The organism is Microcoleus sp. A006_D1, from assembly GCF_036702805.1.
Lineage (GTDB): Bacteria > Cyanobacteriota > Cyanobacteriia > Cyanobacteriales > Microcoleaceae > Microcoleus.
This window is the reverse complement of record NZ_JAUBVZ010000002.1, coordinates 269,788-363,920: the sequence shown is the minus strand read 5'-3', so window position 1 is coordinate 363,920 and position 94,133 is coordinate 269,788. Positions and strand designations below refer to the sequence as shown.

79 protein-coding genes and 2 pseudogenes are annotated in these 94,133 nt (G+C 46.0%); 40 read left to right on the top strand and 41 right to left on the bottom strand.

Annotated elements, in window-relative coordinates; all coding sequences use genetic code 11:
* Positions 1-158: 158 nt before the first annotated feature.
* Positions 159-860: an alpha/beta hydrolase gene (locus QUB68_RS04495; RefSeq protein WP_332989769.1), complete on the bottom strand. Its 702-nt coding sequence runs from the start codon at positions 858-860 to the stop codon at positions 159-161.
* A 255-nt stretch (positions 861-1,115) separates the two neighbouring features.
* Here QUB68_RS04495 and hpsL point away from each other — a divergent pair, with 255 nt between their 5' ends.
* Entirely contained in the window at positions 1,116-2,780 is a 1,665-nt protein-coding gene (gene hpsL / locus QUB68_RS04490) for a hormogonium polysaccharide biosynthesis protein HpsL (protein WP_332989768.1), read from the top strand.
* Positions 2,781-3,005: 225 nt separating this feature from the next.
* On the opposite strand, the gene QUB68_RS04485 is transcribed toward hpsL, so the two are convergent.
* The 4 genes from QUB68_RS04485 to QUB68_RS04470 all read right to left on the bottom strand — a co-directional run bounded on the left by QUB68_RS04485 (position 3,006) and on the right by QUB68_RS04470 (position 6,291).
* A complete protein-coding gene (locus QUB68_RS04485) occupies positions 3,006-4,388 on the bottom strand; it encodes a DPP IV N-terminal domain-containing protein (protein ID WP_332989766.1) in 1,383 nt (460 codons plus the stop codon).
* Positions 4,389-4,456: 68 nt separating this feature from the next.
* A complete protein-coding gene (locus QUB68_RS04480; protein WP_332989765.1) occupies positions 4,457-4,903 on the bottom strand; it encodes a hypothetical protein in 447 nt (148 codons plus the stop codon).
* Positions 4,900-5,772 carry a ParA family protein gene (locus QUB68_RS04475; RefSeq protein ID WP_332989763.1) on the bottom strand — a complete coding sequence of 291 codons (873 nt, stop codon included), beginning with the start codon at positions 5,770-5,772 and terminating at the stop codon, positions 4,900-4,902. Before QUB68_RS04475 ends, QUB68_RS04480 begins: the two co-directional genes overlap by 4 nt.
* A 312-nt stretch (positions 5,773-6,084) precedes the next feature.
* Positions 6,085-6,291: a hypothetical protein gene (locus QUB68_RS04470; protein ID WP_332989762.1), complete on the bottom strand. Its 207-nt coding sequence runs from the start codon at positions 6,289-6,291 to the stop codon at positions 6,085-6,087.
* A 172-nt stretch (positions 6,292-6,463) separates the two neighbouring features.
* Between QUB68_RS04470 and QUB68_RS04465 the strand changes: the two genes are divergently transcribed.
* The 3 genes from QUB68_RS04465 (at position 6,464) to QUB68_RS04455 (ending at position 11,488) form a co-directional block, all read left to right on the top strand.
* Positions 6,464-10,789, top strand: a complete 4,326-nt coding sequence (locus QUB68_RS04465; RefSeq protein WP_332989761.1) for a HEAT repeat domain-containing protein — start codon at positions 6,464-6,466, stop codon at positions 10,787-10,789.
* A 226-nt stretch (positions 10,790-11,015) separates the two neighbouring features.
* Positions 11,016-11,225 carry a hypothetical protein gene (locus QUB68_RS04460; RefSeq protein ID WP_332978812.1) on the top strand — a complete coding sequence of 70 codons (210 nt, stop codon included), beginning with the start codon at positions 11,016-11,018 and terminating at the stop codon, positions 11,223-11,225.
* Positions 11,222-11,488, top strand: coding sequence for a type II toxin-antitoxin system RelE family toxin (locus QUB68_RS04455; RefSeq protein ID WP_332989758.1), 267 nt, complete (start codon positions 11,222-11,224; stop codon positions 11,486-11,488). Before QUB68_RS04460 ends, QUB68_RS04455 begins: the two co-directional genes overlap by 4 nt.
* A 4-nt stretch (positions 11,489-11,492) precedes the next feature.
* On the opposite strand, the gene QUB68_RS04450 is transcribed toward QUB68_RS04455, so the two are convergent.
* The 3 genes from QUB68_RS04450 to typA form a co-directional block, all read right to left on the bottom strand.
* Positions 11,493-12,038: a hypothetical protein gene (locus QUB68_RS04450; protein WP_332989756.1), complete on the bottom strand. Its 546-nt coding sequence runs from the start codon at positions 12,036-12,038 to the stop codon at positions 11,493-11,495.
* A complete protein-coding gene (locus tag QUB68_RS04445) occupies positions 12,035-12,259 on the bottom strand; it encodes a hypothetical protein (RefSeq protein WP_293131904.1) in 225 nt (74 codons plus the stop codon). The genes QUB68_RS04450 and QUB68_RS04445 overlap by 4 nt, the downstream gene beginning before the upstream one ends.
* 111 nt (positions 12,260-12,370) lie before the next feature.
* Entirely contained in the window at positions 12,371-14,161 is a 1,791-nt protein-coding gene (gene typA / locus QUB68_RS04440; RefSeq protein WP_332989753.1) for a translational GTPase TypA, read from the bottom strand.
* Between the two features lie 269 nt (positions 14,162-14,430).
* Here typA and QUB68_RS04435 point away from each other — a divergent pair, with 269 nt between their 5' ends.
* The 6 genes and pseudogenes from QUB68_RS04435 (at position 14,431) to QUB68_RS04410 (ending at position 20,417) form a co-directional block, all read left to right on the top strand.
* Entirely contained in the window at positions 14,431-16,506 is a 2,076-nt protein-coding gene (locus QUB68_RS04435) for a tetratricopeptide repeat protein (RefSeq protein ID WP_332989751.1), read from the top strand.
* 83 nt (positions 16,507-16,589) lie between these two features.
* Positions 16,590-16,727: pseudogene (locus tag QUB68_RS04430) on the top strand (helix-turn-helix domain-containing protein); the annotation flags it as partial.
* Between the two features lie 212 nt (positions 16,728-16,939).
* On the top strand, positions 16,940-17,764 hold the full coding sequence (locus QUB68_RS04425; protein WP_332989749.1) for a M15 family metallopeptidase: 825 nt from the start codon (positions 16,940-16,942) through the stop codon (positions 17,762-17,764).
* A gap of 179 nt (positions 17,765-17,943) precedes the next feature.
* Positions 17,944-18,522, top strand: coding sequence for a pantetheine-phosphate adenylyltransferase (coaD, locus tag QUB68_RS04420; RefSeq protein WP_332989748.1), 579 nt, complete (start codon positions 17,944-17,946; stop codon positions 18,520-18,522).
* Positions 18,405-19,091 (top strand): DivIVA domain-containing protein, encoded by a 687-nt coding sequence (locus tag QUB68_RS04415; RefSeq protein WP_332989746.1) that lies wholly within the window; start codon positions 18,405-18,407, stop codon positions 19,089-19,091. Before coaD ends, QUB68_RS04415 begins: the two co-directional genes overlap by 118 nt.
* A 273-nt stretch (positions 19,092-19,364) precedes the next feature.
* Positions 19,365-20,417 carry an acyltransferase gene (locus QUB68_RS04410; protein WP_332989744.1) on the top strand — a complete coding sequence of 351 codons (1,053 nt, stop codon included), beginning with the start codon at positions 19,365-19,367 and terminating at the stop codon, positions 20,415-20,417.
* Between the two features lie 14 nt (positions 20,418-20,431).
* On the opposite strand, the gene QUB68_RS04405 is transcribed toward QUB68_RS04410, so the two are convergent.
* Positions 20,432-21,163, bottom strand: a complete 732-nt coding sequence (locus QUB68_RS04405) for a TIGR04283 family arsenosugar biosynthesis glycosyltransferase (protein WP_332989742.1) — start codon at positions 21,161-21,163, stop codon at positions 20,432-20,434.
* A gap of 93 nt (positions 21,164-21,256) precedes the next feature.
* On the opposite strand from QUB68_RS04405, the gene ubiG reads away from it, so the two are divergent.
* Complete coding sequence (gene ubiG / locus QUB68_RS04400) at positions 21,257-22,102, top strand: bifunctional 2-polyprenyl-6-hydroxyphenol methylase/3-demethylubiquinol 3-O-methyltransferase UbiG (RefSeq protein WP_332989740.1); 846 nt, start codon at positions 21,257-21,259, stop codon at positions 22,100-22,102.
* A 274-nt stretch (positions 22,103-22,376) separates the two neighbouring features.
* On the opposite strand, the gene QUB68_RS04395 is transcribed toward ubiG, so the two are convergent.
* Positions 22,377-22,508 (bottom strand): hypothetical protein, encoded by a 132-nt coding sequence (locus tag QUB68_RS04395; RefSeq protein ID WP_332989738.1) that lies wholly within the window; start codon positions 22,506-22,508, stop codon positions 22,377-22,379.
* Between the two features lie 118 nt (positions 22,509-22,626).
* On the opposite strand from QUB68_RS04395, the gene QUB68_RS04390 reads away from it, so the two are divergent.
* From QUB68_RS04390 to QUB68_RS04375, 4 genes are all read left to right on the top strand, one after another.
* A complete protein-coding gene (locus tag QUB68_RS04390) occupies positions 22,627-22,953 on the top strand; it encodes a cupin domain-containing protein (protein WP_332989736.1) in 327 nt (108 codons plus the stop codon).
* 162 nt (positions 22,954-23,115) lie between these two features.
* Entirely contained in the window at positions 23,116-23,628 is a 513-nt protein-coding gene (gene fldA / locus QUB68_RS04385) for a flavodoxin FldA (RefSeq protein WP_332989734.1), read from the top strand.
* 97 nt (positions 23,629-23,725) lie between these two features.
* The gene (locus QUB68_RS04380) at positions 23,726-24,463 is read left to right on the top strand and encodes an alpha/beta fold hydrolase (protein ID WP_332989732.1); all 738 of its coding nucleotides are present in this window, start codon (positions 23,726-23,728) and stop codon (positions 24,461-24,463) included.
* 70 nt (positions 24,464-24,533) lie between these two features.
* Positions 24,534-26,528, top strand: coding sequence for an ATP-binding protein (locus tag QUB68_RS04375; RefSeq protein ID WP_332989730.1), 1,995 nt, complete (start codon positions 24,534-24,536; stop codon positions 26,526-26,528).
* A gap of 153 nt (positions 26,529-26,681) precedes the next feature.
* Here the strand turns inward: QUB68_RS04375 and QUB68_RS04370 are convergent, their stop codons facing one another.
* The 4 genes from QUB68_RS04370 to QUB68_RS04355 all read right to left on the bottom strand — a co-directional run bounded on the left by QUB68_RS04370 (position 26,682) and on the right by QUB68_RS04355 (position 30,210).
* Entirely contained in the window at positions 26,682-26,948 is a 267-nt protein-coding gene (locus QUB68_RS04370; RefSeq protein WP_332989728.1) for a FeoC-like transcriptional regulator, read from the bottom strand.
* A 167-nt stretch (positions 26,949-27,115) separates the two neighbouring features.
* A complete protein-coding gene (gene feoB, locus QUB68_RS04365) occupies positions 27,116-29,455 on the bottom strand; it encodes a Fe(2+) transporter permease subunit FeoB (RefSeq protein ID WP_332989726.1) in 2,340 nt (779 codons plus the stop codon).
* Positions 29,455-29,697 carry a FeoA family protein gene (locus tag QUB68_RS04360; protein ID WP_332989724.1) on the bottom strand — a complete coding sequence of 81 codons (243 nt, stop codon included), beginning with the start codon at positions 29,695-29,697 and terminating at the stop codon, positions 29,455-29,457. The genes feoB and QUB68_RS04360 overlap by 1 nt, the downstream gene beginning before the upstream one ends.
* Positions 29,698-29,853: 156 nt before the next feature.
* A complete protein-coding gene (locus tag QUB68_RS04355; RefSeq protein WP_332989722.1) occupies positions 29,854-30,210 on the bottom strand; it encodes a FeoA family protein in 357 nt (118 codons plus the stop codon).
* A gap of 476 nt (positions 30,211-30,686) precedes the next feature.
* Here QUB68_RS04355 and QUB68_RS04350 point away from each other — a divergent pair, with 476 nt between their 5' ends.
* Entirely contained in the window at positions 30,687-31,586 is a 900-nt protein-coding gene (locus QUB68_RS04350) for an alpha/beta fold hydrolase (RefSeq protein ID WP_332989720.1), read from the top strand.
* Between the two features lie 58 nt (positions 31,587-31,644).
* Here the strand turns inward: QUB68_RS04350 and QUB68_RS04345 are convergent, their stop codons facing one another.
* From QUB68_RS04345 to QUB68_RS04320, 6 genes are all read right to left on the bottom strand, one after another.
* On the bottom strand, positions 31,645-32,088 hold the full coding sequence (locus QUB68_RS04345) for a DUF4079 domain-containing protein (RefSeq protein ID WP_332989718.1): 444 nt from the start codon (positions 32,086-32,088) through the stop codon (positions 31,645-31,647).
* A gap of 334 nt (positions 32,089-32,422) precedes the next feature.
* Positions 32,423-33,181 carry a WecB/TagA/CpsF family glycosyltransferase gene (locus tag QUB68_RS04340; protein WP_332989716.1) on the bottom strand — a complete coding sequence of 253 codons (759 nt, stop codon included), beginning with the start codon at positions 33,179-33,181 and terminating at the stop codon, positions 32,423-32,425.
* 440 nt (positions 33,182-33,621) lie between these two features.
* The gene (locus QUB68_RS04335; RefSeq protein ID WP_332989714.1) at positions 33,622-34,989 is read right to left on the bottom strand and encodes an O-antigen ligase domain-containing protein; all 1,368 of its coding nucleotides are present in this window, start codon (positions 34,987-34,989) and stop codon (positions 33,622-33,624) included.
* Positions 34,990-35,095: 106 nt separating this feature from the next.
* Positions 35,096-36,220 carry a glycosyltransferase family 4 protein gene (locus QUB68_RS04330; RefSeq protein WP_332989712.1) on the bottom strand — a complete coding sequence of 375 codons (1,125 nt, stop codon included), beginning with the start codon at positions 36,218-36,220 and terminating at the stop codon, positions 35,096-35,098.
* Positions 36,217-36,498 (bottom strand): hypothetical protein, encoded by a 282-nt coding sequence (locus QUB68_RS04325; RefSeq protein WP_332989710.1) that lies wholly within the window; start codon positions 36,496-36,498, stop codon positions 36,217-36,219. The genes QUB68_RS04330 and QUB68_RS04325 overlap by 4 nt, the downstream gene beginning before the upstream one ends.
* A gap of 165 nt (positions 36,499-36,663) precedes the next feature.
* Complete coding sequence (locus tag QUB68_RS04320; protein ID WP_332989708.1) at positions 36,664-37,857, bottom strand: glycosyltransferase family 4 protein; 1,194 nt, start codon at positions 37,855-37,857, stop codon at positions 36,664-36,666.
* A 1,154-nt stretch (positions 37,858-39,011) separates the two neighbouring features.
* Between QUB68_RS04320 and QUB68_RS04315 the strand changes: the two genes are divergently transcribed.
* Both QUB68_RS04315 and QUB68_RS04310 read left to right on the top strand, forming a co-directional pair.
* Positions 39,012-39,680, top strand: a complete 669-nt coding sequence (locus QUB68_RS04315) for a hypothetical protein (protein ID WP_332989706.1) — start codon at positions 39,012-39,014, stop codon at positions 39,678-39,680.
* Positions 39,681-39,707: 27 nt separating this feature from the next.
* Complete coding sequence (locus QUB68_RS04310; RefSeq protein WP_332989704.1) at positions 39,708-39,923, top strand: ATP-binding protein; 216 nt, start codon at positions 39,708-39,710, stop codon at positions 39,921-39,923.
* On the opposite strand, the gene QUB68_RS04305 is transcribed toward QUB68_RS04310, so the two are convergent.
* Entirely contained in the window at positions 39,916-40,605 is a 690-nt protein-coding gene (locus tag QUB68_RS04305; protein ID WP_332989702.1) for a CPBP family intramembrane glutamic endopeptidase, read from the bottom strand. The two genes, QUB68_RS04310 and QUB68_RS04305, sit on opposite strands and share 8 nt — an antisense overlap.
* Positions 40,606-40,871: 266 nt before the next feature.
* On the opposite strand from QUB68_RS04305, the gene QUB68_RS04300 reads away from it, so the two are divergent.
* Entirely contained in the window at positions 40,872-42,461 is a 1,590-nt protein-coding gene (locus tag QUB68_RS04300; RefSeq protein ID WP_332989701.1) for an Hsp70 family protein, read from the top strand.
* A 179-nt stretch (positions 42,462-42,640) separates the two neighbouring features.
* On the opposite strand, the gene QUB68_RS04295 is transcribed toward QUB68_RS04300, so the two are convergent.
* Both QUB68_RS04295 and QUB68_RS04290 read right to left on the bottom strand, forming a co-directional pair.
* The gene (locus QUB68_RS04295; protein ID WP_332989699.1) at positions 42,641-43,162 is read right to left on the bottom strand and encodes a L,D-transpeptidase; all 522 of its coding nucleotides are present in this window, start codon (positions 43,160-43,162) and stop codon (positions 42,641-42,643) included.
* A gap of 59 nt (positions 43,163-43,221) precedes the next feature.
* The gene (locus QUB68_RS04290; protein ID WP_332989698.1) at positions 43,222-43,860 is read right to left on the bottom strand and encodes a bifunctional 4-hydroxy-2-oxoglutarate aldolase/2-dehydro-3-deoxy-phosphogluconate aldolase; all 639 of its coding nucleotides are present in this window, start codon (positions 43,858-43,860) and stop codon (positions 43,222-43,224) included.
* A 184-nt stretch (positions 43,861-44,044) separates the two neighbouring features.
* Between QUB68_RS04290 and QUB68_RS04285 the strand changes: the two genes are divergently transcribed.
* Together QUB68_RS04285 and QUB68_RS04280 are read left to right on the top strand one after the other, a co-directional pair.
* A complete protein-coding gene (locus QUB68_RS04285; protein ID WP_332989696.1) occupies positions 44,045-44,362 on the top strand; it encodes a hypothetical protein in 318 nt (105 codons plus the stop codon).
* Positions 44,355-44,618 (top strand): type II toxin-antitoxin system RelE family toxin, encoded by a 264-nt coding sequence (locus QUB68_RS04280; protein WP_332989694.1) that lies wholly within the window; start codon positions 44,355-44,357, stop codon positions 44,616-44,618. The genes QUB68_RS04285 and QUB68_RS04280 overlap by 8 nt, the downstream gene beginning before the upstream one ends.
* A gap of 289 nt (positions 44,619-44,907) precedes the next feature.
* Here the strand turns inward: QUB68_RS04280 and ftsH3 are convergent, their stop codons facing one another.
* Positions 44,908-46,746 carry an ATP-dependent zinc metalloprotease FtsH3 gene (gene ftsH3, locus QUB68_RS04275; RefSeq protein WP_332989692.1) on the bottom strand — a complete coding sequence of 613 codons (1,839 nt, stop codon included), beginning with the start codon at positions 46,744-46,746 and terminating at the stop codon, positions 44,908-44,910.
* Positions 46,747-47,207: 461 nt separating this feature from the next.
* Between ftsH3 and QUB68_RS04270 the strand changes: the two genes are divergently transcribed.
* Complete coding sequence (locus QUB68_RS04270) at positions 47,208-54,176, top strand: FkbM family methyltransferase (RefSeq protein ID WP_332989690.1); 6,969 nt, start codon at positions 47,208-47,210, stop codon at positions 54,174-54,176.
* Positions 54,177-54,351: 175 nt separating this feature from the next.
* Here QUB68_RS04270 and QUB68_RS04265 read toward each other — a convergent pair whose 3' ends face one another.
* Positions 54,352-54,846 carry a hypothetical protein gene (locus QUB68_RS04265; RefSeq protein WP_332989688.1) on the bottom strand — a complete coding sequence of 165 codons (495 nt, stop codon included), beginning with the start codon at positions 54,844-54,846 and terminating at the stop codon, positions 54,352-54,354.
* Between the two features lie 154 nt (positions 54,847-55,000).
* Positions 55,001-55,198 (bottom strand): hypothetical protein, encoded by a 198-nt coding sequence (locus tag QUB68_RS04260; protein WP_332989687.1) that lies wholly within the window; start codon positions 55,196-55,198, stop codon positions 55,001-55,003.
* An 86-nt stretch (positions 55,199-55,284) separates the two neighbouring features.
* On the opposite strand from QUB68_RS04260, the pseudogene QUB68_RS29930 reads away from it, so the two are divergent.
* Positions 55,285-55,455 (top strand): annotated as a pseudogene (locus QUB68_RS29930) (Rieske 2Fe-2S domain-containing protein); the annotation flags it as partial.
* Positions 55,456-55,469: 14 nt separating this feature from the next.
* On the opposite strand, the gene QUB68_RS04255 reads toward QUB68_RS29930, so the two are convergent.
* Both QUB68_RS04255 and QUB68_RS04250 read right to left on the bottom strand, forming a co-directional pair.
* Positions 55,470-56,363, bottom strand: coding sequence for a CNNM domain-containing protein (locus tag QUB68_RS04255; protein WP_332989685.1), 894 nt, complete (start codon positions 56,361-56,363; stop codon positions 55,470-55,472).
* 286 nt (positions 56,364-56,649) lie between these two features.
* A complete protein-coding gene (locus QUB68_RS04250) occupies positions 56,650-57,738 on the bottom strand; it encodes a hypothetical protein (RefSeq protein ID WP_332989684.1) in 1,089 nt (362 codons plus the stop codon).
* A gap of 114 nt (positions 57,739-57,852) precedes the next feature.
* On the opposite strand from QUB68_RS04250, the gene QUB68_RS04245 reads away from it, so the two are divergent.
* From QUB68_RS04245 to QUB68_RS04230, 4 genes are all read left to right on the top strand, one after another.
* Entirely contained in the window at positions 57,853-58,770 is a 918-nt protein-coding gene (locus tag QUB68_RS04245; RefSeq protein ID WP_332989682.1) for a YihY/virulence factor BrkB family protein, read from the top strand.
* Positions 58,771-58,780: 10 nt separating this feature from the next.
* The gene (locus QUB68_RS04240) at positions 58,781-59,062 is read left to right on the top strand and encodes a hypothetical protein (RefSeq protein ID WP_332989680.1); all 282 of its coding nucleotides are present in this window, start codon (positions 58,781-58,783) and stop codon (positions 59,060-59,062) included.
* A gap of 305 nt (positions 59,063-59,367) precedes the next feature.
* Positions 59,368-60,633 (top strand): glycosyltransferase family 4 protein, encoded by a 1,266-nt coding sequence (locus tag QUB68_RS04235; RefSeq protein WP_332989678.1) that lies wholly within the window; start codon positions 59,368-59,370, stop codon positions 60,631-60,633.
* Positions 60,634-60,735: 102 nt separating this feature from the next.
* Positions 60,736-61,713, top strand: coding sequence for a glycoside hydrolase family 104 protein (locus tag QUB68_RS04230; protein ID WP_332989676.1), 978 nt, complete (start codon positions 60,736-60,738; stop codon positions 61,711-61,713).
* A gap of 217 nt (positions 61,714-61,930) precedes the next feature.
* Here QUB68_RS04230 and QUB68_RS04225 read toward each other — a convergent pair whose 3' ends face one another.
* From QUB68_RS04225 to hpsU, 3 genes are all read right to left on the bottom strand, one after another.
* Positions 61,931-63,067: a flagellar assembly protein H gene (locus tag QUB68_RS04225; RefSeq protein ID WP_332989675.1), complete on the bottom strand. Its 1,137-nt coding sequence runs from the start codon at positions 63,065-63,067 to the stop codon at positions 61,931-61,933.
* Positions 63,068-63,077: 10 nt separating this feature from the next.
* Positions 63,078-64,559 carry a mechanosensitive ion channel domain-containing protein gene (locus tag QUB68_RS04220; protein WP_332989673.1) on the bottom strand — a complete coding sequence of 494 codons (1,482 nt, stop codon included), beginning with the start codon at positions 64,557-64,559 and terminating at the stop codon, positions 63,078-63,080.
* 81 nt (positions 64,560-64,640) lie between these two features.
* Complete coding sequence (hpsU, locus tag QUB68_RS04215) at positions 64,641-65,321, bottom strand: hormogonium polysaccharide biosynthesis acetyltransferase HpsU (RefSeq protein WP_442923039.1); 681 nt, start codon at positions 65,319-65,321, stop codon at positions 64,641-64,643.
* Positions 65,322-65,459: 138 nt separating this feature from the next.
* Here hpsU and QUB68_RS04210 point away from each other — a divergent pair, with 138 nt between their 5' ends.
* The 4 genes from QUB68_RS04210 to QUB68_RS04195 all read left to right on the top strand — a co-directional run bounded on the left by QUB68_RS04210 (position 65,460) and on the right by QUB68_RS04195 (position 68,633).
* A complete protein-coding gene (locus QUB68_RS04210) occupies positions 65,460-66,272 on the top strand; it encodes a cation diffusion facilitator family transporter (protein WP_332989671.1) in 813 nt (270 codons plus the stop codon).
* Positions 66,273-66,395: 123 nt separating this feature from the next.
* Entirely contained in the window at positions 66,396-66,893 is a 498-nt protein-coding gene (locus tag QUB68_RS04205) for a TIGR00725 family protein (protein ID WP_332989669.1), read from the top strand.
* 8 nt (positions 66,894-66,901) lie between these two features.
* Positions 66,902-67,432 carry a hypothetical protein gene (locus QUB68_RS04200; RefSeq protein ID WP_332989667.1) on the top strand — a complete coding sequence of 177 codons (531 nt, stop codon included), beginning with the start codon at positions 66,902-66,904 and terminating at the stop codon, positions 67,430-67,432.
* A gap of 283 nt (positions 67,433-67,715) precedes the next feature.
* Positions 67,716-68,633, top strand: coding sequence for a TPM domain-containing protein (locus QUB68_RS04195; RefSeq protein WP_332989665.1), 918 nt, complete (start codon positions 67,716-67,718; stop codon positions 68,631-68,633).
* Between the two features lie 157 nt (positions 68,634-68,790).
* Here QUB68_RS04195 and wecB read toward each other — a convergent pair whose 3' ends face one another.
* Positions 68,791-69,906 carry a non-hydrolyzing UDP-N-acetylglucosamine 2-epimerase gene (gene wecB / locus QUB68_RS04190; RefSeq protein ID WP_332989663.1) on the bottom strand — a complete coding sequence of 372 codons (1,116 nt, stop codon included), beginning with the start codon at positions 69,904-69,906 and terminating at the stop codon, positions 68,791-68,793.
* A 215-nt stretch (positions 69,907-70,121) separates the two neighbouring features.
* On the opposite strand from wecB, the gene QUB68_RS04185 reads away from it, so the two are divergent.
* Positions 70,122-70,706 (top strand): pseudouridine synthase, encoded by a 585-nt coding sequence (locus tag QUB68_RS04185; RefSeq protein WP_332989661.1) that lies wholly within the window; start codon positions 70,122-70,124, stop codon positions 70,704-70,706.
* Between the two features lie 158 nt (positions 70,707-70,864).
* Here QUB68_RS04185 and QUB68_RS04180 read toward each other — a convergent pair whose 3' ends face one another.
* The gene (locus tag QUB68_RS04180) at positions 70,865-71,680 is read right to left on the bottom strand and encodes a hypothetical protein (RefSeq protein WP_332989660.1); all 816 of its coding nucleotides are present in this window, start codon (positions 71,678-71,680) and stop codon (positions 70,865-70,867) included.
* 196 nt (positions 71,681-71,876) lie between these two features.
* Here QUB68_RS04180 and ctpB point away from each other — a divergent pair, with 196 nt between their 5' ends.
* A complete protein-coding gene (gene ctpB, locus QUB68_RS04175; RefSeq protein ID WP_332989658.1) occupies positions 71,877-73,196 on the top strand; it encodes a carboxyl-terminal processing protease CtpB in 1,320 nt (439 codons plus the stop codon).
* 334 nt (positions 73,197-73,530) lie between these two features.
* On the opposite strand, the gene QUB68_RS04170 is transcribed toward ctpB, so the two are convergent.
* A complete protein-coding gene (locus tag QUB68_RS04170) occupies positions 73,531-73,983 on the bottom strand; it encodes a VOC family protein (protein ID WP_332990155.1) in 453 nt (150 codons plus the stop codon).
* 202 nt (positions 73,984-74,185) lie between these two features.
* Positions 74,186-74,695 carry a TIGR02652 family protein gene (locus tag QUB68_RS04165; RefSeq protein WP_332989656.1) on the bottom strand — a complete coding sequence of 170 codons (510 nt, stop codon included), beginning with the start codon at positions 74,693-74,695 and terminating at the stop codon, positions 74,186-74,188.
* 105 nt (positions 74,696-74,800) lie between these two features.
* On the opposite strand from QUB68_RS04165, the gene QUB68_RS04160 reads away from it, so the two are divergent.
* From QUB68_RS04160 to QUB68_RS04130, 7 genes are all read left to right on the top strand, one after another.
* The gene (locus QUB68_RS04160; RefSeq protein ID WP_332989654.1) at positions 74,801-75,346 is read left to right on the top strand and encodes a gamma carbonic anhydrase family protein; all 546 of its coding nucleotides are present in this window, start codon (positions 74,801-74,803) and stop codon (positions 75,344-75,346) included.
* Positions 75,347-75,387: 41 nt separating this feature from the next.
* The gene (locus QUB68_RS04155; protein WP_332989652.1) at positions 75,388-75,570 is read left to right on the top strand and encodes a hypothetical protein; all 183 of its coding nucleotides are present in this window, start codon (positions 75,388-75,390) and stop codon (positions 75,568-75,570) included.
* Between the two features lie 41 nt (positions 75,571-75,611).
* The gene (locus QUB68_RS04150; RefSeq protein ID WP_332989651.1) at positions 75,612-78,089 is read left to right on the top strand and encodes a GH116 family glycosyl hydrolase; all 2,478 of its coding nucleotides are present in this window, start codon (positions 75,612-75,614) and stop codon (positions 78,087-78,089) included.
* Between the two features lie 154 nt (positions 78,090-78,243).
* A complete protein-coding gene (locus QUB68_RS04145; protein WP_332989650.1) occupies positions 78,244-78,624 on the top strand; it encodes a hypothetical protein in 381 nt (126 codons plus the stop codon).
* Positions 78,621-79,004, top strand: a complete 384-nt coding sequence (locus QUB68_RS04140) for a hypothetical protein (protein ID WP_332989648.1) — start codon at positions 78,621-78,623, stop codon at positions 79,002-79,004. Before QUB68_RS04145 ends, QUB68_RS04140 begins: the two co-directional genes overlap by 4 nt.
* Positions 79,005-79,083: 79 nt before the next feature.
* Complete coding sequence (locus tag QUB68_RS04135) at positions 79,084-79,284, top strand: XisI protein (protein WP_332989646.1); 201 nt, start codon at positions 79,084-79,086, stop codon at positions 79,282-79,284.
* 12 nt (positions 79,285-79,296) lie between these two features.
* Positions 79,297-79,671 carry a hypothetical protein gene (locus tag QUB68_RS04130; protein ID WP_332989644.1) on the top strand — a complete coding sequence of 125 codons (375 nt, stop codon included), beginning with the start codon at positions 79,297-79,299 and terminating at the stop codon, positions 79,669-79,671.
* 100 nt (positions 79,672-79,771) lie between these two features.
* Here QUB68_RS04130 and QUB68_RS04125 read toward each other — a convergent pair whose 3' ends face one another.
* The 6 genes from QUB68_RS04125 to QUB68_RS04100 form a co-directional block, all read right to left on the bottom strand.
* The gene (locus QUB68_RS04125) at positions 79,772-81,322 is read right to left on the bottom strand and encodes an ATP-binding protein (protein ID WP_332989643.1); all 1,551 of its coding nucleotides are present in this window, start codon (positions 81,320-81,322) and stop codon (positions 79,772-79,774) included.
* Positions 81,323-81,442: 120 nt separating this feature from the next.
* Positions 81,443-85,654 (bottom strand): choice-of-anchor Y domain-containing protein, encoded by a 4,212-nt coding sequence (locus QUB68_RS04120; RefSeq protein ID WP_332989641.1) that lies wholly within the window; start codon positions 85,652-85,654, stop codon positions 81,443-81,445.
* A gap of 468 nt (positions 85,655-86,122) precedes the next feature.
* Positions 86,123-87,757 carry a calcium-binding protein gene (locus QUB68_RS04115; RefSeq protein ID WP_332989639.1) on the bottom strand — a complete coding sequence of 545 codons (1,635 nt, stop codon included), beginning with the start codon at positions 87,755-87,757 and terminating at the stop codon, positions 86,123-86,125.
* Positions 87,758-87,872: 115 nt separating this feature from the next.
* Entirely contained in the window at positions 87,873-89,540 is a 1,668-nt protein-coding gene (locus tag QUB68_RS04110) for a calcium-binding protein (RefSeq protein WP_332989637.1), read from the bottom strand.
* Positions 89,541-89,671: 131 nt separating this feature from the next.
* On the bottom strand, positions 89,672-91,333 hold the full coding sequence (locus QUB68_RS04105) for a S8 family serine peptidase (protein WP_332989635.1): 1,662 nt from the start codon (positions 91,331-91,333) through the stop codon (positions 89,672-89,674).
* 303 nt (positions 91,334-91,636) lie between these two features.
* On the bottom strand, positions 91,637-94,133 hold a 2,497-nt coding region (locus tag QUB68_RS04100), incomplete at its 5' end, for an Ig-like domain-containing protein (RefSeq protein ID WP_332989633.1).

Below are 94,133 nucleotides of genomic sequence, written 5' to 3'. Positions count from 1 at the left end.
TCAAAATTGTCTGCGGGATGCCACAACTGCTGGCTAAACCCGCCCCTACGACACATTGATGATTTTCTTACCAGAGGGGGCGGGTTTGGTCTCAAAATTGTCTGCGGGATGCCACAACTGCTGGCTAAACCCGCCCCTACGACACATTGATGATTTTCTTACCAGAGGCCTCTGACGGGCCTCACAGGCTGCGGTGCTGGTGCTGGTAAGGGTGGGCTGGGGCGACGCGCTGGAGGGGGAGTTGTTGGCTGCACGTTGCGGCGAGGTGCGATCGGACTTTCGGTGCTAGTTGTTTCAGTTGTCCTCGTTGTCTCGCGCATCGAATCTTGAAGCAGGCTGCTGAGATTTCCGGCCAAACCCTGAATTTTCCCAACAGTCGCAGCAATGCTGGCAACATCTACGTAAACCTCCGGCAGAGGATACTTTTTCAGGATTTCCAGCAGCGATACCTTACCGTCGTCGCCGGATGCCAGCATCACCGCCGCCCGCAGAGCTTTGCCGCTTTCGGTGCGGCGCTGAGTCCGAATTGCTTGACCGATTTCGTCACTGATTTTTTCTCCCGGGGTGCTGTAAATTACCCGGGCCAGATTAGCTGGCTTTAAACCGATTTCTAAACCGATCAACCCTCGCAGTATTTGTGGGTCCATTTTGGAGAACCCGATAATTTGTTGGAGGGTTGCCGTCGTCGTGCCGTCTTTGGCAAAGTCTTCTAAGTCGCTGATATTGATGGTTTGACGGATCGGGCCAAATGTGAGGACAACTTTTTCGGCCGCCAATGCTCTACTGCTGCTCGATAATATGCTCGCGCTTGCTCCTAAAAAGATGGCAATGCCGATCGATACAAATTTTGTTAACTTCATATTCAGTTTCAGCGATCGATTAAAATTATTTTTTCGAGATTTGTACATTATAGATGCAGCGGTTATATTCTACAAGGTCGCAAGTGTAAGTAGCGCCCGCATCACACCCACAATCTCGATCGACATTGGCGATCGCTCTCGACTTTCAAAATAATTAACCGCATCTTCCCAAATATTTTTTATTTTATTGATTCTGCCTGCTACCTTCTAGATCATATCGCCTTCAGCCTTCTACATAAGTCCCTTCTAGAAGTTATGTTGAAAACCAAGCGCAAATCCCAAAAATCCAAACACAAGCACAGCGACAAAACCACAGCGCTCAGCAAAAAAGAAGTCGCTGCTCAAAAACGCAAAACTTCACAAAAGCGCAATGAATTAGTGCAGGCGATCGTCATTTGCTGCTTGGTCAGCATTGCTGTCAGCATCCTCCTGTTGTTCGTTGCCCGCCCTAAGATTGCTATGGCAGGAGGCGCAGCCGTAGCCATCTTGCTGCTTTCCTACAAATACCCCCGTCAAGCTTTGTGGGCTTTTCTAATTTACCTGCCTTTCAGCGGTACAATTACTTACGCAATTGGCGGCGGGAATGCTGCATTTCAAGTAGCCAAAGATGCTTTCTACATACCAGCTCTCATCGCCCTAATTCAAGGCTGCAAAAAGAAACAGTTGCCTGTGTTCATTCCCAAACAAATGCTTTCTACCTTCAGCATCCTGTTGATGATGGCAATGCTGACTTTAATTTTTGTCAACGGGGAGATGCAGCTCAACCCTATGAAAGGCGACAAACCTATTCTGCAAGGAATTCTCGGCTTAAAAGTATTGATAGGCTACATACCGCTGATTGCTTGTACCTATTATCTGCTCCGCACTAAGAAGGATTTGGTGTTTTTTGGTAGAATGCACGTAGTTTTGGCGATCGTTTGCTGCGTTCTCGGTTTGATTCAGTACCTGTTGCTGCAAAGCGGAAGGTGCGCTGGCACCCGAGGAATGACCGGAGAAGAATTATATAAAGCAACGCTGCAAGCTAGATGTTTTGTCGGCGGTTCTCTGGTATTCAGTCCCGAAGTCAAATTCATCCGTTTGCCGGGAACTTTTGTCGCGCCTTGGCAGTGGGCGTGGTTTTTAATCTCTAATGCTTTTTTAACCTTTGCCTGTGCCTTTTGCGACCCTTCATTCTGGTGGCGAGTTATCGGTTTACTTGGCATGGCATTAGTATTTGCCAATGCAGTTATTTCCGGTCAAAGAGCTGCTTTAGTGATGGTTCCAGTTGCTACGGCAATCCTGCTAATTCTCACCGGTCAATTAGTCAATTTCAAACGATTTATTCCCATCGGTGCAGGACTGGCGATACTGCTGTTTGTCGGTGCGGCAATTAACCCGGGAATTGTCGAGCAGCGGTGGGATAGTTTTGTTAACCGCTGGAATGCTGCACCGCCCCAGCAGTTTTTGTTAAATCAGTTGGAGCAGAGCAACAATTTTATCATTGGCAAACCTCTCGGGAGAGGTGTGGGACGAGCGACTAATTCAACGCGGATATTTGGTGCTACGCAGCTAATTGAAACTTTTCATCCTAAGTTGATCTACGAACTCGGTTATCCGGGAATGATGGCTTTTCAAATCATGCTTTTACACTTAGCTTTTCTAACTTTTCGAGCGTACCGTTCTGTGAAGGACAAAAGTTTGCGGAGTTACGGAGCTAGTTTTTGGGTGTTTGTGGGATTTATTACGATCAATCCTCAATACTATCCGCTGGATGTAGATCCAGTATCTGTTTATTACTGGGTTTTGGCTGGAGCGATTTTAAAGTTGCCCAAAATTGACAAACAGGTGCAGGATGAAAAACATCAGGAACTTCAAGGACATGAATTGGAAGTTCACCAGCAATTTAAGGAGAAAAAAATTATTGCATCTGCTCCAATTTGAGAAAAATTCTGTAGGGGCAGGTTTAGCGAATAGACTTTGCCAATAATCGATAAAATTTGTACAAAACCTGCCCGTACCTATTAATACGCAGAGATAGTTTTGCGCGGAGATTATACTTTACTGCGGTTGCCAAACCGGGTAGGGTCGGCAGTGCACACCTTGCCGACATAAGCAGCACGTCAAACCACTTGCGTCCAGGACTGTATGATTAATTAACCCGTAAATTTACTGTGGCTGCCAAACCGGAAGACCAGCATTTAAATCCTTGTCGTTGGTCAATTTAGTCAATCCTGAACCGTCGCGATTAATTACATACAAATTGCTTTTGTCTTCTTTGATTTCATTAAATGTAAAAGCAATTTGTTGGCTGTCAGAAGACCAAGCTAATTCATTGATTGCCGACGGTTCTAGCCGAAGAGCTAGTTGATTTAGGTTGTCACCGTCAGCATTTATTGTGTATAATTTTTGCTGGTTGAAGTCTCCGGCGGCGAAGGCGATAAGTTTGCCGTCGGGCGACCAAGAAAGTGCATCATAATTTTGGGGTTTTTGGGTGAGGTTCTGGGCTGTTGGGCCGTTAATGTCGATCGCATAAATATCTTGCATTTCCCCGCTCAAATCGCCCGGTTTGCCCTGATAGTAAGCAATGCGGCTGCTGTCTGGCGACCAAAATAGCTTGACGCTGTAAACCTGATTTTGCGGGTTGTTCGTCAATTTTTTGAGGTTTGTGCCGTCGGCATTAATGGTGTAAACTTGCTGTTGGGGATAGGTACCGGAGAAAAAAGCGATTTTTGTGCGATCGGGCGACCAGACAAGTTCGCTACCACCGGATATATATTTGCCCGGACTTTGAGTTAATTTAGTCATTTCCGAACCGTCAGCATTCATTTTGTAGATATTTTTATCCTTGACAAATGCTACCTGCTGGCCGTCAGGAGAAAGATAGAAGGCTGATGAAATTTCTGTTTTAGGCGGCTCTCCCCCCGCTTCCAAATTCCGAATTAATTTAGTTCCTTTAATGCCAGAAGTGTCACTTGTATAAAGTGATTGACTGCCTGGAGAATCAGAGGTTGAACCGTCGCAGGAACGAGCAAAAACAAGTTTCTGGCTGTTGGAAAACCAAGATATTTTAAAATTAGCTGCTTTGCAAAACTCCCCAGCAAACTGTTTAGTTAGCCCGGAACCGTCAGCATTGACTGTATAAATGTCAGTGTCTCCGCTAACGAAAGCCAGTCGATCGCCCTTGGGCGACCAAGCTAGGGTATAACTAACATCTATGTTGGGTGCAAGTTCGCGGCGAGCAGAATTGGTAGCGTTGACCGCAAATAAACTGTTCCTCACCTCGCTGCCGTGCCTTTGGAGAGCTGTAAATGCCAGTATCCTCGGTTTTTGGGCTGCGGGTGTTCCGGGGCTGTGAAGGCTCAAAAATATGGTGATTGCGAGTGTTAGGGTGATTAGGGCGATCGACCAAAACCGCCATAATTTATGGAAGCTTAACAGTTGCAAAATTTGCAACCAGCTTTTTAGGGGCGGGCAAGATGCCCACCCCACAGTCAACTTAAACTTTTGTGGAACTGGCTTTTGTAGAAAACTCTTTTGTGGAACTGGCATCTTGCCTGTTCCAGATCCCAGTAGCCAATGCAAGTTAAAACCCATTTTATCGATTCATCTGCTAATTTTTAAAGTGTTTGGCGATCGATATGCCGCGACAGCATCAAACTCTGCTTAATTCTACCAATAATTAGTTCAAACATTTTTTTGCGGGACGGATTCTTGCTGCTGGGCGGCATCCCTAACTCGCAACACATCAAATTCAAATCAGTTGCACTCATAGCAGACAATTTTTGCCTCACCTCTAGTTCATCACCATTCTTAGCTTGTAAACGCAATTCTTCATAAACTTCGAGAACATTTCCCGCCGATGAATTAGCAGGTTTAGCAACATCAGCAACAGTAGCTAATTCCGATTTTTTAGACCTAGCGGAAAGCACTCCCCGCTTGACTTGAGTCTCAATCCTAGTTAATTTTTTGGAAACCTCCCGCAAGATTTCCTTAAGTTCGCCAATTTCATCAACTAACCCGCCACTTTCTTCCTCAGCAGCAGCCAAAATGTCTTTTTTAATCATTTCAGATACTCCTCACACTCGCGCCAAAGTTGCTCAAATTCTTTCACCAATTCTCGCGGCAGTTCTCCTTCATTAATCGCCCGTTTTAGCCCGACACTTTCCCGAATCGTCGATTCTAAAAATCTCACTTCTATGTTATTGTCTTTTGATATCTCAGCGCAAAGTCTCTTGACTTCTCTCATGTAAAACTGAACTTCATTTGTCAGCAATCCTCCATAGGTTTTAGCTTTATTCATAAACACTGCAATCTTAGGAAACGGGTAAGGCTCAATCCGTTTCTGGAGCGAGTTTAAAACTAAACTCAATCCCCGAGAACCAAAATAATCTGGGTTGACGGGAATTAATACTAAGTCGCAACAAGAGAGTACGCTGTAGGTGAGGAGACTGAAGGAAGGTGAACAGTCAAACAGCATCAAATCGTATTTGGGGAGATTGGGAGAGTTGGCGATTTTGCCGCTAAACTGGCGGATGAAGTCTTTAACACTTTTCCCCTCAAATCCATCCAAATCTAACCAATACAATTCTTCAACTGAAGGGACAAAATGCAACTGTTCGTCAACCTGATAAATGGTGTCGAAACCAACGGGAAATTTAAAGTTCTGTCCGGCTTTTTTAAAGACTTCGAGGGCATCGTAAATTGTCAGTCTGTGTTTGAGAGATTTTTCGTACCACTTACCAAATTTGTCATCTAAATGACCCGTATTTTCGTTAAGCCCGATCGCCTCTGTGAGCGACATCTGCGGGTCTAAGTCTAACATTAGAACTTCTAAGTCTGTGCTTTGGGATATGATATTTCCCAGACTCCAAGTGACGGTAGTCTTTCCGACACCGCCTTTGAAGTTGATTACGGCTATGGATTTTGGACTCATGGCTGGGTTTGTTTAGGTTTTGCTCAAATATAAATTAAAACATATTGTGTGACTTAGTTCAGCGTGCGATCGCAGTCCGATGTGTCAATTGACATGAAAAAGAAAGTGCGATCGAGAAGCTAATAATAAAATAAACATGAGATTATGTCAAATAACGGGGAAGTAAATCTTTACGGAGATAGATGCACAAATAGATCGGAATGCGTAAGCTGAAATTTCAGAATCAGGAGGCAGGCTATGACGCGAGAAGTTATCGAAGGGGCGATTGAACTTTTCGCTATCGAACAACTGTTTTTGAGTTCAAGATTACTTTTACCCGCGCGATCGCATCCAAAAACAATACAATAGAACCAACGCCAACCATCCCGACACATAGCACAACCCAGGAAGCGCAACATCAATATTGGGTAAAGACTGCGCGTTAACTTCAATCAATTGATTAATATATGGCTCAACAAAATTACCATGAGCATCTTCCAATGCTTCGCGTTGTTTGATTCTGTCTTCTTGGGTAGCCATAATTCACCTCGTTTTGTGCTTATGAGGTAAATTATTTTTTTGGGCTTTTGCCCAATCAAGCAAAAACCAAAAATTATGAAAGCCTTGTATAATCAGGGTTAAGCGCTTGGGCAAACCAACTGGTTTGGGCAAACTTGCCCAAGCGACGATAAATTTTATTCAAAAGGTAGCGATGGCACGAAAATACGGGAAAAACGCCACCACAAAAAACAACGTCTTCAAACTGGTTGAAGCGTTACTCGCCCTCGCGGATGGGGAAATTGACGTGCCGGGGGATAAGCTGAAAGCTACCTTCAACGTGGAATGGGTAAAGGAAGATGAGTTGCTGGTATCGGGTAAATTTCAGCAAAAACGCAACAAACAAACCAAAATCGTTGAAGGGATAACTAAAGAAGATTTATGGGCATTGGTGGAATGTTTCGGAAAGGCGTTAGAACTATCTCAACCCAAGGATGAAAAGAATGTCGATAACGCCCAGAGAAGAGGAGAGGCAATCCAAGATGTTCTCGACTGTCTGAAAGACTTAGGTATACTTGACCTTAAACCTAGTGCAAGAAATCAAGGATTTTGGAAATTTTCCCTCAAACTGAATCATCAAACTGCCGAGAAAAAAGACAATTTAGAAGTAATTGAGGAAAAGTGGAAGGTTAAAATTGGGTCAGTCACAGTCGAGATATCCCATGAAACTCCTAAACCTAAAGAAGAACCCATAAACTGGCAAGAAATCTGCCGCCACAACCTCGCGCAACAAAAGCAACTCACCACCAATCTCTTCACCAACGCCAACGGGATGACTCCGCAACTGGATGGCGTTTATGTTCCCTTAGCCATTGTCGAACGTCAAAAACCAAAACCTCAGCCTGGGACTCAGCCGGAAGAAAAGGAAAAAGAAACAGAAAAACTGATTCCCATTGCTGAAGAACGCTTTTTTGAGGATGTGTTGCGACAAGGCAAAAGCGACATTAGTCAAGGGCGAAAAATTGCGATTATTGGCGAACCGGGTGCGGGGAAAACCACGCGGTTGCAGAAGATTGCTGATTGGATTTTAGAGCAAGATTTGGGGTTGCCGATTTGGATAGATTTAGCTGAATTAGGGGAGCAAGATATCTGTGAGTATTTGGAAAAAGTGTGGTTGCGTCGGTGTCAAGGAGAAGTCACGCGCCGGGATTTAGAAGCGCAAATGAGTCGGGTTTGGTTGTTGCTGGATGGTGTGGATGAAATGACTCACACTCAAGGAATGCAGCAGTTAGCGAAAGATTTATTAAGGTCGTGGGTACAGCCGGCGCGGGTGGTGGTGACTTGTCGGGTGAATGTTTGGGAGGCGGATAAAAATGCTTTTTCGGGGTTTGATGTGTTTCGCAATTTGGAGTTTAACCGGGAACAGGTGACGGAGTATATTCGCCGTTGGTTTGCGGGGATGGGGGATGGTGCGGCGGGGGAGAGTTTGGAGGCGGAGTTAGTAAAGTCGGAAAATTCCCGTCTCAAGGAGTTAATTCAAAATCCGTTGCGGTTGTGGATGTTGTGTCAAATTTGGAGTTCGAGAAAGGGAACTTTACCGGATACTCAGGCAAAATTATATGCAAGTTTTATTAAGTATATCTATCGCTGGAAAGAGCAATTTATCAAAACCTACGCAAAGCTATGTGGAAAAACTCAGAGTCAGTGTCAGGAACTTTTACATCAAGGGTTAGGAGAATTAGCAAAAGCTGCAATTGATGGCAAGTCTAGTCGTTTTCGCTTGTCCTATCAGCTAGTTAGTGAGTATTTAGGAGAACGCAGCGATGAAACCTCTTTATTATCATTAGCGTTATCTCTAGGATGGTTAAATCGGGTAGGCATCGATTTTGATGAACCGGAAGAATCTGTCTATGGGTTTTATCATGCGACGTTTCAGGAGTATTTTGCGGCGTTGACGGTGGATGATTGGGATTATTTTTTACCTCGGAATCATGTTAATTTTCCGGTGGTGGGGAAGGAATATCGGATTTTTGCAGCGCAGTGGAAGCAGGTGATTTTGCTGTGGTTGGGGATCGAGGGTCTGAATCGGAAGCAGAAGGATGAGTTTATTGAGGCGTTGGGTGGGTTTAAAGATGGGTGCAGTGATTTTTATGAATATCGAGTCGGTTTTCTAGCTGCTGCGGGAATAGGAGAGTTTAAAGATTGTTCGCGGGCTGATGAAATAGTAGCAACAATCATTAAGTGGGGCTGTGGTTATTTGAATATTGAAAAACAAAAATGGCAGACATTTCTCGATCCAATTGCAGAGGGAGCAAGAGCAGCACTGTTACAGACAAATTATAGTATAGCTGTCAACCAACTCATTGATTTACTGAAAACTACTGACGATGAGAAAGTTCGTCTAAATATCGCTGAATATTTGGGTAAAATTGACCGAGGCAACCCAGAGGCGATCGCAACTTTAGTCAGAATCATTGAAACTACTGAGAATAAATTAACCTGTCAGATAGCTGCCTATAGTTTAGAGGAAATAGAACAAGGAAATCCCCAAGCAATCGCTGCTTTAGTCAGAGTTCTCGAAACCACTGAGGATGAATCAACCCGTTGGCAAGTTGCCCATACTTTAGGGCAAATAGAACAGGGTAATTCCCAAGCAATCGCTGCTTTAGTCAGAGTTCTCGAAACCACTGAGGATGAATCAACCCGTTGGCATGTCGCCTATACTTTAGGGCAAATAGAACAGGGCAATTCCCAAGCAATCGCTGCTTTAATCAAAGTTCTCGAAACCACTGAGGATGAATCAACCTGTATCAAAGCTGCTAAGAGTTTAGTGGAAATTGACCCCGAAAATCCTCATACTATTGATGCTTTGGTCAGAATTCTCGCAACCACTAAAGATGAAAATATCTGTCAGCAGTCTGCCTCTAATTTAGAGAAAATTGGGCAGGGTAATTCCCAAATCATTGATTATTTAGTCAGAATTATTGAAACCACTGAGAGGAAATTTATCCGTAAAAAAGTTGCCAAGAGTTTAGGAAAGATAGGACAGGGAAATTCCCAAGCTGTGGCTGCTTTAGTCAAAATTATCGAAACTTCTGATGATTTTGAAATCTTTTGGGCTGCTGCCATTAGTTTAGAGGAAATAGGGCAGGGTAATCCTCATGCCATTGCTGCTTTAGTCAGAATTATTGAAACCACTGAGGATACATATACCTGTATGCTCGCTGCCTCTAGTTTGGGGAAAATAGGACAGAGCAATCTTGATGCTATTGCTGATTTAATTAGAATTATCAAAACCACTGAGGATGAATATACCCGCTGTTATGCTGTCGAGAGTTTAGGAAAAATAGGGCTGGACAATCCCCAAGCTATTACTGCTTTGGTTACAGTTCTAGAAACCACTGATCGTGAATATATTCGTATGCTTGCTGCTAAAAGTTTAAGTGAAATTCAGTTGGGCAATCCCGATGCTATTGCTGCTTTAGTCCGACTTCTTGAAACTAATGAAAATGAATCTGACCGTCAAGAAATTGCTGAAAGTTTAGGGAAAACCAACCCAGGCAATCCCGATGCTATTGCTGCTTTAATCAGAATTATCAAAACTACTGAGCATGAATCTGTTCGTCAGAAAGCCGCTTCTAGTTTATGGGAAATAGACCTGGGCAATCCTAAAGCCATTGCTGCTTGGGTCAGACTTCTTGAAACCACTAAGGATAAATTGATCCGTATACAGGCTGCCAATAGTTTAGAGAAAATCAGACAGAGCAATCTCAACACTATTGCTGCTTGGATCAGACTCCTCGAAACCGGTCAGGACGGATATGGCTGTGGGTGGGCTGCCAGGAATTTAGGACAAATTATTACCACTAACGCACAAAGGAGAAACGTGATTTCTGCCCTCAAGCCTCATCTCATCAATAAAACCTACGAAAACAACTTTAACCTCTTTGAAAAATGCTATCAAGTCCTCTGGAACATTGCCCAAGAACTCCCGTACCCCGACTTCTATCAAGCATGGCACCATCAACTCACCACACCCCATCCAGAAGTCCCAGAAACAACAGGAGTCGGTTCTACCCCCTTCACGCAAAGCCTCAATTTAGCAGATTTACCCAAAATCCTTGAAGCCAGACTTGTAGAAACACAATTAATCGATTCAGTACAGCTAATTTGCATCGACACCAGCAAATTCATCGACCCCAATAACCCCGCCCCCGACATCTACGAACAATTCCTCGACCAAAACTGTCCCGAAAGATCCAACGGCGAACCCGAAACCCTCTCCCAACTCAAATCCTACTGGAATCGACTCCGCCGCCACAGCGACAAACACCCCATCCTCATCTTCTACGAAGACCCCACATCCCCCGCCGCCCAAGGTTTTAGCCCTACTTTCCTCGAAGCCCTCACCCGCTTCGACGGTACAATCTGCCTCATCGCCGACACACCTCATCCACCCCTGCAAACCTTCTCCCCCCATGAGCCCGATTTACTTCAGGCTGTCGTAAACTGGGTCAAAAGAGTTCATTTTGAGTCTTAAAGAAACCGGGTTTTTGGCTACTGCTACGAGGCGCAGCGAATAATTCAAGGGAAAAACCCGGTTTCTGGCGAGAAGCAAAGAAACCGGGTTTTTCGCAGTTTCTGGGGGGTTTGACGAGTATTCTCGAAAAAACCCCGTTTCTGGCCACCCGTGAACTGAATTTGGCTAAATTTTCCCTGTTTTGTGATATAATTAAAACCTTAAAAAAATAGCACAGAAAAAAGCTATGTCTGAAATTACTCTAGACGAAACCAAGCTTAAAGAATTACTCAAAGCAGCTATTTTTGAGTTATTAAAAGAACAAAAAGAAGTATTTTCGGAAATTTTAACAGAAGCCCTAGAAGATATAGGAATGGAAAATGCTATCAAAGAAGGCGAAAATACTGAAACAGTCAGTCGCGAGCAAATCTTCAAAATCTTGAAGGCAAAACCATGAATGTTGAGTTTAGAAAAAGCTTTGAAAAGGATTTGCTCAAAATTCTTGATGCCGACTTGTTTCAAAGAATTCAGGAAGCGATCGAAGATGTTGAGAATGCAGAAAAATTAAATGAAGTCAGCAATCTTAAAAAACTAAAGGGCGATGGAGATTACTATCGCATTAGGCTGGGAGATTACCGCATCGGTATTAAAGTTAATGAGGGCGTAGTTTGTTTCGTTAGGATACTGCATAGGAAAGAGATTTATAGATACTTTCCTTAATCATTTAACGTTCGTGAATTGATTTACATTCCCAAAAAAATCTAGGCCCAACCGTCAAAACTTGTTCTGTTGGCATGAACAATTCCCAATAGGGAAGTCCAGAATCATCTTGGAAATCTGGCTGTAAAATTAGTTGGTAATCACCCTCAAAAACTAGAGTGAGACTAATATTATGAGCATCAATCACAAAATCAATCAATTCTTTATTTTCCAATTGCTGCAAAACTTTTTTGACAGCATCTATTTCTACCTCGTCTATTTCTGCATCTATATCTACCGGCAAGGAAGAAGTTAAGATTCGATCGCCTTGCTTGAAAACCCAAGGTGTTGCCCTTGCGCCAAATTGCCAACTACCTTTGCATAGATGTGCTAGTTTTGGGTGAGTATAGGCAGACATCTCACCGAAATCTAGCCGTAATTCATCCCCATAACTAAATATAACCTGATGACAAATTTCTCCGATAATTGGTTTAGTAATGACTGAAATAATTTGCTCGATATTTGGCTTCTGATTAGCAGCAGAAGATTCAAAAATAATTCTTCTGCTCATTGCAAATCCTGTAGATCGACTTCAACTAAATTTTGTCTGTCTTTAACATTTTCAATAGCTTTCAACAGTTTGTTTTTATTGACTTCCGATTTCAATAGATATTCGGTTTCATCGCATTCTGAGACAATTATTTCAATCTCTTTATCTCCAAAAATCGCTTTGATTTGTTCTAAAAAGTTACGATCTAGTTCGCTGGCTTTTAAACGATAAACTGTTGACATCGTTTTTACCTATTTTTGATTGAGTTAAAATGATTAATATTGCCTTTAAATACAGTAGTTTGAAGTAGACACTCAGGGCTGGCAAAATTAATTGCCAGCCCTAGACTGATTCTATCGTTTCACCAACTTCTTAGAAACCTTCCGCAAGCGAATTGATTTCGGTGTTACTTCCACCAATTCATCCTGGCCGATGTATTCCAAAGCGCGTTCCAAACTCATATCGACTGGTGCTTGCAATTGCGCCAATTCTTCACCGCCAGAGGCGCGGTGGTTTGTCAACTGCTTCGACTTGCAAATATTCAGCTCCATGTCTTCATCTCGGTTGTTTTCTCCGATAATCATCCCTCTGTAAACCTTGGTTCCGGGGGTAATGAAAAATACGCCGCGGTCTTCAGCATTTTTCAGTGAATAAGTAGTTGCAGTTCCTTCTTCAAAGGAAATTAATACTCCGTTGCGACGGGCGATAATTTCTCCACCGAGGGGGCGATAGTCGAGGAAGCTGTGGTTCATAATTCCAGCGCCGCGAGTTAAGCGCATAAACTCGCCTCGGAATCCAATCAAACCACGGGCGGGGACTGAAAATTCGATTTGGGTGCGGCCGGTGCTGCTGACGTGCATATCTTGCATTTCTGCTTTCCGCTGACCGAGGCGTTCGATGCAGCCGCCGACTGCTTCTTCGGGTACGTCTAACACCAAACATTCAAAGGGTTCGCAGGGACGACCACCGACTTCGCGGAAGATTACTTGCGGTTGAGATACTTGGAATTCGTATCCTTCGCGGCGCATATTTTCGATCAGGATTCCGAGGTGGAGTTCGCCACGGCCGGATACGAGGAATTTGTCGGGAGATTCGGTTTCTTCGACGCGCAAGGCGACGTTGGTTTGGAGTTCTCGCATTAGTCGATCGCGAATTTGACGCGATGTTACCAAACTACCTTCTTGACCGCAGAACGGCGAATCGTTCACAGAGAAAGTCATCTGCAAAGTTGGTTCGTCTACTTTGATTAAAGGTAGCGCTTGCGGGTCGTTGGGACAGGTAATTGTCTCGCCAATATACGCATCAGCAAAACCGGCAACGGCGACAAGATTACCAGCAGAAGATTCTGGGATATCAATCCGCTTCAGGCCTTCAAAGCCCATCAATTTGGTAATTTTTGATTTGACAATGGCGCCGCTTTCGGTGATTAAGACTGCTTGTTGACCGATTCTAATCGTGCCGTTGTGGATGCGGCCGATGACGATGCGGCCGACGTATTCTGAGTAATCTAAGGTGGTTACTTGCAGTTGCAGCGGCTTGTTGGGGTCGCCTACGGGGGGTGGTACGTGGTCGAGGATTTCTTCAAAGAGGGGCTTCATATCTACCCCTTCGTCTTCGAGGTGTTTTTTGGCGTAACCGCTTAAGCCGGAACCGAAGAGGTAGGGAAATTCGCACTGATCGTCGTCAGCACCTAGTTCGAGGAACAGATCCAAAACTTTATCGACTGCTTTGTGGGGGTCGGCTCGCTCGCGATCGATCTTGTTGACAAAGACGATCGGGCGCAGTCCTTTTTCCAGGGCTTTTTTGAGCACGAAGCGGGTTTGCGGCATCGGGCCTTCGTTGGCGTCTACGATTAGCAAGCAACCGTCTACCATGCCGAGAACTCGTTCGACTTCGCCACCGAAGTCGGCGTGTCCGGGGGTATCGACGATGTTGATTAGGGTTTCTTTGTATCGGACAGCGGTATTTTTGGAAAGGATGGTGATGCCACGCTCGCGCTCGATGTCATTGGAGTCCATGACGCAATCTGGGACTTCTTCCCCTTCGCGGAAGACCCCGGACTGTCTGAGGAGAGCATCCACAAGGGTGGTTTTGCCGTGATCGACGTGAGCAATAATGGCGACGTTGCGAATGGGAAGACTCATAATGCGTCCGAGACGTTAAACGGATTTAACTAAAGATTTCTTAATAATTGTAGCGCATGAAGTCAAGGGGCGATCGATCTGGCAATCTACGGCATTGACATCTTGCCTGACCTACCGACGATCATTTTTTACTAATTTTAGATATAATAAGCACCAGTGTCCGCAAATCGCCTCGCGATCGCCTGCACCGTCATAGAGCTTGCACGCATACAAATAAACCGGTTTAGTGGATATAAGCAGGGCAGTCCTATATTCAGGGAGTCAAAAAAGTGGTAACAATTATTACCAGAGCTGATGAGTCGCGGTTTCAACAAGGGCAAATCACCTATGAAGGCAAATATTTAGATGAAATAGTAGGGTTGTTCCCTAATTTCCCAGATCTAACTCTTGAATCTATCGAAGATGTAATAGGTATTTATTCCAAAAAAGAGGACAATATTCGGAAAGCTAAAAAACTCAGAGTGAGTTCGTTTAATAAAACAGCGACGCAAGTAATCATTCGGTTTTCTGTTGTAGCCGAGCTAAATATTTCATCTGAGGATTTTAACAAACGTGTCCGGGGACAAATGATTCGAGCGGGAGCGATCGCACAAAATGCTTTTTTACCTTTCTGCTGTCTGCTGGATTGCGAACAGATGGAAGCTGTAATGAAACTACCTAATCCAGGGGAGTCAACTATGAAAGATGAAATTAACGCCTTCAAAAATCGCAATGATTGGGAAGGTGTACATAACAAATTTTCCCCCATAGAGAATCTCAGTCAGCACCCAATATGGACAGATGCCACAATTCTGAGCGAAATCGGATTTGCCTGCGGGAAGTTGGCCCAGGTTTCGGTAGAGGACATCCCTAGAAAAGAGCCAGAAAAAACAGCATTTTTAAACAGCAAGAATAAGTTTCGCCGTGAATCTGAAATGCTGCGCCAGCGATGTGTCGAATTAATGCCGAACAATCCTACTTATTTGGCAAATTTAGCATACTTGCATTATCAGAATGCTATGGAACTAAAAACACCTAGAAATAGGCGTGATGGAAACCTTCGGAAAGAGGCAGAATCAGCGATCACATACTATGACATGGCCATATCTATAGCTCCAAATCGGATCAAAGACCATTATCGAAAGGGATACTTACTTGCAGAAGTCCTACCTAATACCTATTGGAAAGATCGGAATTTAGAAGTTGCAAAACAAAAACGTCTAGAAGGAATTGAATCTTTCAAAAAAGCTCTCCAATTTTGGGAATCACTTGACCCTACCAGTCCAGAGCAAAACCGAGAGCGCAGTCGGTGTCGTAACGAATATATAAAATCGCTGTACAGCATCGGCTCTGCATACTATGAAATGATTGTCAACAAGTGGGATACAGCAGTTTTTGCATTGAAATTGAGTCACAATGTTTGTCGGGAAGACGATGTTACTTACTTCCCAAAAGATTTAGAAAATGCCAACTATGCGTGGCACTACTTTTATAAATGTTGGGAATTAGACAGGCCGGAAGGTGAATCTGCCACAACAGCAATAAACGGTGTTTGTGAGGGTGTTGATAAGTTATATTCTCTCGGAAAAACGGCATTTGTTCAATATTGGATTTTGAGCGGTTACGGTCAGCTAGACAAACCAGAAGCTATTCGTTATCGCGAGCTAGCAGAACAGTATTTAGTTGAGTCGCTCACTTTTCCTCGTTCTCCCAAAAAGCAAAGACAAAAAAAAGATTATATCGCTGAACGGCTGGCTAGACTTTATATCAGCAAAGCAGAGTATACAAAGGCTATTGAAGTCATTGAAAAGTATCGCGCCCGCAGATTAGACTCATATCTAATTCATACTTTATCTCTGGCACTAATCCTGTTAAAGAGAGTGGATGAGGCGCAAATCCAACTACAGGAAGCAGTAAACGACAGAGGAAATGTAGATATAAAAACATCTATTCTTTTGATTGGTTGCTGTTTTTTAGTGGCGGGTAATTTTGAGCAGGCTTATCAAGTATTTCAGAAACAAAGGCAGGAAACAGAAAAAGATATATTTCTGATTGGAGAAGGATTTGCTGCGGCGAAGTTAAACAGAACCGAAGATGCGATAGAGTATCTGAGGCAAGCTAATGCAAAAAATCCTTGGCGTATCTCTGTAGGTAAAAGTGTAGAGCAATTGTCAAACGGCAAAGTTCGCGCAGTGCAACCCTCTCGATCGCCAAAAGCATCAGACTTGGAAAGCTTTAGGGATGTGTACGATCGCGATGGCGAGGGCTGCGAGGACTATACAGGGGTAATGTATGATGTTTTCGGCTACGACCCTGACGAAACAGACCAGACTTTTGAAGAGTATTTGGATACGCATGGATATTAGTAGATGCCATTTCCTTTGCTCCGTCTAGCCTTGTAAGCCCTAATATCTAGTAGTTCTCAAAGTTAAGTTTTAGTGTAGCCGATCGCTCTGGAGTATCCTACAATACTGTTAAAAGTTATGCCCGATCGCCCAATATGACAATGGCTGACATCGGTGTTCTGCGAAAATTGGCGCGGACGTTTGATGTGTCGATCGAAGAATTGTTAGATTTTGTGGAATAAGTAGCAAATTACACTTAAAATTAAGCAGCGCCAACCAGTTAGACTAAAACGGGCGATCGCCCGAGTCACAGATTCGAGAGTTGGCGGATGGGACGGGGCTCCGTCAGGAAGAGAGTATATATTCTCAGCGGCAATTGTAGCTGTGCGATCGCGCGCGATCGGTCTACAATTTGTAACGTTGAGCCTTATTGAAGTGCAGGAGTGGAGCTGGCTTGGATAACGCTAGTCTGTCGAGAAAAACCCCGCAAGCCTCGGAGCTTGCCGCTGACGAAATTCCAGAAGCAGTGCGAGACCGCCCATACCTAGAAGCAGGGGCGAGTCAGTCCAAGAAAAAAGGGCTGATTTGGAAACTGCTAGGGTTGGGCGCCGTCGCCTTTGGGGTCAGCATTTGGCTGCACCTCAACTTTAACTTTTTCCCAGCTACCAGTCGGGCACAGGAAACTCAACAAAACCCAGCAGCGGCGAGCTCGCCGTCTGGAGTGGCCGCGAGTCCAGCTACCAACTCAAAAGCCGCCACCCCAGACAACCTGCTGGGACATTTGCCGTACCCAGAAGCACCAGCCCAAGACTTGGTAAACGTCACCCCCGACGGTAGCGTCAAACTCCGCAAAACAGCAGCAGCAAAATATCAAGAAATGGCCAACGCCGCCGCCGCATCAGGGATCTATTTCGCTCCTATATCCGGCTTTCGTTCCGTGGACGACCAACAGCACGTATTTTTTGACGTGAAAGCCGAACGCAGGCAAAACGCCAGCAAGCGAGCCGAAGTCAGCGCTCCTCCAGGTTACAGCGAACACCATACAGGATATGCGATCGACCTCGGTGACGGCAGCTCCCCGGATACCAACCTCAGTCCCAGCTTTGAAAATACGCAAGCATTCAAGTGGCTAGAAGCCAATGCCACCGCTTTCAGCTTTGAACTGTCCTTCCCCAAAAACAATCGCCAAGGCGTCAGTTACGAGCCTTGGCACTGGCGGTTTGTGGGCGACAGGCAAAGTCTGGAAACTTTCTACAAAGCTCATTCCATGAAAAAGTAGAAGACAGTTGACAGTGGACAGTTGACAGTGGACAGTTGACAGTGGGCAGTTGACAGTGGACAGTTCACAGTCAGAAGGAAAAAGGAAAAAGAAAAAAGGAAGATTTTGCACATCTCCCTGTCTGCCCGTCTACCCCCGTCTCTCCCCGTCTCCCCATCTCCCCCTCTTTGGCCAAACAAGTGATTGCAATCTATCCAGGCAGCTTTGACCCCATTACCTTCGGTCACGCAGACATTATCGAGCGCGGCTGCAAATTGTTTGATCGCGTAATAGTTACCGTAGTCCGAAACCCCAGCAAAACCCCTCTGTTCACCGTAGAGCAACGAATCGAGCAGATCCAGCGCTGTACCCAACACTTGCCAAACGTAGAAGTAGACAGTTTTGAGGGTTTGACAGTAAACTATGCTAAGATTCGACAAGCCAAAGTGCTGCTGCGGGGACTCCGGGTATTAACGGATTTTGAAATGGAACTCCAGATGGCCCACACCAATAAAACCCTTCTGGGGGAAATTGAAACAGTCTTTTTGGCAACTTCTAACGAGTACAGCTTTTTAAGTAGTAGTGTAGTTAAAGAAATCGCCAAGTTTGGTGGCTCAGTAGATCATCTTGTTCCGAAACACGTCGCCCTAGATATTTACAAATGTTACGCCAGCAGGAACCAAATCGCATCGAACCCGATATTACCGGACGCAGCACTGAGAGCGAATCACCTCAGAACACAGCAGCATTCGGAGACGACACCAGAACCGCAGGAGTAGACATCCAGCGGGAATTGAACCGGCTTGAGGAAATTGTTCTCGACAGCCCGCGCATTCCCCTGACCAGGCGCACTCTGGTGGATGAAGAACAATTGCTCGATCAGTTAGACTTGGTGAGGCTCAATTTGCCGATCGCCTTTGGGGAATCCGAGACGATCATCCGGCACAAAGACGAACTGCTCCAAGAAGCTCAACTCTACGCTCAGGAAGTGATAGAAGCAGCAGAACAGCGAGCGGCAGAACTTTTAAACGATATGGGCCTGCTCCAGCAGGCGAAAATAGAAGCAGATCAGTTACGACAGCAAGTTTTGCTCGACTGCGAGGCAATTCAGCAGGCGACGCTGGCCGAAGTCGAACAAATTCGCTACCAGGCGCAAGAGGAATTGGAAGAGATGAGAGTCAGGGCGATGGCTGAATGCGAGGAAATTCAAAACGGCGCCGACGATTATGCTGACCAAGTGCTTGATAATATCGAACACAAGCTAAGCGATATGCTGCGCGTGATCCGCAACGGGCGCGATCGCCTCGATAGTGTTTCTGCATCCCACATCCATCACAACAACAGCTAGCTAACTGCTTGGACTCCAAGCGTGACAGGTGGGTCATTTTCTGAATTGGCGATCGAGCGATCGCACGATCGAGTAGTAGGGAAACGGCATTGCCGTGAGGAGTGCGGGGAGCTTTTAATAATTGGTATCAGATTGAGGATATGAGCCAGACTCTTTGAAATAGGTATAAGTTTTGTGAAGATAGGAGCAAATATAAAATTTTCTGCTAGGGTAAAAACTCATGAGACAGAAAATTCCTGATTTGACCCTAATTTTTGCAATCTAATTTTTACCATGCAAAAAGCTTCTAATCGGTTTGCTGAATTTGATTTGATCCGAGCTTTAGCGATCGTCAGTGTTGTGATTACTCATGCTGGGTTCTCGGCATTTCGCGAGCGGCGAATTCTGTTTGTGGCGATCGATACCTTGCAACTGTTCTGCGTACCAGCATTTTTACTGCTCAGCGGTTTTTTCCTCACCAACAAACTAGAAAATCAAAATAATCCCGGACAGGTAGTCAAAAAAAGACTGTCAAGAATTATACCACCCTATCTGTTTTGGTCAGTAGCTTTGTACGTCTTAAATAATTTGGGGTCGCTCCCAAAATTTGATTTACTTTCATTGCTCAGAGACATCCTGACAGGTTCGGTAATGCCTCCCTATTACTTCATCGTTGTGATTGTTCAATGCTACGCTTGGTGGTGGCTCCTGGTTAAATTAAGAGTTTTAGAACCCAGAAAAGTTTTAGCCTTGGGTGTAACAATTCAAACAATTTTTACCATCTTTTTTTACTTAACCGTTTTCAAACACATATCAATACCTCTACCTTTGATAGAGCGGTGGATTTTTAGTTGGATTTTGCCATTTTCAGCGGGTCTATATTTGGGCGCAGCCCGTCACAGAATTCAACCGATTATAGAACGCAGAAAACTGCCAATTTTAGCAGCAGCAATCCTGTTTTATCTAGCGAGCATTTGGGAATATTACTGGATGAGCGGAGTTAATTCAGATGGATGGTTTCTGCGATCGTTTTTCAAACTATCTTCTCAAGGATACGCAATTTTGTTCGTTTTATCGATCCTGGCATTTTCTAAGAGTATCGCATTTCCCAGTAGAGTTTCGGGGTTAATCAAAATATTGGCTGCTTATTCATTCCCCATATATCTGCTGGATTCGACAGTCGTGCAATATGTGTTGTTAGTGTATTATAAGTTTATTGACCCCGTAGATCCGCTGCTGAAGCTAGGGTTTTTAGTTGCCGGGACTTTGTTGGCTTGTTTAGCAATTATTTACCTGTTGCAGAAACTTTTGCCCAAAAAATACAGCCAGTACATTCTGGGAATTTAAGCGGATTTTCTGTTTCAGCGGATGTCTTCATAAAACTGCTTGAGATATTTCGGGTCAACGCCAAACCCCCACAAAAAACCGATCGCAAGATAGATCGCAGTTGCTTTGACTTCGCCCCAATGCGCGACTCGGCGATCGCTACTTTCCACCACCCGGTTGACTAACTTCAGTCTCCCGCGCCCCACCAACTTCAAACACAAATCCGCCTCCTCCATAATTGGGAGCGCAGCATCGAAACCGCCGCATTCCCAAAAATCTGCGCGGCGACAAAAAATAACTTGGTCGCCAAACAGCAAGCGCAATCCTTTAAAAAATAAATGAGGCCGAAATAACAGCGGCGCGTAGTAAGTTTTGAGGTAATTGTGGAGGGAAAAACCCCATCTTGTTTGCTGCGCACCAGCCATCAGAGAGATAAACCCGCCGCCGGAAATTTTGGCATCCGACAAGGTTTTCTGAATGACTGCTACCATGTCGTCGGGAACTAAGGTATCGGCGTGGAGGAAGCACAGAATTTCGCCACTGGCGGTTTCTGCACCTAGGTTCATTTGTGCGGAACGTCCTGCTATACTGCTAGAAATAACACGGGTTGTGGAAGTAAGGGCGATCGCCACTGTTTCGTCTTGACTGCCGCCATCTACCACCAAAACCTCCCAAGCGGGAGGATTGAGAATGCTGAGTTGGCGCAGGGTGCGTTCCAGACAAGTCGCTTCGTTCAGAGTTGGGATGATAATAGAAACGCGCTGCATCTGGTTGAAATTTATGCCAAAAGTATTATAATCAAAAACTGTGGCGATTGACAACTGCCGCTAGATATTCCACTAATCAGGACTCAAAAAATTGTGCAGAAAACAGAAGTAAAAAACGATTTAGAATTTTACGACGAAAATGCGGATAATTGGTGGGACGAAAATGCTAAGATTTACGCCTTATACCATCTCAACAAACCCAGATTTGAGTTCTTCGACAGACACGCGACAAATTGGCGAGGGCTGAAAACCTTAGATGTCGGGTGCGGCGGCGGCTTTTCCTGCGAATTTATGGCCGAGCGAGGGGCTGTGGTTTCGGGAATAGATCGATCGGACAAATGTATTGTAGCAGCTCGAAATCACGCAGTTACCAGCGGTTTTGAGATTGACTACAGACAAGGTTTTGCCGAAAATATGCCCTACGCGGACAATACCTTCGATGTGGTAATTTGCGTGGATGTTTTAGAACACGTTGCAGATTACAAACAAGTTGTGTCAGAAGTTCACAGAATTCTCAAGCCCGGAGGACTGTTCTTTTTCGATACCATCAACCGAACTTTTTCCTCGCAAGTGGTGATGATTGGACTCATGGAAAATATCTTGCAGGAAATTAGGCGGGGCGTTCACGATTGGGAAAAGTTTATTACCCCGGAAGAACTTTCTGTGGTAATGCAGGATACGGGTTTTGGCAAGATTGAAATTAAAGGTTTTGATATGTTTGGAGAAATGGGCGCCATTTTATCCGAGATGCACGGTTTTTGGGGAAATTTTACAAGTGGAAAGCAGCTATTTCCTTCGGGGGCAGTTTTCAAACAAGCAGCTCAACTGTTAACAGTTAATTTTGCTAACTATGTTGATTACAAAAAGTCTGGGTTGTTTAAAATCAAAATTAATGAGGATACGTCGATTATGTATGTGGGCGTAGGGGTGAAGAATTAGTCGGTTAATTGTTGATAGTTGACTGTTGTGATTAGCGCTCTTCTGTCACTCTCACTAAAGCAAAAGCTGAAAGTCTTATAGAGAGTGATTTTCAGTATTGGGGCTTAAGATATGAGTTTCTATCAGGAAAGCGATCGCTAATTGTCCATTTAGTAGCGGTTTCATCGATTGGCTGCGATTTTTATTTTCCTGGAGTGACAGAAGAGCGTTAGGGGGCGGGTTGTAGAGGGATTTGTGCGATCGACAAAATCCCTCTCTAACCCGCCCCGATTTTTTAGAGATAACTGCATATTATTTGCAAGTATTTTGGGATTTTACCGATCGCCCCTCCAGCTATATCGCCCAAAACCACCGCTCTGTCTAAATTTAAGGCTGTATTTTCCTCAACTATCTCCAATGCAGCCACCTTTTTGTTACAAATCTTAATAGTTTAATCTTGACAATTTATCTAAATTGCATGGTAGCTTATTGAATATAAATTGCAATAAGTACCAGAAGTTAATAGTACCTGGAGGTCAATCACCGTGACAGCAGCAATAGTTTCCGCGTCAGCCTCGCAAATCAGCGAGCGGCAACCTGCCGACAGCCAAAAAGTGATGAGTTTGGGTCAAAATTCAGAAATACCCGACCTGGATCACTCCACAGATGTCACCATAGCCGTCTTAGAAGGAGTGGGAACTCTCACGGTGTGCGATCGCACAGTCACTTTAACACCGGGAGTATTTGTGTTTGTACCCGCCGGCATCCCGCGGACTCTAAAAGTACAAACGACGCTGAATCTATTACTAATTGACTGCGAACCAGACCCCGATCTGAGCGAGTCAGCCTGGTTAATCAATTTTCAACTGTAAGCAGATGAAAAAACAGTGTCCTTGCTGCCTTGACTCCCTAATTTCTCAGGTTAGCCACAATCGCGTCTACTGGTTTTGTCTGAATTGCAGGCAAGAAATGCCAAGTTCTGACTCAAAAAAAATAAATCTCAAGCACTATCAAATTTCACATTCGGAGTAAAAATGTCAAAAGCAATTGGTCTTTTCTACGGAACTACAACTGGCAAAACTGAGTCAATCGCTGAAATGATTCGAGATGAATTTGGCGGCGATAGCGTAACTTTGCACGAAATCGGCAGCATTGACAATGATGATTTTGCCGAATACGAATGTCTGATTATCGCTTGTCCGACTTGGAACATCGGCGAACTGCAAAGCGACTGGGAAGGTTTTTTCCCAGAACTCGATGATATTGATTTTAGCGGCAAAAAAGTAGCTTATTTGGGAACTGGCGACCAAGAAGGCTACCCGGATAATTTTATGGATGCAATGGGGATTTTGGCTGACAAAATCTCGGAACTGGGTGGCGAAACAGTCGGTTATTGGCCGGTAGATGGCTATGATTTCAATGAATCTAAAGCCGTAGTTAATGGCAAGTTTTTGGGTCTTGCTATTGATGAAGACAACCAATCCGATCTGACGGAAGCGCGGATCAAATCTTGGGTATCTCAACTCAAAAAAGAATTTAGTTTGTAGACTGGTAGTAGTAGCGGTAAGGTGCGCGGCGGGAGCGCACCCTACATTTAAATGTTATGCTTAAGTTATAAATAACTCTATCTCCAACTTAAAATAGATGAAGTTTAGTTCAGATGACGTGCTTTGGTTAAGTGTAAGTCCTAGTTTGCAATGCTTCGATCGCTCTTTGCTTTCCTACTTAAATGATTCTGTACCTGTGCAAGTATGGGAATACCAACAAACTGAAGACGAAGGTTGCTCTTTAGATATGGCTGTTGAGCTTTTGCACGATTTTTTAACAATGCGCGATCGCCCTACTCATCTCATCGGCCACAGTACCAGCGGATTAGTTGGTTTAATGTACGCCCGCCGCTATCCAGAGAAAGTAAGTTCTTTGGGACTTTTAGGTGTGGGTGTGCCATCTGCGGTTAATTGGCAAGCACATTACTACAGCCATCTTTCAGCTTTTCCCTGGAGTGGGAAACAAGTTTTGACTCAAATGGTTGCCGATATGCTGGGATTCCAAAATCAAAGTATCAATCAAAAATTTATACCATATTTTGAGGATGACTTGGCCTGTTCTCCTTGTCCACACTCTTTATTTAGCGTGATTAATTCTAGCGATGAAGGTGTAGAAGTACCTTTGTTGATATGCGGCAGCAAAACGGATTTTGTGGTATCTCCTATTGTGATGCGTCGCTGGTCTAAATTTCTCAAAAAAGGCGATCGCCTTTGGGAATGTCCAGACGGGCGGCATTTCTTCCATCACTTCCATCCAGAAGAAGTCGGGGAAGAAATACTGAATTTTTGGCTATCTCTACACAGTCGCCAACGGGTTTTAGATTTTAAATTTTAAGTGTCGCATCCCAACGATGACAATTATCAGGGAATCTATTAAAATAAGTTAATGAGTCTTATTTGCAATAATGATGAAAAATATTGAACCGGTGGGCGGACGCAAAAACAGCCCACCGAAGCCACAGCTTTACTCCCAAGCACCGCTGAGCCTCAAAATTATTGTGCCGTTTTTAGGTGTATCGGTTAGCTTATTGCTATTCGTGATGCACACAGTAAAAATCGGATTTGGCAACAGCCTCGAAGCAGGAGTGCAGAATCAAGTTGAAAACCAAGCAGCTTTGGCCGTGCGAGACTTCAAAAGTCGATCGCACCAACTGACAATGCAAGCTAAACTGCTAGCAGAAGAACCAGAAATTATCCGCGCCATAGAAAAAAAAGACACCGACATCTTGCGCCAAGACATACTATCTCTACAAACTAACTTCAAACTAGATTTAGTCAAAGTCGTCAACGCCCGCGGCGAAATGGTCGCAGAATTGCGAGAAGAGTCGCTCACAGACAAGAATTTGCTCATTTACGAATCGGTAAAATTAGCAATTAACGGCATAGAAAAATCAAGCTTCGTCAGCGTTGACGGCAAGCCGCAAGCCCTGCTAGTTGGATTTGCACCAATTATAAATAAAAACAACAACGCTCTAATTGGTGGCGTACTTATCGGTTACTTAGTAACAGACGAACAATTACAGCAAATCAGCATTGATATTAAAAGTCAGAATTACTTTGCTATCTTCCAATCAGGAAAATTAATAGCTACTAACTTCCCAGAAATCCGCTCTAAATCCTGGCAAGTACCGCAGCAGCAAACACGACCTACTAAAATAGATTTCGAGAACCGTTCCTATATGATGAAAACGGTAGCATTGTCAGACACTGGCGACAACGTAACCGCAGCCGTGTTTAACCCAATGGCCGATGTCCAAAAAACGCAATTAACTTTATCGAGAAATCTGGATAGTTTTTTGGTTGGAGGAATCATTTTAGCCGCTGTTGTTGGTGCGGTAGTTGCCGGAAAAATAGCTAAACCAATTCTTGAGTTAACTCAAAACGTGAATTGGATGGCAAGAAATCAATACTTTTCTAGTAAATTACCCATTCCTGCCGGTTATGAAGTCGGTCAACTTGCTACAGCTTTCAACTTTATGATAGAACAAGTAGAAAAGCGCGATGGCGAACTAAACTTGCAGTTGCACCAACTACAACAAGCGCTGCACGACTTAAAAAATACTCAATCCCAACTAATTCAAGCCGAAAAAATGTCCGGTTTGGGGCTGATGATGGCCGGCATCGCTCACGAAATCAACAACCCAGTCAACTTTATTTACGGCAACCTCTGTCATGCCAATCTGTACACGAAATCTTTGCTAGAACTTGTAGGATTTTATCAAGAAGAATATCCGAATCCCAGCGTGCGGATTCAAGACTACATTGAAGAAATCGAACTCGACTTTATAACAGAAGATTTATCGAAATTGCTATCTTCAATGAAAATGGGAACCGAGAGAATTCAGCAACTTGTATTGTCAATGCGAAACTTCTCCAGGTTAGACGAAGCCGCGATGAAACCAGTTGATATCCACGAAGGAATAGACAGCACGCTGTTAATTTTAAACAGCAAAATCAAAACAAATATTACTGTGACTAAAAAATACGGAAAACTGCCTTTTGTCGAGTGCTATGCGTCGCAACTAAACCAGGTATTTATGAATGTCACAGCAAATGCTGCGGATGCGTTGTTGAGCAATACTAATCTGCGAAACAAGCAGATTGAAATTTCCACAGAAATCGTCGGAAAAGATCAAGTAGTGGTCAAGATTCGAGATAACGGTACAGGAATTGACCCCAGTGTCATAGCCAAACTATTTGATCCATTTTTTACGACGAAACCTGTAGGAAAAGGAACTGGTTTAGGGTTGTCGATTTCCTACCAAATTATTGAGAAGCATCACGGTAGAATTGAAGTGAATTCGGAAATAGGTCAGGGAGCTGAATTTGCCATTTATTTACCGATCAAACACCCATCAAACAAGGATTTGGTTGCTGCCGCATTCGAGAGAAATCAATGATTTCATAGCAATTGTATTTGAGCTATGAACAAGATTTTTTTATTAACCGCAGAGGGCGCAGAGGGCGCAGAGTTAGAGAGGAAAAGGGAGGTTTGGGATTGATGGCGATTGCTGTAGGACAATTGTTGAGTTAGCACCCTGAATTTGTCGAATTTAATGGCAATTTGCAGAAACTGGTTCCTCTACAGGTGCTGATTTATCGGCATTTACCCAGACATAAATCTCGGTGGCATCGTCAGCGCAACTGTGACATCCGCCGCACTTTTTCGCTTCTGCCATTTTACTGATGCGGCCTTTACGCATCAGGCGGTTGAGCATTCCGCGCAAAGCATCGCCATCCATGCGGAAATGGAGTTTCAAGTCGGCGATAGACGCTCTTTTATTTTCGGAAATAAACTGTTGGATGTCGCTTAAAATCATGGTTTTTTTCCTTTCTTTGTTAATAGGACTGACGCAAGCGAGGTCAGAAACCGGGTTTTTTTACGAAAATCCTTCGCTGTAGTCCACAGATTAAGTAAAAAACCCGGTTTCTTTGGTCTTGATGCTGAAGTCCTGCCGCAGATGAACGCAGATGAACGCGGACAAATTTAATTCATCACTTCGCGCCGCTTGGGCCGTATTGCACCAGCCATTTTAAATCCCGCAAGTGTGAGCGCCATAGCTATTACCAGTCTCACTACCCAAATAACTGAAGATTCTGGATGCTCTGCGTAGGTCGCCACCTGATAATAAAGCACTGAAGTCCAGTAAGCTAAACCAGTAGTCCAAGCAGCGGCGAATATTGTCCAACCTAAGTTAGTTTCGCGGTACAGCGCTGCCGTTGCGGAAACGCAAGGAAAGTACAGTAATACAAACAGTAAATAAGCAAAGGCGCCTTGACTGGAACCAAACCGTTTAGACATTTGTCCGTAGGTGCTACCAGAAATACCTTGCTCCTCTTCTGCTGCTTTTTGGTCTGTAATATTGGCGGAACTGAAGCCGAGGGGGTCAAAAAGTTGACCGGGAAGTTTTGCGATATTCTCTGGAATGCTGAGATATGCTTTGCTCATGCCGCCCCAAAAGCTGAACGGTTCCTCTGGTTTGTCGGGTTCTGCACTTGCTGCTTTTTGTTCGTCGGCTAGTTGGGTGTAGAGGGAGTCTAAGGTTCCAACCATTACTTCTTTGGCAAATACTCCTGTTAGTAAACCGACGGTGGCGGGCCAGTTTTCTTGGGTAATTCCCATCGGGGTAAATACGGGTGTGACTGTGCGGGCAACTGCACTCAGAATTGAATCTTTGCTGTTGTCTTTGCCGAAGGAACCGTCGGTGCCGACGGAGTTCATGAATCCGAGGACAATCACCATAAGTACGATCGCGATTCCGGCCTTTTTGATAAAAGCTTGCAATCTGTCCCACGTCCGCAGCAACACGCCTTTGAGTTTGGGAATGTGGTAGGGCGGGAGTTCCATTACAAACGGTGCAGCTTCTCCTTGCAGGATGGTATTTTTTAAGATTAGCCCGGTAAAAACTGCGGCGATAATTCCTAACAGATAAAGTCCTAACACCATGTTTTGACCGCCGACTTGGAAGAATGCGCCACAAAATAGGGCGTAAACTGCTAATCTGGCGCTACAAGACATGAATGGATTCATCATAATCGTCATTGTGCGATCGCGCTTATTTTCCAATGTCCGCGTCGCCATAATTCCGGGGATGTTGCACCCAAAACCAATCATCATCGGTACAAAGGACTTGCCGGGAAGTCCGACAAATCGCATTAATCTGTCCATTACGAAGGCTGCCCGCGCCATGTAGCCAGAGTCTTCGAGGACAGATAAACACAAGAACATCATCCCAATTTGGGGAATAAAAGTAGCTGTGGTTTGAATGCCACCGCCGGCACCTTTTGCCAGCAATCCAATCAACCATCCTGGGGAATTGAGACTTCCTAAAACCTCAGCGAAACCGTCTACAAAAATTGTCCCGAAGAAGTTGTCAAAGAAGTCGATAAATACTGCGCCAACGTTAATCGAAATGGTGAACATTAAGTACATCACCACCAAGAATACGGGAATGCCTAACCAGCGGTTAAGCACAATTTGGTCGATTTTGTCGGAAACGTTGGTTTTGATTTCCCTGGAAGATTCGGCTACGCCTTGGGTGAGGGTGCGGATGTAGGTGTACCGACTATCGGCGATGATAATATCCAAGTCGTCATCGAGGGTTTCGTGGACTCTGCGGCGGTGCGGAACGACTATTTGTTCTAATTCTGTATTTGCGAGTTCCGGGGCGACTTCATCCTGGTATTCGAGGAGTTTCAGGGCTGTCCAGCGGGCATCAACTGTGCGGTTTGGGCTGTGTTTTTCGATATGGGGGATTAGTTGGGCGATCGCATCTTCGATCACAGCCGGATAAGCGACATAAGCAGATGGTACGATCGGCTTTTGTAGCGCCTTATTCACAGCATCCCGCAGCAGCGGCACTCCATCATTTGAGGTAGCACTCATCGGCACTACAGTACAGCCGAGGCGTTCTGCTAGTTTGCTAACATCAATTTTGATGTCCCTGTCTTTGGCAACATCCATCATATTCAGCGCTACTATCATCGGCACGCGCATCTCTAAGACTTGGGTGCTGAGATACAAATTTCGCTCTATATTGGAAGCGTCAACAATATTAATAATCACATCAGCTTCGCCAGATAGCAAATAATCTCGCGCTACCAATTCATCGAGTCCAGTATCTCCGTCTTCAGCATCAAGAGAATAAACACCCGGCAAATCAACAATAGTAATTGGCAAACCATCGTGAGTATACTTTCCCTCTTTCCGTTCGACGGTTACACCAGGCCAGTTTCCCACTCGCTGGTTAGCACCAGTCAGAGCATTAAATAAGGTAGTTTTACCACAGTTGGGATTACCCACCAATCCAATAATTTGCTTAGCCATTATTTCACTTCCTCTACAAATAGGGTTTTTGCTTCATCTTTGCGTAAACTTAGTTTAAAACCCCGGACTAGGATTTCTACGGGATCTCCCAGAGGTGCGTGGCGAGTGACAGTAAATTCGGTTCCCGGTGTCAATCCCATTGCTAACAATTTACCTTTGTAGCCGCGGGCTGTTTTCTCATAGCCAATCACTTTCCCGGTGCTGCCAACAGCTAAATCTCCCAGTTGTTTCTTCTCGTTCATTTTTTTCTATTGGTAATTGGTAATTGATAATTGGTAATTGGTAATTGGTAATTGGTAATTGGTAATTGGTAATTGGTAATAACTTCTTTTTCACGTCCAATGCCCAATGCCCAATGCCCTGTTTGGCCAATGCCCAATGCCCAATGCCCAATGCCCCTAATTTGTACACATAATTTTCTGTGCCATACCCGCCCCCAAACCGATGCGATTGTCGCCCATTGCTACAATGACGGAACCGCCAGAATTGCTGATGATTTGAACTTCGATGCCGGAGACAAATCCCATGCCGATGAGGCGGCGCACTGTGCCATCTGAACCCTTGAGTTTAACTATCAGTAGCTTGTCGCCGATGCTTGCCATTGCTAGCGGGAATGATTTACTCTGAGCTGAGTCTGGCTGAATTTCTGTGCTGTCTTCGGTTTGAGAGACTTCTGGTGTCTCACCGTAAAAGGTAAAACTCCCGAACTGTCCGGGGTTTGACTCTTGGTTCTGTTGGCTGTATTGTTGGTTCATCTGTTTTGGAAGTCGATCGACTTTAGTAACAAATTGTTTGGCTTGCTTGTACGATCGACTTGAGATATATTCTCAATACGATCGATGTACAATCGCAGACAGGGCTAAATTCCCCGTTCTAGCGAGCTGTTTCCCCTTAAATATTTCGGAGGCCGCTATTCCCCGCGTCCAGACATTAGACGAGTTTTTGGCGGGTTCCTAGTTTTAATCTCTCTGGCGCTAGATGCTGATTTGCGCTTTAACTTGGATCAAGCAAGACTTACTGCCCTTAAGCATAGTAAACTAAAAAAGAATTATTGGCAACAATTCTCAAATACTTTAGCATCTCTTTAACAAACTCAGCCTTAGCCTGGGCAAAGCGATACTCAGCAGCGATCGACCTAAATACTTAAATAAGGGCGATCGAGGATATATACTTAAATGTTAGGGCGATCGCGGGAGCACCGCCGCTACAAATTCACAATTTATCAAGCATTATGCCAGCAAGTTTTCTCCCAAAGTCGATCGCACAACTTACAGAATCCACCTCAATTGCCTTAGCCAAAAGCATTCAAGTTGAGCCAATTACAACTCCCCTAAACCAGCAGCAAATTGCCACAACCTACGCGCGCCAAGGCAGCGGAAATACCCCGATTTTGCTACTTCACGGCTTCGACAGTTCCGTGTTTGAATTCCGCCGCCTGTTGCCGCTGCTTGCCGAAAATAATGAGACTTGGGCAGTTGATTTGTTGGGTTTTGGCTTTACAGAAAGAGCGGCGGGTTTGCCCTTCAGCGCGATGGCAATTGGCACTCACCTCTATTATTTCTGGAAAACCCTTATTTCGCAACCTGTAATCTTAGTTGGCGCGTCGATGGGAGGTGCAGCAGCAATAGATTTCACCCTCGCCCATCCCGAAGCTGTAAAAAAATTAGTGTTAATAGACAGTGCTGGTTTTGCCGTCACATCTAATAAGGGAAAATTTTTAATTCCTCCTTTAGGATATCTGGCAACTTCATTTTTGCGAAATCCCAAAATTCGCCAAAAAATTAGCGTCAATGCTTATTGCGACGAAACTTGGGCTTCTGTTGACGCACAAACCTGCGCGGCTTTGCACTTAGAAATGCCCAACTGGAATCAAGCTTTAATTGCGTTTACCAAAAGCGGCGGCTACGGCGGTTTTGGGGAAAAACTGTCGCAAATTCAGCAGCAGACATTGATTTTGTGGGGAAAACAAGATAGAATATTGGGGACGGCGGATGCGGAGAAGTTTCAAAGTGCGATCGCAAATTCCCAACTAATTTGGATACCGGATTGCGGACACGTTCCCCACTTAGAAAAGCCGCAGATTACCGCTCAGCACATCTTAGATTTCACCAGTAAAGTAGTAGGTTCGTAGTGAGGACTTCAGTCCGCATCTTCGATCGGAGGACTGAAATCCTCACTAAAAACAAACGTTAAACTTTCGGTAAATACTTTTGTACAATCGTCCATCCTGTTAACAAAACAATCACAAATCCCCCAAACAAAGCCAAATTAGCGCCGATATGGAGGGGACGCGCCCACGGATGTTTAGGGCCAATTTGCAGCCCGCTTCCCACAGAAACCAACACCAAAGCCACAACAGCTAACCCCGCCGGTAAATGAGCCGAGTGACCTAAATTGCCGTAGTATCCCAGCGTACCGACTACGCCAATTCCCAACAGCAAAATTACCAAAGTCGCCATCCCCGTACCAGTCGCCAAATGAAAGGGACGCAGCCATTTTGGGCGCGGTTGTTTCGTACTGCGGGCGGCAAACATCCACGTTCCAGTAACGGCCAGCAACACGTAAGCTAGCAGGGAAACACCCATTGACCAAGCCGCTATTTTCCACAACCACAAGAAAGAAGGCAGATTCATGATTTAAATCCCTAGTTAGGGATTTGCCAGAAAGGTTTCTTTCCGATTTTACCGGGAAATACCGGGCAAAATAAATATTTTTGGGAAAAAGTGCGATCGGGCTATCCACAGCTTGCATCCGTCTGGCGCTGAAGTCAAACACCAGAGTCTGATACTCAGCTTCATTTACGTTAAAGATTTGTCGCTGCCGTTTTTAGGAACCGCCTTCCCATTTTAGCTTCGTGGTTTTGCTAAGCTGTTCTGCACTTAAATTAGATGTTAAAAAACAATCAAACACTCTTGTGGGGTGGGCGGGAGAGCCCGCCCTCGATATACAATTTAAATGCGCGACAGCTTATCTAACAAAAGGCATTTTATAAAACCCTAATTTTTGTTCTACTATCAAGCGGAAAAACGGCAGACCTTCGATCAAATATCTTTTCCACAACCTTCTCGGTTCGCTTAACAATCGGTACGCCCATTCTATGCCGACTTCGCTCATCCATTTGGGAGATCTGGCTTTGCAACCAGCTTCAAAATCAATAGTTGCACCTATGGCCAAGAAAACCTTGACCTGTGTGAATCTGCTTCTGTATTTAACCAGCCACTTCTCTTGTTTCGGCGCTCCCACTCCTATAGCCAGAACTGTAGCTCCTGATTTATTAATCGCGTCAATTATTGTTTCGCACTCTTCCTCATTTTTTTCAAAGCCAAAAGAAGGAGAAAGTGCTTCAACCACTATTTCTCTACCAATTTTTTGGTTGATTTTTTCCTGGGCTGTTTTAGCAATACCGACCGCCGCTCCTAGCAAAAATATTTTAATGTTCTCGTTATCTTTGTGATAAAGATAAAATGCCGGAAACAAGTCTGAACCCGAAATTTTTTCTTTGATAGGAGTTCCCAAAAATTTTGAGGCATACATCAATATTTGACTGTCGCATACTCTATAATTAGATGTATTGTAAGCTTCATAGAAGTCGCGGTCATACTGCAACTTAATTAAGTGGTCTACATTGGGGGTAAATACGACACCGCCTTCGGAATCGAGTTTTTCAAACAACTCTGTTATTGACAAGTTATCTATAGAGACATTCAATAAATTAACTGTTTTCATTTGTTATTACCTTCCAGCCTTAATCTTAATCTACAACTCACTCTCACCCCCACTACAGCAAGAATGTTTTTCACTACTTGGGGGCGGGGCGTGAATATACTTTCTTAAGTATATCCCCGTACACCCTAACTGTCCACTCAGGAATTTTAAAGATTGTGTAAAGCATCAGCTCCTTCTCGCAGAAAGTGTGTAAGACCCATTAATATTTACAAATTGCAACACACTTTTAATCAAAACCCCAATCAATCCGTGCTAATCGTTGAACCCTTGTAAATTAATCTAAAAAATAAATTTTTACATTTTTTAGACTCACTAATTTTGAGCAACTGAGAAATAGAACGAAACTCACGAACTTGATTTGATTTAAAGGTAGTAGATTTTTGAGTTTTTGTATGCAGGGAATACAAGATATTCAAGCTGAGATGGCAAGAGCGCGAACCTCATCCTGATTTTTGGTGAACCAGCGACTGTCTTCTTGCCGGCGAACTGGTTTTCTTGGCTTTAAGACTTTCTGGAGCTTTTAAAACCAGACCCGATATTCCTCCAGCAATCACCGCAAAAATCGGGTTAGTCATAGCGTTCAAAACACAGTCAAACACGTACATAGTTAAGGCTACTCCCAGCGCCGCAGCGGGCGCCACTTTGGGATTAGACCAGGTTCGGGCGGGATACTTGACGCAAAAGACCACAACAGGAAGTAACAATGAAGAAAATAAACTAACTAAACCGACTGCACCGTAGATGCCAAATGCAATAATCCACAAGCTGTCGGTGATCGAGATATCTTTACCGTACTGGTTGTACACGCGGTTTCCGCCCGAATCCCCCCAGCCAAACACAAATCTTTGCCGCGCTTTTTCCCCCAATATCTCTTCCATGTCAAATCTAAACTTCAGAGAAGCGGCTCGTTCTTCGCCAAATAATTGAGTGATGAAGCCGATCGCCTCTTGGCTCGAAAATTGACCCGATGCAGCTACGTACAGATAAAACACTATATATCCAATTATAAATAGCAGGGGCAAAGAGGTGCGAAACCACTTGGCACAGAATAATACGATCAACCCGATTGCAAATAAACTGTAGGCCCCCGTAGAACGGCACAGGAAAAAAGCAATAGTTATTACAATTGCTAAAGTCTTGATGTTGCGGCCCTGAAACTTTTTGAGCGTCCCAGTTTGCCAGAGCCAAACTCCGATTAAGGCGGCTGTCATCATCCACACGCCCACCATCAAACCGTGCTGCATAAATACTACCGGTCTCCACCCCCCCATACGCCTTGCTTGACCCCAGTCCTCAAAGGCACTCATGCCGTAAACCATTTGGTGCAGAACTGGGCCCCTAACCCCTTCAATCAAAGTAAAAGGAATGTAGGCCAACCCACCTGCAAAAATTCCGATCGCCAATTGTCGCAGCCCGTCTAAATTACCCACATACAAGCGTCCTAAAAAATAAGGAATACCCCAAGTAATGATTTGGCTGAAAGTCGGAGAAATTGGGCTGCCACCATTAGTAACTTGTGAAACAATGGGACACAAACAGAAAACTACCATTGGTATGTCCAGCCAACCCGGTTTAAAAGTGGTGATGCGCGCAGTATCGTAGAAAATAGTAGCCAGCAAAATCGCGTAGCAAGACGCCGATATTTTGTTATACGGTGGCAATAGGGGGATGGGATAAGAAGCTTGCGGCAAAAACAGCCACGCTACCACAAAACTTATAATTACCGCCCGCTGAGTCGGAAACCTCACAAACAGGTAAAAAACGATCGGAATCCAGCCGAACATAACAATTGGGATTAACGCAACCATAGGTTTTTTTTGGCAGGAAAATTGTAGGAAGACAGATCGATTTGCCCGATAAAAATTCTCGCTTAAACGATCGCATCTTACCCGATCTTTTAAATCAGCCTCAATTTTACGCCTTGTCCGTTAATTGTGGCTGACGTTCCATAGCAGTGTACAGTGCAGCCTCGAAGAGATCAGTTGCATCCTCCCAGGTATAATTAATCACCGTCTCTAAAGCAGTCTCAGACATTGCTCGCCACTCGATATCAGACAACTGACAAATCTGCTCGATCGCTTTTGCCATATCCTCTGGGTCTTCTGGCTCGACCAGGATTCCACCCCCGCCAGCAAGTAGTTCCGGAGCTGCACCAGCAGGAGTGCCGATGACTGGAGTGCCGCAAGCCATCGCTTCGATAATTGGCAAGCCGAAGCCTTCGGAGCGGCTGCCAAACAACCAAGCATCGCATTTACTGTAGAATTCTCTAAGTTGGTCTTGATTTGGTGACTTTATATACTCAGTACCCTCCGGCAGCGGCAAAAAAGGAGGAGGAGTTTCCCCCGAACCAAAGGCAACTAAACGCAGGTTGGGAATTTTTTTAGCAGCTAGAGAGAAAGCCTCCAGGGCAATATCGCAGCCTTTCCAAGGAGTTGTAGAATAGTACAGCCCGACTGTGGGAACGGATTGCTTGCCTCGCGGTTGCTTACTTCGCGACTGGGGGTCGTAAAACCGTTTGGTGTCCACGGTGGGAGGGACGAGAGAGACAGACAAATCGCCGTATTCATTCCGAGCTTTTTCTGCCAGCCACTGAGCCACAGCGATTTTGTGCATCGGCAGCCGCCAAGTTGCCTCTACTCGACCTTTTGGTACGTAGTCAAAAGCCTCGTAGTGTTGGAGAAAATATACTTTCGCTCCTTTGCTCGGGGAGAGTTTTGCCACCCACTCGGCAGTTTCCCACCAAGTAGCCATGATAATATCGGCATCAGGTACGTCCAGGTCGGTAATTGGACGGTTGGTTTCGAGAACTAGGCTTTCGACATCCACCTCGTCAAAGTGAGACAGTTCTTTCTTTGGAGCGGGTTCCCAACCCCTACCTCTCAGAAGCGATCGCAACTGTTGGATCAAAGTCGGTTGTCGCGGGGGTGTAGAGACGATAAGTATTTTGTGTCCTCGCTTTTGGAGAAGTTCGGTGTAGATAGATAACACCCTCATGCCACCTGTAAGACCGAGGGTAGGAAGGACAAAAGTAATTTTCATGAATAAATGCGGAAGAAGGACAGTGGTTTATAAAACTCCTCCATCATCACAGAAAGTTGGCACTTACGAGTCTGTTTTTGGCTTTTTGTGCAGGGTGCGGGCGAACGTTCGAGGCGATCGTCACTTGATAGCCGGCCTGACTTTGGCGTCACCGACTTATCCCCCTTAGCAATCGGGAGATGTTTGAGGACTAGACAAGTCCCACCGGTAACGGTGCCAGCATTAAAACCTCTGTGACACTCGGCTTCAGTTTTTGGCGGGCGGTAACTTTGAACCACTATTCGCTAGTCGATGCGGTGAGAATTCGTTTCGAGACTGCTTGGTAGAAAACAGGACACTGGCGATTTGGGTTTTGGCAGAAGCACCCCACCAAACGAGATGAAATTATTGCTGACAATCCCGCGTCAAGAGCACGCGTCGTGCAGAATTTCAAATTGCAGCAGTTAGCATCCAACCTCAACTTTGTTTTTACGATCCGATACTACTGGCACTTTGCGCTCCGGTTCTTCCGGCACATAGTAGGGAGAAAAGGAAACGATTTTAACGTCCCGCTGTTTAGATTTGTCTACAGCAACTTTCAATCCCGCTTCAAAATGAGCGGTGGCATCTTCCCAAGTATAATTGACTACCTTGGCATAGGCTGCTTCGGACATGGCTTGCCACTCTGAATTTGGCAACTGACAGATACGCTCTATGGCTTTTGCCATTTCTTCGGGATCTTCGGGTCTGACAAGTATGCCGCTACCGCCGCTCAAAATTTCAGGAGCAGCGCCTGCTGGGGTACTGATGACGGGAGTGCGGCACGCCATCGCTTCGATAATTGGCAACCCGAAGCCTTCGGAGCGGCTCGCCAGCAGCCAAGCATCGCATTTGCTGTAAGAGTCTTTGAGTTTTTGTTGGTCGGGTTGAATTATATACTCGGCATTGGCTGGTAGCGGCAATTCCGAGGATGGGGCATCTACACCGAAGGCAACCAGACGCAGGTTGGGGATTTTTTCGGCAGCTAGGGAAAAAGCTTTCAGGGCGATGTCGGTTCCTTTCCAGTAAATTGTAGAGTACATCATGCCAATTGTCGGAACCGATTGTTTGTTGCGAGGACAGGCGTAAAATTGCTTAGTGTCCACACTAGGAGGAGCTAAGGAAACTTGGCGATCGCCGTATTTAGTCTTAGCTAGGTCAACTAACCACTGAGAGATGGTAATTTTGTGCATGGGCAGCATCCAAGTTGCTTCTACTCTACCTTGAGGTAAATAGTCAAAAACTTCGTGATGCTGGAGAAAATAAGCTTTTGCTCCTTTGCTGGGGGAGAGTTTTGCTACCCACTCGGCGGTTTCCCACCAGGTGGCAACTATCACGTCTGCGTCAGGTACATCTTTGTCCTCTACCGGGCGGTTGCGATCGGTAATTTTGTGTTCTACATCTAAGTTGTCGAAAAATGAAGGTTCGTTTTCAGGTGTGGCAATCCAACCCCGTCCCCGCAGCAGCGACTTGACTTGCTGGCGCAGACTTGCTTGGCGGTGGGGTACAGAGATGACGAACACTTCGTGGCCTCGCTTTCTCAAACGTTCTGCGAAAATAGATACTACTCGTATTCCACCAGTCAGACACAGAGTAGGAAGAACAAACGTGATTTTCATTTTTAACTCCCGCTGAGGACTTCGACTCCATCAAGGCGCTGCGACGAGCGCTGGTTTATAGAGTTCGATAGGAAAGAGGGGCGGGTGAATATTAGTTACCGCTTTCCTGGTGTGTAAGTTCAATCAAACCTAGGGACTGTTCACAATACCCCAGTATCGAACTGGCATAATTTCGCTGTGATTGATTTGATAATAACGATTGATGTCAACCCAAAACAGTTCCTGTAGGGATAAATTTTGATTGAGAGGCAATTTCCTCCTGAAGGCAGATCCCTACTTAAACTTCAGCTTTTTCGCGGTCAACACCAAGCTAGACAACACTTCCTGTCTAACATAACAGCACTTGTTTATCTTACAGACGGGTAGGTACGGGAAACCGGAAATTACCTAAATTTTTCGGTGGGACTAAATACTCTGGGGGTAAATATTCTGGCAGTAAAATGTAGCATAGGTAACACTCTATAGGAGATTGACGATCGCGATTGGGAAAATTCTACACTGAAATATCCCAGAATAAAATTCTTAATTTGAGAGTGTTGATTTCCCGATCGATCCAACAGACAAAAACACGGAGCGGTGGCTGTATTTTTTTGTAAGTTTACTGTCAGTATTGCTGGCTCAAATATCATATTTTGTCAGGACTCAGAGATGTGATTTGCTCAAATACAGGCAGGGCGCGATCGATCCCAAAGAGGGAATCGCGCGAATTTGAGTCTGGAACGTGCTAATCAGGGAAGAAATCACTTTTTTCAACTATTACTCGATCACTCTGGTCAAAGACTCGTCTAAAAACCCGGTTGATGCCTTCGGGACTGTTTGAAAAAGTAGGTTTCGCAATCGCGGTACAGAACGTAGACGTTCACCAGTATAAATTTAATTGGCTGCGTAAGTTTTAAATTTGTTAATCAAAGGCGATCGCCTGAAAGAACGTAAAAAAGCGACTGCCACTTCTGGGCCGATTAGGTATAGTCCACCCAAATCCTGTCTAAGTAATTACCGTAATGAAAAAGTTACGCAAATTATCTAATCACCGTGTAAAGATCGAAGAAATAATCCGGGTAAAGTGACATAGATCCTGCCAACCTTGACTCCTAAGCTGCTGCGGCTGGTTAGGGGTATGTATCAAACGAGTTCGCTTACAAAAATATCCTATTATGAAAGAATTATTTTTCCTGAGTTTGCGATTCCGGATCGCAATTAATCTGATTTTGGGCGCTGTGCTGCCGATGCTTGCAGCGATATGGTTTACCAGTTTTCACGCAGCTAAGATTATTCGATCGCCAGCGCCACAAAACCTTGAATTAATATCGGATGTCTTAACCGAAAGCATCTCCCGGTGGGAACAAATGAACGTTCAAGTGTTGCGCAGCCTCAGTCAAAATCCCGGTACAATCAGCATGAAAGTCAGCCAACAGTTGCAGCTGCTGGCTGCTGTCAACCGCAGCTACAGCGACAGATACCTTGCCGAAGCTGACAATTTAGAAGGATACGTTGTGGCGGGCGGCAGCGGCACTGCGCGCGATCGCCTCAACCGCAGCGATCGCCATTGGTTTAAAAGTGCAGTCGGCGGCACTGAAATCACCCGCGAAGCTTCACTCTCTGGCTTAACGGGAAAACCCGCAGTTATTTTCTTAACACCGATTCGGGAAGTTGCTAGTTTAAGTACCGATAAACCTGCCGATAAACTGGAGAAAATTCAAGGAGTAGCGATTATAGGTCAATACAGTTCACTTAAGACTGTTCAGTCTATAAAATCATGTGAAAAATATATACGGAGATTGCCGCGCGGGGACGTTCTCTTCGGACAAAAAAGCGTTAAGTAAACCGTATTGAGCTATACTTGAATTGGGATGAATCCAGAGGAAATTGAAAAAGTATTTCAACATTTTACGAAAGTAGACCAATCTACTCTGAGGTACGGCGGCGGTACGGTTTTGGGACTGGCAATTACTAAGAATTTTTGTGAGATGATGGGTGGGTATATTAGTCTGGAAAGTGAGGTGGGAAAAGGGTCAAGTTTTATTGTAGAATTGCCAGCGATAGTGGCTGAAAGAGCAGCTAGTTAAAGAGGATTTGCCAAGCAATAATTGCCAGTGCCAAATCTGCGATCGCGTGGCTGATATAACTAGACCAAAGCGAACGGTAAGTTAGATAACATTGCGACCAAATTATCCCGGCGGCAAAGACAGCTAATGAGCCTAAAATCACACCGCGCCAGTCGCTGTAGGCTGCGATGACAAAAATGTGGTGGAGCGTGAAAAATAGCGAACTGAGAAATATGGCTGGTGTTCCCGGCATCATAATCTGGCATTTGTTGCAGACAAACCACCGCCAAGTGAATTCTTCAATTAGCGAGTTAACTAGCACAAAATATGCTTCGATTATCAAGAAAATATTAGGGCTACTAATCCCCATTTCCTGCGCTTTTTCTTTGGCCGCTACAGGATCGATCGAGTGCTGACCGAACAGGCTGTAGATACCCACAATCACCGCAAACATGAATGTTCCCCAAATAGCTCCAGCTAGCAATTCTCGGCGCTTGGGGAGGGAGAAATGCAGTTTTTGGCGATCGACTAAAACAGACCACGCGATCGGAAAAACCAGCAACCAAACTTGACACAAGGCTGACAGTGTTTGTCCCCAGCTTCCGGGAGCAATATACAATGCTGTTACTGCACCAATACTAGCAGCAGGGACAAGCAGTGTGAGAGCTAAGAGTGCTTTTTTGCGATCGCCAATTTCCAGCATTTTTGACGCTCCCTGTGAAAATTGGATTGATATCAAAGATAAAAGCTTGTCCACTGCGGACAGGTGAGTTTTGTGCCGCTTATAAAAGTGGCGGGCTTTTGTGGCATCGCAAAAGATGTAGTTGCACAAAATTGAAGACTCCGCCACTAAAGCAGTTTCGCTTGCAACAAAATGTTCATGCAAGAACAATTTGATCATCTGTTGGCATTTGCGGCTCGAAATACCATAAGATGATTTAATCCCTAGTAGCTGTGTATTTTGGCCCAATGACGATCGCAATTGACTTTGGAACTAGCAACACCGTCATCGCTCGCTGGAATCAGGCCATCCAGCAGCCGGAAACTTTGAAATTACCGGGATTGTCGGCAATTTCGGCTCAAAATCCGCCCCTAATTCCCAGTTTGATCTACGTTGAGGACGCTGCTCAAAGTAAAGTAATAGTCGGTCAGCAAGTCCGCGATCAAGGCCTTGATTTGAGTGGAGATTCTCGATTTTTCCGCAATTTTAAGCGGGGAATTGGCACTTCCGTTCAGGGTTTTGTGCCGGAAATTGACGGGCGAGTTGTTGATTTTGAACGAGTCGGTGAGTGGTATTTGAGCCGAATTGTGAGTTCAATTCGCGAACTGCCTTTACCTGTAGATTCTTTAATTTTTACTGTGCCGGTAGATAGTTTTGAGGCTTACCGCCATTGGTTGGGTAAAGTGTCTCAATCTCTGCAAGTAGAACAGGTGCGGATGTTGGATGAACCTACGGCGGCTGCTTTGGGTTACGGTTTAGCCGATCGCGAAAATCTGTTAGTCATTGATTTCGGCGGCGGAACTCTCGATCTTTCTTTAGTGCGCCTGGACATTAACAGCAACAAAAAGCCGCTGGGTTTTCTGCTGAAATGGGGCGAAAAGTTATTAGCTGAATCTTCGGCACAAAAGGCAAAAGTTGCCCGGGTTTTGGCTAAAGCCGGACAAAATTTGGGCGGTTCTGATATTGATAATTGGCTGGCTGACTATTTTGTCAAAACGAAAGGGCTGGCAAAATCTCCGATTACGACGAGATTGGCAGAACGGTTAAAGATTCAGTTATCTTTGGTAAATAAGGCGGTTGAGGTTTATTTTGATGATGAAAATTTTGAGAGTTACGAATTAGAATTAGACCGTGATGGCTTTGAATCTATTCTCGCCGAACATCAGTTTTTTGACAACCTGGACGATTGCATGAATCAAGTATTGCAGCAAGCCCGGCGCCAAGGCTTAGAAATTGGCGATATTGATGCAGTTTTGCTAGTTGGTGGTACGGTACAAATTCCGGCTGTGCAACGCTGGGTGCAGCAATATTTCGAGCCGGCAAAGATTCGGTGCGACAAACCCTTTGAGGCGATCGCCCAAGGTGCTCTGCAACTGAGTCAAGGCATAGAAATCAAAGATTTTCTCTATCACAGTTACGGCATTCGCTACTGGAACCGTCGCGAAAATTGCCACAGTTGGCACAGTTTAATTAAATCTGGCCAGTCTTATCCGATGAGCGAACCAGTAGAATTAGTCTTGGGAGCTTCTTTAGAAAATCAGCCGAGTATTGAATTAATTATCGGCGAATTGGGAGCGGAAACTGGGGGCACGGAGATTTATTTTGATGGCGATCGGCTAATTACTCGCCAACTCACGGGCCAAACGTCGGTACAGCCACTAAATGACAAAGATGGAGCTCGCAGTATCGCGCAATTGACGCCGCCGGGGTATCCGGGGGGCGATCGCATCAAAATCTTCTTCCGCGTTGACGAACAGCGATTTTTGCGGATTACTGTGGAAGATTTGTTGACCAATGAAACGTTGTTAGAGGATAGGCCAGTGGTGCAGTTAAGTTAGGAATTAAGCACGCCTAAAAAAACCAGGACTTATGCACTCCGATCGAAGAAACCGGGTTTTTGACCGAATCTACGGCTGTAACGCAGTATTTCGCAAAAAAACCCGGTTTCTGACCACCGGTGCATCAGTTCTAATAATGTTCGACTATACCCGATGCCCGATGCCCGATGCCCCATGCCCTAAACCTGAGATTTGTGCACCACTACTGGCGTCCCCACCGAGGCCCATTCAAACAGCCATTTAGCGTGATTTACAGCTACATTTGTGCAGCCGTGAGAGACGGGATTGCCAAACAAATTGTGCCAGTAAGCGCCGTGAATTGCCATGCCACCGTCGTAATACATTGTATAGGGAACGTCCGGCACATCGTAGTCCGCCCCAGTCATTCTAGCAACGCGGTATTTAGTTTGAACGGCAAAGGTTCCCGTGCGGGTGGGAGTCGATGATTTGCCGCTCGAAATAAACACCGCGTAAACGGATTTATTTCCTTCCCAAGCTATTAACTTTTGTCTTGACAAATCAATTTCAATCCAGCGTTGACTGGATTGCTGCAACTGCATAATTCTATTGGCAATTATGTTGTGCTGTTCGCCGGCAATCGCAGGATTTTGCCCGCCGCAGAATGCAGCAACTGTTAGGGCGCAGCCTGCACAGAAAGTTGCGGCGCGGCGCAAGTAAGTTGAGTTCATAATGCTGTTCATTCCTCAGACCTCGTACTATTTTAGATTTTAGATTTGAAATTTTAGATTGGAAAGAGGGATTAACAAGTTGTTAAGTTTTGGGTGAGAGTTCTGGCAATTTGGACGATCGCCCGCCAATCTCGATTTTGCACTAAGTCTTTGGGAAATAAGTCTCCGGCTAAACCAACGGCGATCGCCCCAGCGTCAATAAATAGCTTGGCATTTTCCCGCGTCACCCCGCCAGTGGGAATTAAAGGAATGTGCCCCAGAGGGCCTTGCAGACTTTTCAGGTAAGCCGCGCCTCCCAAACCCGATATCGGAAACACTTTGACGCAGGTAGCCCCTGCTTGCCATGCAGCCATAATCTCTGTTGGAGAAAAAGCACCAGGGGCGATCGGCACTCCGGCATCAACTGCTGTTTTAATCATAGCTACATCTGTGTGCGGAGTAAACAGGAATTGAGCGCCGCAGTCTATGGCTTGCTGCAATTGTTCTAAGTTTAATAAAGTGCCAGTGCCAATACTAAAAGTAGGGAATTCGGAGCGGAGTTCAGCAATTAACTCAGGAGCTTTGTGAGTGTTCCAAGTAATTTCAATAAACTGCATTCCGCCTGCTGCTACCGCTGATGCCATCTGCCAAGCGAGTTCTTTTTCGGAGGAACGGATGACGGCGATCGCCCGGTGTTTTTTTAGTAGTGTCAACCAAGATTGATGATTCATGCTATGTAGGTGGGTACAAATAAATATTAGATGGATCGGGCGGGTTTGGCCTTCATAAACTGGCTGGTTTCCTAGATTCTTCGCCGGCACCCGCCCCTACAAGATACTATTGTTTCTTTGTAATCACCTACTTAACTCATTCTGTCTCGCCTATAATTTTAGTACACCTTACTAACTTCAATATATGCCAAACTACAATATGCGCGGCGTTCAATTTTTAACCGACAATGAAGGCAACAAAACCGCTGCAATTGTTGACCTCAAAGAACACAGCGAATTTTGGGCTGACGTGTTGGCTGAATGTGGCGAACCGATCGACTTTCAGTTTTTAGTTGACGGCGAAGGCGAAAAGATTGCGGTGGTGCTCGACTTCGAGAAGCACGGCGAACTCTGGGAGGATGTTTATGACTCTTTGACCATTGAATCTAGAAAAGATGAACCAAGAGTTCCCTGGGAAGAAGTTAAGCAACAGCTTGAGAAAAAGGGTATGTTGAATGTCTGATTACTTGGTCATTACTGCACGTTCGGCTCAAAAAGACCTGGATGCTCTGCCCGTTGAAATCAGCAGCCGAATTTATCCCCAGATAAATGCTTTAGCAAGTGTCCCGCGCCCGCCGGGGTGTCTCAAGTTAAAGGGGGAGAAAAATGGCTGGCGAATTCTGGTTGGCGATTACAGGGTAATATACACCATTGATGACGACAGCCGCACGGTCGATATCAGTAAAGTGCGTCACCGGCGAGAAGTTTACCAAGGGTGATATTAAGTCCGGTTACATGGAAATGATGCAGTGCGATCGCCCGCACTGCACAACAAACTTCTTGTATAAATCTTTGATCGAGCCGGTCAACGGCAGATATAAGACAGAAAAACACTGATCGACGCAGATAATTTCAAGATACGAGAATGAAAGCAAGAAGCACAACGCTCTGAAACAGCCGACGATCGCAGCACAAAAAAATCGGGGCAATTCCAGACAATCCCAGAACCACCCCAATTACCGATTTTAAACTTTAGATTAAATCTAAAATCTCAAATCTTAAAATCAATTAGGCAATTGTCGCCATCTTGACATCGCTGTTAGCCAACAAATTTTGCAATTCATCAGCATCCACAGTTTCCTTATCAACTAGCATCTCTGCTAAAGCATTCAGAACGTGGCGGTTACCAACCAGCACATCTTTAGCGCGCCGATAAGCTTGCTCTACCAACAAACGCACTTCATCATCGATCGTGGCTGCGGTTTCTTCAGAAAAGTCCCGTTCGGCCATAATATCGCGACCCATGAACATATTCCCTTGTTGGCGACCGAGAGCTACAGGGCCTAGCCGATCGCTCATTCCGAAGCGAGTCACCATTTGCCGTGCTACTCTTGCGACTTGTTGCAAGTCATTGGAAGCGCCAGTTGTGACTTCTTCCTCGCCGAAGACAATCTCTTCAGCAATGCGGCCACCTAAAGCAACGGCCATTTGATTTTGCAAGTATGAGCGAGAATATAAGCCAGAATCCATCCGGTCTTCGCTTGGTGTGAACCAAGTCAAACCGCCAGCGCGGCCGCGGGGGATAATGCTAATTTTCTGCACAGGGTCATAATCGGGCATCAGCGCACCGACTAAGGCGTGACCGGCTTCGTGGTAAGCAACTAAGGTTTTGCGCTTTTCGCTCATCACGCGGTCTTTCTTTTCTGGGCCTGCGAGCACGCGGTCGATCGCATCATTGACTTCATCCATCGAGACTTCGGTCAAGTTGCGACGGGCGGCCAAAATTGCCGATTCATTCAGCAGGTTAGCCAAATCGGCACCTGTGAAACCCGGTGTCCGGCGGGCGATTTTTTCCAAGTCCACATCTTTCGACAAAGTTTTGCCGCGGGCGTGAACGTTGAGAATTTCCAGGCGGCCGGAGAAATCGGGGCGATCGACCACAACTTGGCGATCGAAACGACCCGGACGCAGCAGCGCAGCATCCAGCACATCAGGGCGGTTCGTAGCAGCAATCAGAATGATGCCAGTATTGCCTTCAAAGCCGTCCATTTCGGTCAGCAACTGGTTCAGGGTTTGTTCCCGTTCGTCGTTACCACCGCCCAAACCAGCTCCGCGCTGGCGGCCTACCGCGTCAATTTCATCGATAAATACGATGCAAGGAGCGTTAGTTTTAGCTTGTTCAAACAAGTCGCGGACGCGGGAAGCACCCACACCCACGAACATTTCCACAAATTCTGAACCGGAAATCGAGAAGAAGGGCACGCCTGCTTCTCCAGCAACTGCTTTTGCGAGCAGGGTTTTGCCTGTTCCGGGAGGGCCGACTAGCAGCACGCCTTTGGGGATTTTTGCTCCGACTGCGGTGAAGCGATCGGCATTTTTCAGGAAGTCCACGACTTCTGCGAGTTCTAGCTTGGCTTGTTCGATGCCGGCTACGTCGCCGAATGTCACCTGAGTTTGCGGCTCCATTTGGACTCTAGCTTTGGATTTGCCGAAGTTCATGGCTTGGTTGCCGGGCCCGTTTTGGGCGCGTCGCACCAGGAAAAACAGTCCCACCAAGAGCAGGATCGGGAAGAACAGGCTGCTGAGGGCTTTTACCCAGAAGCCTTCGTCGTTTTGGGGCAGAACCGAAATGTCTACGTTGTTTTTGGTCAGGATGTTGATCAGTTCGGGGTCGTTCGGCAGGTTGACAATCACCTTGTTGCCGTCCTGAGCCGTTACGAGAGCTTTGCTGCGATCGGAACTGATATTTATTTTGTCTACTCTCTTGCCTTCGACTTCCTGAATGAATTGGCTGTACTTCCAAACTTCCCTACTTGGGGGCTGTTTGTCAAAAAATGCGGTTGCTAAGGCAATGACTACAATAGCCAGCAGTGCGTACAGTCCAGCGTTTCTCCAGCGTTTATTCACCGAGGTTGATCCTCCTAATTATTTAGTCCCTGTGACTTGGGATTTTTTATTTATGTTCATCAATCTTAACGTATTTGTAACTTGTTTTTGCGTGGGAGGAATCCCGGCAGTGCGTTTGGAGTCTGAGGTGGTGGAAACCGAACTGCCCTGGAAGCCGTCAGGATCTGGGAGTGTTTTACTAACGAGTGCATTTTTGACTACACTATAATCCTTGATTTGTCAAGCGATCGCCCGACTGTGCTATTTTGGTAGCCGACTTGGCGTATAACTGTGAAGAAGCTTTGGAGCAACCGCAGTGCGATCGGCTGTTTATCTATAGTAAATCACTCAAAAAAGTTAAGCCACAGACCTTCGGCATTTTCTAAAATATCCTGTAAAAGGTTAAAATTCCCGAATAATGATTCAACTAAACTCTGACTTTTGACTTTCATGTTGCAGCACTAAAAAAGGAATTTAAAACAATGGCAATTAAATCATCAATGGCAATAGATTTTATTCGTAACTTTGTTCAACCTGGAGAGCTGGTTTTTGATGTGGGGGCAAATATCGGGCAAAAAGCTGATGTCTATGCTGCCGCTGGGGCGAAAGTAATCTGCTTTGAACCACAGCCGAATTGTGTCAACATCCTGACCGACAAATACCAGCACAATCAAAACATCGCCATCGTTAACAAAGGGTTGGCGGAACAAGCGGGAACGATGCAGCTTTCCGTTTGTACTGATGCCAATTACATCTCAACTTTTTCTAAAAAATGGCAAACCGGACGCTTTTCTAACTACCAATGGAATGAAACTGTTACCGTAGAAGTTACGACCTTAGATGAGATGATAAAAGTGTGGGGACGACCGCATTTTTGTAAAATAGATGTTGAAGGATTCGAGTATCAAGTATTGCAGGGACTATCTACACCAATTCCCTATATATCATTTGAGTTTGCCATAGAATTTCTTTATGATACCAAAAACTGCATCAACCAATTGAAAAGTCTCGGATACAAGCTTTTCAATTTTGCCAATGGCGAACAAACTAATTTAGTATTTCCTGAATGGGTGTCCGACGAACTTCTTGTCAATTACCTAGAGTCTAGCAATGACCGCTTACTGTGGGGAGATATTTATGCTAAATTCGAGGCAAATCAACATCATATTCCTGGTGGCAGAATAGCTCAAAATAGCAGTAATGAAGTGATTGCAACAAAAGGGTATCTCAACTTACAGAAGCTTTGCCAGGAACACTCGATTAGCCCGCGCGGTTTGATTCACATCGGAGCCCACGAAGGGCAAGAAATGAAGGAATATCAAGCGATGGGCGTGCCAAAAGTCCTATTTATAGAGGCTAACCCTTCTGTCTTTGAAAGATTGAAACAGAATATAGCTGGAATCCCTAATGTGTGGGCGGCAAATTGCGCTGTCAGCAACGAAAATGGCACAGTCAATCTGCGAGTGAATTCCCACGATATGAGCAGCAGCATTCTGCCCCTGAAGCTGCATAAAGATATTTACCCCGGCATGGTAGAGGTGAATCAAGTTACCGTAATCTCGAAAACTCTTGACTCGCTGATGGAACAAAGCCCGTTCACTCCCCCTGACTTTAATATCATTAATATTGATATTCAAGGGGCAGAACTTTTAGCATTTCAAGGCGCAGTCGAGACTTTGAAATATATAGACGCAATTATCACAGAAGTTAATCGCGAGGAACTTTATGAAGGGTGCGCGTTAATTGACCAAATTGATGATTTTCTCTCATCCTACGGCTTTGTGCGAGTAGCGATGGCCAATCCTTCCCATCCATCTTGGGGAGATGCTTTTTATGTGAAAAAACCGCTTCCCAGTCAAGATGCGGACAATTTTAGTTTAAGCGGCTTGTCTGTGAGTGCGATCGACCATATCGCGATCGCAACCAGCATCGCACCGGGAAATATTGACAATCAGCGGGCTGCTGTTGAAAGCTGGCGAGCTCTGGGATTTTCGCCTGTTTCGCTCAATAGCCCTGAAGAAATTAGCCAACTACAGCCCATCTATGAAAATGTTACTTTTCATGCGGTAAACCGCGATGCACGGGTCGAGGCGGGAAGACCGCTAGTGTATCTTGATGATATGTTTGCATATTTGCGCGATCGCCCTACAAAAATCTGCGGCATAGTCAACTCAGATATCCGCCTGAAAGCTGGTAGTGATTTTCTGGCCTTAATCTGCAAAGAAGCGGAAAATTCCATAGTTTTCGGTTCGCGAGTCGATGTCGAGACATCTGAAAACACAGAGGGGAAAGTTTACGCTCAGGGATTTGATTTCTTCTTCTTTGACAAACAACTGTTAGAACAGTTTCCAACTTCCCAATTTAGTTTAGGTCTTCCCTGGTGGGATTTGTGGATACCGCTTACCGCTCATCAGAAAAATCTCAACTTGAAATATCTTGCTAGTCCTGTTGCCTATCATATCAAACATCAGGTCAATTACATCAACAATTTTTGGCAAACAAAAGGAATTCACTTCACGGAGTTTTTCGATCGAAATTTGTCGCGCCAATTTGAACAACTGCTGGCGAACGACAATAGCCGTTTGCAAAGCGAACTGACGAATGTTGCAGTTCAATTCATGACTTTAATTGACAAACAGACGCCCAAAATTCAATATGAAACAAAAGATGTCACCCCTCAAGTTTCAGATTCATTAAAAGTATCCGCCATAGTTTCTACCTACAACTCAGAAAACTTTATTCGCGGATGTCTGGAAGACCTGGTAAACCAAACCCTGTACCAAAAAGGCGAACTGGAAATCATTGTAATAGACAGCAATTCCCAACAGAATGAAGGAGCAGTGGTTCGGGAGTTTCAAGCTAAATATCCTAACATAATTTACTGCCGGATACCAGAGCGAGAAACCATTTATGGCGCTTGGAATAGAGGCATCCAGATGTCGGGAGGCAGATACATTACTAATGCTAACGCCGACGACAGACACCGCCCCGACGCATTGGAAATTATGGCCAATCATTTGGACTTGCAAGCCGAAACTGCCCTGGTTTACGGAGATCAAATAATTACCAATATTGTCAACGATACCTGGGCGGCGACGCAAGCTCAAACGCGGTGGAATTGGCCGGAATTTTCTTATGAGGAACTGGAAAAGCGCTGCATCACAGGTTCTCAGCCGATGTGGAGAAAATCTCTGCACGACAAATACGGGTATTTTCAAGCCGATTTTGCCAGTGCTGGCGATTACGAATTTTGGTTGCGGGTTGGGAAAACAGAAAATATGTTCCGCATCCCAGAAATCATTGGGCTTTACTACCACAACCAACAAGGTTTAGAACATGGTTCAGGGCGATCGCAACAAGAAACGCTTAAGATATGGAATGAATACGGCATCATCGGCCGAGGTGTCAAACCCGCCACTACCGTCCCCGTTGCAATCTCTCCGTCACAGCTAAATGCCATGCCCTACCGCACGCCCGAACCAGCACTCGTCAGCATCATTATCCCCTGCTACAACCACGCAAATTTACTCAGAGAAGCTGTAGAAAGTGTTGTCAGTCAAACCTATCAAAACTGGGAGTGCATCATTGTCAACGACGGCAGCACCGACGATACCAGCAACTTCGCAAATTATTTAATTCAATTATATTCTCAAAAAGCCCTGCGCCTCATCGATAAACCCAACACTGGGCCCGCTGATTCGAGGAATGTTGGCGTTCAGAATTCGTCAGGAAAATTAATTTTATTCCTGGATGCTGATGATAAAATTCATCCCAAATTTATAGAGGAGTGCGTTGAAGTTTTATTAGCGAAACCGAATGTGGGCTTTGTCTATACAGATGTGCAGCACTTCGGAGCAAACTGCGATTTCGTCACCCACGGCGACTTTGACCCCAATCTGTTTTTGAGAGACAATCAAGCTCCCGCTACTTCCCTATTTAGAAGGGAAATTTACGAGCAAGTAGGCGGGTTGAAAAAAGTGATGAAGCTGGGATGCGAAGACTGGGAATTTTGGATTTCTGCCTATGAAAAAGGCTGGTTGGGGTATCGATTGCCTCAGCCTTACCTCTACTACAGGCAACACGGCGACGGCTCTAGCAGAACCCAAAAAATGGCGGGAGAACGCCCAAAATTAGACTTGATGAGAGCTACAATTGTTCGCCTGCACTCTCAACTTTATAAACCCGAAGAAGTTCGTTGGTCAGAACAAATTTTGCAGCAACACGGTAACTTAATTGCTGATGAATTAGCTCAACTTAATAAACCCGAACAATTCTTAGCTTCCCTTCCTCAATACTTGGGAGATTACCAAAAAGACCAAACCAATCAAGTTGCCCTCGCTCACATCCGCCAAAGCCGCCGACAACTTGCCGATTATTGGGTTAATTTGCCCGCAGAACAACTAGAAACTGCCTACTCAGGCGATGCAGGTAAGGCACATCAAATGCTGCTCAACAGCACTATCAAATATGAAGCACTGACTGATACTGAACAGAGTTTGACCAGTCAACTAGCAGCACATCTGTCCCAGGGAATTAAAACTGTTAAAGATGTTAACTACTTACTAGCAGCTTCTCTCTACCGTCGGGCTGACCAGTTGTTGCTGAAGTATGAAAATGCAGCTATACCCAATTGGTTTATCAACGACTATCTCAAATTTATGTTTGCGGCGCCGATGCTCTTTCAAGAACTAGGAGAGGCGGACAATTATTGCCGCTACGTGCAGGGATGGGTTAGTTACGTACACCGCAATATATTCCAAAACCAAAATTCACAAGTTTGGCAGGAAATTGCCTGGTTTTTCACTCAAACTGCTAACTTCATCCCGCTGTATTTCAACAGTGCCAATCTCAAAGAAATATACAGGAAGCGGGCAGATATTATTGAATTTGCGATGAAAAATCGCGGGGCGGCAATTGATTGCATTTTTCCGGCAAGGCCTGCAAACAGACAGAAAATTCGGGTCGGTGTTCTGACTAAACATTTCGGGGCGATGACGGAAACTTTCGCCACTTTGCCTGCTTTTGAATATCTCAACCGAGAACAGTTTGAGATTATTTTGTACGCTCTCAATCTGGATGGCAATAAACTAGAACAGTATTGCCAGAGTCGCGCTGACAGACTGGTGCAACTGTCGAATGACTTGCCGGGTCAAGTTCAGGAAATCCGCGCTGATGACTTAGATATTCTGCTGATTGCTACGAATATTACTGCTGTAACTCATCCGATTAGTTTGCTGGCGCTGCATCGATTGGCGCGGGTACAAACTACTTGTTTTAATTCTCCTGTCACGACGGGAATGCGCCACATTGATTATTACATTGCTGGCAAGTTGATGGAACCTGCAATTGAGGGAGGCGCGCATTATCGGGAGGAATTAGTAACTGTTGACGGGCTGGGATGCTGTTTTAGCTATACTCTCGAACCTTATACTCCTAATATTCAACTCAACAGACATAGCCTTGGCATTTCTGAGGAATCGGTTGTGTTTATTTCGAGTGCGAATTTGTATAAGTTGATGCCGGAGTTAAGGGAAACTTGGGCAAAGATTCTAGCTGCTGTTCCTAATTCTGTTCTGTTTTTAATGCCTTTTGGCCCTAGCTGGACTAATTATTATCCAGGGGCGGCTTTCGTGAATAATATGCAAGGGGTTTTTGCTAAGTATGGGGTTGAGAGTCAGCGTTTGCGGGTGTTGAAGACTTTTCCTAACCGTGCGGATGTCAAGGAAGTTTTGAAGTTGGGTGATGTTTATTTGGATTCTTACCCCTATGCGGGGACGACTTCTCTGGTTGATCCGCTGGAGGTTGGGCTACCAACTGTTGTCAGGGATGGTGATACTTTACGATCGCGCATGGGAGCGGCTGTGGTACGATCGCTCTCAATGCCAGATTTAATCGCCCATGACGAAGCATCTTACATTCAGCTAGCCGTCACTCTCGGCACTAACCCGCAGTTGCGGCAGCAAAAACGGCAGGAAATTCAGCAAAAAATGCAGGGCAATCCCGCCTGTTTTGACAGTGTTGCATACTCGGGGGCGATCGGCAAATTATTTCAAGAACTCTTTAGCAACTGGCAAACCAGCCACCTAGAAGCCTCCCGCAGCTTGCAGGATAGCATTCCCAAGCAGCCAGATTTGGGCGAGATACTCTCGAATAACGTCCAGCTTTACCAAATAAATTCATCAAACATCTCAGCAATATCTCAACTGCGCCAAATCCGCAAACAAATCGCTGATTTCTGGCTGAACATTCCCGCCAAAAACCTGGAAGCAACCTACCAAAGTGCTGACGGTAAAAGCTATCAAATATTGCTAACTAGCGGCTTTCAACATCAAGCCATGATGGAAAGCGAACAAATATTTTTGCAGCAACTAACGCAGATTAGCAAAGGATTAGTGCATCCCAAAGCAGTCAACGCCTTGCTGGCGGCGATGCTGTATTTCCCACCGGGAACCATGCGCATTCCCGACGCTTGCAACCGCTTGCCGCACTGGTTAATTGGGGATTACGAACAAGTTTTTGAGACAGAATCTGCCATCAATTCTGAGTCAAGTTCTGAATTGCTAGCGCAATACATTCAATCGCCGCAATTTGCAAATCAACTGCTAGGATGCGTCAATCTTTACCGCATCGATCCATCTGAAGAATCGGTAGTTTTGGAACTCCGCCAAATTCGCAAACAACTAGCTGATTTTTGGCTGAGTATTCCTTCAGAAAAACTAGAACATTTTTACCGAGGAGAAGTTCGCAAAGGATATCAAACAATACTTAGCTGCGGCTTGCCAGCAGAATCAATGACTGAACCGGAACAAAACTTTTTGCAGCAATTGACCGAAATTAGTAAAGGGTTGGTGCATCCTCAAGCTATCAATGCTCTGCTGGGTGCGATGCTGTATTTTGTCCCTGGAAAAATGCGGGTTCCCGACGCTCGCACCCGCTTGCCGCAGTGGTTGATTGAGGATTACGAAAAGGTGTTTGAGAGCGCATTTCCGGCAACAGAACAAACCATTGTCAACCAAGATTATTTGCCGCAGTTTCTCAATCAATTAACTGCTGCTGTGAATCTTTATGAAATTGACCCGACGGCTGAATTGGTAATAGCAGATTTGCGGCAAATTCGCACGCAAGTTGCTAATTTGTGGCTGAGTCTTTCTGCCGAACAAGTGGAACTTTTGTATCGGAGTGATTTTGGCAAGGGTTACAAGGCAATGCTGGGTAGCGGGTTTATTAATGAGCCTCTGACTGAGAGTGAATGTGCGTTTTTTAACTCATTGGTTTCTGAGTTGAGTAAAGGGTTTGGAACGCCTAAGGCTGTGCATAATTTGTTAGCGGCGATGCTGTTTTGTCGCGCTGGCCAGTTGCAAATTCAGGATGCGAATAGTTGTTTGCCTCCGTGGTTATTGGCGGATTACGAGCAGTTGGTTGGGGGTGCGATCGAGCTTGCTGTCAAGTAAACGGATATAACCTAGGGTGGGCCGCAGCTCACCCAGCGCGATCGATTAGTTAGGGAATTGAAACTTAATTTAGATTAGAAAAGCCATTAGCAAGAGCTACGTATTCTTTAACAAGGTCTGCTAACTCTGTAAACGACATTGTGACTCCGTTTGCACAAATACCATTGTTGGAAATCTAAACATGGTGTAAATTTCCTTCAGGTATAGTTGACGCTTCAAGATGTTTGCTAATATTGTAAAGTCTATTAAGCTTTTCAAGAGAGCTACCGTCTCCTTTCTCAAACAAATTCGTTTCCTTTGACTCTATCTTTTTTCCTAGTTTTCTCCAAAATTCGTAAGCCTGATATAATTGTGTAACTGCTATTTCAAAATGAGAAAGCGCTTGAAAATATAAAGATGTGTTCTTTTTGCTCTCATTTAAATATAAAAGCAGTAGAGTACGACCATTTTGATACTCAACTAAAGCCATTTGTACGCGACGGAAGATTCCAAAAATATAAGGTTTGTACTCGGTTTTAATAGAATATCTAAATATAGAATTAAGGATAAAGTTATGAATCAAATCTTCTACCTCAGCGAAGTGTTCTGCTAGAGCGGGAGCATTACACTCAGACAATTCTGAAATTCCCTGAACGAAGAACTTATCTAAGGCATAGTTTGTAAAAGGCATAATTTGTTACTCAATGATGACTTCTCAAGTCTAACGTCTGCTAAAAAGCTCAGCTTACGGACAACCGAACTCATCTAATAGAAAATACTACACTACTCTTACCTTAGAACTAGACAAGTCTGAAAAGGGATAGCTAACCAAAATTATGTCATTTTTAGAGTAGCTGGGCATAAACATCATCCTCAGTATTGTCCCAAACTCTATCTAGTGATGTTTGACTAGCTTGAAGCCAAAACTCAGATTCTTCATCAGGTAAGACTGTTACTAATACTTTTGCCCCTTCGGGTAACTCTGATAACTCCAGCAGTTCAATTTTCCCTTGTCGAACAGTAGCCCAAAGCGTTTTCAGCATATCCACCTCATAAACTGTGCTTTATGCAATTTGCAGATTTTTGGTAAGTTGTCGCACTGAGCGACTAATTACAACCTAACACTGTTTTAGCCCGATCGCCTGAGGGGGAGTGGCTAGCAATGTTTCGCCCAGAAGATGGACAAGCTGCGACATTACGCGAGCGCTGTTTGCACCGCAGCAGTCCTTTATCCGCAGGAAAGGTTTGTAGCGGCGCATTGCAATGCCATTATCACGGTTGGATCTACAATCAAATTTGAACCCCGAGTTGCTATCAATTTAACACGAGTTCTGGCTGCTGAGTCTCAAACAAAGGGCGAGTTACCTGACGCACTAGCACTGTTTCTAAACTGCCTTCTACTACATTTTCTGCTTCTATTTCTAATTCGCCCCACAATAGCCGATCGCCCTGAGTGGGCATTTTACCCAAAGTGTGAATCACGAATCCGGCGATTGTTTGGTACGCTGGGTTGGTGGGCAGGTTTAACCCGAGTTTTTGGTTAACTGCTGTGACTTCCCAGACGCCAGAAATTAGTGCCGAATGAGCATCTTTTTGAACGAGAGTGGCTTCGGAAGCTGATAGCAGTGGTTCCGACTTTTTACTGGTAATCCAACCTGTCAGCAGCCGCACAGTACCGTTGAGAATTGCTAGCAGCGGCCACAGTATTTTTGAGCAAATTTCGAGGGCGGGCATCAATAGCAAAGCTGTGCGTTCTGGGGCGTGGGTTGCTAATACTTTAGGGATGAGTTCTCCTAAGACTATTTCTATGTAGGTTACTAGGATGAAGGCTACGGGAACTGCGATCGAATGCGCCGTCAGCATGGCGGGAAAATGACCGCTCGGCAATTTGTCCAGCCACGGCTCGATCCAGTGTACAGTCGCTCCCTCGCCCAACCAACCCAACAGCAAACTCCCTGCTGTTGTACCTGTTTGAGTCACAGACAGGTAATGCGGTATGTTTTTCTGCGCTTGGTGGACAAGTTCGGCGGTTTTGGTGGTTGGGCGATCGCGCAACTGGGCGAGTTGGCGGATTTGATGGCGATCGGCTGATACTAATGCTAGTTCTGCCGCCACAAAAAACGCGATTAAAAGTGTTAATCCCAGCAACATTCCTAATCTCAGCAATGTTTCGGCGACTTCTATTTCCAGGGAAGTAAAGTTGTTCAAAATAGATAAATAATATGATAGATGTTTTCCACTAACACCCTTATTTTAGCTTGGCTATTGCGATAGATTGACATCGGATATCCGCACTACCCGTATTCGTAGGGTACGCAATACGCACCTTACTTACCCGTAGAAGTTGTGAACTATTTCTCTTATCTAGCTGAGTGCAACGGGCGTCCCGCCTGTTCTTATCTAGCTGAGTGGAACGGGCGTCCCGCCTGTTCTCCTTGGCGGGCGGTTCGTAAAAAAAAGAATCCTATTCACAAAGCCGACACAAATTGCTGTATCAACTCTCCGTTACCTCCCGCAGCGAGTTAATTTCCGTAAAAGTCTCATCCGGATCGGACTTCAACCCGCCTTGAATGTAATTCAACTTCACTTCTTCCAACAAATCCGATAACAAAGACTGCAATTCCCCGAGAGTTTTCTCATCTTGCAATTCCCGCCGCAAACTTTGATTGAATTCTTGGCTGAAATTATCGATAATTTTTCGCCCTTTATCATCTTCGTAAGTAGTTGCAACCACATCAACCGCAGTTTGAGCCAGATAATTTGCTAGCTGTTCTGTCATTTCCTTAGGCAAAATATTAATCGGCGAGAAAGTTTGCAGGAGTTGATAAAAATCCGATTGTTTGATTGTTGTTTCGAGATTGTGGTGCAGCAATTCTTCTAAACCCGGTTGCACTTGCGGCAAAACTTTGTAAATTGTCAGCTCCAAAATCCGGTTGGTAATTTGTTCGATCGTATTTTCCTGATTGACGTGAAGATACCCTTGCTGCGGTTCTAGCAGTACCCGCGCTGCGTCGCCTTGTTCGATCGAACTTTGAGCTTGATTGATAAACCGCACCATCATGTATTCCGACATGGTATCGGCTAAATAAGCCACCGGTTCGTAGGTAATTTGAGCAAATGCGCGATCGAGATTCACCAAACCCGACTTGTGGAGGCGCACCAACACCGGCAGAAGCCGCCAACCGTACCAAATCGGAATCAACAGAAACACCTCGTACCAGCGCCTCAGCACAAAATTCGACCAAGGTACCCCCGGTTGGCGGCGGGTGTGGAACAGACTTTTGAGCGCAAATTCCGCCCAGAAAAAACCGATAAACCACGCATCAATTCGCCAAAACTGGTCAGCGGTTGGCAAAGATTCGGGATTTGGCAAACTCGAATCCATGCCTTTAATCGGGTCATAAATTTTAACTAAACCAGGCAAATAGCTCTGATAAATAGGGCGCAACTGAAGATAACTGAAATGGAAAAGCACCAGCAAGAAATTGACCACTGCTACCAATGCGCTCACTTTTGCCCAAAAAAGCAGTTTTTTGGGCGGTTTGACATCGGTGCTGTTGACAGTTGTGTTGGAATCTGACATAAAATTAATTTTCCGAGTTTGCTAATCGATAAATCTATCTTGTGGCCGACGCTAAAAAACTCCTAACCTCTTATAATCCCTTGGTGAACGATAAGTATAAGGAAACCAAAGGTCGTGAACTTAAAAACAGTCATATCGCTGCTCAAAGAAACTTTTACTGAATGGCAAGAAGATAAAGCGCCTACCTTAGCCGCCGCCCTAGCCTATTACACAGTCTTCTCCCTCGCCCCCCTGCTAATTATCGTAATTGCGATCGCGGGTTTAGTCTTTGGTGCAGACGCAGCCCAAGGTCAAATCGTCACCCAACTCCAAAGTTTAATCGGCAAAGATGGCGCTCAAACCGTCCAAGAACTGATCTTGAAAGCTTCCGAACCAAAGTCGGGAATGATTGCTACTTTAGTCGGCATCGCTACACTTTTGTGGGGTGCTTCCAACGTGTTTACTAACCTTAAAGAAGCCCTCAATACTATTTGGAATGTTTCACCGCCTCCCGGACGCGGTATCTGGGGATTTTTCCAAGACCGCGTATTGTCTTTTGCAATGATTTTAGGCATCGGCTTTCTGCTGCTAGTATCTTTAGTAATTAGCGCCGTTTTAGCAGCCGTCAGCTATTGGTTGAACGGTTTACTGCACTTACCAGTAGGCATTTGGCAGATTGTAGACTTTGCTATCTCCTTTGGTGTAGTTACGCTGCTGTTTGCCTTAATTTACAAACTCTTGCCCGATGTGGATCTTGCCTGGAATGATGTGTGGATCGGCGCTGCCATCACCTCAGTGCTGTTTACGATCGGCAAATCCCTAATTGGAGTTTATCTGGGAGGTAGCGGTATTGCCTCTACCTACGGTGCTGCGGGATCGTTCGTGATTATCCTGCTTTGGATTAATTATTCCGCTCAAATTCTCTTCTTAGGTGCCGAGTTTACCCAAGTTTGGGCTAACCGATACGGCTCTCTAATGCGAAGTTCGAGAAAGAATCTCGTCAACAGTGAAAATGGGGAATCCTCCCCAGGCAAACATCGGAACAATTCTTAATATTAGACAAATGGGAAATTTTAGGTTAACCTCTATCCCCGGTTTGACAGAAGAAGGCCGAAGGAAGAAGGAAGAAGGAAGAAGGAAGAGGGAAGAGGGAAAAAGGCTGAAGGCTGAAGGCGGAAGACAGAAGGCGGAAGACAGAAGGCAGAAGGAAAGCAAAATTTTGAAGGCAATAATTTTGCTGTTTGGCGATCGCCCTAGGAAGTTATGTCTTCAGGAGGATTTACTTCTGCTTTCTCCACAGTCAAACCTATTTATCCAGAAAGGTAAAAATTCTACTTTCGGCTGACGGGAGCATCTCGAACAGCAAGCTGAAAGCAGGTTCAAGTTTGACAGCGGCCCGAATCCGGGAAATTCTCTTCACCCTCGTTCATTTCCATTTAGATTATCTAGAGTTTGAGCTGCTGCTGGTCTCTGTCAGCAGAAGGAAGTCGCGTGTCAATTTTTCCCCGGAAACTTATCCCTGAAGGATGATTTATCGATCGCCTATTTTGACTTTAATAAAAATTAGCAGTTACCTTCCATTTCCCGCGCAGTAGCCAAAATCGCACATTAATCGGCTGCAAGTTTTTTTTAAAATTTTGGTAAACAATCATGATTTCATTAAGTAAAAAACGCATCGCCCTGGTCTCCGTACACGGCGATCCGGCTGTGGAAATTGGCAAAGAAGAAGCGGGCGGGCAAAATGTTTACGTGCGTCAAGTAGGAGAAGCTCTGGCGAAACAAGGATGGCAAGTTGATATGTTCACCCGCTCATCCGACCCGCAACAAGCAAAAATTGTACAACACACCCCCAATTGTCGGACAATTCGGCTAGTAGCAGGGCCGCAAGAATTTATTCCCCGCGACGAACTTTACGGATATTTGCCTATTTTTGTTCGCGAATTTCAGAAGTTTCAGTTAGAGTCAGGCTTTCAATATCCCTTAGTTCACACGAATTACTGGCTGTCTTCTTGGGTGGGAATGGAGTTGAAAAAATCCCAACCCCTGCGGCAAGTTCACACTTATCATTCTTTGGGAGCAGTAAAATACAAGTCGGTTTCGACAATTCCAATGATTGCCAAAACCAGGCTGCAAGTGGAAAAAACACTTCTGGAAACAGCCGATCGCGTGGTGGCTACCAGTCCCCAAGAAAGAGAACACATGAGGTCTCTGGTGTCCTCAAAAGGCAAGATTGACATCATTCCCTGCGGTACCGAAATAGAGCGGTTTGGGTCGATCGGGCGATCGGCCGCCCGCCAGCAGTTGGGAATAGCCCCCGAAACCAAAGTCGTGCTGTACGTCGGTCGTTTTGACCCGCGCAAGGGCATCGAAACCTTAGTCCGCGCCGTCAGTCTGTCAGCGCTACGCAAAGGCGATTTAAAACTAATTATCGGCGGCGGCTGGCGTGAAGGGGAAAGCGACGGTAAAGAGCGCGATCGTATCGGCAGCATTGTTCAAGAACTAGGCTTAAGCGACATTACCAGTTTTCCGGGCGGCTTGAGCCGAGACATTCTCCCCGCCTACTACGCCGCCGCCGATGTCTGCGTCGTTCCCAGCCACTACGAACCCTTTGGTTTAGTAGCCATTGAAGCGATGGCCTGCCGCACGCCCGTAGTCGTGTCCGACGTGGGAGGATTGAAATATACCGTAGTGTCGCGAGAAACTGGTTTGCTGGCGCCTCCGAAAAATGCAGCAGCCTTTGCCGGTGCGATCGATCGCCTGTTAGTTGACTCAGTATGGCGCCAGCAACTCGGACAAGCAGGCCGCCGGCGCGTCCAAACCTATTTCAGTTGGGACGGTGTAGCATCCCAACTCGGTCAACTTTACACTCAACTCCTCGAACAATCGGCGATGAAACTTGACCCCGTGAGCGCTTAGTAGTATCACTTAGTATGGTTGAAGCCAGTTTCCCTTGATCCCTGTCCATCTCATCCGTTCTAACTGGGAACCTTCAACTAGAAGTGATATCAGGAGGTACTCTTGTACGCACCAGAACATCTGGGAAGCCATCTGCAACCCATTTCAGACATCGAGCTAATTCGCCTGTGGGTGGAGCGCCAATCCCACCGCAGCAAGCGCTTTAGCTGGCAGGCGGCCAATAGTTTTCGGCTGTTTGTAGAAAAACCGCTGGCAGAAGTGACTCTGGCAGAAGTCCATACTTTTGCCGCAGCCATGAGGGCTCGCAAACTTGCACCCCGTTTCTACAAACAAACCTTACTAGCCCTGAAATCGCTGTTCGCCTTCGGCCAGCAAAGGAGAATTTTGCCCGCAGCCATTCCCCTAGACGGGTGGCCTGTGCAACAGCGCAGCAAGCAGTCCAAACGCCTCCGTTTAAGGCTGGGGTGGAGTTTGTGCATCTGTTTCTGCTTTTTTTTGGGTAGAATGACCCCGAAACTGTGGGGGCAAACTGTCTCGGCAGAAATCTCGCCGCCTCCGAAACGCCTGCCGTCTGTTGAAACTGACGACTCACCAGACAAAGCAGAGGATAACATCGAGCGCGATCGAGTAAAAGCATTTCTCGACACCATCGCCGCCGCCGAAGGCACCGCCAGCCCCGACGGCTACCGCACCCAGTATACCGGCACCAAATTTGCCAGTTTCAGCGACCATCCCAGGGAAATGAGGTGCGGCCGCCGCTACGGCAAAAAGCTGTGTTCCGACGCTGCGGGGCGGTATCAGTTTCTCAGCACAACTTGGGACAGGTTCGCCAAAAAATTTACCATCACCGATTTCAGCCCTCAAAATCAAGACTTTGTAGCTGTAGAGTTAATCCGAGAAAAAGGTGCTTTAGAAGATATAGAAGCGGGTAGATTGGAGTCAGCAGTGAGAAAACTCGCTTACATCTGGCCTTCTTTTCGGCGTTTTGGCGGTTCCGTGGAATCGTCGATGCCCAAACTAGAAGAAATGTACCTGCAAAATTTAGGGATTTACCGCCCAGGATTGGTTGTTAGCAATTAGTCAATATTCCGAGGACGAGTTATCAGTTAGGTTTAGCGATTTTGGATTAAATTTTGACATCCAAAATTGAGAATGGGGGAGTTATGGGTGATGTCTATATTTTGGGGAAGTTAAAAATTATGCTAATTTTCCATCTTCCATGTTAAGGATGCGATCGACAGCAGCGAGGAATTTGATTGAAGAATTATGGCTGCGATCGCAGGTTTTACTCAGGTGTTTATCCTAACCGTCCCCTCAATTGGGCCGCCGATAACTGCGGCAGTTGTTCTACAAACAATGTCAATTCTGCCACAGGGAATGCCAATAAATTAGTAACGGCTGCTGGCAGAAGATCGCCCAATTCAGGCGATCGTACTTGCAAGACACTTTCAACCAACAATTTAAGCGCTGATTCTCGCCCTGCGTCATCGACTGTCAGCATCGACAATGCCAGCAACAGCACTGTAAATTCCGCCGCCGGCAACTTGGATATTGGAGATAGAAAAACTATCATTTTGGGAGTTAATTCTCCAAATCTAACTCGCAGAAAGTTTTCTAAGATTAAGCGCTGTTGTTCTTGTCGGCCTCGTTCTAGCCCTTGTTCTAGTCCTCGTTCTAATCCTCGTTCTAGTCCTCGTTCTAGTCCTTCTTCTCTAGCTTGTTGCTGTGCGGCTTGTATTTGTTGTTGAAAAAGTGGTGTAATGGCCATAATTAACTCCCGCTCTTCTGGCTCTAATTCCTGTGGGATGTCGGCTACTAAATTTGACTGTAGACGATACAGCAATTCTAGCGCAATAATCCGTAACGGATCGTCCGTTGCTAAAGCAGTCAATTGGGCGATCGCCCGCTGCTGCACTCCGCCTTTGCCTAAAATCCTCAACCACAGGGTGTCGGGAGTTTCCGGCAACTGGTGAATCGCCACAATAGCGGCGCGCAAAGATGCCCCCAAAAAATAGATTCCCGGCAACCAATTCTCCGTATCCGGTATCGCATTAAAACTATCTACCAAAGCTTTGGATGCCGTGGGCATCAGAATCCACAGCCTCGGCAATTGAGCGTCATCATAGCGAGTATTTTCTCGTCTAAATTTTCGCTCCAATTCGCCGCGCACATCCAATGACTTGCCCAGACAGCTACAAATTTCGCTGACATTTGCCGGATTGCGAAAAGGTTCAAAAATTGCCGTCGTGCTTGCCATTTTCCCCAACAATCCCAGGGTTGCTGAGTATTCGGGAATTGCCGTGCTGGGAGTGAAATAAACATCGATTTCTCGGACTTCGGAACTCACATCTCTGCCGATATTGACCGTTCCGATCGGCGAGAGTAATTCCTCCAGGTATTCTTTAGCAAAAAGATCGTGAATGAATCGCGTCATAAAAATTATTTCAAATACTAAACAGATATTTCAGCCGTTTTCTCACCCATTCTACAGGATTTTCATCGTCTTCGGCTGCATCTACCAATTCCATTTCTATAAGTTGCTGCTGTCTCTCGCTTAACTCTTCTTTATGTTTGACTATTTCTTGAATAATCTGTTCGGATAAATCAGGCCGTTCAGTTAAAACTTTCTGGAAACCTTCCTTATTGATCGCAAACAAAATTGTTTCTTCCAAAGCTCTCACAGAAGCAGTTCTGGGGATTCCCAACATCAAAGAAAGTTCCCCCAAAAACTGACCCGTACCGAGGTTGTTCAGGTGTTTGTCAATGGCTTCGACAAAAACTTCGACCGAACCTGAAAGAATCAAGTAAAAAGCATCTCCGGGGTCGTTTTCGCGAAATAAAAATTCTTGTGGCCGCAGCCTTTGGCGGTATCCAACTTCAATCAATTGACGCAATTCGAGATCCGTCAGAGTTTCAAAGTATTCTACCTCTCGCAGCAAACAGCTAAGTGACGATCGCTTTTTTATTTCATCTGCACAAATCGGATTTTTTTGAGAGTTTTGTGAAGCTTTCTCCGTCGCCTCAGTTGCCGTTTCATTTTTGTGTAATAGCGACAACAAAACTTCTGGATTTTTCACATAAATTTCTCGGTCATTGAACGGAAAATCGATTCCCTGCTGTCGGAAATTGTACTCGATCGCAAAATTCAACGAACTTTTAATTACTTCTCTTTCTGTCGGCCTATCCGTCCAAACTAAAAGCTCAAATTTAAAACTATCATCGCCAAACTCAACAAACAATACTTTCGGATGCGGTTCGTACAAAACCCCTGCTTCCACATAAGCAATATTTAACAGAGTTTCTGTCACTAACAGCGGGTCGCTATTCTCGGCTACTTCGATGGAGAGTCGCAGACAGAGTAGCGGATTGTCGTAACTCCAGTTAACAACTTTGCTGCTAATCATGGTGCTGTTGGGAACTATGACGCTGGAGTCGTCGTTGGTGGTAATAATGGTCGATCGAATCGAGATTTTTTTGACGATTCCCATCAATCCATCTAATTCCACAAAGTCTCCGACTTTCACGGGTCTGTCTAAAAGCAGCGTTAAACCGCTGACAAAATTTGTTGTTAAATCCTGTATTCCGAAACCAATTCCGACTCCCAATCCCCCTGCAACTACTGCCAAAGAAGCGAGGTTAAAGCCGATGCTTTGGATGGCGGCGATCGCTCCCAACGCTACTATTAAATAACGCAAGATTACGGCGATTGCTTCCCGGTTTCCCTCGTCAATTCCCAATCGAACGAGCAAGCGTTCCTTCAGAAAGTCCGTAAAAGCTCGCGCTATGAGGATCGCAGCCATGAACAATACAATCAGTTCCACAAGTGACCGCAGCGATACAGGATTGTCCCCTATTTTAAATAAGGTAGATGTAAAGACTTGGGAGATATCTGTCAGTAATTCTTGGGGGATTGTATTTACGGTCATTTGTGGTAAATTAGTAAATATATGGCTGTCTCAACGGCTTTAATATTTCTCGGCAAAGTTGGGGAATAAAAAACTGAAGTCCTAACTGCGAACTTTTTGGATTTCTCGCCGATAGCGGGGACGACAGGGTGTTCCCGTGCAAACAAAGCTAGCTGGCATATTTTTAAAGACGCTGCTGCGAGCTCCAATTAAAGCGTTGGCACCGATTTCGACACCGGGGCCAATGAAGCAGTCGGCGGCAATCCAAACGCCATGATTAATGATAACAGATGCTGTTATTAAGCTAAAGGCTGGGTCTTGGGGGTCGTGAGTGCCGGTGCAGAGGTAACTTTTTTGAGAGATGACGCAGTGTTTGCCGATCGCAATTCGCTCCAAACTGTACAATACAACATCATCTCCGATCCAACTGTAATCTCCGATTTCAATTTTCCAAGGATAGGTAAAACGAGCCGTAGGGCGAATCACCGCACCTCGACCTATTTTTGCTCCAAATAACCGCAGCAAGCCGCTTCTGAGGCTATTACAAGGGTGTGGAGTGAGGGGAAAGGCGATCGCCTGCACGAACCACCACAGCAAAATTAGCCAACCAGGCCTGCCACGATCGAAGTTTGATTGGTTGTACAGCCGCAAATCCACTAAAGATTCGCCTGTCAAAGTATTTGACTGAATCTCGGTAATTGGAGGAGAATTGATTGCAGTATCTGGGAAATTGGCGATCGAAGGTGGCGGTTCCGGGTCGGGAGTTAGCGGAGGAGAAGTCATGCAACTTAAATATATGAATTTAGGTTCGTAGTGAGGACTTTAGTCCTTCTTTGTTGCGGACTAAAGTCCTCACTACGAACCTGTTATACTTAATTTAATGTTTAATTGACAAGAGAATTTAACTTCAAGGACTGCTGCATGATATTTCCAGTTAAGGACAATTTTGATTCTGAGAGCAAAAATGCGTTAGCGAAGCCGTCGAAGAGGATCGCCCGCTGCGGAAATTCCCAACCAAAAGTTGCGAAAGTGCGGTTGTTACAGACAGCTTTGGTACTGCTTAGCAGCTTTTTTGTAGCAGAGTTAATCGCTGCGATGAGTTCTCACAGTTTGTCTTTGCTGGCGGATGCGGGTCATGTGCTCTCAGATGTGGCGGCTTTGACGATAACTTTGGCCGCGACTTGGTTTTCGTCCAGGAAGACGGGAAAGGCAGGAAATATGCTTCATACTTCGGGATTGCCCGATCGCCCTGAGATCGTTGCTGCTTTAGTTAATAGTATCAGTTTAGTGGCGATCGCCCTGTGGATTGCCTTCGAGTCGATCGACCGATTGCTGTCCCCAACTCCCGAAGTAGAAGGACTCCCGATGTTAATTACCGCAATTGTCGGTTTAAGCGTCAACTCTGTCAATGCTTTTTGCCTGCATTCTTGCTGCCACGGCGACCTCAACCTTAAAAGTGCTTTTCTGCACGCAGTGGCGGACATTTGTTCCTCGATTGGGGTAATTGTAGCAGCCATCGCCGTAGCTTGGCTGCACTGGAATTGGGCCGACGGCTTGATTAGCTTGTTGGTGTCCGGGACGATCGTTTTATTGACTTTACCATTATTAATTGAAAGTATCAATTTGCTGCTGGGTAATGTATCTGCTGTTTCCGCAAATCAACAGCTTTGCGATTGCCCAAAACAAAGCGCTGAAAACTTGCTTTTTCCCTCACTGGAAGAACTTATTAAATAAAGTTGGTAGTGAAAACTTTAGTCTTATGATTATTATGAGGACTAAAGTCCTCACTACAAACCGTTTTGATTGCGGGCGGAGCGAAGCGGAGGGAATTGAGCCGACATAGTATCACCCCAAACTATGAAAAAAATCATTATTGGCATCATGGGCCCCGGCGACAGCGCCACATCAACCGACTTAGAAAACGCCTATCAACTCGGACAACTCATCGCCGAAGCTGGATGGATATTGCTAACTGGCGGCAGAAATATCGGCGTGATGGATGCCGCCAACCAAGGAGCAAAATCAGCTAACGGTTTAACAATCGGTATTCTTCCGGGAAATAACACTCGCGGCATTTCCGAAGCAGTAGATATTGCCATTGTCACCGATATGGGAAACGCCAGAAACAACATTAATATTCTTTCTTCAGATGTGATAATTGCCTGCGGTATGGGCGCGGGCACTGCTTCGGAAATTGCCCTCGCTCTCAAAGCTCACAAGCAAGTTATCTTGTTAAATGACAGCGCCGAAAGTCAAGTTTTCTTTAAGAATTTAGCACAATTTAACATCTTTGTGGTAAACAATGCTGTAGAGGCTATGAATCAAGCTCGCGAAATCCTAGTAAATTCAAGATGAAATCCCAGATGAGAGTAAGCAAATTCAAGTTTTGTGCGATCGGCATTTTCCTAACTTTGGGGATTTTCGGCAGTACCAAAGCAGACGGAGGAATTGCACAGTTCAGTTTCAGCAACAAATCCACTCAAACTTTAGCACAAACCCTCCCTCCTCCTCCTCCGGCTCCCCCTGCCAAATTGCCTGTCACCGAACAAGAAGCGCCGCCGATTACTAGCGAATCCGTGCCGGATCAAATAGCATTAGCAACCCATTTACAGACTATCAAAGCTAGAATGTTCGGTGCTTACTGGTGTCCTCACTGTCACACGCAACAAGAACTTTTCGGCCAACAAGCATTTACCGCGATTACTTACATTGAGTGCGATCCCAGAGGCAAAGATGCTCAACCAGATTTGTGCAAAGCTGCCAAGATTCAAGCTTATCCCACTTGGGAAATTCGCGGTAAATATTACACCGGTAGGCTATCTTTGGAAAAACTTGCTATCTTGTCCGGTTATAAAGGCAGCAGCAATTTTCAGCCACAAGTTCCTTCTCCTTAAATACATCTAAATTAGGAGTTACGCACTCGCCCACTAAGAAACCGGGTTTTTTAACTTATTTTGACGGTTTTCAGCAATGATTTTGGTTGAAAACCCGGTTTCTGGCCACCCGTGCGTCTAGGAGTATAAATGTAAGGTGCAGAAGCACCTCAAATTATGACTTTTATGACTCCAACTTCTGAATAATATGAATTGACATCACAGCGAGCTGGTTATTTAATTGTAATTAGGCGGACATATCTATTTAAATTTCTGATTAGCACTTATTCAGGAGACTGAAACGATGCAGTTACAATCTAGCAAAAAACAAATAATTTTTAGCAGTTTGCTGTGCTTGTCAGCAATTGCATTTCCGGTAGCGAGTCAAGCTATAACAGTACAAGAAGTACCGAATCCACGCCAAAATCACACTTGGGTAACGGATCGAGCCAATATTCTCAGTGACAGCACGGAAACTCAGCTAAATCAGATGATTGCGGAGTTGGAGGCAAAAAATGGCTCAGAAATCGCAGTCGTGACAGTGCCTGACACTAAGCCATCGGCGACACCAAAGGCATTTGCCACAGAATTATTTAACTCTTGGGGAATTGGGAAAAAAGGTAAAAATAACGGAGTTTTATTGTTGATTTCGTCGGGGGAACGCCGCGTTCAAATTGAAACAGGTTCCGGCATTCAAAGCATTTTGCCCGATGCGAAAACGGTGAGTATTATTCAAACGGAAATTACGCCAAAATTTAAACAGCAGGACTTTGATGGCGGCACATTGGCGGGGACAAAGGCGGTAGTCAATGTTTTACAAACTCCAGTTGCAAACGTGCGATCTCAAAACGTGCTGCCTTTGGCTCCCATCGTACCATCTGCAAATACTCAATCTCAAAATGCGCTGCCTTTGGCTCCAACAGTATCAAATCCAGCGGTAACACCGTCGCCAATACCTGCTCAATCGCCAGTTTTTACAGATGATAACCCCCTAGTTTCCTTATTATTCTTGGCCTTCTTTGTGGGATTGATGGGATTGATAATTTGGTTTATTATCTCCTGTTTGCGCTCCTCTTCTAATGGTAGCAGTAGTGGTTACAGTAGCAGCAGCAGCGATTACAGTAGTAGCAGCAGCAGCGATTACAGTAGTAGCAGCAGCGACTCGGGCGGTAGCTTTGGCGGTGGAGACTCTGGGGGTGGTGGCGGCGGTGGAGATTACTGATAGTTCTAAGGTGCTATAAGAGCGCACCTTATTCGATTGTGAATTATATCATTTTCCCTAGAATGACCGCAATCATATTGGTTTGTAGTGAGGACTTTAGTCCTCGGATGGATGCGGACTAAAGTCCTCACTACAAACCTATTTTAGGATTACTTTTTTACTCTGAAAAGTAGTCTGCAACTATTTTCAAAATTCGGGATGCTGCTAAGCCGTCGCCAAAGGGATTAATTGCCATTGCCATTGCGTTGTAAGCTGCGGGATTGCTCAGCAATTCTGCTGCTGCTGATGTAATTGTATCAGAATTTGTACCGACAAGTTTAGCGGTTCCGGCGGCTATTGCTTCTGGTCTTTCTGTGGTTTCTCGCAATACTAAAACAGGTTTACCCAAACTCGGTGCTTCTTCTTGCAAGCCGCCGGAATCTGTGAGGATTAAATGACTTCTCTGCATCGCTCCTACTAATTCGGCGTAGTCTAATGGTTCTGTTAAAAAGATTCTCGGATGGTCGCCCAAAAGTGCTTTTAATGGTTCGCGGACTGTGGGATTTCGGTGCAGGGGTAAGAGCAAGGCTGTATCGGGAAATTTATCTAAGATTTGGATGAATGCTCGCGCAATTCCTGCTAAGGGTTGTCCCCAATTTTCGCGGCGGTGAACTGTTGCTAAAATTGTGCGGTATTTGCTCCAATCTAAGTTGGGGATGTTGCATTCTGGTTGGCGTTTGGCTACTGACAGCAAAGCGTCGATGACTGTGTTGCCTGTACGGTGAATTTCTCCTAAAACGCCCGATCGCCCTAAATTCTCTTGAGCCAGCGCTGTCGGGGCAAAATGCAGCCGTGTGAGCTGCGAAATCAACCGCCTGTTAGCCTCTTCGGGATAGGGATTGAACACGTCGTCCGTCCGCAATCCGGCTTCTACGTGACCTACTGGTATTTTCTGGTAAAATGCAGCCAAAGCTGCGGCAAACGCTGTCGTTGTATCTCCCTGAACTAACACGATGTCTGGCTGCAATTCTTTAAAGCAGGTTTCCAAACCCTGCAAACTCCGGGATGTAATGTCTGTCAAGCTTTGCTGGTGCTGCATAATTGCTAAATCTCGATCGGCTTTGAGGTCAAACATTCGCATCACTTGCTCGACCATTTCTCGGTGCTGACCGGTTAAAATTACTTGGGTGTCAAAGTTTGCTGAACTTTTGAACAGTTGAATTACTGGGGCTAGTTTAATCGCTTCCGGGCGAGTTCCTAGGACGATGCAAACGCGGTGTGTGGCTTCGGGCATGGTAAAATATAGTTAAGTTTATTGATGTTCACATTTTGCACTATTTTCAAGAACAGGCAGGATGCCTGTTCCACAAGAATTCTATATTCTTATGGGTGGTACGCGAACCTGCACCTAAATGGATGATTGCTGAGAGCGCAAAATGTTAGTTCATAGCAACCTACTTAATGTTAAAATTATCTAGGACATTGGGTATTTTTAATCTTTAATTTATTATGCCATATCGCTACATTCTATTTTACAAACCTTACGATGTTTTAACTCAGTTCACTGACAATTCAGGGGAGACTAAACGCAGCACTCTTAAAGACTATATTCCGATTCCTGATGTTTATGCCGTCGGCAGGCTCGATCGCGATAGCGAAGGTTTGTTACTGTTAACTGATGACGGACAAATGCAGCATCGCCTCAGTGACCCGAAATTTGCTCATCCCCGCACTTATTTGGTTCAGGTGGAACGGGTTCCCGATGCAGGTGCGATCGCAGCTTTGCAAACTGGTGTCACTATTCAAGATTATCGGACTCGATCGGCAAAAGTGCAATTATTATCATCAGAACCCGAATTGCCACCCCGCCAGCCCCCGATTCGAGTTCGCAAAAACATTCCGACAGCTTGGCTGGAAATGACCCTCACCGAAGGCCGCAACCGTCAAGTCCGTAAGATGACCGCAGCAGTAGGGTTTCCGACGCTGCGGCTGGTTAGGAGCGCGATCGGGCATTTGCGTCTCGAAGGCCTCAAACCCGGTGAATGGCGCGAAATAACTCAAACAGAAATCACGTCGTTTTCAGAGTTGCGCTAAACCTCATTTGGGGCGGGCGCCCCGTACCAGAAAGAATTGGTTTAAAGCCTCCACCCTTGTAGGGAGAAATTAAAATCAGAGTATTCATTACTCCAATCCTCGGACTTCTTTTGTCAAGTGCTGTCAACTGTCAACTGTCCCAGGTCAATTGAATGAACCTACTTTCGAGGCGGCAAAATAAAACTCTCCTTGCCATCCTTATCTTTTCGCACCACAGCTCCCAACTTTACCAGAGCTTGTTTTGCCCTTTGACGCACCAACTTATCAGTTGTTTGATAATAAACCGTACTCCAAGCATTAAACCGCACCAGCACGCTATCGGGATCTCGGCGCAAAAACTCAGCAGTTGCTCGAAAACTCGGCGCCAATTTCGGCCCGTCTGGAGTTTTTTCTACCCACTCAGCGGCCATTTCGTGAGAGCGAATTGATTCGGGAATGTCCCCCAACAGCAGCAACTCATCAAGACCTTTGGTTCGCCACACTATCCACGCTTGGGGATGAATTTGCGGCGAAAGGGCATTAGTACCGCGCTCGATCAACTTAACAGCAGTTTCAGGGTTTCCCTGATAAAAAGAAACGGCTGTGGAAAGAAACAGGTAGATGTCAGCCCACCTGGGGTCGCGCCGCGTAACTATGTCAAAATAATCTTCGCTGAGATTGTAGCCAGTCACATTTCTCGCTTCGTCGTCGCCAAAATACTGCAAAAATTTCAGAAATGTCCAGTCGGCAATTAAATTGTCAAACCCAAAACTCGGGAAAGTTTTGAGCATTTTCAGCCGCAGGGCTTCTTGCTGCGCGTCTTGCTTGAAACTGGCCGCAGACATTGCAGAGAGTGGCTTTTGCCCCTGAACGCTAACTGGTGCGATGCCGCCCAACTGCATGGTAATCACCCCCGCTAGGGCTGCTACACAAATCGCTGTATTAACCAGCAGGCTCAACCAATTACGCGAAAATTGTTCGATTTTATTTACCACGGCACATTTAAATCCAAGTTTAAAATTAAGTTTATTGAAATACAGTCATGATTGGTTGGCGATCGACTGTCAAGCTGGTTAAACTGTTCAAAGGGATGATGTATCCTCCAAAACATAGTTTAAGTAGTAGTGTGAGATTTTTTAGCAATCTAAAATCTCCAATCAAAAATCTAAAATCGAATTGAGCCAAAATTCAATGAATCAAGCCCGCAGACGCTTTTCTAAGTTACAGGCAGCCCTGTTCACTGGGGCGATGGCAACAACCGCTTCGATATCTTTACTCGTTCCCGGCGTTTTTCAATCCGTCCGCGCCGAGCTTCAAGATAGCCCCAAAGCTGTCCTAGACGAAGCTTGGCAAATTGTGAACCGAGAGTATGTCGATGGCAGCTTTAACAAGACTGACTGGCAAGCGGCCCGCCAAGAGTTGCTGAGCAAAGATTATACCTCTCGCGAAGCTGCCTACACCGCCCTCCGCAAAGCCTTAGAGAAATTGCAAGACCCCTACACGCGCTTTATGGACCCGAAGCAGTACGAAGCGCTGACGAGTCAAACGTCCGGGGAACTGACAGGGGTGGGGATGCGGCTGGAACAAGACGAGAAAACGAAAGCGATTACGGTAGTCGAGCCGATGGAAAATTCCCCGGCCCTGAAGGCAGGAATTCAAGCGGGCGATACGATTTTGGTGATTGACGGCAAAGCTACTAAAGGCATGACTGTCTCGGATGCGGCTCAGATTATTCGGGGCGCTGAAGGCACTAAAGTCACGCTGCGGATTGCTCGTCAAGGCAAAAGCGAGTTTGACATCACTCTGACTCGGGCGAAAATTGAGGTAGCAGCGGTTCGCTACAGCCTCAAGAATGAAGCTGGTAAGAAAGTCGGTTACATCCGCTTGCAAGAGTTTAGCTCCCACGCGGGCGAACAAATGCAGGCGGCGATTAAAAAGCTCTCGGATCAGAAAGCTGACGCTTTTGTGTTGGATTTACGCGGTAATCCCGGCGGGTTGCTGCGGGTGAGCATTGATATCGCCCGGATGTGGATGGATACTGGGGCGATCGTCCGTACAGTCGATCGCGCGGGCGATTCTCAGGAAATGCGGGCAAACCGCACTGCCATCACTGACAAGCCTGTGGTGGTGCTTGTGGACGATAACTCTGCCAGCGCCAGTGAGATTTTGGCCGGTGCGCTGAAGGACAACAAACGCGCAACTGTGATGGGCGGCCAAACTTTTGGCAAAGCTTTGGTGCAGTCGGTGCATTCTTTGTCTGACGGTTCGGGATTGGCGGTGACGATCGCACATTACTATACTCCCAACGGTACGGACATCAGCCACAAGGGTGTTACTCCCGATGTGAAGGTGGTAGTCACCGACGAACAAAAGCTGAAATTAGCTAACAAGCCGACCTTGGTTGCTACTAAGGACGATCCTTGCTACGCTCAGGCGATCGCACTTTTGAAAACTAGCGCTGCGTCGGCTCCTCGGCCCGCTGCTGCTGAGGCTCTTGTTCCTAAGAAGTAGTTGAAAGCGTCAGTGATTAACAATAATGTTTAAGATGAAACCCGCACCGGCGGGTTTTGTTTTTGTGGTTTGATTGGTAGCAGTTTTAAATCGGATGTAGTATTACGTCCGGTCAACTACCCGTAATAAAAACGGTTTGTAGTGAGGACTTTAGTCCTCAGATGGATGCGGACTAAAGTCCTCACTACAAACCAATCTTAATTATGTCTTTCGAGCGGACACGCTCTAATAGCAATTTTTTTAAAGTCTTGCTACAATCATCAATCTTATACCAATTCTTAAAAGTCGCAGCACGAGCGGCCCCGACACGGCAATGCCGTTTCCCTACAGATATCTACTTTTCAGAACTGGTATAATTAAGGCGCCGGATAAACTCTAAGGGCAAACCATCTGTATCGGCAATAAAAGCTACTTCGTAAACATTTTGCCCGATCGCCTGTTGAGTCGGTTCTAATAAAACTTTCAAAGCTTGAAACTGATTTGGTTCGTCTTTAGCAGCTTCCTCAAACCGCTCTTTCAGAGACTGCAACCAAGTAGGTAAGTCAGTTGTCGCCTCAGTTAAATCGAAAGATAAATGATAATATCCAACATAATGCTCGTCTGTGAAAGCATCCGGTGCGGGTTTTGGTTCCGGGATTTGAATTAGTTCGATGCGTCCGTTGAGACCTTCCATCCAACAGGCTAGAGTGTAACCTGTGGTAAAGCGATCGCTCACAGTAAATCCTAACTGTTCGTAAAAGGCGATCGCCCGGTGAATATTAGCAGTGCGAATCGAGGCGTGGTGCATTTGGCAGTTGACAGTTGACAGTTGACAGTTGACAGTTGGCAGTTGGCAGTTGATAGTTGGCAGTTGATAGTTGGCAGTTGGCAGTTGATAGTTGATAGTTGGCAGTTGATAGTTGATAGTTGACAGTTGGTAGTTGCTACAAATAACAAATAACAAATAACAAATAACAAATAACAAATAACAAATAACAACTGACTACTGACTATTCAAACAACCGAAAATAGGGATATCTAATCGGAACTCCCGGCTCTTTTTCCAAATCAAAATTAATCACTTCCCAGCAAGGTTCCTCCTGGGGTTCGGGGCTAAAATCCACAGGTAAACCGTAGAGCCTCGGGCGCGGCGAATCCGGTTGCCCCCGCCAAGGCGTGCTGCGTTCCAAATAAGCGCTGATTAAGTCTCGATAGCGTTGGGCAACGATCACGCGAGTTGCTCGGTAGCCTTGAGTATAGAGTCGATCGAGCGCTTCGTGAATTTCAAACCGAATCCCGTCGGGGTGAGTGTGCTGGCGATACCATTCATCCTCCCAGCGGCGCCAGTGCCGCCCTGACTGAAGGTGAACCAGTTCCCCGGTTTTTGGATCTGCCTCAAATGCCCCGTGACGCGGACACAAATAGGTATCCGTGAGTGTGAGAGCCGGAATTGTTTGGCGACAGTGGGGACACTGAATTTCCGGGCCAAACATCGGGTATTGCAAGGAAACTTCAATCATTTATTGCGTCCCAGCATATTTATCTGCAAAAGTGGCAAATAGTCCTATTATATCCCGTATCAACAACCAGCTAATCTGCTAGAAGTATCACGATCGACCAAAAAGATGAGCAATCTCAACGAACCTCTGCCTGCACTTCCGGCCTATTGGCCATTGCCGGATCTCTCCCAAGCTGCTTTTGTCGCTCTTAGCGCTGTTGTCATCGGCAGGGTAGAAGTGGCCGCGGGCGCTAGTATCTGGTACGGGGCGGTGGTGCGGGGGGATGTAGAGCGAATTGCGATCGGCAAAAGTACCAATATCCAAGATGGAGCAATTCTACACGGCGATCCGGGGAAACCGACTATTTTAGAAGATTTTGTGACAGTCGGACACCGAGCGGTGATTCACTCAGCTTACATTGAACGGGGCTGTTTGATCGGGATTGGGGCGATCGTCCTGGACGGAGTGAGAGTGGGCACAGGCTCGATCGTCGGTGCAGGGGCGGTTGTGACGAAGGACGTTCCCCCTCACACGCTGGTTGCGGGAGTGCCTGCCAAGCGGCTGCGGGATGTATCTGAGGAGGAATCTGCGGAGTTGGTAGAACACGCTAAGCGTTACGAAAAGTTGGCTTTGGTTCACGCGGGGAAAGGAACTGATTTGGGATTTGGTTAGTTGATAGAATAGGATTTTTAGCAAAAAACTATTAGTTTCCAATGACTTACACTGCGCCAAAAATCTTCACCTTTGAAACATTTGTCGATCGGCAAATCTCGGAATTTCTGTCAGGAAACGGCACTGCCGTATCCTCTATTTCATCGGTACGGAAACGGGATTGTGCGGTACTGTATTTCATCGGTAGGGAAACGGCACTGCCGTGTCCTCTATTTCTTAAATAAAAAATGACTGTTGATTTCGATCGCGCGCTAAGATAAATCCCATGAATAACGATCGCACATTTAATCCAAACATCCCCCCGCACACCTGGAAACGTCCCATCGGCCTCGGTTGGGAGAATCCCTATACAGTCCGGTACGCAAGCAATCTCGACGACGGGCCCTGGCACGGAATGCCTCTGGGCGGGTTCGGGGCAGGCTGCATCGGGCGATCGCCCCGCGGCGACTTCAACCTCTGGCATATTGACGGCGGCGAGCACATTTTTCGCAGTTTACCCGCTTGTCAATTCAGCGTTTTTGAAGAAACAAAAGGCAAGAAACAAGCCTATGCACTGTCTACTGAACCGCCTACAGATGGCAGTTTATCTAGTTGGAAATGGTATCCTTGCGAAGGAAGATTGGCAGCGGATTTTGTAACGGATTTAACGGATGTAACGGATGGGAGAGAGCAGGCTGAAGGAATGGGGGGGAAGTCTAATTCTGGGACTTATCATGCTTTATATCCGCGCAGTTGGTTTGTTTATGAAAATGTGTTTGAGGCTCAATTAAGCTGTGAGCAATTTTCGCCAATTTTGCCCAATAATTATCAAGAAAGCAGTTACCCAGTTGCTATGTTTGAATGGGTGGCGCACAATCCTACAGATGCGCCGATTACTCTCAGCATCATGTTAACTTGGGAGAATATTGTCGGTTGGTTTACTAATGCCAACAAGTCGCCGGAAGTGATGGTGCGAGATGATGGTAGTCCATTTTATGACTATAAACCCCGCTGGGGAGAAAGTGCCGGGAATATGAATTTGTTGGTGGAAGATTTTCACCGTTTCGGTTGCGTGATGACGCGGTTGACTGCTGACGATCAGCCACAAGAAGGGGATGGACAGTGGGCGATCGCAACTATTACTAATCCGGCGGTAGAAGTATTCTATCAGACTCGCTGGAATCCGGCGGGAAACGGCGAGGATATCTGGCGACACTTTTCAAATGAAGGTTTCTTGTTGGATGACAAAGACGAGACAGCCGCCGCCCCTGGGGAACAGTTGGCTTGTGCGATCGCAGTTCGGTTTACAATTCGACCAGGCAAAACTCGCAAAATCCCCTTTATCCTAGCTTGGGATTTGCCCGTTACTGAATTTGCATCGGGAATTTCTTACTACCGCCGTTATACGGATTTCTTCGGGCGCAATGGCAAAAATGTGTGGCCGATTATTCGGACTGCAATGAAGCATTCCGATACTTGGCGCGAAAATATTGAAGCTTGGCAAAAACCGATTTTAGAACGGACAGATTTGTCAGATAGTTTTAAAATGGCGCTGTTTAATGAGTTGTACATTTTGACTGACGGCGGTACTCTGTGGAGTGCGGCTGATGAACGCGATCCGAAGGGTCAATTTGGGGTTTTGGAGTGCATTGATTACCGCTGGTACGAAAGTTTAGATGTGCGGCTTTACGGTTCTTTTGCTTTGTTAATGCTGTGGCCTGAGTTAGAAAAGTCGGTAATGATTGCGTTTGCGAGGGCAATTTCGGCGGGTGACGATACGCCGAGAGTTATTGGCTGGAATCAAGCTGCGGCGATTAGGAAAGCTGTAGGTGCGACGCCGCACGATTTGGGTGCTCCTAACGAACATCCTTGGGAGAAAACGAATTATACTAGCTATCAAGATTGCAATTTGTGGAAGGATTTACCGTGCGATTTTGTGTTGCAGGTTTATCGGGATTTCCTATTGACTGGTGGCACAGATTATGAGTTTTTGCAAGAGTGTTGGCCGGCCATTGTTGAGGCTTTGGCTTATCTGAAAACTTTTGATGAGGATGGGGACGGCATTCCTGAGAATTCGGGTGCGCCGGATCAGACGTTTGATGATTGGCAAATGCGGGGGATTAGTGCGTATTGCGGGGGTTTGTGGTTGGCGGCGCTGGAATGTGCGATCGCGATCGGCGAAATCTTAGAAGATGCAGCACCCGAAATAATTCCTAATCCGCAAGCAAAGATTGCATTATATCACAGTTGGCTGCTACAAGCAAGACCTAACTATCAGGAAAAACTGTGGAACGGTCAATATTACCGTTTGGACAGCGAGAGTAATTCGGAAGTGGTGATGGCTGACCAATTGTGCGGTCAATTTTACGCAAAACTGTTGGGATTGCCGGATATTGTGCCACCAGAATGTGCTGTCAGCGCTTTAGAAACTGTGTATGAATCTTGTTTTTTAAAGTTCAATGATGGTGAGTTTGGGGCGGCGAATGGGGTGATGCTGAACGGTTCGCCGGAAAATCCGAATGCAACTCATCCTTTGGAAGTTTGGACGGGGATTAATTTTGGGTTGGCGGCTTTTTTAGTGCAGATGGGAATGGAGGATAAGGCGTTTAAATTGACTGATGCGGTGGTGAGGCAGATTTATGAGAATGGGTTGCAGTTTCGCACGCCGGAAGCGATTACGGCGGGGGGGACTTTTCGGGCGAGTCACTATTTGCGGGCGATGGCGATTTGGGCAATTTATGGGGTGTTGACTGGTTTTAAATAGGGAATTGGTTCGATCGTTCGGACTTCAGTCCATTCTTGAGTTAAGCTAAGGAAGGACTGAAGTCTTGATTGCGAACCCGATCGCTTACACGCAATTTATGGGTGTTGACGAATTTTAAATAAGTGAGGAGCTGGGAAAAGGTAAGGTAAAGTTGATGATTGATGAAGTTAATCGACTAGCTGTCCTTCAGGCGATCGCGCGAGTTAGAGAGCAAATCATTTGGAAATCGGGAAAATCAACTTCCCACCTGCTCAAAAGGATTGGCTTAGGTCATTTACCAGATGATGCTAATCTGGAACAATATAATGCAATCATCGCTGCTGTAGTTAACAGTCCTGATGCCAATGTTTATGTCTATGTTTATGGAGAAAAAATTTATCCTACACTGGTAGCCAACATAGAGAATAAGCTTTGGATAGTAATGATAAGTGTGGAGGGAGTTTTAGAAACTGCCTTTCCTCCCGATCTACCCGAAAGCTATCTAGCTAATTCGGATTTTGTATATCTAAGTTCAGTTAAGGAGTTAGAAATATGAATCATCTATTGAAAAACTATTGCGTTAGTGTTGAGTTTCCTGATGTCAGTGGTGCAGAACACTTGGAAATGCTTCAAATTCGCGATCGCCTCGCAGAAATTGAATCTGACTTGAATGAAGCCGAAAAGACATTACTCACCAAAGCCGATCGCCAATTAATTGAAAAGGTAAACGATTTTTATCATGAGTTGTCGGGCTTTGTCAATTTAGCTGAAATCAGAAAAGCTCAAGCTATTTCTCCTCAACGCTGGTGGTGGTATTTGGATGTGTTAGTATTTTTGCCAATTTCCTTAGTTTATAATGCAGAGCGGGAGGGATCGTCCAATGGCCAACATAGAAGCTTATCGCGAGTACGTTCAATCAATTCTGAAGAAGTATGAAAGCTATCAGTCATAAAATGATCCGATCGCATCTCAAATCATTTTTGATACGGAACGGGATCATTATCAATTAGTTCATGTGGGATGGCGTGATTGGCGTCGCTACTACGGCTGTGTGGTGCATATTGATATCCAGGATGGTAAAATCTGGATACAGCATGATGGGACGGAGATCGGCGTTGCTAATGAGTTGGTTGATTTGGGTGTGCCGAAACAGGATATCGTTTTGGCGTTTCAAGCGCCTTATAAACGAAAGTATACCGAATTTGCGATCGGTTGATTCAAGTTGCCTATGAATTCTGTGTTAAAAAACTATTGCGTTAGTGTTGAGTTTCCAGATGTCAGCGGTGCAGAACACTTGGAAATGCTGCAAATTCGCGATCGCCTCGCAGAAATTGAGTCGGATTTGAGTGAAGCCGAAAAGACATTACTCACCAAGGGCGATCGCCAATTAATTGCAAAGGTAAACGATTTTTATCATGAGTTGTCGCGCTTTGTCAATTTAGCTGACATCAGAAAGGCTGAAGCTATTCCTCCTCAGCGCTGGTGGTGGTATTTGGATGTGTTAGTGTTTTTGCCAATTTCTTTAAAACCGACAGATAGACTCTGGTTTGAGTGGGCAGGTTTTATTTTCGATTTCGGGAATATATTAGTTTTGCCGCCCTAAGTACCGGATAGCCATCTACACGAAGACTCTTTTCTTGCCTCTTCCTACCGCGAGTTGCTGCAATAATGCTGCCGAGATATGCGCCTTGCATAAAAAATCCTCACGCACGAATAACTGTAATCTCTCGCCCCAATGGACTAGGATGAATTTCAGTTTTCAGTCTTTCTTCCAATTCCAGTGCATTGTCTCGACGATCAAAAATTACCAACCAACCTTTATCTTGCCCTAATCTAGCTAAATACCCATCCAACTGTTCCAAACCTTTATTCAAAGGGTCAGATTTCCTATTACGCCAAACCTTCAGTTCAATTCCCAATGTCACCTCACCATATCGCAAACACAGATCCATGCGATCGCGCCCAATAGCATATTCTCTCTCTAACGTTCCCCCACCATTAATCACCCGATGGAGAAACGCCATCAGCACCAAATGCGGCGCAATTTCGGGATAGGAGGCACTTTTGAGCAATGGTTCGCCATGTTGCAGCCAGAAGTCCAAAAATGTTCTCAGTAAAGCCTCAGTATCTAATTTCCCCTCAGCCGTTAACCAACTCGGTGCAATTTGCGGCAATGAAGCCATTGGCGTTACGGTGAGCACGCGGGGCAGAACTTCGCGATAAATAGGATTGGCAATGGTCAATCCGCCCTGAGTATCCATTTTACACAAACCCAAATCGATTAAAAACTGAATATCATCATTGGGTACATTTCCCAGTTCCAAACCTGCTAAAATCGGTTCGATAATGGCTTGAACTCGCTTCTCTCTAAGTCGTTCTGCTAAACTATCTAAATGGGTATCTTGACGTTGAATAATAATTTCTTTAGCTGTTAAAATATGTTCGGCTGTAATAGCTACCGATTCATCAGTGACTAACTCTTCTACGATTTCTTTAGCTAAGGCATTGACTAACCAAGGTTGTCCCTGAGTCAATTCAAAAGCTAAAGCTGAGGCTTCAGTTGTAAAAAATTGTCCGGTATCTTCAGTATGTTGATTGTAGAGTTCGACCACTTCAGCAGCATTAAAATTCCGCATGGTGAGGGAACGAACTTTAATATTAAATGGACTAGAAGTATTGAGCCTGTCACTGCCACCAGCCGCCACTTTATAATCACGCACATCTCGCAAACCGATTAAGCCGACTGATTGAGGAAAAGCTGTTGGACGATTGGGATAACCGTCGCGCAATTGGCGTAGAATGGAAATTAAAGCAAGGTCTTGTAAGGCATCAATTTCGTCGATCAAAATAACTAGAGGACGAGGCGATGCCTGTGCCCAAAGCTGTAAAGCTGCCCTAATTTTTTGTCCAGACTCGATACCTGTCCAATCTGGAGGTTGAAGTTCACTGGGAAGGCGGAAAGCAATATTATCTCGCCAAGCGCCGAGAATGGCATTTTCTGCACCAGCAATGTCTTGACTAAAAGGTGCACCGACTTCAACTGACAGCATGACAGCGGTGTATTTTCCGCTGTCGGTGAGTTGTTTGGCTAAAGACAACATGGCAGTGGTTTTGCCGATTTGTCGGGGTGCGTGGATGACAAAATAGTTTTGCTGGGCAATTAGTCGTTCTAGGCTGGGAACACGACTGGTTGCAGGCAGCATATAGTGGATATCAGCGCGGCAGGGGCCAGCGGTATTGAACCATCTAGGCATAGGTAAATTGGAGTGAATCAGGGGATGCTTTCAGTTTACCTTGCGGTTGTCAGAATGCCGATCGCACCCAAGCGTCAGTAGACTCGATTTTGCAGACTCCAAGCAGTTTCAACCGCTATCTTAAATATACAAACCAAACTCAATTACTTTAAAATCCTGTTGGGTGATGAAATCAGCTTGCATACCGTTGAGGGTAGCTAAGATTTGATTTGTATTGGCAATTTTGATTAAAGTTGCACCGCCATCTTGAACTATGCTGAGTCGATCGCCCTTTAACCCTCCCATCAAAATAAATACATCCTCACCGGGCGTAAAATCAGCAATGACATCGCCACCATCTCCCGCAGCCAAGCAAAAGTAATCGCGCCCGCTTCCCCCAATCAAAATATCTTCACCATTGCCGCCGTACAGAGTATCGTTACCCTCACCGCCGCACAATTTATCGGCATCTTCATTGCCAAAAATTAAATCATTGCCACTACCGCCGCACAAATAATCTTTTTGACTGCTAGCATCCGTCGCAATATTGTCAATATCTCCGAAAATCGTATCCTCGCCGTCGCCGCCACAGATGGTGTCACTTCCCAAATCTCCAAACAGCAAATCGTTGCCAGATTCGCCGCAAATTAGATCGTTACCTTTGCCGCCGAAAATTGTATCATTTCCCTCGCCGCCAACAAGAGTATCTGCGCTTTCTTGCCCGTATAAAAGGTCGTTGCCGCGATCGCCAAAAAGCAAATCTTTTCCTGTCAAGTCGCCCTCAGACGAGTCAGAAGTGCCGCCAAATAAACGATCGCCACCTTCATCCCCAAGCAAGGTATCGTTGCCTTTGTCGCCCCAAACTACGTCATCATCTTTGCCTGCGATCGCCACATCGTCATCTTTCCCCGCATAAATCACATCATTCCCAGCGTGCCCGACGATGTAGTCGCTATCTTCGTTACCAAAAATCGTGTCGCTATCTGCATCCGCGCCCACAGCAACTGGGCTAGGAAAACCGCCGTAAATATTGTCGCTGCCGAATAAGCCGATTAGCAAGTCGCTGCCGTTAAAACCGTTAATGTTGTCATTAATATTGCTGCCGGTGAGAGTATCGCTGTTGTTTGTACCGCTGAGGGTATTTGCAGCGATGTTGGGGCGGGAAATGGAAGCGCGATCGGGTAAATTTATGCGATCGCACATACAGTCTTCCGAAACAGCAGGAATTACCGCAGGTTTGGGAATTTCGGTTGGGGCGATGGGATAATTCGGATTTGCGATCGGTATTTCCGCAGCTTTAGCCGTCGGAATTGGAATTTCCGCAGGTTGCGCAATTGGAATTTCCGCAGGTTCCACAATTGGAATTTCCGCAGGTTCCACAATTGGAATTTCCGCAGGTTGCGCAATTGGAATTTCCGTAAGTATCGGAGTCGGCGTCGGAATTGGAGTTTCCGCAGGTTCCACAATTGGAATTGGCGTAAGTATCGGAGTCGGCGTCACAATTGGAATTTCCGCAGGTTCCACAATTGGAATTGGCGTCGGAGTTGGAATTGGAATTGGCGTCGGAGTTGGAATTGGAATTGGCGTCAGAGTTAGAGTTGGAATTGGAGTTGGAATTGGCGTCGGAGTTGGAATTGGCGTCGGAATTGGCGTCGGAGTTGGAGTTGGAATTGGAATTGGCGTCGGAGTTTCCGCAGGAATTGGAGTTGGAATTGGCGTCGGAGTTGGAATTGGAGTTGGAATTGGCGTCGGAGTTGGAATTGGAATTGGAATTGGAATTGGCGTCGGAGTTGGAATTGGAATTGGAATTGGCGTCGGAGTTGAAATTGGAGTTGGAATTGGCGTCGGAGTTTCCGCAGGAATTGGCGTCGGAGTTGGAATTGGTGTCGGAGTTGGAATTGGTGTCGGAGTTGGAATTGGTGTCGGAGTTGGAATTGGAGTTGTATCGAGAATAGTCAAAATAGCACTAGAAATCGCTCCTAAATCTGCTCCATTAGTGGGATTGTTCAGACTTAGATTAACTGTTTCATCACCTTCGATTGCTGAATTATCAACAATTGGAATCGTGAAACTTTGAGTAGTTTCGCCAATCCCAAAATTCAAAGTTCCCGATGTCTGGTTGTAGTCGCTGCCAGCATTAGCCGTGCCATCATTTGTGCTGTAACTGACAGCAGCCGCCACATTATTAGCATCGCGAGTCACGGTAATTGTGGCAGATGTACCGTTTTCATTAACGCTGTAGCTGGCGTTACTGAAGTTAAATGTGCCGGGATTTGTGAGGTTGATAGTGAAAGTTTGGTTAGCTGAAGTATCGACACCGCCGTTATCTGTACCGCCATTATCTTTGAGGTTGAGAGTGATATTAGCACGGCCGATCGCACTTGCGGCCGGTGTAAAGGTTAACGTGCCCGCCGAGTCGATCGCAGGTAATACGCTAAACAAAGCAGCATTATCATTCCCTACCACTTGAAATGCAAGGGTTTGTCCCGATTCGTTGGCGGGGCCCGCAGCAATCCCAGTCGCCCATCCAGTGAGGGTTTGTGGGCCGGATTTGCTGCTGAAAGTGCGATCGCCCCCTTTGACAAACGCAGGTGCATCGTTGACAGGATTAACTGCGATCGAATATGTCAAACTATTAGTGCTAAACGCCGTTGTTCCCCCAGTAACTGAAGCATTAACCCCGGCACTACCGCCACCCGCTCCATTACTTCCATCCCACCCCCGAAAAGTAATTTTTGGTTCGCTTCCAGCGGTACTGTAATAGTCTGCGTTGGGTACAAAGCGGACTTTCGCAGGCGTTACCAGAGAAACTTCCGTCAAGTTGATATTAGCTTGCGCCGAGATTGTGTTGTCACCGAGGAATAGAAAGTTAGGAGTTTCATAAGGATCGATCGCACCGCTAAATACAGCATAATCTCGCAGCGGGCCTGTTAGTATAACATTGTTGCCGTCTGAAAGCAAGTAATTGTCTCCTTGAACTCTCAGAGTGTAATTAGTAGCAATATTCGTGTTATGAGCAACATTTTCAGCAGCAACAAATAAGCCATTAGTTTGTCCGCCTGGATTCGGAGTAATGTTGTCGCCTTGGGCAAAGATATTACCGGAAGTTGCAGATAGCTGCTGGAAACCGATTTCAATTGCTTTGCGATCGCTAGTAACCGCAACAATGCTAAAACCAGCTTGATTTGGTGGATTAGTGCGGGATTCCGAGATAATTTGGAGATTAAAAGACAAGCTAAATCCCGAATTGCGATCGAGCGGAGGAAATGACGGATTTGAAGGATTATTTGTATACCCAGCATAGATGCTATTCGCAGCAGTGCTGTTTAAATTAGCTCCATTACCGCTAAATATTTCTGAAGCAATAGCGGTTGGATCGGCAGGATTTAAGTTAGTCAAAGACAGCCAATTTTGAGAGTTGGGAGTATTGCCAAGCAAGCCATTATAAAGACGAGTCAGGCCAATAACTGTTGCTGAACTTTCCGACACTGTGCCGAAATTTTTCCAAGTATTGCTAGTAGTTGAAAATTGCCAATTTCCGTTAGTGTTATCTGCGGCTGTGACTGCGACACCTAAAGCATCGCCATCAGCGTCACCGCCTAACTCGCTAGTGATAGCAAAAATACTAAAGCCTCTGTTAGCTGCGTTGGCTATGTCTTCATTAATGGGGAGAAGTGTATTAAAATTAGAATTTGCCAAAGTCGGAGCGCTGTTGACTTGCGGGTTGCGGAGGCTGTTAATATAAATCGTGTTAATTCCGCCATTGGGCAAACCCAAGGAACCGGGACTGTTGACAGCATAATTAGCAGTTCTGTTGACGCCGCCAATAGCGCTGGAAAACTCGACATTGCGCCCGTTTCCAGGTGCAGGAATTTGCACCTTAGCTGCATTCCCAAAGGCTCCGTGGGTTCCCGATGTCCTCCAGGCGATCGCATCTACTGTATTGAGATTTGTAGTGCTAGCATTATCAACATAAACAACATCAGAATCCGCGAAATCCCCATCAAAATTTCCGACTGGGAGCAGCTTGCTCAAAAATCCACCATCGGGACTCAATCGAATGTTCCAATCGTTATTTGTCCCCGACGGTGTGGGGTTGTAAACAATCTCTTGATTCGCGGGCGCACCGCCGATCGCAATTATTGTACCTGCTTTAAACACAGGAGCAATACTCGCCATATTAGTAAATCTGTAAGCCGAATATTTAGCTGTTGTTGGGGCAGTTGAGTCGCCAACAAAATAGCTCTGAAGCTGGGTAGCTGTTAAATCTTCTGTCAGCAGTAACTCTACATATTCATTGCCAGTCAAGTCTCCGGTAGCGCGCCGGAATTCGTTAATAATTATCTGTCCCATCTAGATGCACCTAAATTAGAGATAAAAATTCGATAACATATGCGAAAAATAGTCGCCTGTTTGCAAGATTCAAGCAGGAGAATAGTTTTTTGCGACCGTCAAATTATTTGCTAGAAACCTGGATTAAATGTGAGGATATCACGCACCATAACAGACATATTGCTAATACCTTATGTGAATTGATTAAAGGAAAATGCTATAAATTTAATTTACCAAAATAAATTATTCGTGTCAAGCATCCGGTTTAATAAAAATATCTTATAAATAAAATAATTTATATTTATACGATTAATCGATCGCAAATTTAAATCAAAAAACCCCCTAAACCATATCGTGTACCACAGAAAAACCATAAAGGTTTGTAGTAAGGACGAAGAGTCCCGATCGACTAAAAGCCCGCGGAGAGGACTCTTCGTCGTCATTACAAACTTTATGATATTTGTAGTGAGAACATAAATCAGCAGATATCTAAACAGAGAAGAAATCTCCAGGGCCGATCGAGTTTGGAGCAACGCCAGTCAAAGTAGCTAAAACTTCACCGCTGCTAGCTACCTTAATTAATGTGCCGTTAGTGCCAGGGGAAATTGATAGCTGTCCGAAAGTCAAGCCGTTGATTAATTGCACGGTATCTTGACCTTTGGTGAAATCAGAGATAGTATCAACTCCCAATCCTGCACCTAAAACAAAGACATCATTGCCCGCGCCACCGACTAAAATATCGTTTCCCAAACCGCCGTTGAGCGTGTCAAAACCTTTGCCGCCGTTGAGGATATCGTTGCCGTCGCCCCCATTGAGAATGTCGTTACCTCGCAAACCGCTGATGGTATCGTTGCCGGGAGTGCCTGTGAGGTTGTCGTTGCCGGGAGTGCCATTGATGATGTTTGGAGAGTTATTAGTGCCGCTTGGAGTGTTGGTTAAGTCAGCAACGAATACGTCTAGGGCGCTGTTAGTGTCTCCCGGCACAAGGTTGGCGGCACGAGATGAAAACGCCACTTTCTGCCCGTCGGCGGAGATGGAAACCTCGAAGGAGGAGTCTGTCGCCTGATCGCCTGTTGAGGAAACAGAGAGGCGGGTGGTGGTATTGTCGATCGTGTCGCGCACGAAAATGTCAGCGTTATTGTTAGTGTCCCCCGGCACGAGGTTGGAAGCATCAGAGCGAAACGCCACAAACCGCCCGTTGGAGGAGATAGACACATCGAAGGATGCGCCGTTGGCCTGATTGCCTGCTGAACCCACAGAGGCGCGGGCGGTGGTGTTGGTTGACAAGTCGCGCACGAAGACATCAATGCTATTGTTCGTGTCCCCCGGCACGAGGTTGCTGGCATCAGACCAAAACCCCACAAACCGCCCGTCGGCGGAGATGTAGGGTTCGCGGGATGCGCCGTTGCCCTGATTGCCTGCTGAACCCACAGAGACGCGGGTGGTGGTGTTGGTTGACAAGTCGCGCACGAAGATATCGTTGCTATTGTTAGTATCCCCGGGCACGAGGTTGTTGGAATCAGAAGTAAACGCCACAAACCGCCCGTCGGCTGAGATAGAGGGAGCACTGGAAGAGCCACTGTTGCCCTGATTGCCTGCTGAGTTCACAGAGACGCGGGTGGTGGTGTTGCCGATCGTGTCGCGCACGAAGATGTCTCTGGTATTGTTAGTGTCCCCCGGCACGAGATTCGTCGCATTAGATCCAAACGCCACAAACCGACCGTTGGCGGAGATGGACGGGGTGCTAGAGGCGCTGTTGCCCAGATTGCCTGCGGAGTCAACAGAGACGCTGGTGGTGGTGTTGCCGATCGTGTCGCGCACGAAGATGTTAACACCAGCATCAAACGCCACAAACCTCCCGTCACCTGAGATCGAGGAGTAGGAGGACCTGCTGTTGCCCTGATTGCCTGCGGAGTCAACAGAGACGCGGGTAGTGGTGTTGGTTGACAAGTCGCGCACGAAGATGTCCTCGTTATTGTTAGTGTCACCCGGCACGAGGTTGGCGGCACCCGAAGCAAACGCGACAAACCGCCCGTCCGCAGACATGGAGGGATAGGAGAAGAACAATGGGCCCCGCTGCGCCTGATTGCCTGCTGAGTCTACAGAAACACGAGTAACAGTCATAAATCCTCACCCTAAAATTGTAAATTTGGTAAATTGACGAGTTTTTTGTCGCCCCCGCCACTTCTGAGAAGACAGATTCGCGATCGGCAACAACCATTTTGTGCTAAGCAGATATCTAAACAGAGAGGAAATCTCCAGGGCCGATCGAGTTGGGAGCAAGGCCAGTCAAAGAAGCTAAAACTTCACCGCTGCTAGCTACTTTAATTAATGTGCCGTTAGTTCCAGCGGAAATTGAGAGCTGTCCGAAAGTCAAGCCGTTGATTAATTGCACGGTATCTTGACCTTTGGTGAAATCAGAGATAGTATCAACTCCCAATCCTGCACCTAAAACAAAGACATCATTGCCCGCGCCACCGACTAAAATATCGTTTCCCAAACCGCCGTTGAGCGTGTCAAAACCTTTGCCGCCGTTGAGGATATCGTTGCCGTCGCCCCCATTGAGAATGTCGTTACCTCGCAAACCGCTGATGGTATCGTTGCCGGGAGTGCCTGTGAGGTTGTCGTTGCCGGGAGTGCCGTTGATGACATTTGGAGAGTTATTAGTGCCGCTTGGAGTGTTGGTTAAGTCAGTAACGAAGATGTCGCGGCTATTGGTGTCTCCTGGCACGAGGTTGGAGGCATCAGATGAAAATGCTACTCTCCGCCCGTCGCCTGAGATGGAGGGGATGTAAGAAAGAGCGTTCCCCTGATTGCCTGCTGAATCTACAGAGACACGGGTTGTGGTGTTGGTTGACAAATCGCGCACGAAGATATCTTCCTTACCGTTAGTGTCTCCCGGCACAAGATTGGATGCCTCAGATGAAAATGTCACAAACCGCCCGTCATCTGAGATGGAGGAGAAATTGGAGCCATCGTTCCCCTGATTGCCTGCTGAGTCAACAGAGACGCGGGTGGTGGTGTTGGTTGACAAGTCCCGCACGAAGATGTCGGTGGTATTGTTAGTGTCTCCCAGCACAAGGTTGCTGGCATCAGATGAAAATGCCACAAACCGCCCGTTGGCTGAGATCGAGGGCTTGGAGCAGTCGCCGTTGCCCTGATTGCCTGCCCCTGAAACAGAGACGCGGGTGGTGGTGTTGGTTAACAAGTCGCGCACAAAGATATCGTCGTTATTGTTAGTGTCCCCCAGCACGAGGTTGGATGCCTCAGATGAAAACGCCACAAACCGCCCGTCATCTGAAATGGAAGGGTTGGATGAGTGGTTGATCGCCTGATTGCCTGCCGCTGAAACAGAGACGCGGGTGGTGGTGTTGGCGAGCCTGTCGCGTACGAAGATGTCGCTGCGATTGTTAGTGTCCCCCGGCACAAGGTTGGGGACATAAGATTCAAACGCTACAAACCGCCCGTTGGCTGAGATTGAGGGAATGAAGAAGCCAATCAGCACACCGCCGTTCCCTTGATTGCCCGCTGAATCTACAGAGATGCGGGTGGTGGTGTTGCTTGACAAGTCGCGCACGAAGATGTCGCTGCGATTGTTAGTGTCTCCCGGCACGAGGTTGGGGGCAAAAGATGTAAACGCTACAAGCCGTCCGTCGGCTGAAATGGAGGGACTGCCGGAGGTGTCGTTTCCTTGATTGCCTGCTGAGTCAACAGAGACGCGGGCGGTGGTGTTGGTTGACAAGTCGCGCACGAAGATATCGCTGCGATTGTTAGTGTCTCCCGGCACGAGATTGGATGCCTCAGATGAAAACGCCACAAACCGCCCGTCGGCTGAGATGGAGGGGATCTGGGAAATGCCGATTGCCTGATTGCCTGCTGAGTCTACAGAAACACGAGTAATAGTCATAATTCCTCACCCTAAAATTGCAAATTTGGTCAATTGACGAGCGATCGATCGCCCGCAACTTCTAACAAGACAGATTAGCGGAGTTGTAGGGCGATCGACTAATGTTTCTGAATAATTGCTGCCTGTTGTTTCTAGACTGTTATCCCATTGCGGTTGGCTGTAGTCGTCAAGATGTACTCAACTTGAGCCGGAGTCAAATTCGGATTAGCATTCAAAATTAAAGCCGCTACACCCGCTACGTGAGGTGCTGCCATCGATGTGCCGCTGTAAGTTTCGTAACTGTTATCGGGAATTGTAGAATAGATGTCTACTCCCGGAGCAACTACGTAATCCAAAGGTCGGGAACCTGCACGGTCAGAGGATTCATACATTCTGTTATTTCTGTCAATTCCTCCTGCTGCAATTCCGAATCGCTCGGCATCTCTAGCTGGATATACTGGTTCAGGAGAACGATTATTTCCTGCTGCCATGACAACAACAACTCCTTTGTCAGTTGCGTACTGAATTGCGGTGTTGACGGCGGCGATCGGCACAGTTTTCTGTCCCAAGCTGATGTTAATTACATTAGCTCCATTATCAGCAGCATATCGAATTCCAGCAGCAACATTATTCCAATTCCCAACTCTAACAGGCATAATCTTTGCATTGTAGGCAACTCCAGTTATGCCAAAATCATTTCGTTCGGCCGCGATCGCACCTGCTACGTGAGTCCCATGACCGAGGATAGACTCATCCATCGGCTCGTTATCGTAACTCACAAAATCCCAACCCCTGACATCATCTACATACCCGTTGCGATCGTCGTCAATGCCGTTGTCGGGGATTTCACCCGCATTCCGCCAAATGTTGCCGTCTAAGTCGGGATGGGTGTAGTCAACACCGCCATCGACAACAGCGACTACGATGCCATTTCCAGTAATTCCCTGATTCCAAACTTCCGGCGCATTTACCATGTCTCGTCCCCAATTATTCCCGTCCAAATTAGGAACTTCTGGGAAGGGAGTTGGACGGTTCAGCGTGCGGGAAACTGCGGCATTTGCATTCACTAAACCGTAGCCATAATTGCTGCTAAAACCAGTACCAGGTTTTGCAGAAAGAGTCAGGTTGTACTTTGTTGAGGCACCCAAGTAGCTAAAGACTCGGACATAGTAAGTCCCTGGATTCAGACCTAATAAATTAATACTTTCAGGTGTGGCACCGAGATTAGAAGAACTGCCAATAATGTCAGCCGCATCAACTATACCGTTGCGGTTCTTATCTTGAATTACCTCTAAGTCAGCATCCGCACTCAAACCGTCGAGACGCAAGCTTAAATCGCTATTGCTGTTCAGAGTAAATTTGTAAAAATCTTCGCGATCGCCCACTCCGACAAAATCGCTTAAGTTGACGCGCCCGTTGTCAACGCCAACCACATTTCGAGCAGTTGCTAAGGTGTTGTCTGGGTAGGATAAATTTAACTGACTTGCCGTTCTGGTTCCTGTTAGCGGATCTGTGCCGGCAGCGAGATCCTCTGAGTTCGATTGTTGAGCATGAGATGTACTGCTAGCGACTTGATTGTTGGCCCAGAAACTGAGGATGTCGCTGGTTTTCGGTACTAGAAAATCTGCTATTTGTTGTGGTTCGCCGATCGCGCTGGCTGTCAAATGAGACTCGTCCCAGCCGTTGCTGGGGACGCTACCGCTAAATTGACTCGGTTCCGTGAAAAAATTAAGCTGATTGCTGTTACCAAAGGTGGTTAATGCTGCTGTTAGCTGCTGTTGGCGATCGCTCCTAAGTATACCTGTGCTTTCCATGATTTTGCTCCTAATAAGATTGTATTCACTTGGTTTTTTTGTAAAGATAGTTGATGTGAAATTAATTAATATTATTACAGAGGCGAAATGATACGTCAATTCATAAATTCATTGCCTGAAGTCATAAAAGTCATAACCCTAATGTCATAAAAGTCATATTTTGAATCATTGGGTAGTTATGCAGTTTCAAGCTGAGTCTGTTGTGTTTCCGTTGCTATCAGATTTGATATCAATGGTGCGTCAGTTTTCGGATTTTTCGTGATGATTGAGAATTATCTTTTCTGACGCACCCTACCGCTACTGCTAATCCGATCGCCCAAATACGATAAAATCACTGCGATCGATCGCACTACCAGCCACTGCATTCACAGTAGCCAACAGTTGACCGTTCTGAGAAATCGCGATCGAAGCTGCATTAGGGCTTTGGGTAATAGTGAGTTGAGCAAAAGTTAAACCGCCCGCTAACACCAGCAAATCTTCACCTTTAGTAAAATCAGTGATTGCATCGCTGCCTTCACCAGCGGTCAAAATAAAGCGATCGCGCCCAACCCCACCAATGAGAAGATCGTCACCTAAACCCCCAGTCAAAGTATCGTCACCCTTACCGCCGTAGAGAGTATCGTTGCCATCACCGCCGCAAATGGTGTCACTACCGCCGTTACCAAACAGCAAATCGTTACCCGCACCACCGCAGAGGAAATCTGGATTGCCATTTAAACCGATCGGTCGATCGCCGAAAATAGTATCGTCTCCATCACCGCCACAAATGCTGTCGCTGCCGCGATCGCCCAACAGCAGATCGTTGCCCGTACCCCCCACCAGAACATCATCGCCCTTGCCGCCGTACAGCGTATCGTTGCCCTCACCGCCGCTGAGAGTATCCGCAGCATCTCCCCCAAACAAGCAATCGTTACCATCAGCCCCAACCAGAGTGTCATTGCCTTTGTCGCCCCAAATGGAGTCATCGTCCTTGCCGCCGATCGCCACATCATCGCCTTTACCCGCGAAAATGAGATCGTCGCCCGCATTGCCGTTGAGGTAATCATTGCCTCTGCCGCCAAACAGCAAGTCTCTGTCTGCATTTGGGCCGAGGGAGATATTGCTGGGCCGCCCGCCGTAAATATTGTCGTTACCGCTTCCGCCTAGCAGGATGTCGTCGCCGTTGAAACCGTTGATAACGTCGTTGAGATTGCTGCCAATTAGCAAATCGTTGCCGTCAGTGCCGTTGAAAGTGCGATCAACTGAATTCGGCCCGGGAATTGAATCGATCGCAGGTAGGGCGATTTCGTCGCAAGTGCGATCGGCATTGCCGCCGCCAATGCTGTCAGAGTCAACAGGAGTTGGACTCGGAGTTTCCGTGGGAGTTGGACTCGGAGTTGGACTCGGAGTTTCCGTTGGAGTTGGAGTTGTCGCCGGAGTTGGACTTGTTACCGGAGTTGGAGTTGTCACCGGAGTCGGACTTGTTACCGGAGTCGGAGTTGTCACCGGAGTCGGAGTTGTCGCCGGAGTTGGAGTTGTTACCGGAGTTGGACTTGTCGCCGGAGTCGGAGTTGTCACCGGAGTCGGAGTTGTCACCGGAGTTGGACTTGTCGCCGGAGTTGGACTTGTCGCCGGAGTTTGACTTTCCGTCGGAGTTGGACTTGTCGCCGGAGTTGGAGTTGTCACCGGAGTTGGACTTGTCACCGGAGTTGGACTTGTCACCGGAGTCGGACTTGTCACCGGAGTTGGACTTGTCACCGGAGTCGGACTTGTCACCGGAGTTGGACTTGTCACCGGAGTCGGACTTGTCACCGGAGTTGGACTTGTCACCGGAGTTGGACTTGTCACCGGAGTTGGACTTGTCACCGGAGTTGGACTTGTCGGAGGATTATTGACAACAATGCTGGCGGTGACGATCGCAGAATCAGCTTTTCCGTCATTAGCTTTGTAGGTAAAAGAATCTGTCCCTGCAAAACCAGTATTCGGAGTGTAATCGAAGGAACCGTTAGCTTTGAGGGCGATCGACCCTTTAGCCGGATTTGTTACCAAAATCGCCGTCAGCGGATCGTTTTCCGGGTCTGTATCGTTGATTAAGACTCCCAAACCTGCCACGTTGAGACCTGTATTAAAAGCAGTTGTATAGTTGTCAGGAATCGCGACAGGCGGGTTATTGTTGACGTTTACAGTCACGGTAGCTGGTAAAGAGCTAACTATGCCGTCGCTGACTGTGTAGGTAAATGTGTCTGTCCCAGAAAAGCCTGCGTTAGGAGTATAGGTGAAAGAACCGTCTTTGCTGAGGGCGATCGATCCTTTCGTCGGATTTGCGGCCACCGCAGCAGTCAGCGTGTCTAAATCTGCGTCGGAGTCGTTGGCTAAAACTCCCGGCAATATTTGGGTGAGGGCTTTTCCCGCACTGGTGCTGTAGGTGTCAGGTTGTGCGATCGGCAGATTGTTAGTAACGTTGATATTCACCGTACCGGGGACAGTAGCAGCCCCGTCGCTAACGCTGTAGGTGAAAGTGTCAGTCCCGACAAAGCCTGCTTTCGGAGTATAAAAGAAGTCGCCGAGGGGATTGAACACGATCGTACCGTTGCTCGGGCCTTTGACTAAGGCGGGAACCAGCAAATCAAAATCTGCGTCCGTGTCGTTGCTTAAAACTCCTGGAAATCCGGGGAGCACTTGATCGTGCAGGACTTTGTAGGTGTCGGGATTTACCTTGGGCAGATTGTTGGTGACGTTAATAGTCACCGTACCGGGGACAGTAGCAGCCCCGTCGCTAACGCTGTAGGTGAAAGTGTCAGTCCCGACAAAGCCTGCTTTC

What these genes read in the sequence shown, in the direction of transcription:
- QUB68_RS04165 (WP_332989656.1), bottom strand. Translation starts at nt 74,695, where the DNA reads ATGATTGAAGTTTCCTTGCAATACCCGATGTTTGGCCCGGAAATTCAG.
- QUB68_RS04470 (WP_332989762.1), bottom strand. Translation starts at nt 6,291, where the DNA reads ATGGCTACCCAAGAAGACAGAATCAAACAACGCGAAGCATTGGAAGAT.
- wecB (WP_332989663.1), bottom strand. Translation starts at nt 69,906, where the DNA reads ATGCCCGAAGCCACACACCGCGTTTGCATCGTCCTAGGAACTCGCCCG.
- QUB68_RS04235 (WP_332989678.1), top strand. Translation starts at nt 59,368, where the DNA reads ATGATTTCATTAAGTAAAAAACGCATCGCCCTGGTCTCCGTACACGGC.
- QUB68_RS04320 (WP_332989708.1), bottom strand. Translation starts at nt 37,857, where the DNA reads ATGAAAATCACGTTTGTTCTTCCTACTCTGTGTCTGACTGGTGGAATA.
- QUB68_RS04445 (WP_293131904.1), bottom strand. Translation starts at nt 12,259, where the DNA reads ATGTCAACAGTTTATCGTTTAAAAGCCAGCGAACTAGATCGTAACTTT.
- QUB68_RS04270 (WP_332989690.1), top strand. Translation starts at nt 47,208, where the DNA reads ATGGCAATTAAATCATCAATGGCAATAGATTTTATTCGTAACTTTGTT.
- QUB68_RS04450 (WP_332989756.1), bottom strand. Translation starts at nt 12,038, where the DNA reads ATGAGCAGAAGAATTATTTTTGAATCTTCTGCTGCTAATCAGAAGCCA.
- QUB68_RS04280 (WP_332989694.1), top strand. Translation starts at nt 44,355, where the DNA reads ATGTCTGATTACTTGGTCATTACTGCACGTTCGGCTCAAAAAGACCTG.
- QUB68_RS04370 (WP_332989728.1), bottom strand. Translation starts at nt 26,948, where the DNA reads ATGATTTTAAGCGACATCCAACAGTTTATTTCCGAAAATAAAAGAGCG.
- QUB68_RS04115 (WP_332989639.1), bottom strand. Translation starts at nt 87,757, where the DNA reads ATGACTGTTACTCGTGTTTCTGTAGACTCAGCAGGCAATCAGGCGCAG.
- QUB68_RS04310 (WP_332989704.1), top strand. Translation starts at nt 39,708, where the DNA reads ATGAATCCAGAGGAAATTGAAAAAGTATTTCAACATTTTACGAAAGTA.
- QUB68_RS04200 (WP_332989667.1), top strand. Translation starts at nt 66,902, where the DNA reads ATGAGAGTAAGCAAATTCAAGTTTTGTGCGATCGGCATTTTCCTAACT.
- QUB68_RS04485 (WP_332989766.1), bottom strand. Translation starts at nt 4,388, where the DNA reads ATGCCAGTTCCACAAAAGAGTTTTCTACAAAAGCCAGTTCCACAAAAG.
- QUB68_RS04145 (WP_332989650.1), top strand. Translation starts at nt 78,244, where the DNA reads ATGATTGATGAAGTTAATCGACTAGCTGTCCTTCAGGCGATCGCGCGA.
- QUB68_RS04495 (WP_332989769.1), bottom strand. Translation starts at nt 860, where the DNA reads ATGAAGTTAACAAAATTTGTATCGATCGGCATTGCCATCTTTTTAGGA.
- QUB68_RS04315 (WP_332989706.1), top strand. Translation starts at nt 39,012, where the DNA reads ATGAAAGAATTATTTTTCCTGAGTTTGCGATTCCGGATCGCAATTAAT.
- QUB68_RS04155 (WP_332989652.1), top strand. Translation starts at nt 75,388, where the DNA reads ATGACTTACACTGCGCCAAAAATCTTCACCTTTGAAACATTTGTCGAT.
- QUB68_RS04265 (WP_332989688.1), bottom strand. Translation starts at nt 54,846, where the DNA reads ATGCCTTTTACAAACTATGCCTTAGATAAGTTCTTCGTTCAGGGAATT.
- fldA (WP_332989734.1), top strand. Translation starts at nt 23,116, where the DNA reads ATGTCAAAAGCAATTGGTCTTTTCTACGGAACTACAACTGGCAAAACT.
- QUB68_RS04340 (WP_332989716.1), bottom strand. Translation starts at nt 33,181, where the DNA reads ATGAAAACAGTTAATTTATTGAATGTCTCTATAGATAACTTGTCAATA.
- QUB68_RS04380 (WP_332989732.1), top strand. Translation starts at nt 23,726, where the DNA reads ATGAAGTTTAGTTCAGATGACGTGCTTTGGTTAAGTGTAAGTCCTAGT.
- QUB68_RS04305 (WP_332989702.1), bottom strand. Translation starts at nt 40,605, where the DNA reads ATGCTGGAAATTGGCGATCGCAAAAAAGCACTCTTAGCTCTCACACTG.
- QUB68_RS04360 (WP_332989724.1), bottom strand. Translation starts at nt 29,697, where the DNA reads ATGAACGAGAAGAAACAACTGGGAGATTTAGCTGTTGGCAGCACCGGG.
- QUB68_RS04120 (WP_332989641.1), bottom strand. Translation starts at nt 85,654, where the DNA reads ATGGGACAGATAATTATTAACGAATTCCGGCGCGCTACCGGAGACTTG.
- QUB68_RS04150 (WP_332989651.1), top strand. Translation starts at nt 75,612, where the DNA reads ATGAATAACGATCGCACATTTAATCCAAACATCCCCCCGCACACCTGG.
- QUB68_RS04465 (WP_332989761.1), top strand. Translation starts at nt 6,464, where the DNA reads ATGGCACGAAAATACGGGAAAAACGCCACCACAAAAAACAACGTCTTC.
- typA (WP_332989753.1), bottom strand. Translation starts at nt 14,161, where the DNA reads ATGAGTCTTCCCATTCGCAACGTCGCCATTATTGCTCACGTCGATCAC.
- QUB68_RS04455 (WP_332989758.1), top strand. Translation starts at nt 11,222, where the DNA reads ATGAATGTTGAGTTTAGAAAAAGCTTTGAAAAGGATTTGCTCAAAATT.
- QUB68_RS04160 (WP_332989654.1), top strand. Translation starts at nt 74,801, where the DNA reads ATGAGCAATCTCAACGAACCTCTGCCTGCACTTCCGGCCTATTGGCCA.
- QUB68_RS04250 (WP_332989684.1), bottom strand. Translation starts at nt 57,738, where the DNA reads ATGTCAGATTCCAACACAACTGTCAACAGCACCGATGTCAAACCGCCC.
- QUB68_RS04405 (WP_332989742.1), bottom strand. Translation starts at nt 21,163, where the DNA reads ATGCAGCGCGTTTCTATTATCATCCCAACTCTGAACGAAGCGACTTGT.
- hpsU (WP_442923039.1), bottom strand. Translation starts at nt 65,321, where the DNA reads ATGACTTCTCCTCCGCTAACTCCCGACCCGGAACCGCCACCTTCGATC.
- QUB68_RS04290 (WP_332989698.1), bottom strand. Translation starts at nt 43,860, where the DNA reads ATGAATCATCAATCTTGGTTGACACTACTAAAAAAACACCGGGCGATC.
- QUB68_RS04475 (WP_332989763.1), bottom strand. Translation starts at nt 5,772, where the DNA reads ATGAGTCCAAAATCCATAGCCGTAATCAACTTCAAAGGCGGTGTCGGA.
- QUB68_RS04330 (WP_332989712.1), bottom strand. Translation starts at nt 36,220, where the DNA reads ATGAAAATTACTTTTGTCCTTCCTACCCTCGGTCTTACAGGTGGCATG.
- QUB68_RS04295 (WP_332989699.1), bottom strand. Translation starts at nt 43,162, where the DNA reads ATGAACAGCATTATGAACTCAACTTACTTGCGCCGCGCCGCAACTTTC.
- QUB68_RS04185 (WP_332989661.1), top strand. Translation starts at nt 70,122, where the DNA reads ATGCCATATCGCTACATTCTATTTTACAAACCTTACGATGTTTTAACT.
- QUB68_RS04110 (WP_332989637.1), bottom strand. Translation starts at nt 89,540, where the DNA reads ATGACTATTACTCGTGTTTCTGTAGACTCAGCAGGCAATCAGGCAATC.
- QUB68_RS04480 (WP_332989765.1), bottom strand. Translation starts at nt 4,903, where the DNA reads ATGATTAAAAAAGACATTTTGGCTGCTGCTGAGGAAGAAAGTGGCGGG.
- QUB68_RS04225 (WP_332989675.1), bottom strand. Translation starts at nt 63,067, where the DNA reads ATGACGCGATTCATTCACGATCTTTTTGCTAAAGAATACCTGGAGGAA.
- QUB68_RS04205 (WP_332989669.1), top strand. Translation starts at nt 66,396, where the DNA reads ATGAAAAAAATCATTATTGGCATCATGGGCCCCGGCGACAGCGCCACA.
- feoB (WP_332989726.1), bottom strand. Translation starts at nt 29,455, where the DNA reads ATGGCTAAGCAAATTATTGGATTGGTGGGTAATCCCAACTGTGGTAAA.
- QUB68_RS04300 (WP_332989701.1), top strand. Translation starts at nt 40,872, where the DNA reads ATGACGATCGCAATTGACTTTGGAACTAGCAACACCGTCATCGCTCGC.
- QUB68_RS04345 (WP_332989718.1), bottom strand. Translation starts at nt 32,088, where the DNA reads ATGAATCTGCCTTCTTTCTTGTGGTTGTGGAAAATAGCGGCTTGGTCA.
- QUB68_RS04355 (WP_332989722.1), bottom strand. Translation starts at nt 30,210, where the DNA reads ATGAACCAACAATACAGCCAACAGAACCAAGAGTCAAACCCCGGACAG.
- ctpB (WP_332989658.1), top strand. Translation starts at nt 71,877, where the DNA reads ATGAATCAAGCCCGCAGACGCTTTTCTAAGTTACAGGCAGCCCTGTTC.
- QUB68_RS04220 (WP_332989673.1), bottom strand. Translation starts at nt 64,559, where the DNA reads ATGACCGTAAATACAATCCCCCAAGAATTACTGACAGATATCTCCCAA.
- QUB68_RS04375 (WP_332989730.1), top strand. Translation starts at nt 24,534, where the DNA reads ATGATGAAAAATATTGAACCGGTGGGCGGACGCAAAAACAGCCCACCG.
- QUB68_RS04125 (WP_332989643.1), bottom strand. Translation starts at nt 81,322, where the DNA reads ATGCCTAGATGGTTCAATACCGCTGGCCCCTGCCGCGCTGATATCCAC.
- QUB68_RS04460 (WP_332978812.1), top strand. Translation starts at nt 11,016, where the DNA reads ATGTCTGAAATTACTCTAGACGAAACCAAGCTTAAAGAATTACTCAAA.
- QUB68_RS04240 (WP_332989680.1), top strand. Translation starts at nt 58,781, where the DNA reads ATGGGAAATTTTAGGTTAACCTCTATCCCCGGTTTGACAGAAGAAGGC.
- QUB68_RS04130 (WP_332989644.1), top strand. Translation starts at nt 79,297, where the DNA reads ATGAATTCTGTGTTAAAAAACTATTGCGTTAGTGTTGAGTTTCCAGAT.
- QUB68_RS04285 (WP_332989696.1), top strand. Translation starts at nt 44,045, where the DNA reads ATGCCAAACTACAATATGCGCGGCGTTCAATTTTTAACCGACAATGAA.
- QUB68_RS04410 (WP_332989744.1), top strand. Translation starts at nt 19,365, where the DNA reads ATGCAAAAAGCTTCTAATCGGTTTGCTGAATTTGATTTGATCCGAGCT.
- QUB68_RS04195 (WP_332989665.1), top strand. Translation starts at nt 67,716, where the DNA reads ATGCAGTTACAATCTAGCAAAAAACAAATAATTTTTAGCAGTTTGCTG.
- QUB68_RS04415 (WP_332989746.1), top strand. Translation starts at nt 18,405, where the DNA reads ATGTTACGCCAGCAGGAACCAAATCGCATCGAACCCGATATTACCGGA.
- QUB68_RS04350 (WP_332989720.1), top strand. Translation starts at nt 30,687, where the DNA reads ATGCCAGCAAGTTTTCTCCCAAAGTCGATCGCACAACTTACAGAATCC.
- QUB68_RS04105 (WP_332989635.1), bottom strand. Translation starts at nt 91,333, where the DNA reads ATGGAAAGCACAGGTATACTTAGGAGCGATCGCCAACAGCAGCTAACA.
- QUB68_RS04335 (WP_332989714.1), bottom strand. Translation starts at nt 34,989, where the DNA reads ATGGTTGCGTTAATCCCAATTGTTATGTTCGGCTGGATTCCGATCGTT.
- QUB68_RS04210 (WP_332989671.1), top strand. Translation starts at nt 65,460, where the DNA reads ATGATATTTCCAGTTAAGGACAATTTTGATTCTGAGAGCAAAAATGCG.
- QUB68_RS04260 (WP_332989687.1), bottom strand. Translation starts at nt 55,198, where the DNA reads ATGCTGAAAACGCTTTGGGCTACTGTTCGACAAGGGAAAATTGAACTG.
- QUB68_RS04140 (WP_332989648.1), top strand. Translation starts at nt 78,621, where the DNA reads ATGAATCATCTATTGAAAAACTATTGCGTTAGTGTTGAGTTTCCTGAT.
- hpsL (WP_332989768.1), top strand. Translation starts at nt 1,116, where the DNA reads ATGTTGAAAACCAAGCGCAAATCCCAAAAATCCAAACACAAGCACAGC.
- QUB68_RS04170 (WP_332990155.1), bottom strand. Translation starts at nt 73,983, where the DNA reads ATGCACCACGCCTCGATTCGCACTGCTAATATTCACCGGGCGATCGCC.